The following is a 115,343-nucleotide window of genomic DNA, read 5'->3' on the forward strand; positions in this document are numbered from 1 at the left end:
GCTGTCGCAAACCCGTTCCAGCGACCTTGAGCTGTTCATGCGTTTGTCCAAGCGCACCGACATCGCCACCCCGGATCAGGCGCCGCTGACTATCCTGGTGCCGGCGTTCGTCACCTCCGAGTTGAAGACCGCGTTCCAGATCGGCTTCATGATTTTCATCCCGTTCCTGATCATCGACCTGGTGGTGGCGAGCGTGCTGATGGCCATGGGTATGATGATGCTGTCGCCGCTGATTATCTCGTTACCGTTCAAGATCATGCTGTTTGTGCTGGTGGATGGCTGGGCGCTGATTATCGGCACGCTGGCCAGCAGTTTCGGCGGAGTGTAGGCCAATGACCCCAGAAGTCGCCGTCGACCTGTTTCGTGAAGCGTTGTGGCTGACCACCATGATGGTCGCCGTGCTGGTGGTGCCGAGCCTGTTGGTCGGCCTGCTGGTGGCCATGTTCCAGGCCGCGACGCAGATCAACGAACAAACCTTGAGCTTCCTCCCGCGTTTGCTGGTGATGCTGATCACCCTGATTGTCGCCGGCCCCTGGCTGGTGCAAACCTTCATGGAATACATCCTGCAGTTGTACGGCAGTATTCCGCAGTTGATCGGCTGACCCCATGCAATCTGTGCTGGCATTGACCGACACCCAGATCAGCACGTGGGTGGCGTCTTTCATCTTGCCGATGTTCCGCGTCACAGCGGTGCTGATGACCATGCCGGTGTTCGGCACTACCTTGGTTCCGCGGCGTATCCGTTTGTATTTCGCCTTCGCCATCACCGTGGTGATCGTGCCCGGGCTGCCGCCGATGCCGCCGGTGAATGCCCTGGACCTCAGTGCATTGCTGCTGATTGCCGAGCAGATCCTGATCGGTGCGCTGCTGGGCTTCTCGCTCACGTTGTTCTTCCAGGCGTTTGTGATTGCCGGGCAAATCATCTCGATCCAGATGGGCATGGGCTTCGCTTCCATGGTCGACCCCACCAACGGCGTGTCGGTGGCAGTGATCGGGCAGTTCCTGACCATGCTGGTGACGTTGCTGTTCCTGGCCATGAACGGCCACTTGGTGGTGTTCGAGGTCATGACCGAAAGTTTCACCACCCTGCCGGTGGGCTCGGGGTTGGTGGTCAGTCACTTCTGGGAGCTGGTGGGGCGCCTCAGTTGGGTGTTGGGCGCGTCGTTGTTGCTGGTCTTGCCGGCAATCACCGCCTTGCTGGTGGTCAACATCGCCTTTGGCGTGATGACCCGCGCGGCGCCGCAACTGAACATCTTCTCGATTGGTTTCCCGTTGACCCTGGTGTTGGGCATGGGGATTTTCTGGATCGGCATGGCCGACATTCTCAATCAGTATCAACCGCTGGCGAGCGACGCCTTGCAGTTCTTACGTGACCTGGCACGAGCGCGCTGAGCCATGGCCGAGAGCGAGAGTGGTCAGGACAAAACAGAAGACCCCACGGAGAAACGCAAAAAGGACTCCAGGGAAAAGGGCGAGATTGCCCGCTCCAAAGAGCTCAATACCCTCGCCGTGATGCTCGCCGGCTCCGGCGGCCTGTTGATTTACGGCGGTGGTTTGGCGCTGGACATGATGGAGTTGATGAAACTCAACTTCTCACTGCCCCGCGAAGTGCTGCTCAGCCCCGGCGCCATGGGCCAATACCTGTTGCACTCGGGCAAAATCGCGATTCTGGCGGTGCAGCCGGTGCTGATCACGCTCTTGCTGGCCGCGTTGATCGGGCCGGTGTCCCTCGGCGGCTGGTTGTTTGCCGCCGGCAGCATGGCACCCAAATTCAGCCGGATGAACCCCGGGCCCGGGCTCAAGCGCATGTTTTCCGCCAAGGCGCTGGTGGAGTTGCTCAAGGCGCTGGCGAAATTCATCCTGATCCTGTTTGTGGCACTGACGGTGTTGTCGTCCGACATCGACGACTTGCTGCGCATTGCCCATGAGCCGCTGGAGTCAGCGATCATTCACAGCGTGCAGGTGGTGGGCTGGAGCGCGCTGTGGATGGCTTGCGGGCTGATCATCATCGCTGCCGTGGATGCGCCGATCCAGCTGTGGGAAAGCCACAAGAAACTGCTGATGACCAAGCAGGAAGTGCGCGACGAGCACAAGGACCAGGAAGGCCGCCCCGAGGTCAAGCAGCGTATTCGTCAGCTGCAGCGCGAAATGTCCCAGCGCAAGATGATGGCGGCGGTGCCCGATGCCGACGTGGTCATCACCAACCCGACGCACTACGCGGTGGCGCTCAAGTACGACCCGGAGAAGGGCGGCGCGCCGATGCTGCTGGCCAAGGGCAGCGACTTTACCGCGCTGAAAATCCGCGAAATTGCCGTGGCCAACGACATCCTCTTGCTGGAGTCGCCGGAGCTGGCGCGGTCGATCTTCTACTCCACCGACCTCGATCAGGAAATTCCTGCGGGGCTGTACCTGGCCGTGGCGCAGGTGTTGGCTTATGTCTATCAAATCCGCCAATACCGCGCGGGCAAGGGCAAGCGGCCTGATCCGCTCAAAGACCTGCCGATTCCGCCGGATTTGCGCCGCGATTCCTGATCCTGGGCTGGTGGTGAACTGCTCCCTTTGGCGAGCTCGCTTGCCACAATTAAGCCGCGATCCAATCATTACCACTCGTCGCTAATCACCGTCTACCTGTCAACTCTGACAGTAGTCAGCGCCGCCTTCCCGCGGTTCCATGGCACCACACTGCACACAGGTAGTTAAGAGATGCAGAGGGAGCAGTGATGGAAGCGGTAATGGGTACGATCAAATCTTATTGCCGAAAAACCGGGGAAGGCGTGATTGCCCTTGATGACGGTGACGAGCCCGTGCGTGTCGATCTCAGGAGTACGGCCGGAATTTGGCTGGAAAAGGGGCAGCGGGTGAAATTTGCGAGGATCCATCGTCCCACGGGTATTTTTGCGACCAACATCAAAATTATCTAGCGACCTCTGTGGCTCATCGACCCAGAGGTCAGGAGAACGGCAATGGCGACAGGTACTGTTAAGTGGTTTAACGACAGTAAGGGGTTTGGTTTTATTTCTCCGGATGATAGCGGCGCTGAAGTCTTCGTTCACTTTACGGCGATTCAGCGTGAGGGGTTCAAGACGCTCACGGAAAACCAAAAGGTGGAGTTCGAGGTTGAGAAAGGCCTGAAAGGGCTCCAGGCTGTGAATGTGCGCGTTGTGTAAAGATTCACTTGATCGTTCCCATCTGCGGGAACGATCTGTTATCTGATGTTCTGCCTAAAATTTGCCGGGTTCTGACTCGGGTGGCGGCCCCATGTCATCCAGCGCTCGCTCAGCCAACAACCGCGATACCTCAATCAACTGCGCAATGCCCAGCGCGCCTTCTCGCCACGACCCTTCCAGATCAAAGGCGAAGTCGCAGGCCAGCGCGTGGGCGGACGCCAGGGTTTCGGTGAGGTTGACCAGCAGGTCTTCGGTGCTGATGCCGTCGATGACGGTAAAGAGCGCGGTGGGGGAATTTTGTGTGGTTTTGGACATGGCGTCGCTCCTTGGAAGGAATAAGAGTTTTCCTTGATATTGCGAGCCGCGACGCCCGACCACTGTATTTGCAGCGGTGTACGGAGACTAGAGAGCGAGTTTCCTAGGGGCAACCTTAAAACCCTGTCGGAAATCTCCTCAGTGGCGGTGAGTTCACACAGATCCAAATGTGGGAGCGGGCTTGCTCGCGAAGGCGATGTGTCAGTCGGCAATGTACTCGCTGAACCACCGCCTTCGGGAGCAAGCCCCCTCCCACATTTGGATGGATTTACACCCGGTAGGCGCGGTCGCTTGTGCGGTCATCTGAGCCTCAGAGCAAAAGTTGGAAGGCTTCTTGCAATACCGCCTTCAGGACGCCCTCCAGCGTCAAAACTTTGCTTCAAGGAACACGAGGAATACCGGTGGTAGATCGCTCTCAAATGCTCAGCACGGCCCGTGGCACCCTGACTGACCTGTCGCGGGGAAATCTGGGTGTGCCGTTGCTGTTGCTGGTGATGCTGGCAATGATGATGTTGCCGATGCCGCCGTTCCTGCTCGACGTGTTTTTTACCTTCAACATTGCCCTGTCCGTCGTGGTGCTGCTGGTCTGTGTGTATGCCCTGCGGCCGCTGGATTTTGCGGTATTCCCGACCATCCTGCTGATTGCGACCCTGCTGCGCCTGGCGCTGAACGTGGCGTCTACGCGGGTGGTGATGCTTCATGGTCAGGACGGCCACGCCGCCGCCGGTAAGGTGATCCAGGCCTTCGGTGAAGTGGTGATTGGCGGTAACTATGTGGTCGGTATCGTGGTGTTCGCGATCCTGATGATCATCAACTTCGTGGTGGTGACCAAGGGCGCCGGGCGGATTTCCGAGGTGAGCGCGCGGTTTACCCTCGACGCCATGCCCGGCAAACAAATGGCGATCGACGCCGACCTCAACGCCGGCCTGATCGACCAGAACCAAGCCAAGTCCCGCCGCCTGGAAGTGGCCCAGGAAGCCGAGTTCTACGGCTCCATGGACGGTGCCAGCAAATTCGTACGCGGCGACGCCATCGCCGGCCTGCTGATTCTGTTCATCAACTTGATCGGCGGCATGGCAGTCGGCATCTTCCAGCACGGCATGACCTTCGGCGATGCGGGCAAGGTGTACGCCTTGCTGACCATCGGTGACGGTTTAGTGGCGCAATTGCCATCACTGTTGTTATCTACAGCTGCAGCCATCATGGTGACCCGTGCTTCGGGCTCCGAAGACATGGGCAAGCAGATCAGCCGGCAGATGTTCGCCTCGCCCAAGGCGCTGGCCGTGGCGGCGGGCATCATGGCGATCATGGGCATCGTGCCCGGCATGCCGCATATCTCGTTCTTGAGCATGGCGGCCATGGCGGCCGGCGGTGCTTATCTGTTCTGGCGCAAGCAAAACCTCGTGAAGGTCCAGGCCCAGCAGGAAATCGCCCGTCAGCAGGACTTGCTGCCGTCGCCGGCCCGCGCCCAGGAAACCAAGGAGCTTGGCTGGGATGACGTCACCCCGATCGACATGATCGGCCTGGAAGTCGGCTACCGCCTGATCCCGCTGGTAGACCGCAACCAAGGTGGCCAACTGCTCGCGCGGATCAAGGGTGTGCGCAAGAAGCTGTCCCAGGACCTGGGCTTCCTGATGCCCACCGTGCACATCCGCGACAACCTCGACCTGGCGCCCAGTGCCTACCGCCTGACCCTGATGGGCGTGATCCTCGCCGAAGCGGAGATCTACCCCGACCGCGAACTGGCGATCAACCCCGGCCAGGTATTCGGCACACTCAACGGCATAACCGCCAAAGATCCGGCTTTTGGCCTGGAAGCGGTGTGGATCGAAGTCAGCCAGCGCAGCCAGGCACAGTCTTTGGGTTACACCGTGGTAGACGCCAGCACGGTGGTCGCTACCCACCTTAACCAGATTCTCTACAAGCACTCCCACGAGCTGATCGGCCACGAGGAAGTCCAGCAATTGATGGGGTTGCTGGCCAAAGCCTCGCCAAAACTGGCCGAAGAACTGGTGCCCGGCGTGCTGTCGCTGTCGCAGTTGCTCAAGGTGCTGCAGGCCTTGCTCGCCGAACAGGTGCCGGTGCGCGACATTCGCAGCATTGCCGAGGCCATCGCGAACAATGCCGCCAAGAGTCAAGATACTGCCGCGCTGGTGGCTGCGGTGCGCGTCGGATTGTCCCGTGCAATCGTGCAAAGCATTGTAGGGGTTGAGTCTGAGCTGCCTGTTATCACCTTGGAGCCAAGGTTGGAACAAATATTGCTCAATAGTATTCAGAAGGCAGGGCAAGGCCAGGAAGAGGGCGTTCTGCTGGAGCCAAGCATGGCTGAGAAGCTGCAGCGTTCGTTGATCGAAGCCGCGCAGCGTCAGGAAATGGCGGGTCACCCGGTGATTCTGCTGGTGGCGGGCCCGGTCCGAGCGATGTTGTCGCGGTTTGGACGTCTGGCAGTGCCGAATTTGCACGTTTTGGCTTATCAGGAAATTCCTGACAACAAGCAAGTGACTATTGTCGCGACAGTAGGGCCCAACGGCTGAGGTAGTGGGATATGCAAGTTAAGCGTTTTTTCGCCGCCGATATGCGTCAGGCCATGAAACTGGTACGTGATGAGCTGGGCGCCGATGCCGCGATTATTGGAAACCGCCGTATTGCCGGCGGTGTCGAGCTGACGGCTGCCCTGGATTACACCCCCTCGGCGCTGGCGCCGCGCGTGCCGAACATGGAGCTTGAGGACGAGCTGCGCAAGACCGCTTCGCGCATTGTCTCGGCCCAGGCTGAGCTGAGTATGCGTGGCGACAGCGATTCCACCAGCAGTCGCCAGTTGTTCGCCGGCCTGCCGCTGACCGCCGCCGAACCGCTGGTTGAGCCGACATTCAAAGAACCGCCGCGTCCTGCAGCGCCAGCCCCGGCTGCCGCAGTCGACCAGCGCGTGTTTGACTCGATGCGTTTTGAACTCAATGGCCTGCGTGAGCTGCTTGAAGTGCAATTGGGCTCGTTGGCGTGGAACCAGCTGCAAGGCAGCAAACCGCACCAGGCCAACCTGTGGCGTCGCCTGCAACGTATCGGCCTGTCCGGCCCGTTGTCCCGCGACCTGTTGGCACTGACTGCTGAAGTCGAAGAGCCTCGCCAGGCCTGGCGCATGTTGCTGGCCCACCTGGCACGCATGATCGTCACGCCGGAAATCGAACCCCTGGAAGAGGGCGGTGTGATCGCCATGGTCGGCCCTGCCGGCATGGGCAAGACCACCACCCTGGCCAAGCTGGCTGCGCGTTATGTGCTCAAGTACGGCGCGCAGAATATCGCGCTGGTGAGCATGGACAGCTACCGTATTGGCGCCCAGGAACAGCTTAAGACCCTGGGTCGCATCCTCAATGTGTCGGTGACCCACGTCGACGCGGGCCAGTCCCTGGCCAACGCGCTCGACCCGTTGCTGCGCAAGCGTGTGGTGCTGATCGACACTGCCGGCCTGCAAGCCAGTGATCCGGCATTGCGCATGCAGCTGGAAAGCCTGGCTGGGCGTGGCATCAAGTCAAAAAATTACCTGGTGCTTGCAACCACCAGCCAGAAACAGGTTCTTACCGCTGCCTACCACAGCTACAAGCGTTGCGGCCTGGCGGGTTGCATTCTGACCAAGCTCGACGAAACGGCGAGCCTGGGTGAAGTGCTGAGCCTGGCCATCAGTCATGAATTACCGGTCGCCTACCTGACCGACGGGCCGCGGATTCCGGATGATTTACATCTGCCGCGCCGTCATCAGTTAGTCAGCCGTGCTGTCAGCGTGCAAATGCAAGAAGAGCCTAGCGAGGAAGCGATGGCCGACATGTTCGCCGACCTTTACCACAACCCGGCAAAGCGGGTGGGTTGAAGGGCAGGATGAGCACCGTGAAAAGTATCTACATCGATGGTCTGCAAGCGATTCACGCGGCCAAGCCATGTAGCCTGCGTCTAAGCAAGACAAGGTAAAGAAATAAAATGGGCAGCATGCATCCCGTACAGGTGATCGCGGTGACCGGCGGCAAAGGTGGCGTCGGAAAAACTAACGTGTCAGTGAATTTGTCCCTGGCCCTGGCAGAGCTTGGCCGTCGGGTCATGCTGCTGGATGCTGACCTGGGGCTGGCGAACGTCGACGTTCTGCTGGGGCTGACACCCAAACACACCCTTGCCGATGTGATCGAGGGCCGCTGCGAGCTGCGCGATGTGCTGCTGCAAGGTCCCGGTGGCATTCGTATCGTGCCGGCGGCCTCGGGTACCCAGAGCATGGTGCATCTGAGCCCGGCGCAGCACGCCGGCCTGATCCAGGCGTTCAGTGACATCGGAGACAACCTCGACGTGCTGGTGATCGACACCGCCGCCGGGATCGGCGAGTCCGTGGTCAGCTTCGTGCGCGCTGCCCAGGAAGTGCTGCTGGTGGTCTGCGATGAGCCCACCTCCATCACCGATGCCTACGCCCTGATCAAACTGCTTAACCGTGACTACGGCATGAATCGCTTCCGTGTGCTGGCCAACATGGCCCAAAGCCCGCAGGAAGGGCGAAACCTGTTCGCCAAGTTGACCAAGGTCACGGATCGCTTCCTCGATGTCGCCTTACAATACGTTGGCGCAGTTCCCTATGACGAGTGTGTGCGCAAGGCTGTGCAAAAGCAGCGTGCAGTCTATGAAGCGTTCCCTCGTTCGAAGTGCGCATTGGCGTTCAAGGCTATTGCCCAGAAGGTCGATACTTGGCCGTTGCCCGCCAACCCGCGCGGGCATCTGGAGTTTTTCGTCGAGCGATTGGTGCATCAGACGAGCGCAGGACCGGTGCTATGACAGCCAGCGGCTATAACCTTTACAAAAACTCGGCACGTGACAGCCAAGGCGAATTGATCGAGCGCTATGCGCCCCTGGTCAAGCGCATTGCCTACCACTTGCTGGCACGCCTGCCTGCCAGTGTGCAGGTTGAAGACCTGATCCAGGCCGGCATGATCGGCCTGCTCGAAGTGTCGACCAAATACGACGCGAGCAAAGGCGCGAGTTTCGAGACGTATGCGGGTATCCGTATCCGTGGTGCGATGCTCGATGAAGTGCGTAAAGGGGACTGGGCGCCGCGTTCGGTACACCGCAACACGCGAATGGTCAGTGACGCAATTCGTGCAATTGAAGCAAAAACAGGTCGTGACGCTAAAGATCATGAAGTTGCGGCCGAACTCCAATTGAGTCTCGACGATTACTACGGGATTTTGAACGATACCTTGGGCAGCCGCCTGTTCAGTTTCGACGACCTGTTGCAGGACGGCGAACACGAAGGGCTGCACGAGGACGGCGCGAGTGCACATCTCGAACCGTCGCGCGACCTGGAAGATGAACGCTTCCAGGGGGCGTTGGCGGAAGCGATTGCCAATTTGCCTGAGCGTGAGCGACTGGTGTTGGCGCTGTACTACGACGAAGAGCTGAACCTCAAGGAAATCGGTGAGGTCCTGGGGGTCAGCGAATCGCGTGTCAGCCAGCTGCATAGCCAGTGCGCAGCCCGCTTGCGGGGGCGATTGGGAGAGTGGCGCGCGCGCTGACAGGCAGTGTGGGGATACTGCAGCGCAATTAGGCGAGAGGTGAAAAGCCTTTCGCGGGTTCGTTCCGTGGTACCCCTGGCAGTCCTTTTTGTGTAACGCCTGTTGATTGAAATGGCGCGTCCAGGTGCTGGGCGCGTTTAAGACTGCTTGGAGGTCGAATTGGACAAGAACATGAAAATCCTCATCGTTGATGACTTCTCAACGATGCGGCGGATCATAAAAAACCTGTTGCGTGACCTTGGGTTCACCAACACGGTCGAGGCGGATGACGGCCTGACGGCGATTCCTATCCTCAACAGCGGGAGCATCGACTTTCTGGTAACCGACTGGAACATGCCGGGCATGACCGGCATCGACTTGCTGCGTCACGTGCGCGCCGATGAAAAACTGCGCAGCCTGCCTGTGCTGATGGTGACCGCCGAAGCCAAGCGTGAACAGATCATCGAAGCCGCCCAAGCCGGGGTTAACGGTTACGTGGTTAAGCCATTCACTGCATTGGCCTTGAAAGAGAAGATCGAAAAAATCTTCGAACGCATCCACGGCTGATGCCACCACGGGGGAGCTATGGAGCATAAAGAATCATCGCAGGCAGACTTTGAGTCGACCCTGAAAAAGCATGCTCACCAGTTGGTCGAAAGCCTTGAAAAAGGCCAGTTCGGCGACGCGGTGCAGTTAATCCATGAGCTTAACCAGACCCGTGACCGCGGCCTGTACCAGGAAGTGGGCAAGCTCACACGCGAGCTGCACAGTGCGATCGTCAATTTTCAGATTGACCCGCACATGCCCCAGGCCGAAGAAATCTCGCAAATCACCGATGCCACCGAACGCCTGTCCTATGTGGTCAGGCTGACTGAGGCGGCGGCCAACCGCACCATGGACCTGGTGGAAAACGCCACGCCCCTGGTCAATGGCATGGCGACCGAAGCGCAGGCCCTCAGCGTTGACTGGGGCCGTTTCATGCGTCGGGAAGTGGGGGCTGAAGAGTTTCGTGAGTTGGCGCGTCGGGTCGACGCTTTTCTGTCGCGCAGCGAAGAGGAAAACCGCAAGGTTGCCAGCAACCTCAATGACATTCTGCTGGCCCAGGATTACCAGGACCTCACCGGTCAGGTGATCAAACGCGTGACCCAGTTGGTCACCGAAGTGGAAAGCAACTTGCTCAAATTGGTGCTCATGGCTGGCCAAGTTGATCGTTTTGCCGGCATCGAACATGACCGCGAAGCGATCCTCTCGGAAAAAGATCCACAAAAACATCTCGCCAAGGGTGAAGGTCCGCAGATTCATGCCGATAAACGTGAAGACGTTATGTCAGGTCAGGATGACGTAGATGACCTGTTATCCAGTTTAGGCTTCTAAGGAGCACCCACATGAGCTTCGGCGCCGATGAAGAAATCCTTCAGGATTTCCTTGTAGAGGCCGGCGAAATTTTAGAGCAACTGTCCGAGCAACTGGTCGAGCTGGAAAGCCGCCCGGATGATGCGAACCTGCTCAATGCAATTTTTCGCGGTTTTCACACTGTAAAAGGGGGCGCCGGCTTCCTCCAGCTCCATGAGCTGGTGGAGTGCTGTCACATCGCCGAGAACGTATTCGACATCCTGCGCAAGGGTGAGCGACACGTCGACTCGGAACTGATGGACGTGATTCTCGAAGCATTGGATGCGGTCAACGGCATGTTCAGTGAAGTGCGCGAACGTGCACCGATCACGGCGGCCACGCCGGAACTGCTGGCCGCCCTGGCGCGCCTGGCAGAACCTGCCGACACCTCGGTTGCCCCGGTGGTGGAAGCGGCGCCTGTGGCCGAGCCGGAAGCGGACGTGACGGACAGCGAGTTCGAGCAGTTGCTCAACTCCCTCAGTGCGGTGAAGGCCGAAGCTGAAGCACCGCAAGCGGTCGCCCCGCCTGCAACGCCGACCAGCGAAGACATTACCGACGCTGAATTCGAGTCCCTGCTCGACCAGTTGCATGGCAAAGGCCAGTTCGCTGCCGACGCGGTGGCACCTGCCGCTACGCCGGAAGTTCCGGCTGCCAGCGCCAGCACCAGCACCGACATTACCGACGACGAATTTGAAGCGTTGCTCGACCAGTTGCATGGCAAAGGCACCTTTGCGGCCGAAGCCTTGCCGGAAGTCGCGGCCACGGCCACGGCCACCGTCGCGCCTGCCGTGCCTGCCGCCAGCGCAGAGCCTGCCGCTGACGGGCTGATCTCCGATCACGAATTCGAAGCCTTGTTGGACGAATTGCACGGCAAGGGCAAGTTCACCGAAGTGGCCCCGGCTGCTGCGGCGACCGCCACGCCTGTCGCGGCGAAACCTGCGCCGGCCAAAGCCGCCGCGCCGGTTGCCGCCAAGCCCGCTCCAGCCCCTGCAGCCGCCCCGGCGCCTGCACGTGCCGCAGCGGCACCCGTGGCCGAGAAGCCTGCCAGTGAAGCCGAAACCACCGTGCGCGTTGATACCGCACGCCTGGACGACATCATGAACATGGTCGGCGAACTGGTGCTGGTGCGTAACCGCCTGGTGCGCCTGGGCCTGAACAGCGGCGACGAAGCCATGCAGAAAGCCGTGTCGAACCTCGACGTGGTCACTGCTGACTTGCAGACCGCGGTGATGAAAACGCGGATGCAGCCGATCAAGAAAGTCTTCGGCCGCTTCCCGCGTCTGGTTCGCGACCTGGCACGCCAGCTCAAGAAAGAAATCAACCTGGAACTGGTGGGTGAAGAAACCGACCTCGACAAAAACCTTGTCGAGGCCCTGGCCGACCCGCTGGTCCACTTGGTGCGCAACGCCGTCGACCACGGCGTCGAAACCCCGGAAGAGCGCGAAGCCTCGGGCAAGTCCCGTAACGGCAAGGTGATTCTGGCGGCAGAGCAAGAAGGCGACCACATCCTGCTGTCGATCACCGATGACGGCAAGGGCATGGACCCGGCGATCTTGCGCAATATCGCAGTCAAGCGTGGCGTGATGGACAAGGACGCTGCCGACCGCCTGACCGACACCGAGTGCTACAACCTGATCTTCGCCCCGGGCTTCTCGACCAAGACCGAGATTTCCGACGTGTCCGGCCGTGGCGTTGGCATGGACGTGGTGAAGACCAAGATCAGCCAGCTCAACGGCTCGATCAATATCTACTCGACCAAGGGCCAGGGCTCGAAGATCGTCATCAAGGTGCCGTTGACCCTGGCGATCATGCCGACCCTGATGGTGATGCTGGGCAACCAGGCGTTCGCTTTCCCGCTGGTCAACGTCAACGAAATCTTCCACCTCGACCTGTCGCGCACCAACGTGGTGGACGGCCAGGAAGTGGTGATCGTACGCGACAAGGCGTTGCCACTGTTCTACCTCAAGCGCTGGCTGGTGGCATCGGCCAAGCATGAAGAGCAGCGCGAAGGCCATGTGGTGATTCTCTCCGTGGGCACCCAGCGGATCGGCTTTGTCGTCGATCAACTGGTCGGCCAGGAAGAAGTGGTCATCAAGCCTTTGGGCAAAATGCTGCAGGGAACCCCGGGCATGTCGGGTGCGACCATCACCGGTGACGGTCGGATCGCGCTGATTCTCGATGTTCCGAGCATGCTCAAGCGTTACGCCGCACGGCGTATTTGATTCTGGCGGGGCAGGGCGGTTTGCCCGCCCCGCCTAACGGAGTGTTTATGGCAGTCAAGGTCCTGGTGGTGGACGATTCGGGTTTCTTCCGCCGCCGCGTCTCGGAAATTCTTTCCGCCGATCCAACCATCCAGGTGGTCGGTACGGCCACTAACGGCAAAGAGGCGATTGATCAAGCCATTGCGTTGAAACCGGACGTGATCACCATGGACTACGAGATGCCGATGATGGATGGCATCACGGCTGTTCGGCATATCATGCAGCGCTGCCCCACCCCGGTGTTGATGTTCTCCTCGCTGACTCATGAAGGCGCCCGGGTGACCCTGGATGCGCTGGACGCCGGTGCGGTGGACTTCCTGCCGAAGAATTTCGAAGACATCTCGCGCAACCCCGAGAAGGTCAAGCAGATGCTGTGCGAGAAGGTGCACAGCATTTCGCGCAGTAACCGTCGCAGCCTGTTCAGTGCGCCGGCGCCTGCACCGGTTGCGGCGCCGGCGGCGTCCACTGCGCCCACTTCGTCGTTTGCTCGCCCAGCGCCTGCGCCAGTGGCGCGCCCTGTGGCGCCGCCGGTGCGCGCTTCTGCGCCGAGCGCGCATTCGCCAGCGCCCAAGCGCAAGGCCTACAAGCTGGTTGCCATCGGTACATCCACCGGCGGCCCGGTGGCCCTGCAGCGGGTGTTGACCCAGCTGCCGGCCAATTTCCCGGCGCCGATCGTGTTGATCCAGCATATGCCCGCGGCCTTCACCAAGGCCTTCGCCGAGCGCCTGGACAAGCTGTGCCGCATCACCGTCAAGGAAGCCGAGGATGGTGACATCCTGCGTCCTGGCCTGGCACTGCTGGCCCCGGGCGGCAAGCAGATGATGGTTGATGGCCGTGGTGCGATCAAAATCCTGCCGGGTGACGAGCGCCTGAACTACAAGCCGTGTGTGGATATCACCTTCGGTTCGGCGGCAAAGTCCTACGGCGACAAAGTTCTGGCGGTGGTGCTCACCGGCATGGGCGCCGACGGCCGTGAAGGCGCTCGCCTGCTCAAGCAGGGCGGCAGTGCAATCTGGGCCCAGGACGAAGCCAGCTGCGTGATCTATGGCATGCCCATGGCCATCGTCAAAGCGGACCTGGCCGACGCCGTGTATAGCCTGGACGATATCGGCAAGCATCTGGTGGAGGCCTGCCTCTGATGGATGTATTGAGCCTGATTGGCATCATCATGGCGTTTGTCGCAATTATCGGCGGCAACTACCTCGAGGGCGGCCACCTCGGCGCCTTGGCCAACGGCCCGGCTGCGCTGATCGTGATTGGCGGCACCGTGGGCGCTGCGTTGTTGCAGTCGCCCATGAGTTCGTTCAAGCGCGCAATGCAAATCCTGATCTGGATTATTTTCCCGCCGCGCGTTGATCTGCCCGGTGGTATCGACCGCGTGGTCAACTGGAGCCTCACCGCACGCAAGGAAGGCCTGCTGGGCCTGGAAGGCGTGGCCGATGCCGAGCCCGACAGCTACGCGCGCAAGGGCTTGCAGTTGCTGGTGGACGGCGCCGAGCCGGAAGCGATTCGCAGCATCCTGGAGGTGGATTTTCTCACCCAGGAAAGCCGCGACATCAACGCCGCCAAAGTCTTTGAAAGCATGGGCGGCTACGCGCCAACCATCGGTATCATCGGTGCGGTGATGGGCCTGATCCACGTGATGGGCAACCTGGGCGACCCGTCGCAGTTGGGCAGCGGCATTGCCGTGGCGTTTGTCGCCACCATCTATGGCGTGGCGAGTGCCAACCTGGTGTTGTTGCCGGTGGCGAGCAAGCTCAAGTCGGTTGCCATGCGCCAGTCGCGTTACCGCGAGATGTTGCTTGAAGGTCTGTTGTCGATTGCCGAGGGTGAGAACCCGCGCTCCATCGAATTGAAGCTCCAGGGCTTCATGGACTGATGGGAGGTATTGAGTGTGAGCCGTCGCCGTCGCGAGCCTGAAGAACACGTCAACCATGAACGCTGGCTGGTGTCCTACGCGGACTTCATCACCTTGCTGTTCGCGTTTTTCGTGGTGATGTATTCCATCTCGTCGATCAACGAAGGCAAGTACAAAGTCATTTCCCAGGCCCTGATCGGCGTGTTCAATGACACCGACCGTGCCCTGAAACCGATTCCGATTGGCGAAGAGCGGCCCAAGACCGTGACCCCGGCCAAGCCGCTGGTCAACGACAGTGATGAAATCGCCGCCGGCATCGGTGGCACCAGCGACCCGCTGAAAAGCATCGCCGATGACATCAGCGCCGCCTTTGGCGACCTGATCAAATCCAACCAGATGACCGTGCGCGGCAATGAGTTGTGGGTCGAAATCGAGCTGAACTCCAGCCTGCTGTTCGCCAGCGCCGACGCATTGCCGAGCGACCAGGCGTTCACCATCATCGACAAGGTCGCGGCGATACTCAAACCGTTTGAAAACCCGATTCACGTTGAAGGCTTTACCGACAATTTCCCGATCAGCACTGCGCAGTACCCGACCAACTGGGAGCTGTCGTCGGCCCGGGCGTCGAGCATCGTGCGCATGCTCGCGATGCAGGGCATAAACCCTGGGCGCCTGGCGTCGGTGGGCTATGGTGAATTCCAGCCGGTGGCCAATAACGCCACCGCCGAAGGCCGAGCGCGCAACCGCCGCGTGGTGCTGGTGGTGTCACGCAACCTGGATGTACGCCGCAGCCTGACCGGCACCGGTACCGCCAATGCAACACCGGATGCGGCCTTGAAGCGGGCTGGCACACAAACTGCACCGCCAACCGTTAAGCCGTCGGTTCGTCAGAGCGCCGTCAATTCTCCGTCACCGGCTCAATAACTTTATGCAATGTCTCGGTCGCGCCATCGCCTGCCGGGAGGAACCAACCGAATGAGAGTCTGGGCAGTTGCCAATCAAAAAGGTGGAGTCGGCAAGACGACCACCTCCATCGCCTTAGCCGGCTTGCTGGCCGAGGCGGGCAAGCGTGTGGTCGTGGTCGACCTGGACCCGCATGGCTCGATGACCAGCTATTTCGGCTACGACCCGGATGCGCTGGAGCACAGCTGCTACGACCTGTTCCTGCACAAGGGCAGCGTGCCGAGCGATTTGCCCGGGCAATTGTTGCTGCCCACCAGTAACGACAGCATCTCCCTGCTGCCGTCGAGCACCGCCCTGGCCACCCTTGAGCGCCAGTCGCCGGGGCAGAGCGGTTTGGGCCTGGTGATCGCCAAGACGCTGGCGCAACTGTGGCAAGACTTCGACTACGCGATCATCGACAGCCCGCCGTTGCTCGGTGTGCTGATGGTCAACGCCTTGGCCGCCAGCCAGCAGTTGGTGATCCCGGTACAGACCGAGCACTTGGCGGTCAAAGGCCTGGAACGCATGGTCAGCACCCTGGCGATGATCAACCGGTCGCGCAAACAGGCGCTGCCTTTCAGCATCGTGCCGACCTTGTTCGACCGTCGCACCCAGGCCTCCCTCGGCACCTTGCGTGTGTTGCGTGATGCTTACCCGGAGACCATCTGGCAAGGCTACATTCCCGTGGACACGCGCCTGCGTGACGCCAGCCGTGCAGGCCTGACGCCTTCGCAGTTCGACGGCAAAAGCCGTGGCGTGCTGGCCTACCGCGCCTTGCTCAAGCATCTGCTGTCGCAGCAGCTTGTGGCGCAGGTGGCGTGATGAACCGTCCTGTCAAACTCAAGACCCGGCCGCAACTGGCACTGGAATCCTACCTGGATGCCCTGCTGCAGGATGCGACCGAGGAGGAACTGCCGGAACCGATTCTGGTACTTGAACCGGTCGTAGAAGCAGAAAGCACGCTGGATGAATTCCAGCTGGCTGTGCTGGAAGAACAGGCGCGTGATGCCCACGTTGTGGTCGCACCGGTAGCTCCGGTAGCTCCAGTAGTTGTGGCGCCCGTGGTGGTCGAGCCGGTGGTGGAAGTCCACCTGCCGCCGAGCATCACGCCGCCGCCGGTGAGCGGTGATGACCGCCCGGCATGGGCCGCCGAGCCGTTCGAATGCCTGCTGTTCGACGTCGCCGGGTTGACCCTGGCGGTGCCGCTGGTGTGCCTGGGTTCGATCTATTCGCTTGAAGGCCAGGAGCTGACGCCGCTGTTCGGGCAACCGGAGTGGTTCCTCGGCATCCTGCCCAGCCAGGCCGGTAACCTCAAGGTGCTGGACACCGCGCGCTGGGTGATGCCCGACCGCTACCGCGATGACTTCCGCCAGGGTTTGCAGTACGTGATCTCGGTGCAGGGCTACGAGTGGGGGCTGGCGGTGCATCAAGTCAGTCGCTCATTGCGCCTGGACCCGAACGAAATCAAATGGCGCAGTCACCGAGGCCAGCGGCCTTGGTTGGCGGGCACCGTGATTGAGCACATGTGCGCCTTGCTCGACGTCGCCGAACTGGCCGAGTTGATCGCCAGTGGCGCCGTCAAGGCGATGCCGCAGAACAAACGCAGTTGATTGAACAATAAGGTCCGCATGCAAGTGCGGTCAGCGAAGCACACACGCCGTGTACAACGGCATTTGAAGGGGTCAGGGGTATGAATAAGTCAGCGTCCGCACAAAGTTTGGATGATCCGATCCTGCAATGGGTTACCTTCAAACTGGACAACGAGTCCTATGGCATCAACGTGATGCGCGTGCAAGAAGTGCTGCGCTACACCGAAATTGCGCCGGTACCGGGTGCGCCAAGCTACGTGCTGGGCATCATCAACCTGCGCGGCAACGTGGTGACGGTGATCGACACCCGCCAGCGTTTTGGCCTGGCGCCGACCGAAGTCAACGACAACACCCGAATCGTCATCATTGAAGCCGACAAGCAAGTGGTCGGGATCATGGTCGACAGCGTGGCCGAAGTGGTTTACCTGCGCCAATCGGAAGTGGAAACCGCGCCGAACGTGGGCAACGAGGAATCGGCCAAGTTCATCCAGGGCGTGTGCAACAAGAACGGCGAACTGCTGATTCTGGTTGAGCTGGACAAGATGATGAGCGAAGAAGAGTGGTCGGATCTGGAGAACATCTGATTGTTTCTTGAAGCGGCGGTGATTGTCCTGGCCCTGTTGTGGGCCGGGACGTTGGCTTTCCTGCTGCGCTATATGCGCCAGCAGCGCGAATTGGCCCTGCAACAGGCCGAGCGCGACGGCGTGCGCGACCGGCGCATTCTGGACCTGGTCAAGCGCGTGGATCACTTCCAGCAGAGTGCGGTGAAGGTCGGGGACGAGGTGCACGAACTGCGCGCGATCCTCGGGCCGTTGCCGGACAAGCTGGCGCAGATCGAACAGCGCGACCCGTCGAGCCTGTCGTTTGCCCAGGCGGCGAAGCTGGTGGGCATGGGCGCGACCGTGGATGAGCTCACGCAGTCGTGTGGGTTGACCCAGGCTGAGGCGCAGTTGATGAGTAAATTGCACAAGAGCTGACGTAGGTTGCTGCACCTGTCCGACGTTGCTGGCTGACTTTCCTGTGGCCAGCTCCCACGGTTGACCGAGACGTTGCGGGTCGTGTCACAAGTGCCTCGCACAGTCAGGGCACTTTCTCGTCTGTGTGATGACCAATCCTGCACCTGTAGGACGGTTCACTCACAAGGATGAAGAATGTCTTTCCACGCGCTCGTTGGAATAAAAACGCTTGGTTTGCGGCCGTCTTGCGCTGCTGCCTGCGTCCTCATCTGCGCTTTTGCGCTCAGCGCCTGTACCCCCTTTCAACCGCCGCCCCCAGACTTCTCGCAATGGTACAAATCCGGTGTATCCCTTGACGGCGTGAAAACCGCCATGCGTGCCTGCGGGTACACCAACCTGGACGGTGCGGGAGACCGATCGCCTGTCGATATCAGGCTGACGCGCTTCTACTGCATGAAGGACGCGGGCTTCAACCGCAAAGACAAACTCGACCTGTGCAAGACCGGGCGCATCAGTGAATCACCGGTGTGCGAAGGCCGCCGTTAACGCTTAATCAAAAGGAAACAGGGATGAGCACCACACGCAATGGAGTGTACGGCGCCGCTTTGGTGTTGGCAGTGGCAGGTTTGGGCGGTTGCGCTTCGTCGATGACCGAGACCGGCGAGCCCGGGGTGAAGATGGGGGACAGCTACGCACAGGTGCTCGCGGTAGTGAGCCGCAACAATACCGTGATCAAGCAGGTCGATGGCCAGGGCTTTCGCGCGGAAGGCTACTCGACGATGTTCAAGGATTGCCGCATCAAGTATTTCATCTTCCAGGGCGCCGATGGTTTGCAGCGCGTGAAGTACGATCCGGCGCCGCTGTTGTCGGTAAACCAGAATTGCCGCCAGCCGTAACGGCCCTTTGTTTCTCCGCGAGTGAATGCAAATGACCGGTTTGCGTGTTATGCCCGTTGCGTTGCTGGTGCTGCTGACCGGGTGCGGCCAGGTGGCGAACATCCGTTCCCTGTCCACCGGCTATATCCCGCCGCATTCCGGCGAGACCGCCCGCGTGCGGTTGATCACCGATGGCCTGGTGCGCGCAGTGCCGGGGCGTGACTGCCTGGACTGGAATGTGCCGGGCGCCGGGGTGATGGCGTCGACCAAATCCGGTTTCCCCGACCACAATGGCGAAAGCCTTAACATGCTCGGGCCGGTGTATACCTGGAACGGTGCGGTGACCACGGAGCTGGTGGTGCCTGCGAACCAACCGATCGCGCTGCATTACCTGGGGCAATTGCAGTATGCCCGGCAATGCTTCAGCAGCATGACCTTCGTGCCTCGACCTGGCGTGGACTACAGGGTGCAGGCGACCATTATGCGGACTGTTCAATCCAGTTGCATGAGCTGTCTGCGGACGGCAAGCAATGGGACGCCGTAGAACCTGTGCCCAAGGGCAAGGTATCGATGTGCAACGCGATGGATAACTTCTAGACAGGCAATAAATTTGCGTCCCCGATGGCTTTTTTCTCTCCGGCAAAGGTCAACATCCTTCAAGTACCTTTAAACCCAGGAGATCCCCACATGACCACCCACAAGGCACTGCTGATTCTGCACGGCAAGCAAGCCCTCAATGAGGATGTGCGCGCCGCCGTGCAGGCCCGGCGCGAACTGGGCTGGGAGCTGGCGGTGCGAGTCACGTGGGAGGGCGGCGACGCCCAGCGCCTGGTCAATGAGGCGCTGGCTGACGGCTATACCCACCTGATTGCCGGCGGCGGCGACGGCACCTTGCGCGATGTGGCCGAGGCCATGGCGTTGGCCAAGACCGAGGCCAGCCTGGTGCTGATGCCGTTGGGCACCGCCAATGATTTCGCCCGCGCCGCCGGTGTGCCATTGGATCCTGCCCGCGCACTGGCCCTGCTGGATGTGCCGCCAAGGGCGATCGACCTCGGGCAGGCCGGTGGGCAAATATTCCTCAACATGGCCACTGGCGGTTTTGGCAGCCAGGTCACCGCCAACACCTCCGAAGACCTGAAAAAAGTGCTGGGCGGCGCGGCCTACCTGTTCACCGGCCTGACGCGTTTCAGCGAATTGAAGGCCGCTTATGGCGAGTTGGAAGGGCCGGGCTTTCACTGGAAGGGTGACCTGCTCGCCCTCGGTATCGGCAACGGTCGCCAGGCGGGCGGTGGGCATGTGTTGTGCCCTGGCGCGTTGGCCGATGACGGCTTGCTGGACATCAGCATCCTGCCGGCGCCTCAGGAAGTGGTCGGCACGCTGCTCACCCTGATGAGCGATGGTTGGGGCCTGGACAATATGTTTGTGCGGGCGCGCTTGCCGTGGGTCGAGATCAAGGTGGCCGAAGGGCTGTACATCAACCTGGATGGTGAGCCCTTGAAAGGTGACGACTTGCGCTTCAGTGCATTGCCCAAAGCCCTGCGCGTTCACTTGCCACTGGCGTCGCCGTTAGTCGTCCAGGCTGATGATCTGCTCGCGAACGGCGAATAACACCAGGCCCGCCACATCGAATATCTGCAGGCGTTTCATGATCTGCGAGCGATGCGCCTCCACGGTCTTGATGCTCAAGCCCAGGCCCTGGGCGATTTCCCGGGTGGATTTGCCGCGCACGATCAAGCGCAGAATCTCCAGCTGGCGTGCCGTGAGGTTGTGGCTGTCGGCGACGGCGCCGATGGGGCCCTGGCTGCGGATCAGCGCCTGATTTATCACCGTGTGGGCAATGGCGGGGCTGAGGTAGCGCTCGTTGTTGCGCAAGGCCATCAGGGCGTGTTCCAGCTCGTTGGCCGTGGTGTCTTTGAGCAGGTAGCCATGGGCGCCGGACTCCAGCGCGCGCATGATCAGCTCTGGATCGGTGTGCATCGACAGGATCAGCACCTTGCTTTTGGGGTAGGTCGCCTTGAGTTGCTGTAACGCGTCCAGGCCACCGGTGTATTTCATCGACAGGTCCAGCAGCACGATATTCGGTTGCAGGGTGCTGAATTTCTCCAGCAACTGCGCGCCATCGCTGGCCTCGCCGACTACGGTATAGCCGGGCATATCCTGGATCAGCGCGCGTACGCCGGCCCGGATCAGTGCGTGGTCATCCACCAGGAGTAAAGTGCAGGTCACTCGAGAACCTTAGGGGAACTGGCCCGATCGAGGGCGCGGGGCGCCCAGGGGAAAAGCGCATCGATACGTGTTCCTTTGCCTGGCTGGCTGCTGACCGTCAATGCGCCCCCCAGTTGATCGATCCGCTCGGACATGCCGGCCATGCCTCGTTGGCCTTCCCGGCCCGGGTTGATGGCGGGCGAAAAGCCCCGGCCGTCATCGCAGATCATCAGCGACAGGCCTTCGGGCAGGCGTTGCAGGCGTACCAGCAAATTGTGCGCCTGGGCATGGCGAAGCATATTGGTCACCGCTTCCTGGGTGATGCGAAACGCTGCCACGGCCATTTCTTCCGGGATACCGGTCAGCCGTTGCTGGCATTCCAGGCTCCAGTGGATCGGGGTGTTTTCCAGGGTCTTGAGCAAATGCGCGCGCAGGCTCGCTTCTAAACCCAGGCTGGCCAGCTGCCGAGGGTTGAGGATGGCGGACACGTCGCGCACTTTGGCCAGGGTTTCATTCAAGGTGTTGCACAGCACTGTGCATTGGCTCTGCAGGTCGTCCGGCAGGCGGCGCTTGAGCCATTCGCTTTGCAGTTTGGCGGCGGTGAGCAGTTGGCCGATGTCGTCATGCAGTTCGCGGCTGAGGCGGTGACGTTCGTTTTCCTGGACTTGCAGCAGGCGGTCGGCCAATTCCTGTGGCTGGAATTTTATCGACTTGCGCGAGCCCCACTGCTGCAAGCCCACCACCACCAGCGTGGCCAGGTTGAGCAGCAGAATCAGTAGCGGCAACGGCGCGGAGCGGCTATAGGCCCACAGGCTGACCAGCAGTGAGCAAAGGCACAGGGCGAGGACCAAGCGACGTGTATTGCTGCGGGACACGGACCTTGCGATGAGTGACGTTAGGCTGGCGTACATAGCGGATGGAGCCAATGAAGGTTCGCTGCGGGAAGACCGGTCACGGCGGCTGACAGGGCTCTATTTGGAATACGGTGCAGAAACGTTTTTTTATACATGATGAAGTTGAGTCACTTCGAGCGGGGCATAGTACCACCACTATTACCGTTGGTCGCCTGGCGCCGCACGCTGGCGGGTTTAATAACCGGCCAAATGCCCCGCGCCTTGGTCCTATAGTTCAAAGGACCCCTAGGTTAAAAACGGATAGTTATATAAATCAAGTTGGCGGGTGTCGTTACTGCGTTGATGGCTAATTGATATGTTTTTGCCCGCGCACCTTTATCGACCGCTAAAGGAACGGTCGTTTTTAGATAACTTGGCGACAAATACGACTTGGTCAGCGCTCAAGACGCGTGATGCACGCGCTGCTGCGGTTTATTAGCGAAGTCTTTTTGTGGGATCTGCAAGGTTACCGTCGCAATCAGTGTGGTTTGTTCGCTTTTATCCAGGGCCAGTTCGCCGGTGCGGGTGTCGATCAGCTCCAGTTGCCACGCCAGCAGTGTCAGGCAGTCATGCAGCGCATTCAGCGCCTGGTCATGCAACTCCATGGGGCTCGCGGCATTCGCAATCAAGTATTGAATATGCCGGGAGAATTCGCTGATCGCCTGCAGGGCCAGGCCTTCGGCTTTTTCAGCCAGGTTGGCCAGGCTGCTTTTCATGCAGTCGATGGCGTCGCTGTCGTTGCGAATCAGATGCAGGTGGTTCAAGCACTCTTGCGATTTTTCCAAGAGCATTTCGGCTTCGAGCAGAAATTCGGGAAGTGCGGTTTGCCATTCGTTTGCATTGTTCATCATGCAAGTCTCCGCAACATAAGGTCGGGTGGTGAGATGTCGCACCGGGTGAATGGCGTAAAACTACCGCTGAAATATGACTGAGATCTGTAGCCTGGTTCTGAAATTTCAGTAGGACCGTTATTTGAATGATCGCGATAGCTGTAGAACGCCCTCGTCATTCGGGCCGCTTGCACAACTTTGGCTGCCGCCACGTATACGTCTGGAAGACCCGTGGGCCGAGGGCTTGGGATGGCAAACAAAAGCCTGACTCCATTCATGCAATGAGAATGGCGTCACATTAATGGCTATTAGATATCGCGAATATCAGGTTGGGCCTGATTGTGCGTAGGGGAATCCCTTACACAGCGGAACCTTGCGTCGATTTTTAGGTCGCGCAACGTGGGTGTACTGCCGTTTGGAGAGGCGGTTGCAGTAAACCATGATGTCAGTGTGACATCAATGAATTTACATGGCATTTTACAAGGGTCAAGGTCTGGCGCTTGCCGCCGATAACAAGCTTAGTGAACTGCACAATCCCACATCAGGAGCTTTCAATGGCCGGCATTCTCGACACGGTAGATCAACGCACGCAACTGGTGGGTGAGAATCGCCTGGAGATTCTCATGTTTCGCCTGGCGGGACGGCAGCTGTTCGCGATCAACGTGTTTAAGGTGCAGGAAGTCTTGCAGTTGCCCAAGTTGACCCTGATGCCCCAGCGGCATCCATTTGTGTGCGGTGTGGTCAACCTGCGTGGCCAGACCCTGCCGGTGATTGACCTGTCCCAGGCCATCGGCATGCGCCCGCTGGTGCCGGGGCCCAACAGCACGATTATCGTCACCGAGTACAACCGTTCGGTGCAGGCCTTCCTGGTGGGCGGCGTGGACCGCATCGTCAATATGAACTGGGAAGCCATCCTGCCGCCACCGGCCAGCGCCGGGCGCCAGCATTACCTCACGGCCATCAGCAAGGTCGATGACCAGTTGGTGGAAATCATCGACGTGGAAAAAGTCCTCGCTGAAATCGTGCCCTATAACGCCAAAGTCTCCCGTGAAAAACTCGAAGACCCGGTGTTGGAACGCGCCCGTGGCCGTGAAGTACTGTTGGTGGACGACTCCAATGTGGCCCTCTCGCAACTGCGCGACACCCTGGGGCAACTGGGCGTGAAGATGCATATCGCCAGTGACGGCCTCAAGGCACTGAACATGCTCAAGGCCTGGGCCGACACCGGCCAGGTGATGACCGACAAATTGCTGATGATCTTCACCGACGCTGAAATGCCCGAGATGGACGGCTACCGCCTGACCACTGAAATCCGCAACGACCCGCGCCTGCGTGGGCTTTACGTGGTGTTGCACACTTCGTTGTCGGGCAGCTTCAACGACTCGATGGTGAAGAAGGTCGGTTGCGATAACTTCCTGTCCAAATTCCAGCCGGACAAGCTGGTGGATGTGGTGCGCCAGCGACTGATGCTGGACGAAGTGCCCGCATGACCTTAGGGTGACGCTTTGCCCCTCAGGAATGCAGGCCCATGCTTCGTCTCAGCGCGCTTTACCGTTATCCCTTGAAGTCCGGCAAGGCCGAAACCTTGCCGCACATCGGCCTGGATGAACTCGGGCTGGCCGGTGATCGACGCTGGATGCTGGTGGACGAAGGCAGCGGGCGGTTCCTCACGCAGCGGGCGGTGGCGAAGATGAGCCAGTTGTCGGCGTTGTGGAACAGTGCCGGTGGCCTGACCCTGAGTTCACCTGGTTTTGCGTCGCTGGACGTGGCTCTGCCGAGCAGCGACGCCGAATTGCGCGGCGTGACTATCTGGCGCGACACCTTGCGCGTGCCGGATGCGGGCGCCGCGGCGGCGGCCTGGGTCAGCGACTTTATCGGCAAGCCGACGCGGTTGGTGCAAGTGCCGGTGGAGCGCGCGCGCACCACTCAAGATGGCTACGGCAAAGATGACGACAAAGTTGGATTCGCCGATGGCTTCCCGCTGCTGTTGATCGGTCAGGCCTCCCTGGATGACTTGTCCCAGCGCATTGGCCGCCCCATGGAGATGCTGCGGTTTCGCCCCAACCTGGTGATAGAAGGCAGCGAGGCCTTCGCCGAAGATGGTTGGAAGCGTGTGCGCATTGGCGATGTAGAGTTTCGCGTGGTCAAGTCGTGCTCACGCTGCATCCTCACCACCATTGACCCATCCAGCGGCGAGCGCAGTGCCGACCGCGAACCGTTGACCACGCTCAAGACCTACCGCGAGCAGGACGGCGATGTGATGTTCGGCCAGAACCTGGTCAACGACGGCCTGGGGCACCTGGAAGTGGGTATGCCGGTGACCATTCTCGAGTAATTCATTCACCCATAAAAAATGCCCGTCTCCTGCGAGATGGGCATTTTTTTGTCCGGGCGAACGCTTAGCCGCGGTATTCGCACAGGTACGCTGTGTCTACAGCGACCTTCAGATGGAACTTGCTGTTGGCCGGTACATTGAACTGGCTGCCGGCAGCGAAGGTTTCCCAGTCGTTGGCGTCAGGCAGTTTGACGCTCAAGGCGCCGGACACCACGTGCATGATTTCACGCTGGGCGGTGCCGAATTCGTATTCACCCGGAGCCATCACGCCGATGGTCGCCGGACCTTCTGCGGTGCCGAAAGCGATCGACTTGACGGTGCCGTCGAAGTATTCGTTGACTTTGAACATGGGGGAATCCTCGGAAGAAAGGGGCTGGAAAGGTTGGCCAGTATGCCCAAGGCAAGGGGAGCTGCCTAGACCGGCAAAATCAACGGCAGCAGGCGTGCGGTGTTGCGCGCATCTTCCAGCGCCCGATGTTGCTGGCCATGGAACTGCATCCCCGCCAATTGCAGCGCGCCGTTGAGCCCCAGCGGCTTGTCCAGGCGCCGGGCCTTGGCGAAGCGCTGCTTGAGGTTCACATGCGGCGTCTGGGCAAGCGCGCTGGCCAGGCCATGGCGTTGCCATTCAAGCTCAAGCTGTGCCCGATCGTAGTCACCCCAACTGGCCCAGCCTTCCAGGCGTGAGTGATGTTGGCCCAGCCAGCGCTCGAAGAGCGGCCATACCTCGGTAATCGGCGCAGCAGCGTCGATGTTGGCCTGGGTGATGTGAGTGAGCTGGCGGCAGAAAGGCGTCAGCAATGGGCGACGCAGCGGCCGCACAAAGCGCTGGAAGTGATCCAGCTCGCGGCCCTGGCGGTTCACCAGGCTTGCGCCGATCTCGATGACTTCCATCTCCGTCACGGGCCAGCCGCCTTCATCCGTTGTGGCTTCAAGGTCAATAATCAGCCAATGAGGCATCGTGCAGGTTCCCGTACTCGTCCTTTCCTGTTGGGGATAGAGCGTAGCGCGACTGTGTAGTTCCGCGCTGTTTTTTCATGCAACCCGCGCCTTACTCAATCTCCAGCAGAACCTGGCGATTACGCACCTGGTCACCCGCAACCACCTGCATACCTTTGATGACACCGGCGATGCCGGCGGTCAGTGGGTGCTCCATTTTCATGGCTTCCAGCACCAACAGCAGCTGGCCTTTGGTGACGGTCTCACCGACGCTCACGCGTATGTCGACAATCGCGCCGTCCATTGGCGCCTTGACGATGCCGGTACTGGCGTCCGCCTGACGGCTGGCGACTTGTTGAGTGCGGTTAATGACCTTCAAGCCGGGTAGCCAGAGCTGGGTGTCGTCGAGGTGATAGGCGATGCGACGGCGAACGCCGTTGATCACCAGGGTGGCCCAGCGGCCGTCGGTGCTCAGGTGGCTGATGTCGATGCCGTTGGCGTGCAGACGATGGTTCTCCAGCACGCTGACGGCGACATCGCGGACGTAATCGTTGATGTCCAGGCGATAGGTCCAAGGCACACTGGCATTGTTGCGCCATCCCGATAAACCCTGACGGTGGGCATTGGCGTTGGATTGATAAAACAGCGCGGCCGCCAGGGCGACCTGTTCGTTCGTCGCCGGCTGGCGGTTAATTTCATTGAAGTGCTCGGCGATAAAACCGGTGCTGAAATCGCCTGCGATGAAGTCGGGTTGCCTGAGCAGGTCCACCAGCAGTTGCTGATTGGTCGTCAGCCCCAGCAGCACAGTGTCCTCCACCGCTCGCAGCAGTTTGCGTCGGGCTTCTTCGCGAGTGGCCCCATGGGCGATGATTTTGCCCAGCATCGCGTCATAAAACGGGCTGATGCGTTGGCCTTCCAGTACGCCATGGTCAATTCGCACACCGGCGGCGGGTTCCCAACGCAGCACATTGCCGGTTTGCGGCAGAAAGCCCTGGGCGGGGTCCTCGGCGTACAGGCGTACTTCCATCGCATGGCCGGTCAGGGTCACCTCAGCCTGTTTCAAGGGCAGCGGTTCACCGGCGGCGACTTTCAGTTGCCAGTCCACCAGGTCCAGGCCAGTGATCCATTCGGTGACCGGGTGCTCCACTTGCAGGCGGGTGTTCATTTCCAGGAAATAGAAGCGGCCGTTGCGGTCGAGCAGGAACTCCACGGTGCCGGCACCCACGTAATTGACGGCGCGCCCGGCCTTCAGCGCCGCTTCACCCATGGCCTGGCGCAGCTGGGGTGTCATCACGGGGCAGGGCGCTTCTTCGATGACTTTCTGATGGCGGCGCTGAATCGAGCAGTCGCGTTCGCCCAAGTAGATGAGGTTGCCATGGCTGTCGCCGAACAGTTGGATTTCAACGTGGCGCGGTTCGATCAGGGCGTGTTCGAGGATCAGTTCGTCGCTGCCGAAGGCGTTCAGGGATTCAGAGCGTGCGGTGCGCAGTTGGTCGAGCAGTTGGGTGCTGTCGTGCACCAGGCGCATGCCGCGCCCGCCACCGCCGGCGCTGGCTTTGATCATCAGCGGGTAGCCGATGCGGTTGGCTTCCTGCTGCAAGGTGGCGTCGTCTTGTCGGTGGCCCTGGTAGCCGGCGATGCAGGGGACGCCGGCGTCGAGCATGGCGAGTTTGGACAGACGTTTGCTGCCCATCAGTTCGATGGCCTCAACGCTTGGGCCAATAAAGGTCAGCCCCGCGTCAATGCAGGCGTTGGCGAATTGGGCGTTTTCGGAGAGGAAGCCGTAGCCGGGATGCACGGCGTCGGCGCCGGTTTTGCGGGCAGCCTCAAGGATGGCCGGGATGTTCAGGTAAGACTGATTGACCGGAGCGGGGCCGATATTAACGGCTTCATCAGCCATTTGAACGTGCAGGGCCTGGGTGTCGGCATCACTGTAGACGGCGACTGTGCGGTAACCCAGGGCATGGGCGGTGCGCTGGATACGGCAGGCGATTTCACCGCGGTTGGCGATCAGGATTTTGCTGAATGCGGGCATTGGATTATCCCTTGGCGTATGGGGTATGTGCTCGGGCCTCATCGCGGGCAAGCCCGCTCCCACAGGGGGAATGCGTTGCAAAATGTGGGGGCTGGCTTGCCTGCGAAGGCGTCATTTGCACCACCCCGGTTTACGCTTCTGCACAAAAGCCTGGGTCCCCTCTATTCCTTCTACACCCGTCACCGCCTCGGCAAACCACTGTGCGGCCTGATCCAGTAGCGGTCCGATTGGTTGCTCTGCGCTGGCGAGCAGCAGGGCTTTGGTTCGGCCATTCGCCCCCGGCGCGCACCGCAGCACTTGCCCCAATACATCGTCCAAGCGTTCTGCCAACGCCTGAGGGTCGTTCTCCACAAAATGCACCACCCCCAACCGATGGGCTTCAACCCCGTCAAACCGCGCCGCCGTCAGCGCCAGCCGTCGCGCCTGGGTCAGGCCGATACGTTTGACCACAAAGGGCGCGATCTGCGCCGGCAACAAGCCCAGGCTGGTTTCCGGCAAGCCGAACTGCGCCTGATGGTCGGCAAGCGCAATATCACTCACACAGGCCAGCCCAAACCCACCGCCGAGCACCGCACCTTGCAGTACCACGATCACCACTTGCGGCACCGCTTCCACCTCCTGCAGCAAGGTGCCGAACGCGCGGTTCAGCGCCTGCAACTGCGTCTTGCCGCCTGCGGTGACCATGTCCTTCACATCCGCCCCTGCACAGAAGTGCCCACCCGCACCGCTGATCACCAGCGCACGCACCTGGCTGTCCAATTGCGCCAGTACCGCACGCAGCTCATTAACCATTTCCAGGCTCATGGCATTGCGATTGGCGGGGCGGTTGAGGGTGATGTGCAGCACGCCGTTATGCGGTTCTAGCAGCAGGGTGTTCATGATTTTTTCCCGGGCAGGGTGCCCATCAGTTTGCAGATGATGCCCAGCATGATTTCGTCGGCGCCGCCGCCAATCGACACCAGGCGCACGTCGCGATAGGCGCGGGCTACCGGGTTGTCCCACATAAAGCCCATGCCGCCCCAGTATTGCAGGCAGCTGTCGCTGACTTCGCGGCCCAGGCGCCCGGCCTTGAGCTTGGCCATCGACGCCAGGCGGGTCACGTCCTGGCCTTTGATGTATTGCTCGGTGGCCTGGTAGACGAGCGCGCGCAGGCATTCGATTTCGGTGGCCAATTCGGCCAGGCGAAAATGAATGACCTGGTTATCGATCAGTGCCTTGCCGAAGGTCTGGCGTTCCTTGCAGTAGTCGATGGTGCTGTCGATGCAGTATTCCAGGCCCTTGATCATGTTGGCCGCGCCAAACAGGCGTTCTTCCTGGAACTGCAGCATTTGCATCATGAACCCCGCGCCTTCGTGGCCGATGCGGTTGCGCTGGGGTACGCGCACGCCATCGAAGAACACCTGGGCGGTTTCGGAGCTGTGCATGCCGAGCTTTTCCAGGGGCGGGCTGACGCTGATACCCGGCGTGTTCATGGGCACCATGATCAGCGACTTGTTGATGTGCGGCTTGTCGTCGGAGGTGTTAGCCAGCAGGCAGATAAAGTCGGCGCTGGGCGAGTTGGTGATCCACATTTTGCTGCCGTTGATCACGTAGTCGTCGCCGTCTTTGCGCGCATGGGTTTTCAGCCCGGCCACGTCGGAGCCGGCGCCGGTTTCCGAGACGCCGATGCAGCCCACTTGCTCGCCGCTGATGGCCGGACGCAGGAATTCGTCGCGTAATTCATCGGAGCCGAAGCGGGCGAGGGCGGGGGTGCACATGTCGGTCTGCACGCCGATGGACATGGGGATGCCGCCGCAACGAATGGTGCCGAATTCTTCGGCAGCAACGATGGAGTAGCTGTAGTCCAGGCCCATGCCACCGAATTTTTCCGGCTTGGAAATACCCAGCAAGCCGAGGTCGCCAGCCTTGCGGAAGATCTCGTGGATGGGGAAACGTCCAGCTTTTTCCCATTCATCCACGTGCGGATTGATCTCGCGGTCGACGAAGGCGCGGACGGTGCGGCGCAGTTCCTGATGTTCCTGGGTAAAGATCATTGTTCTTGTTCTCCTGTTAGAAACGCGCCACACCGAAGCTGTTGGGCTGCAACTGCCGCACCTCGGCCTCATGGCAGATGTCCAGCACAAACCCCAGCAGGGTGCGGGTATCCCGTGGGTCAATCAGCCCGTCGTCCCACAGGTTGGCGCTGCCATAGAGTGCAGTGGACTGGCTGTCGAGCTTCTGCGCGGTGACCTGTTCCAGCATATCCAGCACCTTGGGGTCGGGCACCAAACCGTCTTTGAGTTGCTTGGCCTCGGTGACGATGCGCAGCACTTTGCCTGCCTGCGCGCCGCCCATCACCGCCGTGCGGCTGTTGGGCCAGGCGAAGATAAACCGTGGGTCCAGGCCTCGGCCGCACATCGCGTAGTTGCCGGCGCCGTAGGAGCCGCCAACCACCACGGTCAGTTTAGGCACACGGGCATTCGCCACGGCCTGGATCATTTTCGCGCCGTGCTTGATCACGCCTTGTTGCTCCGACTCCGTGCCCACCATGAAACCCGTGGTGTTGTGCAGGAATAGCAGCGGCGTGCGGCTCTGGTCGCACAGCTGGATAAATTGTGCGGCCTTGCTTGCACCCTTGGGCGTGATGGGGCCGTTATTGCCGATCACGCCGACAGCGCGGCCCTGGATGTGTAAATGGCCGCAGACCGTGTGGGCATCGAACTCGCCCTTGAATTCGAGGAAGTTGGAACCGTCCGCCAGGCGCGCGAGGATTTCGCGCACGTCATAGGGTTTTTTCGGGTCGTCAGGGACCAGCCCCAAGAGCTCTTCGATGGGGTGCAGCGGTTCGGTATAAGGCCGTTTTGGCGCAAGCGCCAGGCGATCATCCCACGGCAACAGGCTGACGATTTCGCGCACGATGCGCACGCCATCGGCATCGTTTTCCGCCAGGTATTCGGCGGTGCCGGCGGTTTGCGCGTGCATCTCGGCGCCACCCAGTTCCTCGTCCGTCGCCACTTCGCCGGTCGCCGCTTTGAGCAGCGGCGGCCCGGCAAGGAACAGTTTGGCCTTGCCGCGCACCACCACCACGTAATCCGACAGCCCCGGCTGATACGCGCCGCCCGCCGTGGCCGAGCCGTGCACCACGGTGATCTGCGGCAACCCCATGGCCGACATGCGCGCCTGGTTGGCGAAGCTGCGTGCGCCTTCGACGAAAATCTCGGCCGCATAGTTGAGGTTGGCACCGCCGCTTTCGGCGAGGGTCACCACTGGCAGTTTGTTTTCCATGGCGATCTGTTGCAGGCGCAGGGACTTTTTCAGGCCGGAGGGGGAAATGGTGCCGCCCTTGATCGCGCTGTTATTGGCCACCACCAGCATGCGCACGCCGCTGACGTAGCCGATGCCGGCGATCAAGCCGCCGCCGGCCGCGCTGCCGTCTTTGTCGTCGTGGAGTTTGTAACCGGCCAGGCTGGCCAATTCCAGGAACGGCGCGCCGGGGTCCAGCAGCAGGTTGAGCCGTTCGCGGGGCAGCAGTTGGCCGCGTTTGTCGAACTTGGGCTTGGCTTCCTGCGCCTTGCTCAGCAGGTTGTGTTCCAGTTGGCGCAATTGCGCGATGGCCGCCAACATGGCTTCGCGGTTTTGCGCGAACTGTGGGCTGTGGCTGTCGATCTGCGTTTCAATGAGCGGCATAGGTTATTGCTCCGCCTTGAGCACATCCGGCAGGTAGGCGCGGTGGAAACCATTGAAGGGTTCGCTCGGTGATTGCGCCTTGGGCAGCGGCCAGGCCCGGCTGCCCAGGCTGGCGGCGCCATCGATGCGCAGGGTGCTGCCGCTGATGAACGCCGCGGCGGGGCTGAGCAGAAACACAATGGCCGCGCTGACTTCCGATTCGGTGCCGATACGCTTGAGCGGCACGTGTTCGCGCAGGGTCGGGATCACCGCCTTGAACGCGCCGTCGTAGGTGTCCATGCCGCTGGAGGCAATCCACCCCGGCGCCACGGCGTTGACCCGCACGCCGGCATAGCCCCATTCAAAGGCGGCGGTCTTGGTGAAGTTGTCCATGCCCGACCGCGCCGCGCCGGAGTGACCCATACCGGGCATGCCGCCCCACATGTCGGCGAGCATGTTGACGATCGATCCACCGTGCTTGCTCATGGACTGGTTGAACACTTCCCGCGCCATCAGGAAACCGCCGACGAGGTTGGTGCGCAGTACGGTTTCAAAGCCCTTTTGGTTGATCGAGGCCAGTGGCGACGGGTATTGACCGCCGGCGTTATTCACCAGTCCATGGATCGGGCCATGGTCATCAATGAGCTGCGTCACCAGCGCTTTCACCGCGTCTTCCTCGCGAATATCGCAAGCCTGCCAATGGGCGGTGCCGCCGTCTTCGGCAATTTCGGCGGCCACCTTCGAAAGCTTTTCCGGCTTGCGTCCCACCAGGATGACCCGGGCGCCAAGGGCGGCGAGTTCATGGGCGGTGCAGCGGCCGATGCCGCTGCCGCCACCGGTAACAATCACGGTTTGCCCCTGGAACAGGTCGGCTTTGAAGATCGAATCGAAGGCCACGGCGACAGTCCTTTAGGTGAGTTGATCGGCGATGTGTTGCGGCACGGCAATGGGGATTTCCAGCAGTTGCTGGGCGAAGGCTTTGCCTTGGGGGTCGATGCGCAGGCTGGCGATGCCGCCGCCGCCGCCGCCCAAGGCGTTTTCCAGCAGGAAATTCAGGCTGTGGCTGCCGGGCAAGTACCAGCGTTCGACGCGGCCGTGCAGCGGGTCGAGCACGTGGTTCATCCAGTCGACGATCACTTCCGGGGTCAACGCTTCGGCGATCCACGGCAGGTAGTCGGGGTGGCGGGCGATGACGCCGATATTGCTGTGGTTGCCCTTGTCGCCGGAGCGTGCCACGGCGAGTTTCACCAGCGGCACGCTGGCATCCGCACGGCCTTGGGGTTTGGGTGGCTCGACGGCAGCGGTCGGTGTAAGCAGGTGGGCAGTCACGGGCAGCTCAATGGCATGGCGCTGGCCCTGGAACCCAATCACCGGCTCACAGGATGATTTATCGATAAGGAATGAAAACAGCCGAATCAGCGGGTACACCGTTGGTCGCCCACCGACGATCCCGGTCAACCCCGGCGCCATGCCGGTGGCTGCCTGGGCAATCTCGCGGGCGAACAGCACCAGCGCCTGTTTGCTCGGGTGCCGCACCGCCAGTTTCACCACCACTTCGCGGCAGTCGTGACGCTGGGCATGGGTGCCGTAGGTGGCTTCGCTGCCGAGCAATTCGATGTTGACTTCGGTGTAGGGCGCCCAGCCACGTTGGCTGAACAGTGCCGACGTTTTATTGATGATCGCCTGGCTGACCCGCTCGGCCTTGGCCACTGCGTCGATCCCGGCGATCAGGCAACTGGCGGTGCAGCGGAACCCGTCGGGGTAGGTGGCGCTGACCTTGTATTGGTCGGTAGGTGGCAAGCCCTTGGCGCCGTGCAGGCGTACTTGGTGTTTGCCTTGCTGTTGCAGTTTCACCTGGCTGAAATCGCAGATCACATCAGGCAGCAGGTAGGCGCGCGGGTCGCCTATTTCATACAACAGCTGTTCGGCCACGCTGAGTTCGCTGATCAGCCCGCCGCTGCCGTCGACCTTATTGACGGTGAATTGGCCATCGGCACTGACCTCAATGATCGGAAAACCGATCTGCTCGTAGTCCGGCACGTCGCGCCAATCGGTGAAGTTGCCGCCGGTGCACTGCGCGCCGCATTCGATGATATGCCCCGCCAGTGCAGCCTGTGCCAGGCGGTCATAGTCCTGCCATGACCAGTTGAATTCATGCACCAGCGCAGCGCTGACCACGGCGCTGTCGACCACGCGGCCGGTGATGACGATATCGGCGCCCAGCTCCAGGGCTTTGGCAATGCCTGGCGCACCGAGGTAGGCGTTGGCGGAAACGCACATCGGCGGCAGCGGCGCGCCGTTGAACATATCGGTAATGCCCGGCAGTTGTTTCAGTCGGGGTTGCAAATCGTCGCCCAGCAGGACGGCAATTTTCAGCGCAATGTTGGCCTTGTCACAGGCTGCTTGCAGTGCGGCGGCGCAAGCCTGGGGGTTTATGCCGCCGGCATTGCTGATCACGCGGATGCCCTGGCGCTGGAGATCGCCCAGCAGCGGCGTGAGCACCTCGACGAAATCGGTGGCGTAGCCGGCCTGGGGATCTTTCATTCGTGCGCCGGCAAGGATCGACATCGTGACTTCCGCCAAGTAGTCGAAGACCAGGTAATCCAGCGTGCCGCCGTGCACCAACTGGGCGGCTGCGGTGCAGGTATCGCCCCAGAAGGCGCTGGCACAGCCGATACGAACCGTCTTGCTCATGAGAAATCCTTCCTCGAATGGCTGGCGTCGAGACTACCAAGCAAGCGCTTGGTTTGTAAACTCCGCTCACAAGTTTTGCCCAAGCGCTTGCTTGGGTGGCGGCCACGGCCTAAATTGCCGCCCAAGACGTCAGTAGAAATGAAGGAGAGCAGCATGGATGAGCAAAAAGCCCTGCGGGTGATGCGCACCATGGTCGACGGCGGTCATTTGACCGACCCTGACAGTGCACGGGGCAAGTTGCTGCAAACCGCGGCTCACCTGTTTCGCAACAAGGGCTTTGAGCGCACCACGGTGCGTGACCTGGCCAGTGCGGTGGGCATCCAGTCCGGCAGCATCTTTCATCATTTCAAGAGCAAGGACGAGATCCTGCGGGCGGTAATGGAGGAAACCATCCATTACAACACCGCGATGATGCGCGCCTCGCTTGAGGAAGCGAGCACGGTGCGTGAACGTGTTTTGGCGCTGATTCGCTGCGAATTGCAGTCAATCATGGGCGGCAGCGGCGAAGCCATGGCGGTGCTGGTCTACGAATGGCGTTCGCTGTCGGCCGACGGCCAGGCCCAGGTGCTGGCGCTACGTGATGTGTACGAAGATATATGGCTGCAGGTGCTGGGCGAGGCCAAGGCCGCCGGTTACATCAAGGGCGATGTGTTTATCGCCCGGCGCTTTCTGACCGGCGCCTTGTCCTGGACCACCACGTGGTTCCGCGCCGAAGGCAGCCTCACACTCGAGCAACTGGCCGAAGAAGCGCTGTTGATGGTTCTGAAGGCCGATTGAGGCGCAAGCTATTAATTTTTCGGTGGAAAGTTGTCTCACCTGACAAAAACGCCTAGCTTATTGCCATCAACGTGTTGAACGGTGCGTGCCTCAATGTTTTCGCCATGGCGGCTGGCTGCAGGACTAACTCTATGGGCATTGGGCACCGCGTGGTGGGTGCCGGCTTCGGCTGGGCAATTGGTGAGGATTGGCGCCGCGCATTTTCCGCCCTACACGGTGCGGCCTGAGCAGGGTGCCGACACCGGTCTGCTGCCGCAACTGGTGGAAGCCCTGAACGCCTCGCAAACCGACTACCAGTTTGTGCTGGTGCCTACGTCCATCCCACGGCGCTTTCGAGATTTCGAACAAGGCCGGGTCGACATGGCGATCTTTGAAAACCCCAGTTGGGGCTGGCAGGACATTCCCCATACCAGCGTCGACATGGGCCTGGAAGATGCGGAAATCTTTGTCGCCGAGCGTCAGCCAGGTCGCGACCAAAGCTATTTCGCCGACCTCGCCGGCAAGCGGCTGGCGGTGTTCAGCGGTTATCACTACGCCTTCGCCAACTTCAACCCCGACCCCAAGTACATGGCCGAACACTTCAACGCCACGTTGACCTATTCCCATGACAGCAACCTGTTGATGGTTGCGCGCGGGCGGGCCGATATTGCGCTGGTCACACGCTCGTATTTGAGTGATTTCATGGTGCGCAATGCCGACATGGCCGGGCAGTTCCTGGTCTCGGAGCGCATCGACCAGGTGTATCACCACTATGCGTTAGTGCGGCCGAAGGCGCCGATTACCGGCGCGGCGTTTGCCGGGTTGCTCAAGCGGCTGCGTGACAGTGGGGAGATGTTGAAGATCTTTGAGCCGTATCGTATCGATGTAACCGCGGTGCGCTGAAGTCAGCACAGAGATCAAACGGTGGAATGGCACCGTTTTCAAATCCGCCGTGCAAACGTATCGCTGTGGCTGCCCGACACCTTGCGGCAATGCACCAGCGCATCACGAATCATGAAGTTCACCAAGGTTGGCGATACGCCCAGTTCCTTGGCGATATCCTTTTGCGGCACGCCATGCAGCCGGTACATCTCGAACGCGTAGCGGGTGCGCTGTGGCAGCTCCGTCAGGGCGCAGGCGATGTTTTCCAGTGTATTGAAGTTGATGTGGGAGGTTTCCGGTGAAGCGCCGTGAATCACCACATTCAAGCCTTCCTCTTCCGTCCCCGAGTATTTGAGCTCCAGGGCCTGCTTACGGTAGTGGTCAATTGCCAGGTTACGCACGATCTGGAACAGATAGCTCAATTGCGCCTTGAACGATGAGGTGATCGTCGGCGCCGATTGCAGGCGGAAGTAGGCGTCTTGCACAACGTCTTCGGCACGCGAGCGGCAGCCGGTAATACGTGCAGCGATCTTCACCAGAATCAGTCGATTGTCGACAAACGCCTGCAGAAGGGGTGAGTCGCACCTGCCTGTGGATACTTGTTCCGTCATGGAAATCACCTTGTCGCAAAAGAGGTAGGGGAGGGCGTCCGTGCTGGGGCCTCCTGCACATCGTGCAACAAATTATTCTTAATGATAATGATTGTCAAATGAGAAGACGAACTAATCTTGCGTGGTTCTTGAAGGTGTGAACCCTGTCTCGCTCCTCCCCACCGACTAATTATTTGCCCGCTCCGTCCGTTCTCATGGGTGACAGGTCCGTTAACAAACGGCCAGGGATCAGCGCCCGCAGGAGGACGACATGGGTTTCTATCGTGCATACAGCGTGTTCAAGTCTGGAGCCCTCATTCGATGAGTGTCTCGACTCGACTGCGCCTGTTTTGCCTGCCTTATTCGGGGGCCAGTGCCATGGTGTATGCGCGTTGGCGCCGGGCGTTGCCTGATTGGTTGCAGGTGTGCCCGCTGGAGTTGCCAGGGCGCGGCATGCGCATGGATGAGCCGTTGCAGCGCGACATCAAAGCCCTGGCTGCGCAGCTGGCCGATGAAATCAGTCGTGACCTGAATGCCCCGTATGCCTTGTTCGGCCACAGCCTTGGCGGCCTGTTGGCGTTCGAGCTGGCCCACGCCCTGCGTGAACGTGGCGTGCCCGCACCGCTCGCGTTGTTTGCCTCCGGCACCGCCGGCCCGGCACGCCGTGATGTCAGCGAGTACGCCATCGAAAAGTCGGATGAGCAACTGATTGCCCGCCTGCGCGAATTGCAGGGCACCGCCGAAGAAGCCCTGGCCAACCCCGAGCTGATGCAATTGATGCTGCCGATCCTGCGCGCCGACTTCCTCCTGTGCGGCAGCTTCACCTACGGCCAGCGCGCGCCGCTGGGCATGCCGATCCATGTGTTCGGCGGCAAGCAAGACAGCGTGCGCGTCGACCAGTTGCTCGACTGGCAGGCAGACGCCGCCAGCGGCTTTTCCCTCGACATGTTCGACGGCCACCACTTCTTTCTCGTGCAGCACGAAAGCGCCGTGCTGCGCTGCCTGCGGCTCTACGCCGAGGAGCACCTGGCCCGCTGGCGCAATGGCGCGGCGCGGCCGCGGGCTGCCAGCTGAAAGCAACCTATTTCCCGATTTCCCGTAAGCCGATTTCAGGCAGGAACCCCATGATGGACGCCTTCGAACTTCCCCGCACATTGGTCCAGTCCCTTCAACGCCGCGCCGCGCAGACCCCGGAACAGGTGGCCCTGCGCTTTCTTGCCGAGTCGGCCGAGCACAACGTGGTGCTCAGCTACAGTGACCTGGACCAACGCGCCCGCACCATCGCCGCCGCCTTGCAGGCCAACGCGGCGTTGGGTGATCGTGCAGTGCTGTTGTTCCCCAGCGGCCCTGACTACGTGGCGGCGTTTTTTGGTTGCCTGTATGCCGGGGTGATTGCGGTGCCGGCCTATCCGCCGGAGTCCACGCGTCGCCATCACCAGGAGCGCTTGCTGTCGATCATTGCCGATGCTGAGCCACGCCTGCTGCTGACCATCGCCAGCCTGGGCGATGGCCTGGCGCAGATCGAGAACGCGCCGCCGGTGCTGAGCGTCGATACCCTGGACACCCTGATTGCCGATCGCTGGATCGAACCCGAGCTGCACGCCGACCACATCGCCTTCCTGCAATACACGTCGGGCTCCACCGCGCTGCCCAAGGGCGTACAAGTCAGCCACGGCAACCTGGTGGCCAACGAAGTGCTGATCCGTCGCGGTTTCGGCATCGACCTCAACCCGGATGACGTGATCGTCAGCTGGCTGCCGCTGTACCACGACATGGGCCTGATCGGCGGCTTGTTGCAACCCATTTTCAGCGGCGTGCCGTGTGTGTTGATGTCGCCGGCGTACTTCCTCGGTCGGCCGTTGCGCTGGCTGGAGGCAATCAGCGAATACGGCGGCACCATCAGCGGCGGTCCGGATTTCGCCTATCGCCTGTGCAGTGAGCGGGTCAGCGAATCTGCCCTGCAACGCTTGGACTTGAGCGCATGGCGCGTAGCGTATTCGGGTTCCGAGCCGATCCGCCTCGACACCCTGGAACGCTTCGCCGAGAAGTTCGCGGCCTGCGGTTTCACCCCGAACAACTTCTTCGCCTCCTACGGGCTGGCCGAGGCGACCCTGTTTGTCGCTGGCGGCTCCCGTGGCCGTGGCATCCCGGCCTTGCGCCTGGACGAACAGGCCCTCGCCGCCAACCGCGCCGAGCCTGGGCAGGGCAGTGCAATCATGAGCTGCGGCACCAGCCAGCCGGAACACGCAGTGCTGATCGCCGATCCCCATACGCTGAGTGAACTGGCCGATAACACGGTCGGCGAGCTGTGGGCCACCGGCCCGAGCATCGCCCATGGCTACTGGCGCAACCCCGAAGCCACCGCCAAGACATTCGTGCAACACGCTGGCCGCACCTGGCTGCGCACCGGTGACCTGGGTTTTATTCGCGACGGTGAGGTGTACATCACCGGCCGCCTGAAAGACCTGCTGATCGTGCGCGGGCACAACCTGTACCCCCAGGACATCGAACAGACCATCGAGCGCGAAGTGGAAGTGGTGCGCAAGGGCCGCGTCGCCGCGTTTGCGGTAAATGACCAGGGCCTGGAAGGCATCGGCATTGCTGCAGAAATCAGCCGCAGCGTGCAGAAAATCCTGCCGCCCGAAGCACTGATCAAGGCGATCCGCCAAGCGGTGGCCGAGGCTTATCAACAAGCCCCGAGCGTGGTGGTGTTGCTCAACCCTGGCGCCTTGCCGAAGACGTCCAGCGGCAAGGTGCAGCGTTCGGCGTGTGCCATTCGTCACGCCGATGGCAGCCTCGACAGCTACGCGCAGTTTCCGGGCCTGCACATGCAGGCGAGTGACGCGGCGCTGGAATCCGCACTGCAAAACCGGATCGCGGCGATCTGGTGCGAGCAGTTGCACGTCGCAACTGTGACGGGCGATGATCATTTCTTCCTGCTCGGCGGCAACTCCATCACCGCCACCCAAGTAGTTGCGCGCCTGCGCGAAACCCTGGGGCTGGAGCTGAACCTGCGCATGCTGTTCGAAGCGCCGACCCTGGCGACCTTTGCCGCGAATGTCGCGCAATTGCAGCAAGACGGCGGCGTCGCCCAAGGTGCGATCAATACCCTGTCACGCCGCGAAGCCCTGCCGCAATCGCTGGCGCAAAACCGCCTGTGGATCACCTGGCAACTCGACCCGCAGAGCAGCGCCTACACCATTCCCGGCGCCCTGCGTTTACGCGGAGCGTTGGACGAAGACGCCGTGCGCGCCAGCTTCGAGCAATTGATTCAGCGCCACGAAGCGTTGCGTACACGTTTCTATGAACACGATGGCCAAGCCTTCCAGCGTGTGGATGCAAATGTAGCGTTCGACCTGCACGTCATTGACCTCGGCGACGTGCCCGCCGCCGAACGTGAAGCCCGTGCGCAACAGCTCCGCGAAGACGCCGCGTGCACCTCGTTCGACCTGGAAAAGGGCCCGCTGCTGCGGGTGACCCTCGTGCGCCTGGACGATGAGGACCACCAACTGCTGGTGACGCTGCACCACATCATCGCCGACGGTTGGTCGCTGAATATCCTGATCGACGAATTCTCGCGGCGGTACGCCGCCGCGATTCAAGGCCAAACCCTGGCGTTGCCGCCACTGGCCCTGCACTACGCTGACTACGGCAGTTGGCAGCGCCAATGGCTGGCCGAGGGTGAAGGCCAGCGCCAACTGGCGTATTGGCAAGCGCAACTGGGCGAGGAGCATCCGACCCTGAACCTGGCCACCGATCATCCACGGTCGGCGCAGCAGCGTCATAGCGCCTCGCGCCACAGCGTGCGCCTGGAGGCAAGCCTCAGCGCAGCGATTCGCCAGACCGCCCACGCCAATGAATCCACCCCGTTCATGCTGTTGCTGGCGTCGTTCCAAAGCCTGCTTTATCGCTACAGCGGTCAGCGCGACATCCGCATCGGTGTGCCGAGTGCCAACCGCCCGCGCCAGGAAACTCAGGGCCTGATCGGCTTTTTCATCAACACCTTGGTACTGCGCGCCGAGCTGGACGGGCGCCTGCCGTTCAACCAACTGTTGGCGGCAACACGCCAGGCCGCGTTGGGGGCTCAGGCCCATCAGGACCTGCCGTTCGAACAGCTCCTGGAAGCCTTCCCGCAAGCCCGTGAGCAAGGCCTGTTCCAGGTCATGTTCAACCACCAGCAGCGCGACCTGAGTGCCTTGCGCCGCCTGCCGGGCATGCTCGCCGATGAATTGCCGTGGCACAGCCGCGAAGCCAAGTTCGACCTGCAACTGCACAGTGAAGAAGACCGTAATGGGCGGTTGAGCCTGTCATTCGACTACGCCGACGAGCTGTTCGAGCCCCACACGATCCAACGCCTCGCCGAGCACTTCATCAACCTGCTGCAAGCCGTGTGCGAACAACCCGAGCAGGCCATCGGCGACCTGATGCTGATGCAAAAAGACCAAGCGCTTCAGTGGAGTGAAGCCCCGTGCACCCCGGCACAACGCTGGTTACCCGAGTTGCTCGACCGCCAGGCCTCGGATAACACCGCGTTGGTTTGGCAGGGCGCCAGCCTGTCCTTCGCCCAACTGCACACCCAGGCTAACCGCCTGGCCCACTACCTGCGTGACAAAGGCGTCGGCCCGGATGTGTGCGTGGCCATCGCCGCCGAGCGTTCACCGCAACTGCTGATCGGCCTGCTTGCAATCATCAAGGCCGGTGGCGCCTATGTACCACTGGACCCGGATTACCCCGCCGACCGCCTGGCCTACATGCTCCAGGACAGTGGCGTGCACCTGCTGCTGACCCAAACCTCACTGCTGGCGCTACTGCCGGCGACCGAGGGCGTGGGGGTGATCGCCATGGACAGCCTGCACCTCGACAGCTGGCCCACCCAGGCACCGGGCCTGCACCTCAATGGCGACAACCTCGCCTACGTGATTTATACCTCCGGTTCCACCGGCCAGCCCAAAGGTGTGGGCAATACCCATGCAGCCCTGGCTGAACGCTTGCAGTGGATGCAGGCCACCTATCAACTGAACGACACCGATGTGCTGCTGCAAAAGGCGCCGATCAGTTTCGACGTGTCGGTGTGGGAATGCTTCTGGCCGCTGATTGCCGGTTGCCGTCTGGTGCTGGCGGGGCCAGGCGAGCATCGCGATCCGCACCGCATCGCGCAGTTGGTGCAAGAGCATGGCGTGACCACGCTGCACTTCGTGCCGCCGCTGTTGCAGCTGTTTATCGATGAACCATTGGTGGCCGAGTGCACCAGCCTGCGTCGGGTGTTCTCCGGCGGCGAAGCCTTGCCCGCCGAGTTGCGTAATCGCGTCTTGGCGACGTTGCCGGCGGTGCAACTGCACAACCGCTATGGCCCGACTGAAACCGCGATCAACGTCACCCACTGGCATTGCCGCACGGAAGATGGCGAGCGTTCGCCGATTGGCCGGCCGCTGGGCAATGTGATCTGCCGCGTGCTGGACGAGCAGCTCAACCCGTTACCGGCCGGTGTGCCCGGCGAACTGTGCATCGGCGGCATCGGCCTGGCGCGCGGTTACCTTGGCCGTGCCGGGCTCACCGCAGAGCGTTTTGTTGCCGACCCATTGGGCGAGGCGGGCGCACGCCTGTATCGCACCGGTGACCGTGTGCGCTGGAGCGCCGATGGCGTGCTCGAATACCTCGGTCGCCTGGATCAGCAGGTCAAGTTGCGTGGTTTCCGTGTTGAACCGCAAGAAATCGAAGCCCGTATGTTGGCGCTGGACGGCATCGCCCAAGCGGTGGTGCTGGTGCGTGATGCACAGTTGATCGCCTATTACACCGCCCATGCCGAGTTGGGCGAGCCGGCCGTAAAAGCGGCCCTCGCGGCTGAGCTGCCGGAGTACATGGTGCCCGCGCTGTTGATGCGCCTGGATGCCATGCCTTTGAGCCCCAGCGGCAAACTCGACCGCCGCGCGTTGCCCGAGCCGGTGTGGCAGACCCGCGAACACGTTGAGCCGCAAACCCCGTTGCAGCAGCAGATTGCAGCCATATGGCGCGAAGTGCTTGGCTTGCCACGTATCGGGCTGCACGACGACTTCTTCGCCCTCGGCGGCCACTCGCTGCTGGCCACGCAAATCATCTCCCGCACCCGCCAGGCCTGCGACGTCGAGTTGCCGTTGCGCACCTTGTTCGAAGCCAGTGAGCTGGGCGCATTTGCCGAGCAAGTCGGCCTTATCCAGGCCTCGGGTCAGCGCAACCAGCAAACCGCCATCGCCAAGGTCGACCGCCGCCAGCCCGTGCCGCTGTCCTATTCCCAGCAGCGTATGTGGTTCCTCTGGCAGATGGAGCCGGATAGCCCTGCCTACAACGTCGGCGGCATGGCCCGCCTATGTGGCGTGCTCGATGTGGGGCGTTTTGAGGCGGCGTTGCAAGCGCTGATCATGCGCCACGAAACCCTGCGCACCACTTTCCCGAGCATCGACGGGGTGGCTTATCAGAAGGTCGCGCCGCAAACCGGCTTGCGCATGGACTGGCAGGATTTCTCGGCGCTGCATGACACCGAGCGCCAGCAGCGTCTGCAACATCTGGCCGATCAGGAAGCCCACACGCCATTCAACCTGGAAACCGGGCCGCTGCTGCGCGCATGCCTGGTCAAAGCCGGGGAGCAAGAGCACTACCTGGTGCTGACCCTGCACCACATCGTCACCGAAGGCTGGGCCATGGACATCTTTGCCCGTGAACTCAGCGCGTTGTACGAAGCCTTTATCGACGAGCGCGACTCACCACTGGCGCCGTTGCCGGTGCAATACCTCGACTACAGCGTGTGGCAGCGCCAGTGGCTGGAGTCGGGTGAGCGCCAGCGTCAACTGGACTACTGGACCGCACAACTGGGTCACGAACATCCATTGCTCGAACTGCCCGGCGACCGCCCACGGCCACCGGTGCAAAGCCATCAGGGCGAGTTGTACCGCTTCGACCTGAGCGACGATCTGGCCGCTCGCGTGCGTGCCTTTAATGCCGAGCGTGGCCTGACCCTGTTCATGACCATGACCGCCACCTTGGCAGTGTTGCTCTACCGCTACAGCGGCCAGACCGACCTGCGCATCGGTGCGCCCGTGGCCAACCGCATTCGCCCGGAAAGCGAAGGGTTGATCGGTGCGTTCCTCAACACCCAAGTGCTGCGTTGCCAGCTCAATGGGCAGATGCAGGTTGGCGAGTTGTTCGAGCACGTGCGCCACACCGTGATCGAAGGCCAGTCCCATCAGGACCTGCCGTTCGACCACTTGGTGGAAGCCCTGCAACCTCCGCGCAGCGCGGCGTATAACCCACTGTTCCAGGTGATGTGCAACGTGCAGCGCTGGGAGTTCCAGCAAAGCCGCCAACTGGCCGGCATGACCGTCGAGTACCTGGCCAACGATGCGCGTGCGACCAAGTTCGACCTCAACCTGGAAGTCACCGACCTCGACCATCGCCTGGGTTGCTGCCTGACCTACAGCACCGACCTGTTCGACGAACCGCGCATTGCGCGCATGGCTGAACATTGGCGCAACCTCCTGGAGGCGTTGATCGCAAGCCCCGAACAGCGCCTCAGCGAACTGCCGTTGCTGACTGCCGTCGAGCAGCGCGTATTGCACGACAGCCTGGGCGTCGAGCCCGGCGTGCATCGCCTCGACCAGTGCCTGCATTCACTGTTCAGCCAACAGGCAGCAGCCCGTCCCGATGCCGCTGCCTTGACCTTCGCCGGGGAAACCCTCAGTTACCGCGAACTGGACACCCGCGCCAATCGCCTCGCGTGGATGCTGCGCGAGCGTGGCGTCGGCCCGCAGGTACGCGTGGGCCTGGCGCTGCCGCGCTCCCTGGAAATGGTCATCGGCCTGTTGGCGATCCTCAAGGCGGGTGGTGCCTATGTGCCGCTGGACCCGGAATACCCGCTGGACCGCCTGCACTACATGATCGAAGACAGCGGCATTGGCCTGCTGCTCAGTGATGCAGCCATGTTCGAGGCCCTCGGCGAATTGCCGGCGACCGTGGCTTGCTGGTGCCTGGAAGATGACCTGCCGGTGCTGGCCAATTACCCGGCCGACGCGCTGCCGTTTATCAGCCTGGCGCAACACCAGGCGTACCTGATCTACACCTCCGGCTCCACCGGCAAGCCCAAAGGCGTGGTGGTCTCCCACGGTGAAATCGCCATGCATTGCCAAGCCGTGATCGAGCGCTTCGGCATGCGCCCGGACGACTGCGAGCTGCACTTCTATTCGATCAATTTCGACGCCGCCACCGAACGTTTGCTGGTGCCGTTGCTCAGCGGTGCGCAGGTGGTGTTGCGCGCCCAGGGCCAGTGGGATGCCGAAGAAATCTGCGCGCTGATCCGCACCCATCGCATTAATGTGCTTGGTTTTACCCCGAGCTACGGCAGCCAGTTGGCGCAATGGCTGGCCACCCAGCACCAGACGTTGCCGGTGCGCATGTGCATCACCGGTGGCGAAGCGCTGACCGGCGAGCACTTGCAGCGTATCCGCGCAGCCTTCCAGCCGGAGGTGTTTTTCAACGCCTATGGCCCGACCGAAACCGTGGTGATGCCGCTGGCCAGTCTGGCGCCGGAGTGCCTGGAGGAGGGCGCTGCCAGTGTGCCCATCGGCAGCATCATCGGCGCCCGCGTGGCCTGCATTCTCGACGCCGACCTGGCCCTGGTACCGCAAGGTGCGACCGGCGAGTTGTATGTCGGCGGCGCCGGTTTGGCCCAGGGCTATCACGAACGTGCGGGCATGACGGCCGAGCGTTTTGTCGCCGACCCGTTTACTGGGAATGGCGGCCGTCTGTACCGCACCGGCGACCTGGTGCGCCAACGCGCCGACGGCCTGGTGGAATACCTGGGCCGGATCGACCATCAAGTGAAAATTCGCGGTTTCCGCATCGAGCTGGGCGAAATCGAAACCCGTCTGCTGGAACACGCAGCCGTGCGCGAAGCGGTGGTGCTGGCGCTGGATTCGCCCAGTGGCAAGCAGTTGGTGGCCTATTTGGTCAGCGACGCAGACCACGGCACATTGCGTGACGGGCTGAAGGCGCACCTCAAGGCGCAACTGCCGGACTACATGGTGCCCGCGCACCTGATCGTGTTGGACAGCATGCCGCTGACCGCCAACGGCAAGCTCGACCGCCGCGCCTTGCCGCAACCGGACCCCGAAGCCAACCGCCAACAGTACGTCGCGCCGCGCAACGAGCGCGAGCAAACCCTGGCGGCAATCTGGTGCGCCGTGCTGAACGTGCAGCAAGTCGGCTTGCACGATAACTTCTTTGAGCTGGGCGGCGACTCGATCCTGTCGATCCAGGTTGTCAGCCGTGCGCGACAGGCCGGGATTCATTTCAGCCCTCGCGACCTGTTCCAGCACCAGACCGTGCAAACCCTGGCGGCCGTTGCGACCCGCTCCGAGCTGGTCACGGCTGAACAAGGTGTGCTCACTGGCAGCTCCGGCCTTACGCCGATCCAGCATTGGTTCTTCGATACCGATATCCCGAATCGTCAGCACTGGAACCAGGCGTTGGTGCTTAAACCGCTGCAATTGCTGGAGCCTCATCGCCTGGAGCAAGCGTTGCTGGCGGTGCTGGAACATCACGATGCCCTGCGCCTGAGCTTTACCCCACGCGACGCTCAATGGCATGCCGAGCATCTGGCCGTCCCGCAAGGCGGCGTTCTGATGCAGGCGCAAGTGCGTGATATGCAGCAATGCACCGCGCTGTTCACCGACACCCAACGCAGCCTTGACCTCGAGCACGGCCCGCTGCTGCGCGCTTTGCTGGTGGACGGCCCGCAAGGTCAGCAACGCCTGCTGATCGCGGTCCATCACCTGGTGGTGGACGGCGTGTCGTGGCGCGTGTTGCTTGAGGACCTGCAAACGGTTTACCGCCAACTGAGCACCGGCCAATCCGTCAGCCTGCCCGCCAAGACCAGCGCGTTGCGCGATTGGGCCGCGCGCTTGCAGGCCTATGCGAGCAGCGAATCTTTGCGCGAAGAGCTGAGCGCATGGCAAGGCCAGTTGGCCGGGCCGAACGTGGCCTTGCCGATGGATCGGCCACAGGGTTCGCTGCGTCATCGCGATGCCGACGCCGTCAGCGTGCGCCTGGATGCCGAACACACCCGTCAGTTGTTGCAACAGGCGCCGAGCGCCTACCGCACCCAGGTCAATGACCTGTTGCTGACGGCCCTGGCTCGCGTGCTGTGCCGCTGGAGCGGCCACGATTCGGCCTTGATCCAGCTGGAAGGCCATGGCCGCGAACCCCTGTTCGATGACATCGACCTGACCCGCAGCGTCGGCTGGTTCACCAGCGCTTATCCACTGCGCCTGACGCCGCAAGGCGGGCCGGGAGACTCGATCAAGGCCATCAAGGAGCAACTGCGCGGCGTGCCGCACAAAGGTTTGGGCTATGGCGTGCTGCGCTACCTGGCGGATGACCTGTGCAAGCAGACCCTGGCCGCACTGCCAAGCGCCGACATCACCTTCAACTACCTCGGCCAGTTTGATCAGGGCTTCGGCGCCGATGCGCTGTTCCACCCGCTGGATGAATCGGCGGGCCTGGCCCATGACCCGGAGGCCACGTTACCCAATGCGTTGAGCGTCGACAGCCAAGTCTATGGCGGTGAACTGGTACTGCGCTGGACCTTCAGCCGTGAACGCCACGATCAGCAGACCATCCGCGCATTGGCCGATGCCTACCTCTGCGAATTGCACAGCCTGATCGCACACTGCCTCAACGACGAGGCCGGTGGCCTCACGCCATCCGACTTCCCGCTGGCGCAGTTGAACCAATCCCAACTCGACGCCTTACCGGTTCCGGCCAGCGCCATCGAAGACGTGTACCCGCTGACCCCGATGCAGGAAGGCTTGCTGCTGCACACCCTGCTGGAGCCGGGCACCGGCCTCTATTACATGCAGGACCGCTACCGCATCAACAGCGCGCTGGACCCCGAGCGTTTTGCGCAGGCCTGGCAGGCAGTGATCGCGCGGCATGAAGCCTTGCGTGCGTCGTTCTGCTGGAACGTCGGCGAAGACATGCTGCAAGTGATCCATAAACCGGGCAGTACACCGATTGAATATCTGGACTGGCGCGCTGACCCGGAAAGCGAACAGGAACCGCGTCTGCAAGCCCTGCTCAAGCAGGAGCGCGAAGCCGGTTTTGATCTGCTCAACCAGGCGCCGTTCCACCTGCGCCTGATCCGCGTCGGCGAAGCGCGCTACTGGTTCATGATGAGCAACCACCACATCCTGATCGATGCCTGGTGTCGTTCGCTGCTGATGAATGACTTCTTCGAGATCTACATGGCCCTCGGCGAAGGCCGCGATGCGCAACTGGCCACGCCGCCGCGCTACCGCGACTACATCGCCTGGCTGCAACGCCAGAACCTTGCCGAAGCGCGCCAGTGGTGGCAGCAGAACCTGCAAGGCTTCGAGCGCACTACGCCGATCCCCAGCGACCGGCCGTTCCTGCGTGAGCATGCGGGTCATAGCGGTGGCATGGTGGTGGGCGACTGTTACACGCGCCTCGATGCCCGTGACGGCGCGCAACTGCGTGAACTGGCGCAGGCCCATCAGCTGACCGTCAACACCTTCGCCCAAGCGGCATGGGCGTTAGTGCTGCGCCGCGTGAGCGGGGATCGTGACGTCTTGTTCGGCGTCACCGTGGCCGGGCGCCCGGTGGAAATGCCGGAGATGCAACGTACCGTCGGCCTGTTTATCAACAGCATTGCGCTGCGGGTGAAACTGCCCGAGGACGACCAGCGTTGCAGTGTGCGCCAGTGGCTGAGCGGCTTGCTCGACAGCAACATGCAACTGCGCGAGTACGAATACCTGCCGTTGGTGACTATCCAGGAGCACAGCGAACTGCCCAAGGGCCAGCCGCTGTTCGACAGCCTGTTTGTGTTTGAGAACGCGCCGGTGGAAGTCTCGGTGCTGGACCATGCGCAAAGCCTGAATGCCACCTCGGATTCCGGTCGCACCCACACCAACTTCCCGCTGACGGCGGTGTGCTACCCGGGCGACGACCTCGGTCTGCACCTGTCCTACGACCAGCGCTATTTCGACGAAACCACCGTGCAAGGCATGCTCGCTGAGTTCAAACGCCTGCTGCTGGCGCTGGTGCAGGGCTTTCATGGCGACATGGCCGAACTGCCGCTGATCGGCGAACAGGAGCGTGAATTCCTGGTGCAAGGCTGCAACCAGAGCGAGCATGACTACCCGCTGGAGCGCAGTTACATCGAGTTGTTCGAAGCGCAGGTGGCGCAGCATCCGCAACGCATCGCCGCCAGTTGCCTCGACCAACAGTGGACCTATGACGAGTTGAATCGCCGCAGTAACGGCCTGGGCCACGCGCTGATCGCTGCGGGCGTCGGGCTGGATCAACCGGTGGCGTTGCTGGCCGAACGTAATCTCGACTTGCTGGGCATGCTCATCGGCAGCTTCAAGGCCGGTGCCGGTTACTTGCCGTTGGACCCGGGCCTGCCACGCTCGCGCTTGAGTCGCATCATCGACCTGAGCCGTACGCCATTGCTGGTGTGCACCGAGGCATGCCGCGAACAGGCGATTGAGTTGCTGGAGGGCACCGCCTGCCAGATGCTGGTGTGGGAAGACGTGCCTGGCCGTGGCGAAAACCCGGGCGTCTACAGCGGCCCCGACAACCTTGCCTACGTGATCTACACCTCGGGTTCCACCGGCTTGCCCAAAGGCGTGATGGTCGAGCAGCGCGGCATGCTGAACAACCAGTTGAGCAAGGTGCCGTACCTGCAACTGAGCGAGACCGATGTGATCGCCCAGACGGCCTCGCAAAGCTTCGACATTTCGGTGTGGCAGTTCCTGGCGGCGCCGCTGTTCGGCGCGCGGGTGGCTATCGTGCCGAACACCATTGCCCATGATCCGCAAGGGTTGCTGGCGCATGTGCAGGCCCAGGGCATTACCGTGCTGGAAAGCGTGCCGTCACTGATCCAGGGCATGCTGGCCCAGGAGCGCATGAGCCTGGACGGTCTGCGCTGGATGTTGCCGACGGGGGAGGCGATGCCGCCTGAGCTGGCGCACCAATGGTTGTTGCGCTATCCAGAGATTGGTTTGGTCAATGCCTACGGGCCGGCGGAGTGTTCGGATGACGTGGCGTTCTTCCGCGTCGACCTGGCGTCGACCCGGGGTACCTACCTGCCGATCGGCACGCCCACGGATAACAACCGTTTGTACGTGCTCGAGGGTGCGCTGGAGCTGGTGCCACAGGGCGCCATTGGCGAGTTGTGCGTGGCCGGCACCGGTGTCGGCCGAGGTTATGTCAGCGACCCGCTGCGCACGGCGCAAGCCTTTGTGCCGAACCCGTTCGGTGCGCCCGGCGATCGGCTGTACCGCACCGGCGACCTCGCACGTCGGCGCAGCGATGGCGTACTGGAGTACGTGGGGCGTATCGACCATCAGGTGAAGATTCGCGGCTATCGCATAGAGTTGGGTGAAATCGAAGCGCGCCTGCATGAGCAACCGGAAGTACGTGACGCGGCCGTCGGCGTGCAGGAAGGCGTTAACGGCAAGCACTTGGTCGGCTATCTGGTGGCGGCTGATGAAGCGTTGAACCCGAGTGATCGCCTGGACCGCATCAAGCAACGCCTGCGCACCGAGCTGCCGGAATACATGGTGCCGCTGCATTGGCTATGGCTCGACCGCCTGCCGCTGAACGCCAACCGCAAGCTGGACCGCAAGGCCCTGCCGGAACTGGAGATCGGCCAGTTGCACAGCCAGGACTATCTGGCACCGCGCAACGCGCTGGAAACCACCTTGGCTGCGATTTGGGCCGAGGTGCTGAAAGTCGAAAGGGTGGGGGTACAGGACACCTTCTTCGAACTGGGCGGGCACTCGTTGCTGGCCACGCAGATTGCCTCCCGCGTGCAGAAAACCCTGCAACGCGATGTGCCGCTACGGGCGATGTTCGAGTGCAGCACGGTGGCGGAGTTGGCTGAGTACATTGATGGGTTGGCGGCGAATGAGATCAGTGCCGAGAAGGTGGATCGGTTGAGTGATTTGATGGCGGAGTTGGAAGGGCTTTAAGGAACCCTGGAACAACTGGCGGTGAGCGCGCTGTTAGTCGAAACGAAAACGACTTTCAGCGTTGCTTAACGCACAACCCACATCGGCGCCGATAGTGGCCTTTATTCCACAGTGGCACGGGTTACCTTTTTGGGGCTGGTGCCTCTCAGGATCACGCTGACCTTCCTCGTTCTTGGTTGAGCTGGGAGCATGAATAATCGTGGCATCGACGATGGTGCCCTGGCGCGGGGGCAGATCTTGTTCCTGTAAGTAACCGTTCGAAGTCGGAGAAGCTTATCTGGCTCATGCGTGCAGGTATCTGCACAACTTTGAAAGGCCGCCACATCCCCGCGAAAGCGGTGGGTCAGTCAACTTCAATGTTTGCTGAGCCGACGCCTTCGCGGGCAAGCCCGCTCCCACATTTGATTGAGTTCAGCTTCAGAGATCAGGCCGGCTGTCAGGCCGCCTCAGCTTTGCTTTTGATCTTGATCTGAGGCGCCGAGTGGTGGGGCAAGAGCGTTTTGCTTACTTTTGCGCTGTTCAAAAGTGAGTCGCCGTAAGGGCGGAACCCATAGCAGCCGTGATCCAAATAACGGATATGTACCCAGCGGCCCCGCGTCAACCACAGTACTCAACCCGTAAAAAAAGTTGTGTAGATACCTATGCTCATGCGTGGCTCGGGTCAGGTGGTGAAGGTGGCTTTCGGCACATCTGATTGATTGAGAACGCTCCCTGGAAATTCTTTCTCGCCGCCAGGCCAATACTTCATCACATGCAGAGGGCCATCACTTACGAACGGGATAAGGCGATTTACGAGAGTAGCTGTGCTTATTTGCGCCTTGAATTGTAGGAAATTGACCTCCGGTGGTGTACGCGATTTCCATTTAACTGTTTTTATATACAGTGTTTTCGGGTTTATCGTCTCCTGAAAAGAAAATGAGTGAAAAACCGGCCTGTGGAAAAAAAAAGCAACTCCGTTAGGTTGAGATTCTCTCCTTCAAGAAAGGAGAGTTCTTAATCAATAGCAATGGAGTAACAAATGAATAAACCACAAACCCAGACACCTCTTCGCCATGGTCGTGTCACATCCCCTTCCAGCCGTGGCGCAGTCGCCGTGGATCTCGGCCTGCTGGCTACCTGGCAGGTCAATGAAATGGAAGGCGGCAAGAACTTTCCGGCACTGATTGCCGGTCCGTTCCCGGCGCCTTATCAAACCGACAGTGACAGCGTCACCCCACCAGCCGACGGCTTCATCCTCAGCGGCGGCAAGACCGATGCCCGTGACTGCATCAACTTCACCAACGAGGAAATGGCCAAGAAACTCAACCGCGCCTTCACCTGGCCGCTGCTCAATGTCGACCCGGGTCAGGCCTTCAAGGTCACCTGGGAATACACCGCGCCGCACACCACCCGTGGCTATCGTTGGCTGATCACCAAGGATGGCTGGGATCCGAAACAGCGCATCACCCGCGCACAACTGGAAACCCAGCCGTTCGCCGAAGACTTCTATACCCAGGTGCCGTACTTCAGTCATCCAGGTGAACTGAAGGCCAAGGTCAATCACGAAGTGAAACTGCCGGCCAACAAAAAGGGCAAGCATGTGATCGTGTTGATGTGGATCGTCGCCAACACCGGCAACGCCTTCTATCAAGCCTTCGACGTGGACTTCAAATAAGCCCGCGCCGTTAAACCCATACGTTCTGAAGGATTAGAACATGTCAAAGATTGACTTCACCTTACTGAAATCGCCGCTGAACGATGTCGCTTCGCTGATGCCGAGCATTGCCGGCAAAAAGATCCTCATGGGCTTCTGGCACAACTGGCCTGCCGGCGCGAGCGACGGCTACCAGCGTGGCCAATTTGCCAACATGAACCTGGCGGACGTGCCGACGGATTACAACGTGGTGGCCGTGGCCTTCATGAAAGGCAACGGTATCCCAACGTTCAAGCCGTACAACCTTTCCGACGCCGAGTTCCGCCGCCAGGTGGGCGTGCTGAACAGCCAGGGCAGGGCGGTGCTGATTTCCCTTGGCGGCGCCGATGCGCACATCGAGTTGCATAAAGGCAACGAACAGCCATTGGCCAACGAGATTATCCGCCTGGTGGAAACCTATGGCTTTGATGGCCTGGACATCGATCTTGAGCAGAGCGCGATTGATTTCGCCGACAACAAGACTGTCCTGCCCGCCGCGTTGAAACTGGTCAAGGACCATTACGCCGGTGAAGGCAAACACTTCATTATCAGCATGGCGCCGGAGTTTCCTTACCTGACCACCGCCGGTAAATACGTCGGTTACATCCAGGCGCTGGAAGGCTATTACGACTTCATTGCCCCGCAGTATTACAACCAGGGGGGCGACGGGATCTGGGTGCAGGAGGTCAACAACGGCAACGGTGCCTGGATTGCCCAGAACAACGACGCAATGAAAGAGGATTTCCTGTTTTACCTGACCGAAAGTCTGGTGAGCGGAACGCGAGGGTTTACTAAAATCCCGGCGGACAAGTTCGTCATTGGCCTACCGGCTAACGTCGATGCAGCCGCCACCGGTTATGTGATCAACCCCGCAGCCGTGACCAATGCATTCAAGCGTTTGTACGACAAAGGGTTGTCGATCAAGGGCCTGATGACATGGTCGGTGAATTGGGACCGCGGGATCAGCAAAGACCACGTGCCCTATAACGGGGAATTCAGCCGCCGTTATGGGCCGTTGATCAAAGGCACTCACCTCTCTGGCCTCGGTGAGGATGAGGCGGATCTCGAAGTCGCCAATCGGCGGTAGCGCAAAGAGACATCTGGCAGACGTGCCTGATCTCAAACAGCTATGTTTATGATCTGATCGTTGGCTTCATGAAATAAAATCCGATGCCTGTTTGGGCATCGGATTTTCTGCGTCAAGCTCAAACCTTCATCCAGGTTTCTATGAATTGTTGTGCTCGCTTTCTGTTAGGCAAGCCTGAAACATTCTTAGGGAAACGCCGATTACTTCGGCCCCAGAATCTTCGCCAGCTTGTCCGGCGATGGCGCGCCTTGCTGTTGCTGCAAGCCGCCCTTGTCATCCAGGTAGAAAATCGCTGGCGTTGCCGACAATTCCAGCTCTTCCATCAACTTCATGTTGGCATCGAGCTTGGCTTCGATATCCGCCGGAATCTTGTCCAGCGCCTGCAATTTGCTGCCTTTGCCGGCGGCTTCATGTTCTTCCAGGGCTTTCTGCGGGTCTTTGGCGGCGAACAGGGCGGCCGACTTGCCTGGGCTGTCTTCGCGGATAATACCGACCATGATGTGGCGCAACTGTACCTTGCCGGCTTTTACCCACGGCCGTGCCTGTTCCCAGAACATGTTGCAGTACGGGCAGTTGGGGTCGCTGAACAGGTAGACGATACGTGGCGCGTTTTTATCGCCGTCCTGAATCCAGCTGCTGTTTTCCATTTTGCCCCAGACTTCCTTGGCCATCGGCGCGTACACCAGTTTTTCCAGGGGCGCGCTGCTCAGGTCTTTGCCTTCGGCGTCGTACAGGTTGCCGGCGATCACGCTTTTGCCGTCGGCAGTCAGGTACAGGGCCATGCCGCGGTTCTGGTACTGCGCGGCGTAGCCGGTGAGCCCGCTGGGTGCGTCGAACTTGCCGAGGATCTTGGCGCCCTTGGCTTCAATCTGCTTGATCGGTGCAGGCCAGTCTTCGGCCTGGGCCAGGGTGGCCGCGAGCGTCAGCGGCAGCAGGGTCAGCAGGTGGCGGAGTCGAGGCATGTCGGTTTCCTTGTGGCGGCAGGGGCAGTGTCGAAGGGTTCCATGGCGCGGGCCAGGCTGGCCTGGGACAATTCGCCCAAGTGGCTGTTGATCAGGCGCCCATCGGCTTGGTAGAACAGGGTGGTCGGCAACGCCATGCTGCCCACGGCCTGGCCGAGCCGGCCGCTGGCGTCAAACAGCACGTTGTCGAGGGTCAGGCCTTGGGTGGCGAGGAAGGTGCTGACGCTTTGCATGCTTTCGGCCTGGTTGACGAACAGGAAGGTCACGTCCGGCCGTTGATGCTGCGCGCGCTCCAGCACCGGCATTTCCCGGCGGCACGGTGGGCACCAGGTGGCCCAGAGGTTGATCACCAGTGGGCCGCCTTTGTAATCGGCCAGTTGCACCACGTCGCCATTGGCATTGCGCAGGGTGATATCCGGCAGTTGCGCGCCTTTGTCGTAAAGGCTCAGGGACACGCTGGTCAGGCCCCAGAACACCAGCCCGGTGATCACACCGGCGCTTAACGGTTTGCGCAAGGCCGGGCGGCGCCAGCCGTACAACAGGGCACCCAGCATCAGTGCGATCACGCCGGGCCAGGCGAGAAAACCGCCGTCGCGCAGGTCAACCATCTGCAATGGGTCGCGGCTGTAATCGCTCCAATACATCAGTACAAAACTGACGCGGGCGACCAGCATGCCCAGCAGAAACAGGCTGAACAGCACCGATTCCGGGTTTTCACCGCCACGCTTGGCCACGCGCCAGCCCACCAGCGTGGCAAGAATCAGCGCGCTGATCAGCAGGATGTGATTCAGGGCGATGGCGAAGGTGCCGATGGTCAGGGTCAGCATCAGCGTGCTTCTCGGGTTTGCGTCCAGCGTTGCAGGAAGGCGGCGGCATCCACTTCGCCAGTGATGCGTTGTGCGCGGCGTTCTTCACCGTCCGGGCCGATCCACACGAAGCTCGGTGGCCCTGGCACCTTGTAGCGGCCGAGCAGTTCGCGGCTGGCGGCGTTGTCGGCGGTGACGTCCAGGCGCAGCAGGCGCACGTCTTTCAGCGCGGCCATCACTTCGGGTTTGCCGAACACTTGTTTTTCCATGATCTTGCACGACACGCACCAGTCGGCGTAGTAGTCCACCAGCACCCATTGGCCCTGGGCTTTGGCGCTGTCGAGTTGGCTTTGCAGTGCAGTTGGGTCATTGATGGTCATGAAGGCGTCGTGGGCGCTCGGCGCAGCCGCCACTGTTGATCCGCTGTAGACCTTCAACGGTTGCCACAGGTCGTCACTGCCACCGGCCGCGCCCACCATCAGCACTGCGCCCCACAGGCCCAGCACCAGGGAACCGGCGCCGAACACTTTGGCCGCCAGGCCGTACTCGCGGGCCAGTGTCCAGCCGCAGTAAGCCATCACCAGCGCCAATGCGCCCCACAGGCCAATCCACAGGCTTTCGCCGACCACCGGGCGAATCATCAGCACCGCAGTGCCGAGGAACAGGAAACCGAAAACGCCTTTGAGCACGTCCATCCAGCTGCCCGGTTTAGGCAGGAAGCGGTTGCCCACGGTGACCAGCAACAACAGTGGAATACCGATGCCGATGCCCATGGCGAACAGGATCAAACCACCGTGCAGCGCATTGCCGCTCTGGGCGATATACAGCAGGGCGCCGGCCAGTGGCGCGGTCATGCACGGCCCCACCAACAGGCCGGACAGTGCGCCAAGAATGCCGGCACCTACCAGGCTGCCGCCGCTTTGCTGGCGGCTGACATTGTCCAGGCGATCACGCACAAAGGCTGGCAGTTGCAGTTCAAAGAAACCAAACATGGGCAGGGCGAGGAGCACAAACAGCGCGGCGAAACTGCCGAGAATCCAGGGAGTTTGCAGCAGTGCGGCGAGGTTGCCGCCCAGCAACGCGGCCATTACGCCAAGCGCCGCATACACCAGGGCCATGCACACCACGTAGCTGCTGGCCAGGGCAAAACCGCGACGCGGGCTGGCGCCACTGCCCACCACCAGCCCTGCGAGGATCGGCAACATCGGCAACGAACAAGGGGCAAACGCCAGCAGCAAGCCCAAGCCAAAGAACACCAGCAGGCTCCAACCCAGGCTGCGCTGTTGCAGGCCGCTGGCCAGGCTTTGATCCTGGGCTTGGCCTTGGGCCTGCACTTGCGCAGTGCCCGCTATGGCCGGGGTGCCGCCCAGATCCACGGTAATCGACTGTGGCGGGTAGCACAGGCCCGCATCGGCGCAACCCTGCCAGCCCAGCTTGACCTGGCCGGTGGCACCGGCGGGGATCTTCACTTCCAGGCCTTGGCGATACACTTGCTGCTCGCCGAAGAACTCATCGCTATGGGCTTCACCCTGGGGCAATACCGGTTTTTCAGCCAGGCCGTCGAACTTCATGCGCTGCTGGTACAGGTAATAACCGTCGGCAATCTGCCAATACAGCTGGGTCTCGCCGGTTTCCAGGCGCTCGGAGGTAAAGGTGAAGGCCTTGCCCACCGGGAGGAAATCGGGTTTGGTCTCGAAGGGATTGCCCGGCGCGGCCTGGGCGAACCCTGCAAACAACACCAGCAGAAAGGTAAACAGATACCGCATGGTCAAGCCTTAGTTCGATGCAAGTTAGGCACACAATGTGTGGTGTTGATTAACCGATGATTAACCGGGCGCTATTCTAAAGTGAAGGGAAGCGCTGAGCGCGCCTCTTTTCACGGCATAATCGGCACTTAATCCGCTGGACCTTTAATCCCCCCATCATTCATGAAGGGTTAACCATGCACGTACTGGTCTGTGAAGACGACGAACTGATCGCCAGCGGCATCGTGGCCGGGCTCGGTGCCCAGGGCTTTACCGTCGAGCGCGTGGCCACGGCCGCTGCCGCACGCGCGATGCTCAAGGCGGCCAACTTCGACATCATGGTGCTCGACCTTGGCTTGCCCGACGAAGACGGCCTCAAGTTGCTGCAACAACAGCGCAGCCAGGGCCTGGAAATTCCGGTGCTGATCCTCACGGCGCGCGATTCGGTGACCAACCGTGTCGATGGCCTGCAGGCCGGTGCCGACGACTACCTGCTCAAACCCTTTGACCTGCGCGAACTGGCCGCACGCCTGCAAACCCTGCTGCGGCGAGTAGCAGGGCGCCGGGTTAACCTGATCGAACACGGTCATCTGGCCTACGACCCCAGCAGTCGCGAAACCTTCCTGGCCGGCCAGCCGGTAGACCTCTCCCGTCGCGAGCAAGCGCTGTTGCAGGCCCTGCTGCATAACAAAGGCCGGGTGCTCTCCAGCGAGCAGCTCAAGGACAGTGTCTACGGCTTCAACGACGAACTGGAAAGTAACGCCCTCAACGTGCACATCCACCACCTGCGACGCAAATTGGGCAACGGCATCGTCGAGACCGTGCGCGGCCTCGGTTATCGCCTGGGTACGGCGGATGGTGGTGTGGCTGACGAAGGAGACAACGCTTCGTGATGAGCCTGCGCCTGCGCCTGACGTTCAAGCTGGGCGCTGCTTTTGTGCTGATCTGGGTACTGGCGGCGGCCTGGATGCTCAACGATCTGCGTAACCAGATGATGTTTTCGCTCGACCAGCGCCTGGTGGCGTCGGCGCGTATGGTGGCGGGGCTGACCGAGCAGATGCCGGGCCTGGCCAGTGTGAGCGCGGGTACGCATTTGCGCACCGAGCAACTGAACGTGCCGGGCGGCATGGCCTGCCAGGTCAGCTCCCTGCGTGGGGAAATCCTCGCACGCAGTCACATGACCCCGGATGAAGGCCTTGAGTCGCGCAAGAGTGGCTTTCGCGATCAGGTGATCGACGGCGTAAGCTGGCGCAGTTTCACCCTGTCCCGTGGCGACTTGCTGATCACCACCGCCGACCGCCAGGTGGAGCGCGAGGCGTTGAACCTGTCGATATTGCTGGCCGCTTCGGTGCCGGTGGGTGTGGCGCTGCTGGGCTGCCTGTGCCTGCTGTGGCTGGGCATCGGCCAAAGCCTGTTGCCGCTCAACCGCATGCGCGATGCGCTGATGCGCCGCAGTGCTGATTCCCTCGAACCGCTGCAGATTCACCCGTTACCCAGCGAGTTGAAACCACTGCTCGATACCCAGAACCAACTGTTGCAACGCATCGCCAAGACCATCGAGCGTGAGCGCCGCCTCACCGGCGACGCCGCCCACGAACTGCGCAGCCCGCTGACGGCGATCAAGACCCACCTGCAAGTGGCGCGCATGACCGAAGGCGCGGCGCGCGACCAGTCCCTGGCCCATGCCGAAGAAGGCGCCGACCGCTTGCATCGTACGTTGGAGCAATTGCTGCTGTTGGCGAGGGTGGAGGGCAGCCTGTCGTTCGACGACGGCCTGCAATCGAGTGCCGAACAAGTCGCGCGGTTGGCGATCCAGGATGCGAATGCCGGCGACAATCGGCGCATCGATCTGGTCCTGGCGGAGAACCTCACGCAAACCCCGGTGGAAATGCCGGTAGCCTTGGCCGTTGCAGCCCTGCGCAATTTGTTGGACAACGCTTTGCGCCATACCCCGGGCGACACCCGTGTGGAGTTGAATGTGTTCACCACGGCCGACACAGTAGTGTTCCGCGTGCGTGACCACGGCAAGCAAATCTCCAGCGAAGACCTGCAATACCTGACCCAACGCTTCTGGCGCAATGGCAGCAGCGAAGGCTGCGGCCTGGGGCTGGCGATCGTTCAGGCGATCGTGCAACGCTGCTCTTGCTCCTTGAAGTTCGACAGCCAGCCGGATGGTCTGCGGGTCGACCTGGGCATGCCATTGCGGCGCTGATCACTTTTTTTCAAGTGGCAAAAATAGTTACCGCCCTCCTGGATTTCATACGTTCAGGATGGCGGTAATTTTTTGCGCTTGAACGGGCTGAATGACTCGGCCTGTACTGAAAAGGACGGTTCTTATGTTGGTGATCGACAGCAGTTTCCCCTCCATGGATTTCAATCAACGCGACGGTGAAACCGTGCGGCAAGTGGTCCTGCATTACACGGCGGCGCCCTTTGCCTCGTCCCTGCGTATCCTCACCCAGGATGGCGTCAGTGCTCATTATCTGGTGCCGGACCCCGATGACAGTGGCTACCAGGCACTCGGATACGAAGAGTTACGCGCGTTTCGCTTGGTACACGAGGACCAGCGCGCCTGGCATGCCGGGGTGAGCCATTGGGGTGGGCGCGATAACCTCAATAGCCGCTCCATTGGCATCGAGATAGTCAATTTGGCGCGCGATGATGGGGGCGTATTGACCTTTCCTGCTTACGGTGATGAGCAGGTTGAGGTGTTGATTGCGTTGGTGCGCGACCTACTCGCGCGATACCCGCAGGTTGGGCCGACTGACATTCTTGGGCATTCGGATGTGGCGTATTGGCGCAAGAGTGATCCGGGGCCTCGACTACCTTGGCGGTGTTTGTTCGAGGCCGGTATCGGGGCCTGGTTTGATGAGTCGACGCGGGTGATGTATCAGCGGCGATTTTCTTTGGGGCTGCCGCCAGAGGTTGAGATAGAGCGGGCGTTTCAGCGATATGGCTATAAGCCGGCTCAGAATCGCAGGGCCTTTGAGTTAAGGACGCGGGCGTTTCAGATGCACTTTCGGAGCCGGGATTATGCTGGGGTTCTGGATGGGGAGACGTGTGCGATTTTGTATGCGTTGAATGAGCGGTATCGGGCGGTGTGAGCTCGAGTGGTCGGAGCAGCCCATCGACCTGATGCACTGAGATCCAAGGGTGGCAGCGGGCTTGCTCGCGAATCCAATCAAAAACCATAACAAGCCTAAATCCCCCCACCGCTGGTGCGTCTCCAGAACATGAAATCCGTGCGCACCACGGATCGGCAGTTTGGTCACCCCCACCCGCGTATTGAGGGATCGAGAGATGTCAGTCGCTACCAGCCGTATCGAAGACGCCCCGGTGTATGCCAACCCGGCACCTGCGGAAACGCTCTACCAATTTGAAGAAACCCCACTGTTGGCCCGCCAACGCCAGCAGGAATCCAACGCCCGCAGCTACCCACGGCGTATTCCTTTGGCACTCAAGCGTGCCAAGGGGATCTACGTGGAAGACGTGGAAGGCCGCAGTTTCATCGACTGCCTGGCGGGTGCAGGCACCTTGGCGCTGGGCCACAACCACCCGGTGGTGATCGAAGCCATCCAGCAGGTACTCAGCGACGAGCTCCCGCTGCACACCCTCGACCTGACGACGCCAGTCAAGGACCAGTTCGTACAAGACCTGTTCGGCCTGTTGCCTGCAGCGCTTGCGCAGGAAGCGAAAATCCAGTTCTGCGGCCCCACCGGCACCGACGCAGTGGAAGCCGCGTTGAAGCTGGTGCGCACGGCCACCGGTCGCAGCACGGTGTTGTCGTTCCAGGGCGGTTACCACGGCATGAGCCAGGGCGCACTCAGCCTGATGGGCAGCCTGGGGCCGAAAAAACCGTTGGGCGCCTTGCTCGGCAATGGCGTGCAATTTCTGCCTTTCCCCTACGACTACCGCTGCCCCTTCGGCCTGGGCGGCGCGGAAGGAGTGCGGGTCAATCTGCATTACCTGGAAAATCTGTTGAACGACCCGGAAGGCGGGGTGTTGCTGCCGGCGGCGGTGATTGTCGAAGTGGTGCAGGGCGAGGGCGGGGTGATTCCGGCCGACCTTGATTGGCTACGTGGCTTGCGACGCATCACCGAGCAGGCGGGCGTGGCGTTGATCGTTGATGAAATCCAGAGCGGTTTCGGCCGCACCGGCAAGATGTTTGCCTTCGAACATGCCGGCATCATCCCGGATGTGGTGGTGATGTCCAAAGCCATCGGCGGCAGCTTGCCGCTGGCGGTAGTGGTGTATCGCGACTGGCTCGACACCTGGCTGCCGGGCGCGCATGCCGGGACTTTCCGTGGTAACCAGATGGCCATGGCGGCGGGTTCGGCGGTGATGCGCTACCTCAAGGAGCACGACCTGGCCGGTCATGCAGCCGCCATGGGCGAGCGCCTTGGCGAACACCTGCGCATCCTGCAGCGAGACTTCGCGTATCTGGGGGATATTCGTGGTCGTGGCTTGATGCTGGGCGTGGAGCTGGTGGACCCGAACGGCACCCTGGATATTCAGGGACACCCGCCGGTGCATCGCCAACTGGCACCGCTGGTTCAGCGTGAATGCCTCAAGCGTGGCCTGATCCTGGAGTTGGGCGGTCGGCATGGCTGCGTGGTGCGGTTCCTGCCACCGTTGGTGATTACGGCCGTCGAAGTCGACCGGGTTGCGGAGATCTTCGGTCGCGCCTTGGCGGCAGCGGTCGCCAGCCTCTAATTTTTCGCAAGCCTGGTACGTTTCTACAGATATCAGCGCTGCGCGTGGTGCGCAGCCAGCCTTTTTAGCGATGGAGAACAGCAATGACCTCAGTATTTGACCGCGACGACATCCTGTTTCAGGTAGTGGTCAACCACGAAGAACAGTATTCCATCTGGCCCGACTACAAGGTCGTACCGGAAGGCTGGCGCACCGTGGGCAAGAGCGGCATGAAGAAAGAGTGCCTGGCTTACATCGAAGAAGTCTGGACCGATATGCGCCCCCTGAGCCTGCGTCAGAAGATGGACGCTGCTGCGCTGGCCAGCTGACACACCGCTGCCCCAAACTGTGGGAGCGGGCTTGCCCGCGATAGCTGAGTGTCAGTTTGCAACTACGTCGACTGACACACCACTCTCGCGGGCAAGCCCGCTCCCACAGAACAGCCCTATTGCGGTGTGTTGGTATACAGATAATCCGTCGCCAACGACGCCAGTGTCCGCACTCCTACCACCAACGCCGACTCATCCACAAAGAAGCCCGGATTATGGTTCGGCGCGGCTTTGCTCATGTCCTGATCCCTCGGGGTCACCCCCAGGAACACAAACAGTCCTGGCGCTTGCTTGGCATAAAACGAGAAGTCCTCGGCACCGCCAACCAGCGGCCCTTGCACCACATCATCCTTGGCCGCCCAGCGCAGGCTTGGCAGCATTTTCTCGGTCAGCGCCGGGTTGTTGATGGTCGGGTCGTACTTCTCGATGATGGTGACTTCGGCCTTGGCACCGCCACTCTCGGCGATTTTTTCCACGGTCTGGCGCACATCCGCGTGCAGCTTCTGGCGAATGCCGTAATCGTAGGAGCGAATGGTGCCGCTCATGTCGACCGACTCCGGGATGATGTTGTAGCGCGTGCCGCCGTTGATGGTGCCAATGCTCACCACCGACGGAAACGACGAGATGTCGGTACGCCGGCTCACCACGGTTTGCAGGCCGACAATGGTTTGCGCGCCAACGGTGATCGGGTCGATGCCGTCCCACGGGCGGCCGGCGTGGGTCTGTTTGCCGAGGATCTTGATGCGCAGGTCATCGGAACTGGCCAGGGTCGGGCCCGGGCGGTAAGTGATCTGCCCGGCCGGTACGCCGGCCCAGACATGCAGGCCGAACACGGCATCCGGCTTGGGTGCCGTCATCACGCCTTCCTGCACCATCATTTTCGCGCCCCAGGTGTTCTTGCCGTCGGGGATAAAGTCGCTCGGGCCTTCTTCGGCCGGCTGGAAATAAAACACCACGGTGCCGGGCAGGCGGTCACGCATGCCGGTAAGAATTTTCGCTGTGCTCAGCAGGATCGCGGTGTGGGCGTCGTGGCCACAGGCGTGCATGACGTCGACCTCTTTGCCCAGGTAGGTGCCTTTGGCCTTCGAGGCGAAGGGCAGGTCGGCGACTTCCTTGACCGGCAGCGCATCCATGTCGGCGCGCAAGGCGACGGTGGGGCCGGGCAGGCCACCCTTCAAGATGGCGACGACGCCGGTGCGGGCCACGCCGGTTTTCACCTCAAGGCCGAGGTCGCGAAGTTGTTTGGCGACCAGCTCGGCGGTGCGTGTCTCGGTATTGCCCAATTCGGGGTGAGCGTGGATATCGCGGCGGGTTTCCAGCAGGCTCGGCTCCAGCGCCTTGGCCTGGGTGGCGATTTCCTCGCGGGCGCTGTCCTGGCCACTGCTGGCGGCAATCACCGCGCTGCTGGCGACCCCGCACAGCACGCCTAAAACCCATCGGTGTGTCAGACCATTCAAACGCATAAAGACCTCTCCTGAGTTTATTGTTGTTGATCTTTCTCCTGCACGCTGCCAGCGGTCACCACCTGCACACTCAAGCGCGGCGTGGCCAAATCCAGCCCGGCCTCATCCAGATGGCGCTTGAGCGACAGGTTGAACGCCCGCGACACTTCCCACTGCTTGATCGGCGCGGTTTTGAAGCGCGCGCGCAGGATCGCGCTGCCGGACTCGAAGCTTTCCACGCCCTGAATTTCCAGCGGCGACCAGATGTTGCGGCGTTGCAGTGGGTCGTTGCGCATTTTCTGGCCGACGTCGCGCATCAACTTGATGGCGTCGTCGATTTCCATGTTGTAGGGGATCGCCACCCGGAAGATCGCGTAGCCGAACTCCCGCGAGTAGTTCTTGATGCTCTTGATTTCGCTGAACGGAATGGTGTGCACGATGCCGTCGATGTCCCGCAGGCGCACGGTACGGATGGTCAGGCCCTCGACGGTACCGAGGTGGCCGCCAACGTCCACGTAGTCATCGATGGCCAGGGAGTCTTCGATGATGATGAACAGGCCGGTAATCAGGTCCGCTACCAGCGATTGCGCACCAAAACCGATGGCCAGGCCGATCACACCGGCACCGGCCAGCAGTGGCGTGACGTTCATGCCCATGTTCGCCAGGGCGACGATGGCGGCGATGATAAAGATGGTCACGAACAGCACGTTGCGAATCAGCGGCATCATGGTCTGCGCACGCGCGTTGGCCAGGCCTTTGCGCGAGCGCGTGAGGGCGTGGTGGATCGCGGTGTCGCTGAGGATCCAGATCAACCAGGCAAACAGCAGCGTGCCGCCAAGGCCGAACAGCTTGACGCTGATTTCATGGCCATCGCCTTCGGTAAAACGAATCAGCGAAAGGCCCCAGACGCGCAAGCCCAATTCGATAAACGCCAGCCACACCACCAAATGAGCCAGGGTGTACACGAAGCTTTTCAGGCGCTCGGAGTAGAGCGCGTGGCGCTTGTGCCCGCGTAGCGGTTTGAGCGCATGACGGCGCACCAGCCCGTTGATCACCATGCACAACACCAGCAACACCGTGCATAACAGAGATTGGCGCAGGGCGGTGCTGGTGTCGCCGGCAGACAGGAAGGTGGCAAACAACGAGATGCCCACCAGCAGCAGCGCCGGTAAATACCAGAAGCTGCCGATAATCGAGAGCGTGTCGGTGATGGCGCGGCGGGTAAGGCGCCGGGACAGCGGTTGGTTGCGGATCAGGTGGGCGATCGGCCGGCGGAAACGCAGGATAAATACGCCGGTGGACAATGCCGCCATCACATTGGCGACGGTCGCCGCCGTATGGGCCAGGTGCTGACCCAGGGCCTGCATCATTCGCGGGTCGCTCAGCGCTTCACCAAAGGCGGCGAAGCTGCCGATCAGCCACAGCGGGCGGAAGGCCTGGCGACGCAGGATGTAGAGCGCGCGGTGGCGGTGCGGGCCGTCCAGTACGGAGAAGGCAATCACGCAGATCGCCGAGAAACAGGTGCCGACCACCAATGCATAAGCCAGCACCATCGCCAGGGATTTGCCCAGGGACGAGGGCAGCACATAGCTCAGGTAAACCGTGATGACCAGGGCAATCAGCCATGGCCCCAATTTGCGCAGGGCGAAGCGCAGCATGTCCCAGGTACGTGGGTGTTGCGGCAGTTCCTCGGGCAAGCCGAAACGCTCGCGTACGCGGTGGCTGAGCCAGATCAGGGCGGCGGCCAGCAGGCTCCATACCGCCAGGATCACGGCAAAGCCGAAAATGATCGGCAGCCATTCACTGGCCGGCATCATCAGCGCGCCGAGTTCATCCTTGGCCAGGTCAACTTCGTTGGACCAGCGCCCCAGCGGGCTGTCTGCACCGGAAAACTGTGCCTCAAGGCCGGCCAGGGTGCCGCCGATCAACCCGAGAACGCCTTGTTCGGCGGCGGGTTGGGCCTTTTGCGTGGCTTCGCGCAGCTTCTTTAAATCGCTCAGCAACTGAGTGCGCTGCCGGTCGTTTTCCAGGGTTTTGATGACCTCGTCCAGCGACTGCCCCAGCGGTACATCGGCCTGGGGTTGGGGCTTGTTGGTGCTGCCCAGCAAGCCGGGCAAGCCCACGGCTTGGGCAGGCGTGAGCGGCAGCAGCATCAGCAGGGCGATCAGGAAACAGCAGGGCAGGGCACGAAGACGGGAAAGCACGAGGCGGTCAACCTTGGAAACGACGAATTGACCGAGTGTACGAGGCCGTTATGCCCAATGCGAGTGCATTTGTCATTCCGCCAGTTTGGCGAGTATTTTGTAAACCACGGTTCCCAGGATCAGCAGCATACCGACCCACATGCCAAACACGCCGACGGGCTTGTCGCGAAAGTTGAAGCCGGTCGCGAGCAGGATCATGCCGATCAGGATGGGGATAAGCATGGCGTGGAAAGAGGACATGGAGATCATGGGGCGACGGCCTTGTCAGAGTGGGAATACTGACAAGTCTAGGTCGGATTATCAGAAGTGCAGATGATGCAGGTCAGTTTGCAGGCCAGGTGTACACAAAACCCAATGTGGGAGGGGGCTTGCTCCCGACGACAGTCTATCAGTCACTAAAATGTTGACTGACCCACTGCTATCGGGGGCAAGCCCCCTCCCACATTTTTGACCGAGTTGCCCTGCAAATTCAGGGCAGGTCGCGGCTCGCGTAGAACGCACCCAGTACCTTCACCAAATGCGCCAGGTCATGGCTGCCGCACAGTTCACGGATGGAGTGCATGGCAAACGTCGGCAGGCCGATGTCCACGGTGCGTACGCCCAAATGGCTGGCGGTGATCGGGCCGATGGTCGAGCCGCAGCCCATGTCGCTGCGTACCACAAAACTCTGCACCGGGACTTCCTGGGCCATGCACAGGTGGCGGAAGAAGCCGGCGGTTTCGCTGTTGGTGGCGTAGCGCTGGTTGCTGTTGACCTTTATCACCGGGCCCGCATTGAGTTTCGGGCCATGGTTGGCGTCGTGTTTCTCGGCGTAGTTTGGATGGACACCGTGGGCATTGTCCGCCGACACCAACAGTGATTTCTGAATGGTGCGTACGAATTCATCACCTTCCGGCAACAGGCGGCGCAGGGTCTGTTCCAGCATCGGACCATCGGCACCGCAGGCCGAGCAGGAGCCGACTTCTTCGTGGTCGTTGCACACCAGCACACAGGTTTCATCGGTTTCGCTGGTGAGCAAGGCTTGCAGGCCGGCGTAGCACGACAACAGGTTGTCGAGGCGGGCGCCGGCGATGAAGTCGCCATTGAGGCCAATCACTGCAGCACTTTGGGTGTCGTAGAAGCTCAACTCGTAGTCGAGTACCACGTCGGCGTTCAGGCCGTGTTCGCGCGCCAGTTGCTCGGTGAGCACAGCGCGGAAGTCCACGCGTTCGTCACCGGCGAATTGCGCCAGGATCGGCGGCAGCTCGGTCTGTGCGTTGATCGCCCAACCCTGGTTGGCTTCACGGTTCAGGTGAATGGCCAGGTTGGGGATGATGGCGATGGGCAGCTTGAAGTCGATCAACTGGCTCTCGACCTTGCCGTCGCGGCGGAAGGTCACGCGGCCAGCCAGCGACAGGTCGCGGTCGAACCATGGGGCCAGCAGCGCACCGCCGTAGACTTCCACACCCAACTGCCAGAAACCCTGGCGCTGCAGCTCCGGCTGGGGCTTGACCCGCAGGCACGGGCTGTCGGTGTGGGCGCCGACCAGGCGAATCCCGCCCTGCAGCGGCGAGTGGCGGCCGAGCTTGAACGCGATGATCGAGGAATCGTTACGGGTCACGTAATAGCGACCGTTGGCCTCGGTGGCCCAAGTTTCGCGCTCGTCGAGACGCTGGTAACCGGCGGCTTCCAGGCGCTGGGCGAGGGCGGCAGTGGCATGAAAAGGAGTAGGGGAGGCCTTGAGGAAGTCGATCAGGCCTTGATTCAACGCTTCGCGCATAAATAGCTCCAGACAGCAATGCGCGGAGTTTACCGTTCGATGGCCAGAAGTGCACATTACAAATGTGGGAGGGGGCAAGCCCCCTCCCACATTTTTAATGCATTGCCAACTTAGAAAGGGGCAGGGCACTCAAAGCGCAGCCGCTCACCGCTTTGCGGGTGAGTAAAGCTCAACATGCTCGCATGCAGGCACAGGCGCGGCCAGGCGGCCAGGGCTTGTTCGTGGGCGTACAAGCCATCACCCAACAGCGGGTGGCCGATCGACAGCATATGCACACGCAACTGGTGCGAACGCCCGGTAATCGGCGTCAGCTCGACGCGGCACCAGTCACCGCAACGTTCCAGCACTTTCCAGAAGGTCAGCGCATGCTTGCCGAACTCATGGTCGACCACATGGCGTGGCTTGGTCGGCGGGTCGTAGCGCAGGGGCAGGTCGATGCTGCCGCTGTCCAGTGCCGGCTGGCCCCAGGCCAAGGCGGTGTAGGCCTTTTCGGTTTCGCGATCGTGAAACTGACGGGACAGTTCGCGGTGGGTGTCGGCGTCCCGCGCGAGCAGGATGATCCCTGAGGTTTCCCAGTCCAGGCGATGGACAATGCGGGCCTCGGGGTAGCCGTTTTCCTGCAGGCGGGTGATCAGGCAGTCCTTGTTGTCATCGGCGCGGCCGGGCACCGAGAGCAGCAAGGTCGGCTTGTTCACCACCAGGACAGCATCGTCCTGATGCAGGATATGAATATTGGACAGCGGCATTAAACAGCCTCGTAACAAACGCCAACGGCGGCTCGCTCACCCGGTTCCCGCAAAGGGATCAAGGTGACCGAGCCGCCGTGGCAGCCGCCTTTTCGATTAACGATCAGGCAGGGTGATATTGAGTTCCAGAATCGAGCAGCTGCCGTCGTTTTCCAGGGCGACGTGCACGTCATCGTTGCCGATATTGACGTACTTGCGAATCACCTCGACCAGTTCCTTTTGCAAGGCTGGCAGGTAGTCCGGTGTGCTGCGTTGGCCGCGTTCGTGCGCCACGATGATCTGTAGACGCTCTTTCGCTACCGACGCGGTACTTGGCTTTTTGTTGGCGCGAAAGAAGTCGAGAAATTTCATTGTTTAGTTGCCTCCAAAGATACGCTCGAAGAATCCCTTCTTCTTTACATCGAGGAAGCGATGTTCCACGGTCTTGCCCAGCAAGCGATCTACGGCATCGCTGTACGCCTGGCCGGCGTCGCTCTGGTCGTCAAGAATCACCGGCACGCCCTGGTTGGAAGCTTTCAGCACGGCTTGGGATTCCGGGATCACGCCCAGCAGGGTCACGGCGAGGATTTCCTTCACGTCTTCAACGCCGAGCATTTCGCCGTTGCTGACGCGCTCCGGGTTGTAACGGGTGAGGAGCAGGTGTTCCTTGATCGGGTCCTGGCCATCTTCGGCGCGCTTGGATTTGCTGGCCAACAGGCCGAGCATGCGGTCCGAGTCACGTACCGAGGACACTTCCGGGTTGGTCACCACGATGGCTTCATCGGCGAAGTACATCGCCAGGTGAGCACCGGTTTCGATACCGGCCGGGGAGTCGCACACCACGTATTCGAAAGTTTCTTTCAGTTCGGCGAGAACTTTGCCTACGCCTTCTTTGGTCAGCGCGTCTTTGTCACGGGTCTGGCTGGCGGCCAGCACGTACAGGTTCTCAAGGCGCTTGTCCTTGATCAGGGCCTGTTGCAGGTTGGCTTCGCCGTTCACTACGTTGACGAAGTCGTACACCACGCGGCGTTCGCAGCCCATGATCAGGTCGAGGTTACGCAAACCGACGTCGAAGTCGACGATGACTGTCTTGTGGCCGCGCAGAGCGAGGCCGGTACCGATAGCGGCGCTGGTGGTGGTCTTACCCACACCACCCTTGCCGGATGTAACCACGAGAATCTTGGCCAAGGTGTTTCACCCCTAAGGAAAAAGGACTTTTCGGTCCCTGAAAAACATCTCTTGGAACTCGCTGCAGGCGGACAGCCTTTGTAGGAAAAAGATGTGGTTCCCGAAAAGGAAAGCCAACTTCTAATTATTCCTACGTAAGTCTTGCCGGTTTCGCTGTGCTATCAGAGTCTAGAGATGCTTGGAAAATGCGGCAGTATCCGTTAAAGACGGATGATGTTCAACACATCGCCCGACAGGCTGACTTGTACCCCGGCCCCCCACAGCGGATCACGGCGCAAATCTTCTGAAACCTTGTACTGGCCTGCGATCGACACTAGCTCAGCGGTCAACTGCTGGCAAAAAATACGCGCCTTGGTATCGCCCTTGATGCCGGCGAGGGCACGTCCGCGCATCGGGCCGTATACATGGATGTTGCCATCGGCCAGAAGTTCCGCACCCGGGCTGACCGGAGCGATCACCACGAGGTCGCCGCCCTGGGCGTAAATTTGCTGCCCGCCGCGTACGGGGGAGGTGATGATCTTTGTAGGCTTGACCGTGGGTTCCGGCGGTTTTTCCGGTTTTTTCTTCACTTCACCTTCCGTCGGGTCGAGCGGGCGCTCGCGGGCACCGGACGGTGGCAGTACTGGCAGTTCAATGGCGATGGCCGCGGCAATGTCTTCGATACGGCTGGCGCGAATTGCCAGGGTACGCAAGCCATGGGAGCGGCACACGCGCATCAGGCCGGGCAAATCAATCGCGCCTTGGCCGGCCGGGAGTTTGTCCAGGGCCAGCACCAGTGGGGCATTGTTGAAAAAATTCGGCGCCAGTGCGACCTTGGCGGCCAGTTGGCGGTCCAGGGCGTCGAGGTCATTGCGGGCCAGCTCCAGCACGGTGATGGCGAGCATGCTGCCTTTCAGCTGGAACACGGGATCTTGGTCTAGCGGTTCGGTTTGGCTCATGGTCGGCAAAAGCGGCTTGTCACGAAAAGTGTCGAGACTTATAACGAGAACATCCACGGGCCGCAAGCCGAGTCGAACCGTTGTAGAATGCGCGGCCCTTGTCTTTACCGGAATCTGTAATGGATCGCCCGCGTTTTCGAGCTGTATTTCTTCACCCGCGTTTTTGGCTGCTATGGCTGGGGCTCGGCTTGCTGTGGCTGATCACTCAGTTGCCCTACCGGGCGCTGTTGACCATTGGTCGATTGCTTGGCGCGGGCATGTACCGCGTGGCCGGTGATCGCCGCCGCATCGCCGCGCGCAACCTCGAGCTGTGCTTCCCGGAAAAGTCCGCCCAAGAGCGCAAGCAGTTGCTCAAGGCAAACTTCGCGTCCACCGGCATCGCCTTTTTTGAGATGGCCATGAGCTGGTGGTGGCCTACGTCGCGTCTGGCGCGCCTGGCCCATGTCGAAGGGCTTGAACATTTGAAGCAGGCGCATCTGGACGGCAAGGGCGTGATCCTGATGGCCTTGCACTTCACGACCCTGGAAATCGGCGCGGCCCTGCTCGGGCAGAAGCACACCATTGATGGCATGTACCGCGAGCATGGCAACCCGCTGTTCGACTTTATACAGCGCCGTGGCCGTGAGCGGCATAACCTCGATTCCCTGGCGGTGGAACGCGACGACGTGCGCGGTATGCTCAAATTGCTGCGCTCGGGCCGAGCCATCTGGTACGCGCCGGACCAGGACTACGGCGCCAAGCAAAGTATCTTCGTGCCGTTGTTCGGCATTCAGGCGGCTACCGTGACCGCCACCAGCAAGTTTGCGCGCCTGGGCAGGGCACTGGTGATGCCGTTTACCCAGGAGCGCCTGGCCGATGGCAGTGGTTATCGCCTGGTGATCCACCCGCCGTTGACCGACTTCCCTGGCGAAACCGATGAGATCGACTGCCTGCGTATCAACCAGTGGGTCGAAGCCTCGGTACGCGAATGCCCCGAGCAATACCTGTGGACCCACCGGCGCTTCAAGAGCCGGCCACCGGGTGAGGCTAAGCTGTACGAAAAGCGCCGTCGGTAACACTACCTTTCCCCCCATGGAGTGACGCTATGCGCCCAGCCGAACCGGTCACAGGTTTGATTCTTTCCGGCGGTGGGGCGCGAGCGGCGTATCAAGTAGGGGTACTGGCGGCTATTGCCGAACTGCTGCCACCGGGGGCGCCGAATCCTTTTCCGGTGATTGTCGGCACCTCGGCCGGCGCGATCAATGCGGTGAGCCTGGCCAGCGGTGCCATGGACTTCACCGCCGCCATCCAGCGCCTCACCGCCTTCTGGCAGGGCTTTCGCAGCCATTTGGTATTGCGCAGCGACTGGCCCGGTGTCATCCACCAAGCCAGTCGTTTCCTTATCCACAGTCTGCTGGGCCTGGGCGCCCAAGTGCCGGTCGCATTGCTCAACAGTGCGCCGTTGCGGGATTTGCTCAACGACAGGTTGAACCTGCAGGGTATCGATGAAGCCATCCGCAAAAAACACCTGCATGCGGTGGCGGTCACGGCGTTCGGTTACGAATCCGGGCAAGCGGTGACCTTTTACCAAGGTGGCGGCACCATCAATGCCTGGCTGCGTCATCGGCGTATCGGCTTGCCAACCCAACTGACGGTCGAGCACTTGCTGGCCAGCTCCGCGATTCCCTTGCTGTTCGCGCCGGTCAAACTCGGCCAGGAGTTTTTTGGCGATGGGGCCGTGCGGCAGTCGGCGCCCATCAGCCCAGCGTTGCATTTGGGCGCAAACCGGGTGCTGGTGGTGGGGGTGAGTGGCAACCCACGGGGTAATGAACCGTCGACCCAACGCACTTACACCGGCCAGCAACCCACCCTGGCGCAGATCGGTGGGCACATGCTCAACAGCACGTTCATTGACAGCCTGGAAGGTGATATCGAACTGCTTGAGCGCCTGAACCCGTTCAGCCATTACGCGCCCGGGTTGGCGGCGGTGGACGTGCTGGTAATTGCGCCCAGCCAGCCGATCGATGAAATCGCGGCGCGGCATCGGCAAGAGCTGCCGGCGGCGTTGCGCCTGTTCTTGCGCGGGCCGGGGGCGACCAAGACCAGTGGGGCAGGGGTGTTGAGTTACTTGCTGTTCGAGGCAGGGTATTGCAGCGAGTTGATTGAGTTGGGGCGCAAAGATGCGTTGGCCAAGCGTGAGGAGCTGTCACGATTCCTGGGCCTGGCACCGAGCTGAATGTGGGAGCTGGCTTGCCTGCGATAGCGGTGTGTCAGTCAATGCATTCGGCACAGACGTATCGCTATCGCAGGCAAGCCAGCTCCCACAGGGAGTGGCGGTCAACTTTTAGAAGTGGTACTTGACCAAAAAGCTCGCGGTGTCCTGGTTGGTCCTGAACGCGCCGCTGTCTTCAACCCCGTACTTGTTCTTCCAGTAGTCGTATTCGAAACCGACGTACAACTGCTTCGCGCCCCAATGCAGCGCCTTGCCCAGGTCATATTTAACCTGTGGGTTGAAGTGCAGGTTGGCGTGGTAGGTGCCGCGTGGGTTCTTGTCGTTGTCGACGACCCAATCCATGTAACCGTCGATCAGCACATCGGAGCTGCCCACGGGAATGGTGTACGCCCATACCGGGGTGATCTGCCAGATGTTGTTGCCAGGGCGATCGCCTGCCGGGTGGCGCTGGTAAAAGTTCAACTGGAAGAAGTCGAAGCCGGGCACATTCAGGTCAAAGCCTGGGCCGATCAGGTAGGAATTGTTATTGCCCTCACCAAACTCGTAAGTCATTGCCAGCAAGACGTCTTTGATCGGGCCGAACGACATGTCTTTGTCGAAAATCTTGCCGAACGACAAGCGCGGCGTGAACTCACCGTAATACGTATTCGGGCCGAAGTTGCCATCTTCCTTGCCGTTGTAAAAGATGCGGTCGACAAACAGGAAGTTGTCGCCGTACTTCCATGAGTCGGCATGTTCGAACGTGAGGGTTTGCTGGATCGACGGGTTGATGGTGAAGCTCTTGCCATATAGATACGTCAGGCTGTTGTTCTGCCACTGCAACAAATCACCGGCCACTGCCTGGCTACCGGCCAGCAGGGATCCCGCCAGCATCAGGCCTTTGAACATAGGTTTCATTCGGTTGCTCCCGAGTTAAAGTTTTATGGTTTTTTCTTCTACGCAGACGCTCTGGTGTGGCGCCTTTTGGTTCGCTGCAAAAATCGTCTGTTCGGTCAGCTTTAATGCTTTTAGCAAGAGCTGCGCCAAGGTGTTTAAAAAGCCAAAAAATCCCCGTCGGCTGCATCGGATGCAGTCGAATTCAGAGGGTTTTTGCGCACGTTGGCAGCTGCTGCGGGGCCGGGATAAGTTGGCCTTGCAGTCAGCTTTTACATTGGCTGTTTTTTTTTGAGTCGATTCGAGCGGGCGCGGAGAATACTGGCTCACAAGCCTTGGCTCAAGTGCGCTGTAAAAGAGCGCGTGGGGCAAGAATGGGGCGCGGCGTGTGGCCGGCCCCAGGTGAAGGGTGTGCATGCGGGTGTTCCCTGTTCGTTATTGTTTTTGTTGTTCTTATCAAGAGCAGGAAGGAATCAATGCGTAGGGGCGGCCACAGGGCGTTCAGAGCCACCGAGGATGTTGAACAGCACATTCAGCGACAACGCGCTGAGGGTGGCCATGGCAATCCCGCTGTGGGTTATCGGGTTCATCCACAGCGGCAGTTGCGCGAAGAAATCCGGGCGCACCACGGGGATCAGGCCCATGCCGATACTGACCGCCACCAGCAATTGGTTGCGGCGGTCGGCGATGTCGGCTTCCTGCAGGATCTTGATGCCGGTCGCCGCGACCATGCCGAACATGGCAATCGCCGCACCGCCTAATACTGCCGGTGGAATCGATGCCACCAGAAACGCGGCTTTGGGCAGCAGGCTGAGCACAATCAGAAAGACCCCGGCCATGATCGTCACCGAGCGGCAGCGCACGCCGGTCATCTGCACCAAACCGATATTCTGGGCGAACGAGGAGTGGGTAAAGGTGTTGAAGAAACCGGCGAAGAACGACGCGCCGGCATCACACAACAAGCCACTGCGGAGCATCTTCGGCGTGACTTCCTGGCCGGTAATCTTGCCCAGGGCGAGGAACATGCCGGTGGACTCGACGAAGATGATCACCACCACCAGGCACATCGACAGGATCGGCGCCAACTCGAATTTAGGCAGGCCGAAATGCAGCGGCGTCACCACTTGTACCCACGGTGCCTGGGCCAGGCCGCTGAGGTCGACCATGCCGATCATGCCGCAAAGGCCGTAGCCGAGTGCCATGCCGATCAGCACCGAAATATTCACCCAGAAGCCGCGCATGAAGCGGTTGATCAGCAGGATGGTCGCCAGTACCAGCGCGGCAATCGCCAGATAAATCGGCGAGCCGTAGGTGGCGGCAGCGCTGCCGCCACCGGCCCAGTTCACGGCCACTGGAAACAGCGACAGCCCGATCGCAGTGATGACGGTGCCGGTTACCAACGGTGGAAAGAAGCGCACAACCTTCGACATGAACGGTGCGATGACGAGGCCGAAGAGCCCGGCGGCGATGGTCGCGCCGAAGATGCCCTGCAAGCCGATCCCTGGCATGCCGGCCATGGCGACCATGCTGCCGACGGCGGCGAAACTGGCGCCCATCATCACCGGCATGCGAATGCCCACAGGGCCGATACCGAACGACTGCACCAGCGTGGCGATACCGGCGACGAGCAGGTCGGCGTTGATCAGAAAGGCGATTTCTTCACGGCTCAAGCCAGCGGCCTGGCCAATGATCAGGGGGACGGCGACGGCACCGCCGTACATCAGCAAGACGTGTTGCAGGCCTACCAGAATCAGTTGCAAGAGGGGCAGCCGCACCATGGCGGGCGCAGCAGGAGTCTGCGTTTCTAACTGGGACATGCAACACCTCGGATCTTTTTATTGTTGTGTTGTTCGGCAGTCAATTGCCGGGTGGAACGCAATCTTCAAAGCACCACAAATCCCCCGTGGGAGGGGGCTTGCTCCCGATAACGGTGTGTCATTCAACATATCGGTGAATGAACCACCGCTATCGGGAGCAAGCTCCTCCCACATCGGAGCTCTGTGAATCAGTTAATTGGTGCGGGCCCCCTGATTGATCCAGGTGCCAATCAAATCCCGTTCCTGCTGGGTCATCTGGGTGATGTTGCCCAGCGGCATGATCTGGCTGGCCACGGCTTGCGCTTGAATGCGCGGCGCCATTTGCTGGATCTGCTGCGGCGTATCGAACATCACGCCAGCCGGTGCCGTGCTGAACAGCGGGCTGGTGGGCTTGGCCGAATGGCACACGGCGCAGCGTTCCTGGATCACCCCATGCACCTTGTCGAAATCAATCGATGCCTGGGCGGGCGCAGGTGCGGCGGCAGGTGTGGCAGGCGCTGCCGGTGCGGCAGGTTTCAAGCCGCCACCCAAGGCGGTTTCGGGCAATGGCTGGTATTCGATCGCGGCAGGCGCCTTGGCGACATCCGGTGCAGTCGCCACGGGTTTCGGGCCGGTCACGTATGCCAGGCAAATCATCGCCAACGCGCCAACCGGCAAGGTCCACGCATATTTCTGGCTGTTGTGACGGGTGTTGAAGTAGTGACGCACCAACACGGCCGCCACGGCGATACCGGCCAGGATCAGCCAGTTGTATTGGCTGCCGTAGGTGCTCGGGAAGTGGTTGCTGATCATGATGAACAGCACTGGCAAGGTGAAGTAGTTGTTGTGACGTGAACGCAACAAACCCTTGGCCGGCAACGCCGGATCGGGTGTGCGGTTCTCCGCGATCGCCGCCACCAGCGCGCGCTGCGCGGGCATGATGATGCGGAACACGTTACCGACCATGATAGTGCCGATCACGGCGCCCACATGCAGGTACGCACCGCGGCCGCTGAACACTTTGCTGAAGCCGTACGCAGCGGCAATCAACAGCACGAACAGGATCAAGCCGAGCAGGGCGGGGCGCTTGCCCAGTGCCGAATCGCAGAGAAAGGAGTAGATGAACCAACCGGCCAACAGCGAGCCGAGGCCCAGCAATACACCTTCCGGACCGCTGAGGCTGCTGCCCGGGGCCAGCAGGTACAAGGTCGGGTTGGCGTAAAACACCACGCACAGCAGCGCGATGCCGGACATCCAGGTGAAATAGGCTTCCCATTTGAACCAGTGCAGGTTGTCCGGCATGGTCGGTGGGGCCAGTTTGTATTTCTCCAGGTGGTAGATACCGCCACCGTGGATCGCCCACAAGTCGCCGGCCAGGCCGTCCTTGGGGTTGACGCGATTGAGGTTGTTTTCCAGCCAGACGAAGTAGAAAGAAGCGCCGATCCACGCGACGCCGGTGATCATGTGAACCCAGCGCACGCTAAGGTTCAGCCATTCCATCAAATGTGCTTCCACAGTCTTTACCTCTCGCCTGTCACTCTGTTGTCGAGTGATCAGACCTTCTCTTATTGGTGGGGGGCGAGGATCAAACGCTCATCCTCTTTGAAAAAATGCTCATCGCAGTTATTGCCTGTGCCACTGCGATCAACCACCAGGAAGTCATCCCGCTTTTCGATCGTCAGCACCGGGTGGTGCCAGACGCCGCGATGGTAATTAATGCCCTGCCTGCCGTTGGTAACGAAGGCGCGGACCAAGCCCGATACAGGTTCATCGCCAAGTGGCGCGACCACGATCAGAAAGGGGTTGCCGAGCAGCGGAATGAAAGCCTGGCTGCCCAGCGGGTGTCTCTCCAGCATACACACGGTCAGCGGCATGTCCTGCGCGTCGGCGCGGAAGATGCTGATGATGGCGTTGTCTTCAGGCGTCGCGGTTTCGACCGTCGCCAGTTTATGAAAGCGCATGGTCGACCCGTTGTTGATCATGAAGTGATCGCTGCCGTCGGTTTCGATAACGTCACCGAAAGGGGCGAAGGCTTCTTTGGTCAGGGGTTCGATCATCAGTGTGCGCATGGCTGTCTTCTTATCCGAATGCTGTGTTGTTTGGTCTATTGCTATCGCGGGCAAGCCCGGCTCCCACATTTGACCGCGTAACCCTGTGGGAGCTGGCTTGCCTGCGATCGGGTTAACCGCTTACTTGGCGACTTTGCCCAGGACTCGCAGGCGACTCACACCACCATCCGGGAACACGTTCAGGCGGATGTGGGTGATTGGGCCCAGTGCCTTGATCTGCTCGGCGAAGGTGTGTTCGGCGTGCATCTCCAGTTTCTGCGCCGGCAGCAGTTCGCGCCAGAACAGCGATTGGGTTTCGATCTGGCTGTCGGTGCCGCCCTTCACGAACGCGCCCTGAATCGAGCAGGTGTCCGGGTAGTTGCCCTTGAAGTGCAGGGTGTCGACCACGATTTTCTCGATCTCACCCGGGTGGCCCAGCGCGACGATCACCCAGTCATTGCCCGGTGTACGACGACGGGCAGTTTCCCAGCCGTCGCCCATGTTGATGCCACGGCCCGGGTTGAGGATGTTGCTCATGCGCCCGAAGTGTTCGTCGGAGCAAGCGAGGGCACGACCGCCGTTCAAGGCTGCAGCCAGGTCGACTTGTTCGTTGTCACCCACCGACGACCAGTCGCGGAACGGCACACCGTACACACGCAGACGGGCCACGCCGCCATCCGGGTAGATGTTGAAGCGCAAGTGGCTGAAGGCTTTGTCGTTGTTGATCTCGTGGTAGTGGTGGCTGTTGCCTTGCAGCTCGACGGCCGAGAGCACTTCCACCCACTGGGTGTTTTCGTCAGGATCGCCCGAGGCCAGGAAGCAGGCTTCCAGGGAGGCCGACGGCGGGAAGTTGCCGGTGAAGAATGAAGTGTCGATGTCCACGCCTTTGATCGAGCCCGGTACGCCCAGGCGGATCACCGCGCTGTCGTAGCCTTCGAAGCGCTTGCGGCGCGACTCCCAGCCGTCCATCCACTTGCCGTTGTCATCGAAAACGCCCTCCTTCCACACGGCCGGAGTCGGCTGGAACAGGCGGTTGGCGTCTGCGAACCAGTCATCGGTCACCGAAAGAATCTTGGTGCCAAGACGGGCGTCGGCCAGGTTGACGAACTTCTCGAAAGGTACGGCGTAAGCTTTCATTCTTCTTGTCTGCCTTGAGTTAAGTGGCTTGGGATGCTCGCCAGGCCCTGGGCGTCATGAGCGCTCGGGCCCGGTCTGCTAAAGGGTCAGTAATCGGAACAACGCGATTTTATTGATCTCGGCCAGCGCGCATTGGAACTCGGCGTCTGCCGGGTTGTGAATGCGCGTTTCGAACGCGGCCAGGATCTGATGCCGGTTGCTGCCTTTTACCGCCATGATGAAGGGAAACTTGAACTTGGCTTTGTAAGCGTCGTTCAGCTCGGTGAAGCGCGAAAACTCGTCGCTCGAGCATTGGTGAATACCGGCGCCAGCTTGTTCATTCGTGCTGGCTTCGGTCAACTCGCCCTGGACGGCGGCTTTGCCGGCCAGGTCCGGGTGAGCGTTGATCAGCGCCAGCTGGCTGGCATGATCGGCACTCAACAGGATGTCGCTCATGCGCTGGTGCAGGGTTTCGATCTCATCGATCGAGGCGTCCTGGCCCAGGTCGAAGGCCTTTTCGGCCACCCATGGCGAATGTTCGTAGATGTCGGCGAAGGCGTTGATGAATTCATCGCGGCTCAGGGTCGACGGTTTCAAGGTTTGGAACGCAGTCATTTCGCCGCTCCCGTGTACGGATGGGTGTCGTGCCAGTGACGGGCAATGTCGACTCGGCGAGTGAACCACACCTGTTCGTGACTTTTGGCGTACTCGATAAAACGCTTCAGGGCGGCCAGGCGGGCAGGGCGGCCGATCAGGCGGCAATGCAGGCCGATGGAAAGCATTTTCGGGGCTTCAGCGCCTTCGGCATAGAGCACGTCGAAGGCGTCTTTGAGGTACTCGAAAAAGTCGTCGCCCTTGTTGAAACCCTGGACTTGGGTGAAGCGCATGTCATTGGTGTCCAGGGTGTAGGGAATCACCAGGTGCGGCTTGCCGGTGGGGTTGTTCGGTTCCCAGTAGGGCAGGTCGTCGTCATAGGTGTCGCAGTCGTAGAGGAAGCCGCCTTCCTCCATCACCAGCCGCCGTGTGTTGGGACCGGTGCGCCCGGTGTACCAGCCCAGTGGGCGCTCGCCGGTCAGTTCGGTGAGGATGCGGATCGCTTCGAGCATGTGCTCGCGTTCCTGGGCCTCGTCCATGTATTGGTAGTCGATCCAGCGATAGCCGTGGCTGCAGATCTCGTGACCGGCGGCGACCATCGAGCGGATCACATCCGGGTGGCGCTGGGCGGCCATGGCCACGGCGAAGATGGTCAGCGGGATATCGAATGCTTTAAACAACTTGAGGATGCGCCACACACCGGCACGGCTGCCGTATTCGTACAGCGACTCCATGCTCATGTTGCGTTCGCCTTGCAGCGGTTGGGCCGAGACCATTTCCGAGAGGAAGGCTTCGGACTCTTTGTCACCGTGCAAAATATTGCGCTCGCCGCCTTCTTCGTAGTTCAGTACGAAAGACAACGCGATGCGCGCCTTGCCCGGCCAGTGTGGGTGAGGAGGGTTACTGCCGTAACCGATCAGGTCGCGTGGGTAGTCAGCGCTCACTGCAGTCTTCCTTCTTGTGCGTGGTAGCGGTGTGTGTGGCGTCCGGGCAGTGAAAAGACTGGGTGGCGTCACAGCGATGAGTGATTGTATACAACTTATCGCTAACTTTGTAAGCCCGCATTTCTGCATTTTTTCTGCAGCGTTCGTTGAATATGGCGTAGCAAGAAACTTGCCTAACTGGTCAGCTAATGGACAAAAGGTCGTTTGAAAGCAAGGATTACCCATCAATTGCCCTACCGATTAACCCCACCGGGAGGATCGCAAGGTTTGTGATTTTTATTGTGTACAATTTTTTTAAAAAGTGTCTTAATCAGCCATCGCCGGCTTTTTCGATGCCCTGAAAAAGTGCAGGTTTCTCTTCTACTGACTTCAGGAGGCGCGTAGACGCCATGGGACGTTTGACCACACATGTTTTGGACGCCGCACACGGCTGCCCCGGCAGTCACATCAAGGTCGAGCTGTACCGCGTCGAAGGCGCGCAGCTGGAGCTGGTTGCCACCGCCACTACCAACAGCGACGGCCGTTGTGATGCGCCACTGCTGCAAGGCGACGATTACGTCAGCGGTGTCTACCAGCTGCAATTCAACGCCGGCGACTACTACCGCGCCCGTGGGGTGCAATTGCCTGCACCTGCGTTCCTCGACGTGGTGGTGCTGCGCTTCGGCATCAGTGCCGAACAGGATCACTACCATGTGCCACTGCTGATTTCGCCTTACAGCTACTCCACCTATCGCGGTAGCTGAGCGTCACCTCGCTTCACACCCCCAAAGCTCTTCGTTGGTTTTTCGCCCGCCCACACTGCGGGCTTTTTTTTGCCTGTTCCCGTGCAACTATCTAGTGCCAATGGACCCTCGGTGGTGCCTAGGCTGGGTGTTTTCCTCATCGAGAGAAAACACCATGACCTCTTCCCAAGATTATCCCGACGATTCATCTGACAACGCCGACGCTGACGTCGCTGCCGAAGCCGCGTTGCAGGGCATTCGTGATGAGTTAAGGCAGCGGGTTAATGTGTCTACCCACCCCAGTCGCCTGATCAATCAGATCGGCCTTGCCGACTGGCGTTGCCACGCGTCGACGCAGGCGCTTATACGCCTGATAGGGCGCTCGCCAAAAGTCTTGAAGGTGATCCGTACCGAACTGCGCAACGCATTTGAGATTGACCCCGACAGCCTGCTGTTTACCGAACACAGCCCCTCCAACCCGCCAGGCGTATCCGAGAAAGTCGACAGCTTGACCGATCGAGCGTTGTTGCTGCTGGTTCAGCCCTGGGTGCCTATTAATACCAATCTATTCACTGTCTTGAGTGTCAAGGGCGAGCCGAGTCGTCGGTTGCCTTATACACCGTTGCAAGCACTGGAGCGCGTTGTCGCGTTGACGCTTTTTGACCGGCTGGCCCGCGCGCATACCGAGTATTGGGACACGCTGGCGCAGGGTTCCTGGCGTACACGCCGGGAGCGTTGGAGTGAGTTGCACGCGGAACTCTTCGCTGACCGCGCCTTTCTGGCGCGGCAACTGAACGAGCTATCGAGTGCGGGAGTGGCCTTGGTCCAGGCAGTGATCGATGCCCCGACCGCTGAGGCGCGCCAGCGTGCAGGTGGGGAGTGGGCCTGCGTGCGGGCAGGCCAGGTGATGTGGCCCGGTACGCCTGCGGTGGCGACCCCCGGTGCATTGCATTTTTACCGTGAGGGCGACCCTGACGGTGTGCCTCATGTCGTTTACCTGCCGGGTGTGGCCCGTCACTTCTATGAGTACCCATCCTTCGTCTTGCTTCAATGTGGCGTGCTGACGCTGAACCGGTTGCTGTTCCACGATCTCTGGCAGTGCTTGCCGTTAAGTCGTCGCAATGCGTTATGCCGGCCTGCGGACTTGTCCCCGGCGCTCAGTGTTGTCCGCGGTCTGGAGATCAAGGGTGATGCGCTGGCGTTAGGCGCGCAGGCGTTGCTGAGTGAGCAATGGGGGAACGAATTGGCCTGTGCCGTGATGATCAATCACGCCCACGTATTTTCTAAACAACGGCCTCGGCCTCAGCCGTTGGAGGCCGTGTCGTTTCTCGCGCATGTGGAGAAGGCCAGGAAGCAACTGGTCGGTGGCGCTCGGCTCGGCGTCCTTCGGGAGCAATTGCTCAAATGGGACCAGCAACGGCGAAGCGAAGAAATCATTTTTGCCAGCACGGCGCCCGGCCTGGCCCTGCGCACCACAGAGCAGCAGGTCAAGCGTTACGAAAAAGGTCTGCTTGCGCTGCTGAATCCGGATGACCCCAGCGCAGAGACGCCTGCGTATCAGGAATTCGTGTCGCTGGTGAATCAACTCAAGGTCCATGCCCAGGCATTGGATACCTTGATGCAGGGTACGCAGACACGGCTGCTCGATTTGGCTTTTTGGACTGAGCGCCCCGGTGGCGCGGGCACGCTCAGGCGTGGCTCCCTGTTCATGAACGCGCAAACCGAAGCGCTGCGCTGTGAGGTTCAGTTGCAACACCGGCTCAAGCTGTTAAGCGCAGCCCATCGGGACTTGGTTATGGAGGTGGTCGAGCAGCCTTTGCCGTCTCAACGCCCAGGCAGTGAAACCCAGGTGCTATGGATCGCGGTGGGCAGTGAGCCAGACGCTTTCTACTCACTCCATAACGTGTGGGTGGTGACGACAGCGGCGGCAGTGAGGGTTCCGACCCGCCAGCGTCCGGTGGTCCTGTACGCTTTCGGGGTAAAGGGTGGGGTGCAGGCTTTTTCCGGGCTGGATGCATTGACTCGAAGCATCAAGGCAAGCCTGAGCAGTCGGGATGACTCCGTGCTGTGGGGCTGTGTCGAGCGCGATAAACGTAACGACTTACGCGCACATGCGTTGCGTGACACCTTGGCCGTGCGCTACTTGCCCATTGAGCGCAAGCCCGCGCTGGCCGCTGTGCAGAAAATGCTTGGGACCTACACTCGCTTGCACGAAAGCACTGAGGACATCACGCGAATTTTCAGTGAGGTCAAGGACGCCGAGCTGAGCCGCGCGCTGCTGACAGTTGAGCTGGAGGAACAGCTGAAGGCTCCCGTCAATAGTGCCCTGAGCCAGGCCCAGGCCAATATTGAGTTGCTGCGCAAGGCTGCGTCTGAAGCGAAAAAATGGCCGGCATGGTTGCCGGATGCAACGCGTGCCCAGCGTAAAAACTTCAGGCGCTCGCAGCGTCTTTATCTGAGTAGCGTATTCGCCTATAAAAACCGGCTTGAACAACATCTGCCCGACCTGGAGACGTTCGCCCGCTGCGCCTTGACCGCCCGTTTGAGTCAGGACGGTATCTCGCCACAATGGGATATTGACCAGCCCTTTATTGATATGCCTGATGATGTTCAAGGCAGCTTTTGTGGGGGAGCAAGCGCCTGTCCCGTGGGCGATAACAGAATAATATTGACCCCGAGCGCTACGCGCACAACCTTCAGTCTGCTGCAATTGGTGCTGCATAACCTGGACCCGTTGGCGCCCTGGACGCAGTGGCGATTGAACCGCGCGCGCTTTCTGCAACCTGACGCGCAACAACAACTCAACGCCGCTTATCTGATCCGTATGGTGTCCTCGCTGGATATCGGCGGCCAGTACGACGCGTTGATCAACCAGGCGTTTTATCCGCGTATTGGCGCCAACTACACGCTCAGCGAAGGGCGTATTCCCGAGTTGTTGAATCGCGCGTTGCAAGCCGGCGTTGCGCATCATCTTTTTTCGGCGATTCAACGCGGGCTGACGGCGGCTGCACAAAGCGTATTCAGCACCGCGATGGCGGCCCGAACGCCGCAAGACCTGCTGAAAAACCAGCATGAACTGCAACTGTACGTGGTTCATCTGGTGGGTCACACAATGCAGCATGATCGCTATATCACAGGGATAGTGCTGGTGCACGACAAGCGCTCCGGGCTGTGCCTTGTCTATTGGCCCCAGGCCACGCACGCGTTGATCCTCACCGAGTACACCAGCCTGCAACAGGCCCATGCTGAATTGAACCGTATCGGCGCATTGCCGGATAATGCCAGGGCGCTGGCGCGGCAGGTTGCACCCGGCTGGGCATTTGAGGTGCTCAATTACCCTCTGGCTAACGTCGACGAGGGCGTCCCGGCCTGGAATATACTCACGCCTACCAATGTTCTGGTGAAAGGGATTTGGCAGGGGGTTGAGTTCATTCGCTCGTTCCGCATCAAGCATCTGGAGCCGACGGCGCTTGCTGATGAGATCGAAAAGCAAACCCTTGAGCAGATTGCCAGTGATCCGCAGGACTGGTTGGCGATTGTCGCCACGCCCCACAGCAATGCTCAGGCGTTGCTGTACCACGCCAGCGTGCTTGAACTGCAACGCCGAACCCAGGCTGCCAGCCATTCCGGCAAGGCGCTTGAGGAATACCGGGTCCGCCGCCTTGGCGAACAGCACGACGCCACCAAACGCAGGTTGGTCGGTTTTTTCAGTCCGTTTTTCGGGCTGTTAAATGACGTCTATGAGCTGTTGCTGGTGGCGCGGCGTTATCACCGCTATGGAGACCCCCACGATGCGGTCGATGTGGGCTTTATGAGCGCCTTTTTGGCGACTGATTTGATATCGAACTTTGTACCTGGCCTCAAGAAGGTGGGCGGTGGTGCGACTCGCATTGCGCGGCCTGCACTGAGGCCAGCCTTGGGGCGAATACACCGTTTTCGTATGACGACGAGCGAGGTTCCTGGCCAAACGCAGTCAGCGTTGCCTCAACTCAAAGCCCTGGCGCCATTTAAAATCAAGGGTGTGCCTGAGGGGGCTGTAGCCTTGAAAGGGCCGGGTAAGAACGGTGTTTACGTGAAAAATGGCGAGCCATTTGTGGCGGATGACACACACCATTACCCACTTTATCGGCGCCGGAACGAACAGTCGTTTCGCCTGCAAAACAAGCAGGCACCGGGGCAAGACGAACTGATCCTGAACATCCACCAGCCCAGGGAGTGGTTGCTCGCAGCGGACGCACCGCAACCGGGGCCGAGCTCAGGGGGACTTAACCCATGGCGCGCTCCCTTGCCGGATTGGCAACCACCTGACCCGCGTACGGCGACTGAGCCGCGGATTCTTCAGTCGCGCACTACGGATACCCGTTGGCTGGATTGGCGTACTCAAGTTCATCCCAATCAAATAGTGAGCTCCCCGACTCCCGGGGTATTTGAGGTGGGTATGGCACCAACAGGGTCTGGGCTCAATGCCAGGTTCTTGCGCGTGGCTCGTCCTAATACCTCCATCCTGGATCCGGACAGTGGTTTTTACAGGATGCTCCCCCAGAGTCATCAAGCACTGTCGACCGATATCTCGTTTATCACCCGAAATGAGCCCCTGGTGTCATTGGCTGAGGTCGATATCGTGCGTTGGACAAGCACTGATATTCTCGACCAGCCCATTCCAGTATCACGCACCCCGACAGGTGGATGGCAAAACCATCCGGCATTGTTCGACAGGCCTTTGGAGCAATATGTGGGCGAGGCTTTTCCCACCATGACGAACAGAACACGGGAGTTTACGGTCAGGAGGATGATTGAGCTGTCAGGTCCGCGACGCCCGGTAACGGCAAGTCACATGCTTGGCATTCGTGCGACGCTGGACGGGTGGTTACCCTCGGCCCCTGCCAGGCGGGGTCAAACGGATGATTTGCTGAGGATGTTACGGCCAATTCAAAGAGGGGGGCATTCAACACTTGTCAGCTACCAAGGTGCGGCACCGGGTTTTGAACGCATGGACTTTCTGCCACCGGTCATGCTGCAGCCCAGGCTTCATCGAGGTGGGACACCTGTTAGGGCGGATAGAAATACCGCGCAGCGTGCGGCAGTCCGAATTGTTTTGGAGCAGCAGGGTTTCACTGTTCAGGACCTCCAGGTTAAACGTTACCGAATGAGGTCCACTCATGAATCGGTTGCTATTCATCCCAATTCGCCAGATCGCATCTATTACATTTCATATGAATGGGTCGAGATGGGCCATGTCCGCTTGAACACCAGATTGAAGAATGGCTGGTTTTATATAGGGTTCAAGTCCTACACAGATGCTGCGCTGGCGGTTACGGTCAGCAAAGCGCTGCAGGAAAATCGCCTGGTTCGGATCCTGGCGGGCATCCAGTGGCCTATCAAAGGCGACATCTCGCCAACCGTTTATTTCATTAAATTGGCGCCTTCGCCTTGAGCAGCGACACCACACCGGCGCAACTGAACAACGCAGCGCTGACCCGATTGAACCAGCTCTGGCCGGCGCCGCTGCGCAAATAGCGCGCCGCGCCATGGGCACCCAGGCCGTAGGTCAGCTTGCACAGCAGGTCGAGCACGGTCCAGGTGGCGATCATGATCAGCAACTGCGGCAGGAACGGCTGCTGACCGTTGAGAAATTGCGGCAAGAAGGCGGCGAAAAACAGGATGTCCTTGGGGTTGCTGGCGCCCAGCACAAAGGCACGCCCAAACAAGGCGCTGAAGCGCGGCACCGCCGGTGCTTGCGGGACTTCGGCAGCGTGGGCCGGTTGCCGCGATTGCTGCCAGCTTTGCCAGGCAAGATAAAACAGGTAAAGCGCACCGACGATCTTCAAGGCACTGAACAACTGCTCCGACGCCAGCAATAGAGCGCCCAGGCCCAGGGCCGAAGCACTCAACAAGCAAATTGAGGCAAACACGCCGCCGAGAAACGCCGGGTACGCGCGGCGCAGGCCGTAGTTGAGGCTGTTGCTGATCATCAGCAGCGACAGCGGGCCGGGAATCAGGATCACGATCAAAGCAGCGCCGCTGAACAGCAGCCAGGTTTCCAGGGTCATTTACAGTCCTCCATTCGTGCAAAAGCCCCACCCGAAGGTGAGGCGGTTTTCAGCCATTCCCGAACTACAGGAAGATGAATTTCGCGATGAAAATCGCGCACAACACCCACAGGCTGATGGAAATCTCGCGGTACTTGCCGGTGCCGGCCTTGAGCGCCACGTACGTGATAAAGCCCAGGGCGATACCGTCGGCGACCGAGAAGGTCAGCGGCATCATGATTGCCGTGACAATCGCCGGAATGCTGTCGGTGGCTTCATCCCAATTGATATGGGCCATGCTCGCCATCATCAGCATCGCCACGTAAATCAGTGCGCCGGCAGTGGCATAAGCCGGGATCATGCCGGCCAGCGGCGCAAAGAACATAGCGGCCACAAACAGCACGCCCACGGTCACGGCGGTCAGCCCGGTGCGACCGCCGGCGGCTACACCGGCAGCACTTTCCACATAGCTGGTCACGGGTGGCACGCCGACCATGGCACCGAACACGCTGGAAGCGCTGTCGGCCTTTAACGCGCGGGACAGGTTATGAATCTTGCCATCCGCACCGACCAGGCCGGCGCGTTGTGCAACGCCCATCAAGGTGCCGGCGGTATCAAACATGTGCACAAACAAAAAGGCAAACACCACGCTGATCATGCTGACATTGAACACACCCTTCACGTCCATGGCCATCCAGGTCGGTGCCAGGCTCGGTGGGGTGGAGAGAATGCCGTTGTAGTGCACCAGGCCCAGGCCCCATCCGGCCAGAGTCACGGCGATGATGCTGATCAGGATCGCGCCGAATACCCGGTGGTAGCTGAGGATCGCAATCAGCAAAAAGCACACCGCCGCCAGCAGCGGGGCGGGCTCGTGCAGTGAGCCGAGTTTGATCAACGTGGCCGGGCTGTCGACGATGATACCGGCGGTTTTCAGGCCAATCACGCCGAGAAACAACCCGACACCGGCACCCATGGCGTGGCGCAGGCTCACTGGAATGCTGTTGAGCAGCCATTCACGCACGCGGGACAGGGTCAGGCCCATGAACAGCACGCCCGAGATAAACACCGCACCCAGCGCCGTTTCCCAGTGATAGCCCATGGTGCCGACCACGGTATAGGTGAAAAACGCGTTCAGGCCCATGCCCGGCGCCAGGCCGACTGGCCAGTTGGCGTACAGGCCCATCAACAGGCAACCCAGTGCGGCGGCGATACAGGTGGCGACAAACGCTGCACCATGATCGATTCCGGCGTCGGCCATGATGTTGGGGTTGACGAAGATGATGTAGGCCATGGTGATGAAGGTGGTGAGGCCGGCAATCAGCTCGGTCTTCACTGTGGTGCCATGCAAGCTCAGTTTGAACAGGCGTTCCAGCCAGCCGCCTTGCGGTGCGGCCAGGTCCAGCGTTGGGGCTTCGGATTTGCGGCTTTCCACAGCGAGTACTCCTCAAGAGTTTTATTGTTATTTCCAGCGCCGGTCACATGAGTGGGCAACGGCGCTTTGAGGTACTGGCGGGTTTTGTTGACCGTAAGGTCAGGAACTCGCACGAAGCGAATTATGCTTTTGTATACAAATAAAGCAAATAATGTTTTCTATTATGTGCGCAAAAGGGGATGAAAGGCTAATTCGCGGCACTCAGCGCCTGGTTGACCGCCAGCCATCCCGCCACCGCGTCTTCGCCGGCTTCGCTGAAGGCGCGTTGCAACAACTTCACTTGTTCGCGGCGCAGTGACTGCTCGAAACGCACGCCTTCCTCACTCAATTCCAGCAGGCGTTTGCGCTTGTCGGTCTCGGACGCGACGCTGTTGACCAAGTGCATCTCCTGCAATTGGCGCAATGGCATGTTCAGCGCCTGTTTACTCACGCCGAGCAACTCCAGCAGTTGTGTCACGCTCAAGGCGGGGTAGCGCGCGATGAAAAACACGATGCGCTGGTGCACGCGGCTCAGGCCACGGCGCTCCAGCATTTCATCGGCCTTGGCGGTGAACGCCTGATAGCCGAAGAAGAAGGCTTCCATGGCTTGCTGCTGGCTGCTCTGGTTTTTAAGGTCAAGCATATTGACGTATCTGCCCAGGTCGTCGTAATTTCGGTCAAGTAGTTTGACGTATTTCCTGCGCGCTTTGCCACCGGTGACCTTATGGCCTTCTCTGAACGTGTTACGCGCCTCAAAAGCTCCTTGATCCGTGAAATCCTCGCCGCGGCCCAGCGCCCGGAAGTGATGTCGTTCGCCGGCGGCCTGCCGGCCGAAGCCATGTTGCCCGCGTTGAACTGGGACGGCATGCCGCTCAACATCGGCCAATACGGCATGAGCGAAGGCGAGCCGCACTTGCGTGAATTGCTCGCCGCCGAGGCGCGCGCACTGGGCGTGCCCTGCCAGGCCAGCCAGGTGCTGGTGGTCAGCGGTTCCCAGCAAACCCTGGACCTGGCGGCCAAGTTGTACATCGACCAGGGCACGCAGATCCTGCTGGAAGGCCCGACCTACCTGGCCGCGCTACAGATTTTCCAACTGTTCGGCGCCGATTGCCTCACCGTGCAACTGGAGGCCGACGGTCCGGATCTGGCGGCGCTGCGGACCACGCTTGAACAGCAGCGTCCGGCGTTCATCTACCTGATTCCGACGTTCCAGAACCCGTCGGCCGTGCGCTACAGCGAGGCCAAGCGCGAGGCTGTCGCCGCTTTGCTCGATGAGTTCGGCGTGACCCTGATCGAAGACGAACCCTACCGCGAGCTGACTTTCGATGGCGGCAGTGCGCAGCCGATTGCCGGCCGCCTGAAGAAAGCCAGCTGGATCTACACCGGTACGGTCTCCAAGACCTTGTTGCCAGGCTTGCGCGTCGGTTACCTGATCGCCAGCCCGGACCTGTTCCCGCACCTGCTCAAGCTCAAGCAATCGGCGGACCTGCACACCAATCGCGTTGGCCAGTGGCAGGCAATGCAGTGGATCGGCACCGAGCGCTACCAGCAACATCTGCTGGAACTGCGCCGCTTTTACCGCGAACGCCGCGATGCATTCCAGGCCGCTCTCGAGCGCCACTTCGGTGATTTGGCCGACTGGCAAACGCCCCAGGGCGGATTATTCTTCTGGCTGACCTTGAAACAACCGCTCGACACCCGCACCTTGTTGGCGCAAGCATTAGATCAGAACGTCGCGTTCATGCCCGGTGAACCGTTCTTTTCCGAGCCGGACCAGCACCTTGGTTCGTTTCGGCTCAATTTCAGCCATATCGACCCGGCCCGTTTGGACGAAGGTCTCAAGCGCCTGGCCGCGGTGGTCCGTCAAGCACAGCACGCGCAAGCGGCATAAGGGGAGCCTCATGTACAAGGTTTATGGCGATTACAGGTCGGGCAACTGCTACAAGGTCAAATTGATGCTCAATCTATTGGGCATCGCGTACCAGTGGATCGATGTCGACATCCTCAACGGTGACACCCAGACCGCTGAATTCCTGGCCAAGAACCCTAACGGCAAGATCCCGGTGCTGGAACTGGAAGATGGCACGTGCCTGTGGGAATCCAACGCGATCCTCAACTTCCTGGCCGATGGCAGCGAGTTTTTGCCGACCGAGCCGCGCCTGCGCACTCAGGTGTTGCAGTGGCAGTTTTTCGAGCAATACAGCCACGAGCCGTATATCGCCGTGGCGCGGTTTATCCAGTTCTACCTGAACATGCCGGAAGATCGTCTTGAAGAATACAAAACCACGCATAAGGGCGGTTACAAGGCGCTGAAGGTGATGGAGCGTCAGTTGCAAGCCACGCCGTACCTGGTGGGCGAGCAATATTCGATTGCCGATATCGCACTGTATGCCTACACCCATGTGGCCCATGAGGGTGGCTTTGACCTGACGCCTTATCCGGCCGTGCAGGCGTGGTTGAAGCGCGTGGCCAGCCATCCCAAGCATGTGGCGATGCTGGACTGATTCACACCGATCAATGGTGGGAGCTGGCTGGCCTGCGATAGCGTCACCGTGCAGCATCTGGCCAAACGAGTTGCCTGCATCGCCGGCAAGCCAGCTCCCGGATGGGCCGTGCCCCGCTTCAGCTTGGCGGTCTGCCTGACAGTTGCGCATTCAGCAGTTCGAAACAGCGCTGCGCCGCCGGGCTCAAGCGCATCCCGCTGCGACTGATCAACCCGATCTCCCGGTTCACCCCGGGATGATCGATGTTGATGCGCTTCAAGCCTTCCAGGCTGTCCGCCGCCGACTCCGGCAATACACTGATCCCCAAGCCCTGGCGCACCAACGCCAGGACGGTCGACATATAGTTGGCTTCCATTCCCGCATTCATCGTCAGCCGCGTCTGATCAAACAATGCGTCCACGTGCTCTCGCACACTGCTGTCGCGCCCGGTGAGGATGATCGGCTGCGCCGCCAATTGCTCCAGGGTCAGTTGACGATGGCGGGCGAGGGGATGCTCCAGCGGCACAAACGCGCACAGCCGATCATTCAATACCGGCACGAACTCCAGGCCATGGCTCAGCCGCGCCCGCACACCGAGGCCGAAGTCCACCTCGCCGGACCGCACCTGCGCGTGAATGCGGTGGGCCACCACGTCATGCAGGCGTACTTCGATCCCGGCAAAACGCTCACGAAACAGACGCAAGGCCGGGGGCAGGGCGCCGGCGCACACCGAGGGCAGCGCGGCGATGGTGACCACGCCTCGGCGCAAGGCGGCCAGGTCGCGTGAACCGGTGACGATGTTGTCCAGGTCCAGCAGCAGTTTTTCCATGGGTGCGCGGGCGTCTTCTCCGGCAGCGGTGATGCTGACATGGCGCGGGCTGCGGTCCAGCAGGGCGACGCCCAGCCAATCTTCGAGTTGCTGGACTTGTACGGTAAGTGCCGACGGCGACAGATGCAGTTCGTTGGCCGCCTTGGTAAAGCTGCCGGTGCGGGCAACCGCCAGGAACGCTTGAATATGCTGGATCGAGTTTTTCATGTGGTTATCCGATCGTTTTGTTTTTACGAACTTGGACGGCTGAATATTCCAATTTACAAAGACTAACGCGCTTCCAATACTCCAGGGAAAACAATAACCGGCCACAAAGGCCGCTCTGGAGTAACCCATGCTCGCTACCCTGGGTGTCATTACCATCCTGTGCCTGCTCGCTGCCGTCATGAGCAAGCGGCTCTCGCCGCTGGTGGCCCTGATCGCCTTGCCGATCATCGCTGCGTTGCTCGGCGGATTTGGCCTGCAAACCAGCGCCTTCATCATTACCGGCATCAAAAACGTCGCCCCTGTGGTGGGCATGTTTGTGTTCGCAATTCTGTTTTTCGGGATCATGACGGACTCCGGCATGCTTGACCCCATCATTGACCGCATCCTGCGCACGGTAGGGACGCGCCCTACACGGATTGTCGTCGGTACCGCGACCCTGGCGTTGCTGGTGCATCTGGACGGCTCCGGCGCGGTGACCTTTCTGGTGACGGTGCCGGCGATGCTGCCGCTGTACACGCGGCTGGGCATCGACAAACGCATCCTTGCCTGCGTTTGCGCGATGGCTGCCGGGGTCAACTTCCTGCCGTGGACCGGCCCGGTGCTGCGCTCGTCGGCGGCGCTGCATGTGCCGGTGGCCGACCTGTTCCAACCGCTGATTCCGGTGCAGATCGTCGGTCTGATCTTCGTATTCGCCTGTGCCTGGTGGCTGGGCCATCGCGAAGAAAAGCGCCTGGGCCTGGGGGTCGGTTCCACGGTCGATGCGGTGCCGCAACGGGTGCTCAGCGCCGATGACATCAAGTTGCGTCGCCCACGCCTGTTCTGGGTCAACCTGATGCTGACCGTGCTGGTGATGGTGGTGATGATTGCCGGCTGGGTCGATCCGGTGGTGATGTTCATGCTCGGCACCGTGGTCGCGCTGTGCATCAACTACCCCAATGTGGACGCGCAGCGCGCACGCATTGACGCACATGCCAAGACGGCGTTGACCATGGCCAGCATCCTGCTCGCCGCCGGGGTATTCACCGGCATCATGCAAGGCACTGGCATGCTCAAGGCCATGGCCGAAGTGGCGGTGGCGCAGATTCCGGCCGGCCATGGCAAGCTGATCCCGGCGGTTGTCGGGTTCATCTCCATGCCGCTGAGCCTGCTGTTTGACCCTGACTCTTATTATTTCGGCGTGATGCCGGTGATTGCCGAAGTCGGCAAGGCCCTGGGCGTCGACCCGCTGCAAGTGGCCCAGGCCTCGTTGCTGGGTGTGCACACCACCGGGTTTCCGGTCAGCCCGCTGACTCCCGCGACCTTCCTGCTGGTGGGGCTGTGCAAGGTCGAACTGGCCGATCACCAGCGCTTCACCATTCCTTTTCTATTTGCCGCGTCGGTGTTGATGACCCTGACCGCGTTGCTCCTGGGAGTGATTTGAGATGAAAACCCTACGCATCGGTTCTGGCGCCGGCTATTCCGGCGACCGTATTGAACCTGCCGTGGAACTCGCCGAGCAGGGTGACCTGGATTACCTCGTGTTTGAATGCCTGGCCGAACGCACCATCGCCTTGGCGCAACAGGCGCGCATCAGTGATCCACAAGGCGGGTACGACCCGCTGCTGAGTGAGCGCATGCGCCGGGTGTTGCCCTTTGTCGGCCGGCCTGACGGTCGACGCCGCTTGCGCGTCATCACCAACATGGGCGCGGCCAACCCGGTGTCGGCGGCCATGGAAACGCGGCGGATTGCCAGTGAGTTGGGCCTGAACCTCAAGGTGGTGGCCGTGGTGGGCGATGACGTGTTGGCGACCTTGCAGCCCGAGCAATTGCTGGATAACGGTCAGACCCTGGGTTCCCTGGGCGAGCGGCTGATTTCTGCGAATGCCTATCTGGGGGTCGACGGCATTCTTGAGGCCCTGCACGCCGAAGCCGATGTGGTTATCACTGGGCGTGTGGCCGACCCGTCGCTGTTCCTGGCGCCGCAGATGTTTGAGTTCGGCTGGGCGGCAGATGATTGGCAGCGCCTGGGCCAGGGTACTTTGGTCGGGCATTTGCTTGAGTGCGCGGGTCAGGTCAGCGGTGGCTATTTCGCAGACCCTGGTTTCAAGGACGTGGAGGATTTGGCGCGGCTGGGCTTTCCCCTGGCTGAGGTGAATGCCGACGGTGCAGCCTTGATCACCAAGGTGACAGGTTCGGGCGGGCGGGTCAGCCGTGCTACCTGTACAGAACAATTGATCTATGAAGTTCACGATCCTGCGGCTTACCTCACGCCGGACGTAACGGCCGATTTTTCCCAGGTGGGGTTTGTCGAGGAGGGCGTTGATCGCGTGCGCGCCCAAGGTGCGAGCGGCCGTGCGCGGCCCGAACAGTTGAAGGTCAGTGTCGGTTATCTGGACGGTTGGATCGGCGAAGGGCAGATGTCCTACGGCGGACCGGGTGCTGTTGCACGGGCGCAACTGGCACGGGATGTCGTACTCAAGCGCCTGGCGTTGATGGGCGTCAACATGCAGGACGTGCGCGCCGAGTTGATTGGCATGGACTCTCTCCACGGCCCACGCAGTAACGTCGAGCCTTGGGAGGTACGCCTGCGCGTGGCCGCTCGCTGTGAAGCACGCAGCGAGGCGGTGCGTGTCGGCAATGAAGTGGAAACCCTCTACACCAACGGCCCGTCCGGCGGCGGTGGTGCGAGCAAGAGCGTGCGGCAAGTGGTGGCGGTGGCGTCGTTATTGCTGGCGCGTAGCGCTGTAAAACCGAGGATCGAAGCATGAAATTGCACACGCTGGCCCATTCGCGTACTGGCGATAAGGGCGACACCTCGAACATCTCGATCATTGCCTATCGCGTTGAAGACTACCCACTGCTGTGCGAACAGCTGACGGCCGAGCGCGTCGCCGAGTTTTTTGCCGGCTTGCGTGAACCCGGCGCGGCGCCAGTGCGGCGCTATGAGTTGCCCAACGTGCAGGCGCTGAACTTTGTGTTGCCCGGAATCCTGCGCGGCGGCGTTACCCGTTCGCTGGCGTTGGATGCCCATGGCAAGTGCCTGGGCTCGGCTTTATTGGATCTAGATGTGACAAGCCACACTTAAAAACACCACAGAGCAAATGTGGGAGCTGGCTTGCCTGCGATGGCATCACCTCGGTACTCCTGAGAGACCGAGTCGCTTGCATCGCAGGCAAGCCAGCTCCCACAAGGGATACCTGTGTTTGTCAGATCGCAGCAAACCGCTTGTCCAGGTAGTCGATGATTACCTTGGAGTCATACATCCAGGTGGTCTGGCCATTTTCTTCGATGCGCAGGCACGGCACTTTGATCTTGCCGCCTTGTTCCAGCAGGGTCTGGCGGTCTTGCGCGTTGTTCTTCGCGTCCTTCAACGCCACCGGCACATTCAGGCGGTGCAGCGTACGGCGGGTCTTCACGCAGAACGGGCAGGCGTGGAACTGATAGAGGGTCAGGTCCTTGGCCGCTGCGTTGACTTGCGCCTGTTGTTCGGCAGGGCGCTGCTTTTTGCGTGGGCGGGTAAGGAAGTCGCCCGCGATGATGACGTGGCCGAGGCCCACTCGAAGTGCTTTGACGAACATGGCTGAAACCTCTTGCCCATGACAGAAGGGGCCGCAGCTTACCTTAATTCTGCAGGCGAAAAAAAACCGGCGATGAACGCCGGCTTTTTCCTACGCAGCCTGTTACTTGATCAGGCTGAGGAATTCGCTGCGGGTGGCCGCGTTTTCGCGGAACTCACCCAGCATCACCGAGGTGATCATCGACGAATTCTGTTTTTCCACACCGCGCATCATCATGCACATGTGCTTGGCCTCAATCACCACTGCAACGCCCAAGGCGCCGGTGACCTGCTGGACCGCATCGGCAATCTGACGGCTGAGGTTTTCCTGGATCTGCAGGCGGCGGGCGTACATGTCGACGATACGTGCAACCTTCGACAGGCCCAGCACTTTGCCGCTCGGGATATACGCGACGTGAGCCTTGCCAATAAACGGCAGCAGGTGATGTTCGCACAGCGAGTACAGCTCGATGTCCTTTACCAACACCATTTCGCTGTTGTCGGAGCTGAACAAGGCACCGTTGGTGACTTCTTCCAGTGTCTGTTCATAGCCGCGGCAAAGGTACTGCATCGCCTTGGCGGCACGCTTTGGCGTGTCGAGCAGGCCCTCGCGGGAAACGTCCTCGCCGAGCTGGCCGAGGATCGCGGTGTAATTCTGTTCCAATGTCACAGAGCGTTATTCCGTATGGGTTCTAGAGGGGTACGGTTTCAGTCTGTACCAATTTTGTACCATTCAGGCTTTGCTCAAGCTTCCCGACTTCGCTCCAATCTTCACTGGAGTTGATCCACCGGGCGTAAGTCGTCAGCAGCATTTGCATGCTGTGACCGAGCTGATTAGCAATGAACCCAAGGTTCATGCCTGCCATTAAGCACATGGTAGCGTAAGTGTGGCGGCAGTTGTATTGCCGTCTGGCCCTGATCTTCAACGCGACCCGCGCCGCCTTGAAGTGCTTGTCAGTCACGCTGGCCTGTTGGATGAACTCGAAGTTCTTGGTAGGCGGGAAGACCTACGGCGATTGCTTGTGCTGACGCCTGCTCTGTTTCGCCCTCAAACCGGCCACGCTCTTGGCCATTTCAACGGCATTTAATGCCCTGCTATTCAGCATGACTCGCCGTGCTTCACGGTTTTTTGTGCGCTCTTCGATCTTGTAGTCAGCCACTATTCTGCAAACATTGGCGACACGCCCATCTATGTCCACCTCATCCCAGCGCAACGCTGCTATCTTCCCTGGCCGCATGCCGGTGTAAAACGCGAACTCAAAATAGGCCGCGTAAACGCGCATTGAACCGGTCAGCACCTCGTGAAGGTGCCCGATGATCAAATCCGCCTCCGCTACTGTGAAAGGGTCCACCGGTTTCTTTGCCTTCACCGGCAGCTCAATCGGGCGGACCGGGTTCCTGGTGATCTGCTCATCGCTCACTGCGCACTCGAACATCGTGTGCAGGAGCTGGATCGCCGAGCGCTTTACCGTCGACGACTTCCACGGCGTCTCTCCGGCTATTTTTCGGAGCATTGCCGAAGTGATCTGGTCGATCGGAAGCAGCGCAAGGTGCGGCATCCAGTAAAGGTTGAGGGATATCCGGTAGTTTTTTCGGGTGCCCCCGACCACTTCCCGGCTGTCGAGCCAGGTCTGGGCTGTAGTGGTCAACTAATCCCGGACACGACGTTAAGTTTCTCCTCGGCCCGCGCTGGAGCCAACCCATCGGTGCGTTATCCCAGCAGTTTCCTCGTCGACTCATGCTCTGGCGCATGCGGTATCGCCACAACCGCTGGCGAAAGAGTCGGCTTGCATATTGCGATCCTTGGTCCGAGTGGAATAGCAGATCCGAAGGCCTGCCACGCTGCTCGTAGGCCATATCCAACGCTTTGATCACAAGCTCAGCGTCTGGCTTTTCCGACAGCGCCCAACCCACGATCCGACGCGTGCAAAGATCCAGGACGACAGCCAGGTAATGCCACTTTCCTTGCGCCCAAATGTAGGTGATATCGCCGCACCAGACTTGATTGGGCGCTGGCACATCGAACTCGCGGTTCAATGTGTTCGGGATATCGAGTCTTTCTACTGTTGCTCGTTTGTAGGCATGGGAGCCGGGTTGTTTGCTGACTAAATCAAGCTCGCGCATCAAGCTACGCACTTTGAATCGACCGAGTTGCTCACCGTCTTCACGCATCAGCGACAGGATGCTGCGACTGCCCGCAGAGCTACGACTTTGCGAGAACAGCTCACTGACGTGACTACGCAATCGAAGCCGTTCAACGTCGGGCGTGCGGCGCCGCAGGCGCTGGGCGTAGTAACACGAGCGAGTGACGTCAAACACCTTGCACAGCCAATCAACCGGCTCATGGGCGCTCAACTGGTCAATCAGCGCGAACGCTCGTGATCTTCCGACATCAAGAGCGCGGTAGCCTTTTTTAGTATGGATTTCTCTCGCTCAAGCCGAGCGATTCGGGCCTCCAGTTCCTGAATTTTTTGCTGTTCCGGCGTCAGCGCCTTGCTCTGCAGGGTGATGCCTTTATGTTCTTTCTGAATCTGGTCAACCCAGCGGCGCAATGCCGACTCGCCAATGCCGAGTGAACGGCTGGCTTCGATGTAGCTGTAGTTTTATTTGAGCACGAGATCAGCAGCCTCGCGCTTGAATTCAGGAGTAAAGGAACGGCGTTGTTTGGTCATCTGACACCTCGATCTGGCGAGCATTCTCGCCTAAATGGGTGTCCGGTTTCATTAAACCACTACAATTGATCTGCGGTCTATAAATCAGAGGTGGATTCCTGCAGCGCAGCAAGCCACTTGCGGCAATCAGGTAAGGTGCGCGTTTGGGGTACGTGGCGACCAGTTTTACATGGCGAATGACTATAGTATCCCTTCGCCGGCTAACACACCGCTCGGCACCGTGCTTTTCAAACTGCCGACCTGCTATGCGCCTCAGCAGCAGCTGTTCCTATGGTGCGCAGGAGCACCTGCTGGAACTCCTGGAAGCCTGAGCTACAGCCTGCAGGTTCTTCTGAGAGTTGACCCTGTCGGCTCGGTATACACGCAGGCACCCGTAGCCAATCTGGTCTACATCAACATGAGCGCGCTTCAGTGGGCACTCAAAAGTTAGTCAAAAAAAGGCCCGCCAAGCGGCGGGTCTATTCGAATTTTTTGTCAATAAACGCCGTGATAAGCCAGGGTCTGGAATAGTGCGCGGTGACCGTCCCAGTCAGACTGCCCATCAGTAACAGCGATAAGCTGGCCTGGGATAGCGTACGCGGCAATACCCATGGTTACGGACTTATCGAGTTCCTCGCGAGAAATAGGAATGGAGCACTCCAATGTTGTATCGCCCTTGCAGTATTTTGTCAGGGGGAAGTCACCGACGTTTGAAAAAATCTTTTTGCTAGAGTCATTCAGGTGAACAGCAAAGCTCAGGCCTTTCTCTGTGCCAGGCGTGATAGTCAGAACCGCTACCTTGTGCTTGTCCTCTGCATCAGACGACTCAAACTTAATTTGAGTGATAGTTGTGCCGTCTGCAAAAGCTGCACGACCATCGACAACCTTCGGCTTTTCAATGCTTGCCATCGAGTAAATCATGATGGCTGCAATTGCTGTCACTGCTATAGCTGGGATTGCCCAATACTTTTTCATTTTTAAATCCTGTTTATATGAATTACTGCAACAGCAATTGCTATTAGAGAAGCGCTTACTATAGCTACAGGTTTGTAGCTCGCTTTGAAGTTTTCGATATGGGATGTATGGCGACGATCCCATGCGTTCATGATCAGGTGCCTACATGGATCTTCCACGCCCTTGTAAAGCAAGACAGATGATAACAATGCGACACCCCAGAAAATTGCATAACCTGTCAGTCCGTAAGGCTTGATAGCTTCGGCATGAGGCTCAATAAACGTAATAATAATGGCGTGTACTAGGTACAGAGAAAAGCTGATTTCACCCAAGAACACTAAGGGCTTAGTAGACAGAATCGCTCCGATTGGCCCCTTGCTCAAAGCAAACACGAGGATCAATAGGCCCCACAACAACCATATACCTTCACGCTGAAAGTAGTACCCAGCAGCAGTTCCGAATGTGTCCGCGATGCGGCTTGGGTTACCAGCTAGCAACATACCAACGACAGCCAATGAAAGCGCCATAAGCTCAAGGTACAGCCAGCCCAGCGTGGTGGTTTTGAAGTCATGAACCAGTGGTGTCATGAACACCTTAGCCAGGAAAATACCGAACATGAACTCAAACACACGAACCAGCGGGTTGAAGTAGATCGTACCCAACAAGCTCACGCCGTTAAATGAGTCTGCCGATTTAAGCTCTAGTAAATTGCCTGCCCAGATAAAAGCTACAACTACCAAAGTTGCAGCGAAAAACATTTTCGCCCAATGCTTGCTCCATAGCCCAATAAAAACCGGGAACAGAAGGTAGAAGAACATCTCGTTAGAAATACTCCAAGCTACTCCATTGAATGATAGGGCCCATAGCTTAAGTGGTATCCAAGACTGAACGAGGGTTAGGTTGGCTAAAAGCCTTTCCATGCCAACTGCGCCGCCGAAATACGTATACCTGTCGAAGTGGAATATTAGCCCTATCCATATGATGCAAGTTACGAAGTGCAGAGGCCATACACGGGCGAAACGGGCAACCAAAAACCTCGCGATTGAACCGTCTTTTGAAAATCCACGGTAGTTATAAGCAAGAATAAACCCGCTTAAAACAAAAAAGAATGATACCCCCTGACCAAGTGGAGCGGCTTCTGCTAATCCGAAAGAACCAAATATAGGGTGGGCGTGCGTCAGGACTATCATCGCCGCCGCAAAAAAGCGGAGAGATGTCAGCGCATCCAGTTGTCGTTTCTCAATCACGATTCATTCCTGAATTCAAGGGGCGCGTATCGTAACCCGCTTGAGTAACGCCCGCCACCGTGCGGGCTTTTTTGTGCCTGGAGAAAAGCATGCCGATCACTGAGCAGCAGCTGCAGCAGATACTCCCGAACGCCGGCCGCCAAGCCGGCGTTTTTGTTCCTGTATTGCATACGGCCATGGCCAAGTACGGAATCGTCACGCGACTGCGCATGGCCGCTTTCATCGCTCAGGTAGGGCATGAGTCGGGGCAGTTCCGCTGGCTGAAAGAGTTGTGGGGGCCGACGGCGAAGCAGGCCGGGTATGAAGGGCGCGCCGATCTGGGCAATACGGTCAATGGCGATGGCTTCAAATACCGTGGCCGTGGCCTGATCCAAGTCACCGGCCGGGCCAACTATGCGGCGTGCGGCGATGCGCTGGGCCTGGATCTGATGAACAAGCCCGAGCTGCTCGAGCAGCCGCAGCACGCTGCAATGTCGGCAGCGTGGTTCTGGTCCAGGCTCGGCCTGAACACCCTGGCGGACCAGAAGGACTTCGCGAAGATCACTCGGCGTATCAACGGCGGGCTCACCGGCCAGGCCGATCGCCAGGGGCTGTACGACATGGCGCTGAAGGTGCTCGCATTACGGCGGTGCAGAAGCTTGACGTGTTGGTCCTGGCCGCTCTTCTGGTGTTGGCGGTTGGCGGTTGGCGGTTGGCGGTTGTCGGTTGGCGCGGGCGCGGGCGCCGGGGTATGGCTCGCTGCGCGCCACTACCGTCCGCTGCTCGACACGGCCAGCCTCGACCGGGCCAGCACCAAGGCAGCACAGGAAAACCTTGAGGCGCTGGCCGGTGGGCAGGGCAGAAAGCTTGGCGAACTGGTGCAGGCCGGTGAGCTGCGGGAGCGGAACGCCGCATTGGCGCAGGGGAAGCCCCGGCAGGAGTCCCAGCCGGAATACGAGGCAGCCAATAACCTTTTGCGCGAGCGAACCGGCGGTGATCCCGCCCATGCTGCAAGCGCGATCATCGATAATGAGTTGAGTCTATGAAGGCTTTGCTGGTGGTGTTAGCCGGTTGTGCAGGACGCCCACCCGAGGTACGGACCGTTCGCGTAGAGGTACCGGTATTGGTCCCCTGCAAGACTAAAGATGTCGGAATCCCCCCGTGGGCGGCGCAAGGCCTGACAAAGTCCGACACACTGGAACTCAAGGTGCGGGCGCTTCTGACTGAGCGTCGGCAGCGGATTGGCTACGAGCGTCAGTTGATTGCGGCAGTTGAGGCCTGTCAGTAGTGCGCCCATTCAGCTCCATCAAGAGCCGCTGATTCTCCCTGAGCAGGTAGTCGCGCTGTTCGGTGACGAGCTTCATTCCCAGGGTGGCGGGTTCGGAGCATCGCTCTTTGAGCTCTACGATCTCGGTCAGCGCTTTCTTGAGGAACTCCTCAGCCTCTGCTTTGCCGGTGGAAAGCGCGTCGTTCATCTGGACCAGCCCGGCGATGTTCTTTCAGGCCTTGCGCAGCAGCGCCTCTGTCTCGCTGAGTTCCTCCTCGAGCAGAGAGCACTGGTTTTTTTTACATTTCCAAGGGCGTAGGGCAGCCAGGCCACGCTGAGGTGTCTTCGTCGAGGTTCATGTTGGGCCAATCTGAATTCTGTATGTCTATACAGTACCCGAGGTGTTTCAGATTTGGGAGTGGTGTTCATCGGCAGGATGCCGGAGAGGGGATGGATCTCGTATCAGTTTTTGTACCAATGACCGTGTAAATCAGGTCAAAACCGGGTAACACTGGAGTAAGCAAGTCCCCGGATTAATTGACTATTGATACTTTGCCTTACCCCTTTAGAATCGCGGTGTAATTCTGTTCCAGGGACATGAAACTACCTGTGGGATTTTCGCAAAGCGCAAGGTTACGGTGGCGGACACATCGCTGCAAGCCTGACGATGGCACTTGTTACTCGTCACGCCCTTCCATCATGGTGCGCTTGAGCATCACGTACACCGCACCGGCGCCGCCGTGGCGGGCCTGGCAAGAGGTAAAACCCAGCACTTGGGCATGTTGACGCAGCCAGGTGTTGACGTGGCTTTTGATCATCGGCCGCTTGCCATCCAGCCGCACGGCCTTGCCGTGGGTGACGCGCACGCAGCGGATTTCGAATTTGGTTGCTTCGGCCAGAAAGGCCCAGAGGGTTTCGCGGGCTTTTTCCACGTTCATACCGTGCAGGTCGAGGCTGCCTTCGAACGGGATCTGACCGATCTTGAGCTTGCGCATCTGGCTTTCCTGCACGCCGTCGCGGGCCCACATCAGCTCATCTTCGGGGCCTACGTCGATCACGAACTGGTCCGAAAGGCCGTCCACGGTAGTGGCATCGGTGCGCACGGTCGCAGCCTGGCGCAGTTTGGCGATCTGTGCCCGGTCGGTCTTGGGTTTGCCGGTGTCGGCGCGGTCGTGCTTGATCGGCTTGACGCCGCGCAGCTCGTTTTTGAACAGGGAAAAATCGTCGTCTTGCATGTCAGCCTCCGCGAAGGGCGGGCAGTTTACCTAAATCGCGGCGGCCAGGGCGCAGGAAACGCTATCCATGCGCCATCAGTCGTGCTTTTTCATCAGGTGCGAAGCGATGTTCAGCGACAACGGCTGGCGCATGCGCCGACGGCTGCGACGCCACAACCATACGCCCAACCACAGCACCAGCAGCCCGATTCCCAACAGAATAGCCGAGCCGCCCGGGCTGGCATTCAGCTCGCCGAGGGCCGGCGAATGACCAAACAAACCGGCGCCACCGGCACCCGCCAGCAGCAGACCTACAATTGCCAGCAGCGCGGCAAAGCCGGCCACCAGGCGCAGACGCCAGTTGCTCGGCCCCTTTGGGCGCAAGCGACGAGCATCAAAACCATCGGATATCTTCATTCCGACCTTTCCTCCAGGGTATCGGCCCTTCGACCGGAAGATACACAGGTTGTTCCTGTGCCTGAGGCAATTGCAGCAAATGACAGGCATTTGCGGATGAGCGGGGCAATAAACACGCCGCGCCGCTCATCCGAGGGGCGATCAGATCAGATCTTTGGTTGACGCAAGGGTAGCGAAGTTGTCGGCCATGATGGCCATTTCAGTCTGCTGTACGTGCTCGGCACTCAGGATGCCACCTTTGTAGGGCAGGTCGCGGGTGGCGCAGGCGTCTTCCACCAGGGTGCAGCGAAAGCCCAGGTTCTTGGCGGCGCGCACGGTGGTGCTGACGCTGGAGTGGCTCATGAAACCGCAGACGATCAAGTCCAGGGAGCCCAGGTCTTGCAAGTGCTTTTCCAGGCCGGTGCCGTGGAAAGCGCTCGGCAGCAGCTTGCCGATAATGGTTTCGTCACCGAGCGGCTCCAGGCCGGGAATGAATTCGCCACGCTCGCCCTGCGGGTCGAACAGGCCACCGACGGTGCCCAGGTGACGTACGTGCACGATCGGGCGCCCGGCGTTGCGCGCTGCGGCGACCAGTTGCTGGATGTTGGCGACCGCCGCGTCCATGCCTGAGAGGGCGAGTGGGCCGCTGAGGTATTCCTTCTGGGCGTCGATGATCACGAGGGTCGCATGGTTCAGGTTGGCTGCTGCATAACCGCGACCGCTGAGTTGAAACATCGTCTTTGGAACGGACATTCTGGGGCTCCTGTGAGGGGGGCTTTTGTGACATTGTCCACTGGCTGAGCGGTTCTGTGAATCGCTACCATCGTAAGGTACGCCGTTGTTGGCTCACAGCCATGTCAAGTGGGCGGCTTGTTTAGTGCAACGATGGCAAATTGGATGAATTCCGACGGGTGGCGAAGGGTTTTCATCCATCGTCGGTACAGGCGAAGGCTGTTAGAATCGCCAGTCGTTTTTTCCAGGAGCTTGCCCCCGTGATCACATCCCGCCTGCGCACATTGCGCGACCACATCCGTTGGGCTGTCAGCCGTTTCCATGGGGAAGACCTGTTTTTCGGCCATGGCACCGACAACGCCTGGGACGAAGCCCGGCAATTGGTGCTCGGCGCCTTGCACCTGCCTTGGGAAATCGCCGACAGCTACCTGGACTGCAACCTTGAAGAAGAAGAAATCTCCCACGTGCAGCGTTTGCTGCACCGCCGTATCCATGAGCGCGTGCCTACCGCTTACCTGTTGAAAGAAGCCTGGTTCTGCGGCATGTCGTTTATTGTCGATGAGCGTGTGTTGATCCCGCGCTCGCCGATCGGCGAACTGATCGAAAACCGCTTCGAACCGTGGCTGGCCCAGCCGCCGGGGCGCATCCTCGACCTGTGCACCGGCTCCGGTTGCATCGGCATCGCGTGTGCCTATGAGTTCCAGGACGCTGAAGTGGTGCTGGGCGACTTGTCCTTCGAAGCGCTGGAAGTGGCCAACCAGAACATCGAGCGCCATGGCGTTGATGAGCGCGTATACACCGTGCAGGGCGACGGCTTCGACGGTCTGCCGGGCCAGCGTTTTGACCTGATCGTGTCCAACCCGCCATATGTGGATGCCGAGGACTTCGCCGACATGCCGGATGAATATCAGCATGAGCCGGAACTGGGCCTGGCCTGCGGTGATGATGGCTTGAACCTGGTTCGACGCATGTTGGCCGAGGCCGCAGACCACCTGACCGAGAAAGGCTTGTTGATTGTCGAAGTCGGCAACAGCCAGGTGCACGTTGAGACGTTGTACCCGGAAGTGGACTTTGCCTGGCTGGAATTCCAGCGCGGTGGGCATGGCGTGTTCATGTTGACGGCTGAACAGTGCCGGGAACATCAGGCAGTGTTTGCGGCTCGGGTTTAACCCGATTCAGCTGAAGAAACACGATCAATGTGGGAGCTGGCTTGCCTGCGATGGCGGTATATCAGTGGCACAAGTGCTAACTGGCCCACCGCCATCGCAGGCAAGCCAGCTCCCACCTGTTTGTTTGCATTCCAGCCTGTTATCGGTGTGTCGCAATCCAGATCAGCAACCCGGCCTGAAACACGGTAAACGCCACCAGGCAGGTGATGGTAAAGCGCAAACCGCTGTCCTCACGCTTGAACTTGGTGACCTTTTCCTCTTCCTTGCGCAGCTTTACTTCCTGCTCGGCGAGGTTCTGTTCAGCTTGCTGGAGCATTTGCGCAGCTTCGAGGATTTCCACGAACTGCACCTTCTCGGTGTTCCAGCTGTCCAGCACTTCGCTGACCTTGCCCGGCTGCACATTGCCTTTGAGGTGCTGTACATCGGCATAAGCCACATCAAAGCCCTGGATACGCAGGAAGTGATCGCGGCGCAGGCGCGTGGCTTCGTTGAGTGCATCCTTGTTAGCCAGGTCCACACCGTCGACGCGGTAATGTGACCATTTCTTTTTTGCCCACGCCGCGCCTTGTGCGACGAGGAAACGACCGATACCCCGGTTGGCCGGTTCGATTTCCAGGCTGTTGCCCGGGCCGAAATGCACGCGGTGCGTATCGTGATCGACCCAGATATCCAGGTGGTTCTGCTCGCGACGTACTCGCTGGCCTGGCAGTTGGATGACCATGCGCAACAGGCTGTGGTGTTTATCATTGCGCTCGGCATAGCCGAATTGCACGAAACGTAACGGCCGCACGCCGGTGGCGCGATCCGTGGCCAGGGGCGCCAGGCGCAGCATCTTGAAATGTTCGGCCTGTACGTCCGCCCACGGCAGTGCCGCTGCCTCGACGGCCTCGGTTTGTTCAGCCGGGGTGTCGGCGGTCGATTCGGGTGTTGCTTCGGTGGTTGTCATGCGGCGCGATCCTGTCCAAGCCCTGCGAGTCGACAGTCTTTTTACTGTTGACCCTGGGCTTATCGGCCGTTTTTTGCAGGACTGGAGGCAAATAGTCGCTTAATGGGGTTGAAGTCCGTCGATAAAGCGCACGATGCGCTGGCCCAGCTCAGCGGCGAGGGGCAGTTTCGGATCGTTGTAGGACTCCAGTTGCTCCTTCACGTCCTTGGGCACGATGCGCATCACATGGTTCATGCCTTCGATTACCGTCAGTTGCGCGTCCGGCTTGGCATTTTTCAATTGTCGGGCATCGGCCACGCCTACCTGAATGTCGTTGGTACCCTGGATAATCAGCGCCGGCATGCTCAGTTTGGCGAAGGCAGCCGACGGATCGGCGCGAAACAGGCTAATAAGATAAGGCTGCACGCTGGGTCGGAAAATACCTTCCAGCGGGCGCGGTACATCGGCATCCACCTGGCCGGCCTTGAGGTGGTCGAGAATTTCATTGCTGCGCAGCAACAGGGCAGGGGGCAGGTGATCGGCCAGTTGCTGGCGAATCACCTGGTCCACCGGTCGTGCGCTGCCGGACAGGGAAATAACGCCAGCCGGGTCGAGTTGCGGTGCGGCGAGGGCCGCGACCAACGCGCCTTCGCTATGGCCCAGCACAATCAGCGGGCCCATCCGGTTATCCGCCTTGAGCAGTTTGCCCCAGGCGACGGCGTCGGCCACGTAGGCATCCAGGGTCAGGTTGCGCTCATCGGGGGTGGCGGCAAGGCTGGCGGCCACGCCGCGCTTGTCATAGCGCACGCTGGCGATGTTATTGCGGGCCAGTACCCAGGCCAGGCGCTTGAGGCTGTCGTTACGCGCGCCATCTGCACTGTTGCCGTTACGGTCGGTCGGGCCGGAGCCGGCGATGATCAACACGACGGGCACGGGTTTGTCGGATTTGGGCAGCAAGAGCGAGCCAAACAGCTCGCCGCTGCCGGTGTCCAGGCTGATAGGCCGTTGCAGCACGACAGGGGAGGCGGCGAAGCCAATACTGGAAAACAGGGTAAGGGTCAAAAGCAAAACTCGCAGCATCATCGCGCCATCATTGGGAAGGTGCCGGTTGGACCAACGTCTACCGGTAAGGTTTCGAGGATGAACTAGTCGGTTAGCCTGCGTATACTGGCGGCCTTAAGTTATTACGGTTGACTTGATTCAACTGATTTCACGGAGCGCCCTGCATGTCCGGCAATACCTTCGGCAAGCTGTTCACTGTCACCACCGCGGGCGAAAGCCATGGCCCGGCGTTGGTCGCCATTGTCGACGGCTGCCCGCCCGGCCTCGAGCTGTCTCTGGAAGACCTGCAGCGCGACCTCGATCGCCGCAAGCCCGGCACCAGCCGCCACACGACCCAGCGCCAGGAGCCCGACGAAGTCGAGATTCTCTCCGGCGTGTTCGAGGGCCGTACCACCGGTTGCGCCATTGGCTTGCTGATCCGCAATACCGACCAGAAGTCCAAGGACTACTCGGCAATCAAGGATCTGTTCCGCCCGGCCCACGCCGACTACACCTACCATCACAAATACGGCGAACGCGACTACCGTGGCGGCGGCCGCAGCTCGGCCCGCGAGACCGCCATGCGCGTGGCCGCCGGTGCCATTGCCAAGAAATACCTGGCCACCCAGGGCATTGTTGTCCGTGGCTACATGAGTCAATTGGGCCCGATCGAGATCCCGTTCAAGACCTGGGACAGTGTGGATGACAACGCGTTCTTCAGCCCCGACCCGGACAAGGTGCCGGAGCTGGAAGCCTACATGGACCAGTTGCGTCGCGATCAGGACTCGGTCGGTGCCAGGATCACGGTAGTCGCCGAAGGCGTGAAGCCTGGCCTGGGCGAGCCCATCTTCGACCGTCTGGATGCCGAACTGGCCCACGCGTTGATGAGCATCAATGCGGTCAAGGGTGTGGAAATCGGCGCCGGTTTTGCCTGTGTCTCCCAGCGAGGCACCGAGCATCGCGATGAGCTGACACCGCAAGGTTTCCTCAGCAACAACGCGGGTGGCATCCTCGGCGGTATCTCTTCCGGCCAGCCGATTGTGGCGCACCTGGCCCTCAAGGCAACGTCGAGCATCACCACGCCGGGCCGTTCGATTGATGTCAACGGCAACCCGGTCGACGTCATCACCAAGGGCCGCCACGACCCGTGCGTCGGCATCCGTGCCACGCCGATTGCCGAGGCGATGATGGCGATCGTGTTGATGGATCACCTGCTGCGCAACCGTGGGCAAAATGCCGATGTGCGCGTGAGCACTCCGATACTGGGCCAGCTGTGACGGCTTGACCGTGACAGCGCTCCCGTACTGGCGACTCTCCAGCTTCTACCTGTTTTACTTCGCCCTGCTGGGGGCGACGGCCCCTTTCCTGGCGCTGTACTTCGATCACCTGGGGTTCTCCAGCGCGCGTATCGGCGAGCTGGTGGCCATCCCCATGCTGATGCGCTGCGTGGCGCCGAACCTGTGGGGGTGGTTGGGCGACCATACCGGCCGACGCCTGGCCATCGTGCGATTTGGCGCGGTGTGCACCCTGGCAAGTTTTTCGCTGATTTTTGTCAGCAAGACCTATGCCTGGCTGGCGTTGGTCATGGCGTTGCACGCGTTTTTTTGGCACGCGGTGTTGCCGCAGTTTGAAGTGATTACCCTGGCGCACCTGCAAAAGCAGACCTCGCGCTACAGTCAGATCCGCCTGTGGGGCTCGATCGGTTTCATTCTCACCGTGGTGATCATGGGCCGCCTTTTCGACTGGCTGAGCCTGGACATTTACCCGGTGGTGGTCGTGGTGATCATGGCCGGCATCATCGGCGCCAGCCTGTGGGTGCCGAATGCGCAGCCTGTCAGCCATGGCAATCGTTTGGCCGGCGACGGTTTTCTCAAGCAGCTGCGCAGCCCCGGTGTCCTGGCGTTTTATGCCTGCGTGGCGTTGATGCAAATGAGCCACGGCCCGTATTACACCTTCCTGACCCTGCATCTGGAGCATTTGGGCTACAGCCGTGGCGTGATTGGTCTGCTCTGGGCAGTGGGCGTTGTGGCGGAAGTGCTGATGTTCCTGGCCATGAGCCGCATCCTCACGCGCTTTTCGGTGCGACGGGTGCTGCTGGCCAGTTTCCTGTTGGCGTCGGTACGCTGGTTGCTGCTGGGCTCATTCGCTGAATTCTTCTGGGTGCTGCTGCTGGCGCAGGTGATGCACGCCGCCACCTTCGGCAGCTTTCATGCGGCGGCCATTGCTTTTGTGCAACGTAGTTTCGGCGATAAACAACAAGGCCAGGGCCAGGCGCTCTATGCTGCCTTGGCCGGTACCGGGGGCGCCTTGGGGGCCCTGTATTCCGGTTACAGTTGGAATCTGCTGGGGCCGACCCTGACGTTCAGCATCGCCAGCATCGCGGCCCTGGCCGCCGCCGTTATCATTGGCCTTCGATTGCAAGAGCCGAACCAAGGAACCGTGCAATGAGTTATGTAGCTGTTTACCACGTCGCCACACCGGACACCCCGAACAAGGTCCTGACCCATTTCGACGATATCGCTGCGGCCCTGGCCGAGCATGGCGTGCGGTTCGAACGTTGGCAGCCCAGCCCCATCGAGAAGGGCGCCGGCGACGCTGAAATGATCGCTGCCTACCAGGAGCAGATCAATGCTCTGGGTTACGCCTCTGTGCAAGTGCTCAGCGTGACGAGCGACCACCCACAGAAAGCCGAGCTGCGTGCCCAGTACCTTGAGGAGCGCCGCTACAGCGACGACGAAGTGCGCTTTTTCATCGCCGGCGTAGGCCTGTTTGCTGTGCACGTGGGCGAGTACATATACGCCGTACGCTGTGAGAAAAATGACCTGCTGGTGATCCCGGCCGGAACGCCCCATTGGTTCGACATGGGCGAAAATCCGCACTGTGTGACATTGCGCCTGTTCAACAGCGCTGACGGCGCAGTGCCTGAATTCACCGGCAGCGATATGGCTGCTCGTATTCCCGGATTGGACGACTAAGTACACGTATCTAAATATGCAATCCCGACAATTTGGAAGTTGCTGTGGGAATAAGCCTAATTATCTGTAAGGCATCGCTGTTTATGCGGCGACTTATGCCTTGATTCCATTCGTTATGTAACTCTCTCCTGACTTGATGTTTATATCACCTGTCAATAGCAGGAATCCGAAAGGTGATAAGGCATCCACTACTACAGGAGAGAGATCAATGAGTGGCCGAGAGGAGTCGTGTCGTACGCCGGTGACCGAGCCTGTGGGCGTTAGAAGACGTCTGAGCCTGGGCGGCAAACCCCTCACACCGACCGAGCTGGAAATCCTGCGGTGGGCTGCTGAAGGCAAGACGGTTTGGGAAATCAGCCAGATTCGCGCCACCTCTGAAGCCACGGTGAAATTCCATCTGCGTAATATCTACGGCAAGCTGGACGTCACCAACCGCGTGCAGGCGATAAATGAAGCGACGCGCCAGGGGCTGTGCTGAACGTATAAAAGGCTGTGCTGAACGTATAAAAAAGGGCCGCGACGCTTAATGGCGTCGCGGCCCTTTTTTTATCGGTGTTGCTTCGGTGTTGCTTATGCCGAATGGTAAGTCGGCAGGGCAAAGCGGTTCTGGCTTTGCAGCATCGAAATCTGGGGCAAATCGCTGGCTTGTTCGGCCAAGTCGCGGCGAATGGCGCTGATCACCCACGTCAGTTGGTCAGCAGTGTGCAACTGTTGGTATGAGATCGAGCGCTTGACTTGTTTGCCTTCGCTGTTGCGCAGGGTCAGCAGGATACCGCCGTCAGGACGTGGCTGAGTGGTGACGTCGTATTGGGAGAATACAGAAGCGAATTTATCTTGGATCAGGCTCATGTCTATCAGCTCCGTTGGCTCAAGTTGGCAAGCATGGAGAGATAGGTGCAGTGATTGTGCCAGTATTCAGATTTATAAAAAATCGTTGTAAATCAACAGTTTAAAAATTTTCAAGATTTTCAGTTTCGTGCAAAATGCATGAATGGCCATCGTGCATCCTGCATTTTGCGTTGTTCGGGCCACCCGTTTCAGCCCTTCATTACTGATAATGACTTTGATGGCTGCGCAAAATTCCTTTTTTGTGGCCGCCGGCACGGGATACAAAACTTTTCAAATCCTGCATGTACAGCCAAAGAATGGCAGGCGTATTTTCCTGCAAGGTATTCGGCGTGCCGCCTACTGCGTCACCGCTGTTCCTGGATCATACGAAGAACAAGAAAAAAGGACGTTCCGCCATGAGCCATCCGCAAGACGACATGATCACTTGGGGCAAAATGCTGCGAAAGGTGCCCGCGATTGTTCGCGCCCTGCCGCGCGTGGTACGCGGGATGCGTGCCGCGAATGTCACTGACCCGGGGCAACCTTGCGGCCTCGGGTGGCAGTTCGAGCAGGCTGTGCTGCGTAATCCCGACGGTGCTGCGTTGTTGTACGGCGACAGTGTGCTCAGCTACAGCGAAGCCAACCAGCGCGCCAATCGTATCGCTCATCATCTGCACGCGCAGGGCATCGGCAAGGGTGATGTGGTTGCGCTGTTTATCGAGAATCGGCCTGAATTACTGCTCAATGTATTGGCCGTGGCGAAGCTGGGTGGTATCTGCGCAATGCTCAATACCTCGCAAACCCAGGCGGCGCTGGTGCACAGCCTGAATCTGGTGACCCCGGTGGCCATTGTCGTGGGGGCGGAGTTGGTGCCTGCCTTTTCTGCGGTGCGTGAGCACGTCGCGATTAAGGCCGACCGCACCTGGTTTGTCGCCGATCAACCATCAAGTGCGGTGCCTGAAGGTTACATCGACCTGATGGTGGCCAGCGCCGAATGCGCGGTGAGCAACCCCACCAGCACTGCGCAAATCTTTTTCAACGACCCGTGCTTCTATATCTACACCTCCGGCACTACGGGCTTGCCCAAGGCCGGGATCATGAAACACGGCCGCTGGACCAAAACCGCTGTGAGTTTCGGCAGCATCGCCCTGGACATGGGGCCGCAAGATGTCCTGTATTGCACGTTGCCGCTGTACCACGCCACCGGCCTGTGTGTGTGCTGGGGTTCGGCGATTGTCGGCGCGTCGGGGTTCGCCATTCGGCGTAAATTCAGTGCAAGCCAGTTTTGGGACGATGCGCGCAAATTCAACGCGACAACCCTGGGTTATGTCGGGGAGTTGTGCCGCTACCTGCTCGATCAGCCGCCCAGCGCGCAGGACCGTGATAACCGCGTGACCAAGATGGTCGGCAATGGCCTGCGCCCCGGCGTCTGGGCGCAGTTCAAGCAACGCTATGGCGTTGAGCATATCTGCGAGCTGTACGCTGCCAGTGACGGCAATATCGGCTTCACCAATGTGCTGAATTTCGATAACACCATCGGCTTTTGCCTGCAGCACTGGGCACTGGTGGAATACGCCCACGACACGGGTGAACCGATCCGTGGCAGCGATGGTTTGATGCGCAAGGTGCAAACGGGCGGGCAGGGGCTGCTATTGGCCCGGATTGATGAAAAATCACCCTTCGACGGGTACACCGACCCGGAAAAGAACCGCAAGGTGGTGCTCACGGATGTGTTCGAGAAGGGTGACCGCTACTTCAATACCGGCGGCTTGTTGCGCAGTATCGGCTTTGGCCATGCTCAGTTCGTTGACCGCCTGGGCGATACCTATCGCTGGAAGGGGGAGAACGTCTCGACCACCGAAGTCGAAAACGTCCTGCTGCAACACCCGCAGATCGCCGAAGTGGTGGCCTATGGCGTCGAGATCGAAAACACCAACGGCCGGGCGGGGATGGTCGCCATCACCCCGAGCGAATCCCTGGCGTCCCTGGACATGCGTGAATTGCTCCAGTTTGCCCACGGCCAACTGCCGCACTACGCGGTGCCGTTGTTTCTGCGCATCAAAGTGAAGATGGAAACCACCGGCACCTTCAAATACCAGAAGGTGAAGCTCAAGGAGGAGGCGTTTGACCCGGCAAAAGCCGGTAATGACCCGGTCTACGTTTGGCTTCCAGGGTCTGACAGCTATGTGCCGGTCACCGGCCAGCTGTTGGCGCAGATCCAGGGCGGGCAATTTCGTTATTGATTCTGGCTATGGCCGCTTTTGGCAAAAAAGGCATGACAGTGGGGAACTCCGTCGCGACACTGGGCGCCTATAAAGCACACCAGACAAGGAGCCCTCACATGTCAGACCAGCCCAAACAAATGACCGAAGACGAAGCTGCCGAATTTGCCGAACAGGTCTTTGACGTGGCTCGCCGGGGCGACGCCGCCATGCTCGCTGCGCTGCTGGCCAAAGGCTTGCCGCCCAATCTGCGCAACCATAATGGCGACACCTTGCTCATGCTCGCGGCCTACCACGGCCACGCCGATGCGGTAAAAGTGCTGCTGGAATTCAAGGCTGACCCACAGATCGCCAATGACAAAAACCAACTGCCGATTGCCGGTGCCGCATTCAAGGGTAACCTGCCCGTGGTCACGGCGCTGATCGAAGGTGGCGCACCGGTTGATGCATCATCGTCGGATGGGCGTACCGCGCTGATGATGGCGGCGATGTTCAACCGCGTAGAAATGGTCGACTACCTGCTTGGGCAAGGTGCCAATCCCAAGGCGACTGACGCCCAGGGCGCGACGGCGTTAGCTGCAGCGCAAACCATGGGCGCGGCGGATACGGCGGCGCAGTTGCAAAAACTGGTGTAGGCTACGCGCCCTCAAAAACCAGCCCGCCACAGGACCTTCCCATGAAAACCGCCCTCGTCGAACTCATCAGCAAAATCAGCGCCGGCGTCATGGGCGAGGACGAGGTGGCGCGCATCGCCGAAGAAGCGGCCCAGGCCTACGCGGACCCTGCGGCCTTTCTGGCAGCCAATCCGGATATCAACTACGACGACTCGTTCCCTATTCCATTGGGTGAGTGGGTGGTGGTGGGCAGCCTGCCGGACACCGTCCTGTTCCAGGCCGACACCTATGGCGATCTGTTTGCGCAGATCGTCGCGTCCTTCGGCCCGGGCGTGGCGTTCAACCTCAAGCCCAAGCAGTTGGCCAAGACCGAAGACCTCACTGCACTCAATCGCATCCAGATCCAGATGAGCGCCCTCAGCCCGGAAGAGGGCGGCTATGTGCTGCTCAACTTCAGCCAATTGCTCGATGACGAGATCCAGAGCGTGCTGGTGTACGGCAACGACCTGCCGCACGTGCTGGAACTGTGCGCCCACGTTGGCATCAAGGCTGAGCCGTCGCTGGAAGCGCTGCGTGTTGCGGTGCACGTCTGAAATAAAACGGAACCGCCGCCACGGCTGACTATCCTAAGGAGGCATGCCCTCACTTTAGGAGCGACACCATGGGTTCGACTTTCAATGGTCTGATTGGCCTGATTATCCTTGCGCTGGATATCTGGGCGATTATCAACGTCTTTAAAAGCGGCGCGAGCACGGGCGCCAAGGTGTTGTGGATCTTGCTGATCCTGTTGCTGCCGGTACTCGGCCTGATTATCTGGGCAATTGCCGGGCCGCGCGGGAATGTGCGGATCTGATCACCGGGCCCGCTCCAATCCGGAGTGGGCACTGCACTAAATGCGGGAGCGGGCTTGCTCGCGAAAGCGGTGGTTCAGTCACTGATGTATTGACTGACGCAGCGCTTTCGCGAGCAAGCCCGCTCCCTATTTGTCTCCAGCGTATTCTGAGATTTGTGTGTCGAGATTATTCGGTGCACGAAATTTTCACACCTCGTCCAAGACAATTCGCCGGTTTTTAAGGCTCTGCCAAGGCTCTCTATCCAGTGCCATTAACCGCATGGCCGTGGCATATGTTCAGTAATTAATAGCGTTGATGCCGTTGATCGGGCACCATTTGCGCCACCGCGCTAACCGCCTACCCCAGCCAGCCTGGGCGAGGGACGGGCGCCACTGCATTACTTCTAAACTTAAACTTCCAATGGGTCCTGAAACGACATGGCAAACCCGGACGCCCTGAGTCAGCAGCGAGCTTCTAATCGCCTGCTGCAACCGACCGTCAAATCCCATCTGGCATACACGCTGCTTTGCGCGCTGGTCATGATGGTGATGTTCTCCCTGCTGCGCCTGGCGCTGCTGGTCTACAACCGCGAGATGATCCTCGACACGCCGGCCTCGACGTTCCTCGAAGCGTTCGTCAACGGCACGCGCTTCGACATACGCTTTGTGATGTACGCGCTGGTTCCGATGCTGCTGGCCTTGTTCAGCGTTCGGGCCATGGCGGCGCGCGGGTTTTTCCGTTTGTGGCTGACCGTCGCGTCGAGTATTGCCCTGTTCCTGGGCTTGATGGAGATGGACTTCTACCGCGAATTCCACCAGCGCCTCAACGGCCTGGTCTTCCAGTATGTGAAGGAAGACCCGAAAACCGTGATGAGCATGCTCTGGTACGGTTTCCCGGTGGTGCGGTACCTGCTGGCCTGGGCCGTGGGTACGCTGATCCTGAGCATGGCCTTTAAAGGCGCCGACCGTGCGACGCGCCCACGTGGCCCGTTCAGCGGCGGCACCGTCGGCACCCGCCAGGTGGCGCCGTGGTACACCCGCATCGCCGTATTCGTGGTCTGCCTGTTGATCGCCGTGGTCGCCATCCGTGGCACCCTGCGCCAGGGCCCGCCGCTGCGCTGGGGTGATGTCTACACCACCGATTCGAACTTCGCCAACCAGTTGGGCTTGAACGGCACTCTGTCGCTGATCGCCGCCGCCAAGGCGCGCTTCTCCGAAGAACGTTCGAACATCTGGAAAGCCACCCTGGACCA

At 60.4% G+C, this 115,343-nt stretch carries 103 protein-coding genes and 5 pseudogenes (2 of these 108 running past the window's edge); 58 read left to right on the plus strand and 50 right to left on the minus strand.

Going from position 1 to position 115,343, the window contains the following annotated elements; all coding sequences use genetic code 11:
* From fliP to ACI77D_RS02985, 6 genes are all read left to right on the plus strand, one after another.
* Window positions 1–328, plus strand: the end of a protein-coding gene (gene fliP / locus ACI77D_RS02960; protein ID WP_017134948.1) for a flagellar type III secretion system pore protein FliP. It extends 416 nt beyond the left edge of the window; only the last 328 of its 744 coding nucleotides appear in the window; the start codon falls outside the window, past its left edge; its stop codon occupies window positions 326–328.
* A 4-nt stretch (window positions 329–332) separates the two neighbouring features.
* A complete protein-coding gene (gene fliQ, locus ACI77D_RS02965; protein ID WP_003214552.1) occupies window positions 333–602 on the plus strand; it encodes a flagellar biosynthesis protein FliQ in 270 nt (89 codons plus the stop codon).
* Between the two features lie 4 nt (window positions 603–606).
* A complete protein-coding gene (gene fliR / locus ACI77D_RS02970) occupies window positions 607–1,392 on the plus strand; it encodes a flagellar biosynthetic protein FliR (protein WP_407016023.1) in 786 nt (261 codons plus the stop codon).
* A gap of 3 nt (window positions 1,393–1,395) precedes the next feature.
* On the plus strand, window positions 1,396–2,532 hold the full coding sequence (flhB, locus tag ACI77D_RS02975) for a flagellar biosynthesis protein FlhB (RefSeq protein ID WP_064453450.1): 1,137 nt from the start codon (window positions 1,396–1,398) through the stop codon (window positions 2,530–2,532).
* A 188-nt stretch (window positions 2,533–2,720) separates the two neighbouring features.
* Window positions 2,721–2,921 (plus strand): cold-shock protein, encoded by a 201-nt coding sequence (locus ACI77D_RS02980; RefSeq protein WP_407016024.1) that lies wholly within the window; start codon window positions 2,721–2,723, stop codon window positions 2,919–2,921.
* Window positions 2,922–2,963: 42 nt separating this feature from the next.
* On the plus strand, window positions 2,964–3,167 hold the full coding sequence (locus tag ACI77D_RS02985) for a cold-shock protein (protein WP_407016025.1): 204 nt from the start codon (window positions 2,964–2,966) through the stop codon (window positions 3,165–3,167).
* A 54-nt stretch (window positions 3,168–3,221) separates the two neighbouring features.
* Here the strand turns inward: ACI77D_RS02985 and ACI77D_RS02990 are convergent, their stop codons facing one another.
* Window positions 3,222–3,482, minus strand: a complete 261-nt coding sequence (locus ACI77D_RS02990; protein WP_407016026.1) for a DUF6124 family protein — start codon at window positions 3,480–3,482, stop codon at window positions 3,222–3,224.
* Between the two features lie 419 nt (window positions 3,483–3,901).
* Here ACI77D_RS02990 and flhA point away from each other — a divergent pair, with 419 nt between their 5' ends.
* The 18 genes and pseudogenes from flhA to yegS all read left to right on the plus strand — a co-directional run bounded on the left by flhA (window position 3,902) and on the right by yegS (window position 20,482).
* On the plus strand, window positions 3,902–6,016 hold the full coding sequence (gene flhA, locus ACI77D_RS02995) for a flagellar biosynthesis protein FlhA (RefSeq protein WP_064453446.1): 2,115 nt from the start codon (window positions 3,902–3,904) through the stop codon (window positions 6,014–6,016).
* 11 nt (window positions 6,017–6,027) lie between these two features.
* Complete coding sequence (gene flhF / locus ACI77D_RS03000; RefSeq protein WP_064453445.1) at window positions 6,028–7,344, plus strand: flagellar biosynthesis protein FlhF; 1,317 nt, start codon at window positions 6,028–6,030, stop codon at window positions 7,342–7,344.
* 107 nt (window positions 7,345–7,451) lie between these two features.
* Window positions 7,452–8,285: a flagellar synthesis regulator FleN gene (gene fleN, locus ACI77D_RS03005; RefSeq protein WP_003192912.1), complete on the plus strand. Its 834-nt coding sequence runs from the start codon at window positions 7,452–7,454 to the stop codon at window positions 8,283–8,285.
* Entirely contained in the window at window positions 8,282–9,022 is a 741-nt protein-coding gene (gene fliA / locus ACI77D_RS03010; RefSeq protein ID WP_053257288.1) for an RNA polymerase sigma factor FliA, read from the plus strand. Before fleN ends, fliA begins: the two co-directional genes overlap by 4 nt.
* 171 nt (window positions 9,023–9,193) lie before the next feature.
* On the plus strand, window positions 9,194–9,568 hold the full coding sequence (locus tag ACI77D_RS03015) for a chemotaxis response regulator CheY (protein ID WP_003192908.1): 375 nt from the start codon (window positions 9,194–9,196) through the stop codon (window positions 9,566–9,568).
* An 18-nt stretch (window positions 9,569–9,586) separates the two neighbouring features.
* Window positions 9,587–10,375, plus strand: coding sequence for a protein phosphatase CheZ (locus ACI77D_RS03020; RefSeq protein WP_064453444.1), 789 nt, complete (start codon window positions 9,587–9,589; stop codon window positions 10,373–10,375).
* 11 nt (window positions 10,376–10,386) lie between these two features.
* Complete coding sequence (locus ACI77D_RS03025) at window positions 10,387–12,615, plus strand: chemotaxis protein CheA (protein ID WP_407016027.1); 2,229 nt, start codon at window positions 10,387–10,389, stop codon at window positions 12,613–12,615.
* Window positions 12,616–12,662: 47 nt separating this feature from the next.
* Window positions 12,663–13,793 carry a chemotaxis response regulator protein-glutamate methylesterase gene (locus ACI77D_RS03030; RefSeq protein ID WP_064453442.1) on the plus strand — a complete coding sequence of 377 codons (1,131 nt, stop codon included), beginning with the start codon at window positions 12,663–12,665 and terminating at the stop codon, window positions 13,791–13,793.
* On the plus strand, window positions 13,793–14,533 hold the full coding sequence (locus tag ACI77D_RS03035) for a flagellar motor protein (protein WP_064453441.1): 741 nt from the start codon (window positions 13,793–13,795) through the stop codon (window positions 14,531–14,533). Before ACI77D_RS03030 ends, ACI77D_RS03035 begins: the two co-directional genes overlap by 1 nt.
* A 15-nt stretch (window positions 14,534–14,548) precedes the next feature.
* On the plus strand, window positions 14,549–15,436 hold the full coding sequence (gene motD / locus ACI77D_RS03040; protein ID WP_064453440.1) for a flagellar motor protein MotD: 888 nt from the start codon (window positions 14,549–14,551) through the stop codon (window positions 15,434–15,436).
* Between the two features lie 51 nt (window positions 15,437–15,487).
* Window positions 15,488–16,276 (plus strand): ParA family protein, encoded by a 789-nt coding sequence (locus ACI77D_RS03045; RefSeq protein WP_064453439.1) that lies wholly within the window; start codon window positions 15,488–15,490, stop codon window positions 16,274–16,276.
* Window positions 16,276–17,064, plus strand: coding sequence for a CheW domain-containing protein (locus tag ACI77D_RS03050; RefSeq protein ID WP_262665762.1), 789 nt, complete (start codon window positions 16,276–16,278; stop codon window positions 17,062–17,064). Before ACI77D_RS03045 ends, ACI77D_RS03050 begins: the two co-directional genes overlap by 1 nt.
* A gap of 80 nt (window positions 17,065–17,144) precedes the next feature.
* Window positions 17,145–17,627, plus strand: coding sequence for a chemotaxis protein CheW (locus tag ACI77D_RS03055; protein ID WP_064453437.1), 483 nt, complete (start codon window positions 17,145–17,147; stop codon window positions 17,625–17,627).
* Window positions 17,628–18,020, plus strand: coding sequence for a DUF2802 domain-containing protein (locus ACI77D_RS03060; RefSeq protein WP_064453436.1), 393 nt, complete (start codon window positions 17,628–17,630; stop codon window positions 18,018–18,020).
* A 246-nt stretch (window positions 18,021–18,266) separates the two neighbouring features.
* Window positions 18,267–18,545, plus strand: coding sequence for a hypothetical protein (locus ACI77D_RS03065; protein WP_064454988.1), 279 nt, complete (start codon window positions 18,267–18,269; stop codon window positions 18,543–18,545).
* Window positions 18,546–18,568: 23 nt separating this feature from the next.
* Window positions 18,569–18,895, plus strand: coding sequence for a hypothetical protein (locus ACI77D_RS03070; protein ID WP_064453435.1), 327 nt, complete (start codon window positions 18,569–18,571; stop codon window positions 18,893–18,895).
* Window positions 18,896–18,926: 31 nt separating this feature from the next.
* Window positions 18,927–19,471, plus strand: a pseudogene (locus tag ACI77D_RS03075) (hypothetical protein).
* 90 nt (window positions 19,472–19,561) lie between these two features.
* Window positions 19,562–20,482, plus strand: a complete 921-nt coding sequence (gene yegS, locus ACI77D_RS03080; protein WP_064453433.1) for a lipid kinase YegS — start codon at window positions 19,562–19,564, stop codon at window positions 20,480–20,482.
* Here the strand turns inward: yegS and ACI77D_RS03085 are convergent.
* The 3 genes from ACI77D_RS03085 to ACI77D_RS03095 all read right to left on the minus strand — a co-directional run bounded on the left by ACI77D_RS03085 (window position 20,441) and on the right by ACI77D_RS03095 (window position 22,823).
* Window positions 20,441–21,100, minus strand: coding sequence for a response regulator transcription factor (locus ACI77D_RS03085; protein ID WP_064453432.1), 660 nt, complete (start codon window positions 21,098–21,100; stop codon window positions 20,441–20,443). The two genes, yegS and ACI77D_RS03085, sit on opposite strands and share 42 nt — an antisense overlap.
* Window positions 21,097–21,990 (minus strand): sensor histidine kinase, encoded by an 894-nt coding sequence (locus tag ACI77D_RS03090; RefSeq protein ID WP_407016028.1) that lies wholly within the window; start codon window positions 21,988–21,990, stop codon window positions 21,097–21,099. Before ACI77D_RS03090 ends, ACI77D_RS03085 begins: the two co-directional genes overlap by 4 nt.
* A gap of 383 nt (window positions 21,991–22,373) precedes the next feature.
* A complete protein-coding gene (locus ACI77D_RS03095) occupies window positions 22,374–22,823 on the minus strand; it encodes a hypothetical protein (RefSeq protein WP_208604442.1) in 450 nt (149 codons plus the stop codon).
* Between the two features lie 533 nt (window positions 22,824–23,356).
* On the opposite strand from ACI77D_RS03095, the gene ACI77D_RS03100 reads away from it, so the two are divergent.
* Window positions 23,357–24,292 (plus strand): chemotaxis protein CheV, encoded by a 936-nt coding sequence (locus ACI77D_RS03100; RefSeq protein ID WP_064453430.1) that lies wholly within the window; start codon window positions 23,357–23,359, stop codon window positions 24,290–24,292.
* Window positions 24,293–24,330: 38 nt separating this feature from the next.
* Window positions 24,331–25,137, plus strand: coding sequence for an MOSC domain-containing protein (locus ACI77D_RS03105; RefSeq protein WP_407016029.1), 807 nt, complete (start codon window positions 24,331–24,333; stop codon window positions 25,135–25,137).
* Between the two features lie 64 nt (window positions 25,138–25,201).
* Here ACI77D_RS03105 and ACI77D_RS03110 read toward each other — a convergent pair whose 3' ends face one another.
* From ACI77D_RS03110 to ACI77D_RS03145, 8 genes are all read right to left on the minus strand, one after another.
* Window positions 25,202–25,486, minus strand: a complete 285-nt coding sequence (locus ACI77D_RS03110; protein ID WP_064453428.1) for a pyrimidine/purine nucleoside phosphorylase — start codon at window positions 25,484–25,486, stop codon at window positions 25,202–25,204.
* Window positions 25,487–25,551: 65 nt separating this feature from the next.
* Entirely contained in the window at window positions 25,552–26,094 is a 543-nt protein-coding gene (locus tag ACI77D_RS03115; RefSeq protein ID WP_064453427.1) for an exonuclease domain-containing protein, read from the minus strand.
* Window positions 26,095–26,185: 91 nt separating this feature from the next.
* The gene (locus tag ACI77D_RS03120) at window positions 26,186–28,108 is read right to left on the minus strand and encodes an acetyl/propionyl/methylcrotonyl-CoA carboxylase subunit alpha (RefSeq protein ID WP_407016030.1); all 1,923 of its coding nucleotides are present in this window, start codon (window positions 28,106–28,108) and stop codon (window positions 26,186–26,188) included.
* 111 nt (window positions 28,109–28,219) lie between these two features.
* Complete coding sequence (locus ACI77D_RS03125; RefSeq protein ID WP_407016031.1) at window positions 28,220–28,987, minus strand: enoyl-CoA hydratase/isomerase family protein; 768 nt, start codon at window positions 28,985–28,987, stop codon at window positions 28,220–28,222.
* Complete coding sequence (atuD, locus tag ACI77D_RS03130) at window positions 28,984–30,141, minus strand: citronellyl-CoA dehydrogenase (protein WP_064453424.1); 1,158 nt, start codon at window positions 30,139–30,141, stop codon at window positions 28,984–28,986. The genes ACI77D_RS03125 and atuD overlap by 4 nt, the downstream gene beginning before the upstream one ends.
* 16 nt (window positions 30,142–30,157) lie before the next feature.
* Window positions 30,158–31,774, minus strand: a complete 1,617-nt coding sequence (gene atuC, locus ACI77D_RS03135) for a geranyl-CoA carboxylase subunit beta (RefSeq protein ID WP_064453423.1) — start codon at window positions 31,772–31,774, stop codon at window positions 30,158–30,160.
* A gap of 3 nt (window positions 31,775–31,777) precedes the next feature.
* The gene (locus ACI77D_RS03140) at window positions 31,778–32,650 is read right to left on the minus strand and encodes an SDR family oxidoreductase (RefSeq protein WP_407016032.1); all 873 of its coding nucleotides are present in this window, start codon (window positions 32,648–32,650) and stop codon (window positions 31,778–31,780) included.
* Window positions 32,651–32,662: 12 nt separating this feature from the next.
* Window positions 32,663–34,447 (minus strand): acyclic terpene utilization AtuA family protein, encoded by a 1,785-nt coding sequence (locus ACI77D_RS03145; RefSeq protein ID WP_407016033.1) that lies wholly within the window; start codon window positions 34,445–34,447, stop codon window positions 32,663–32,665.
* Window positions 34,448–34,600: 153 nt separating this feature from the next.
* On the opposite strand from ACI77D_RS03145, the gene ACI77D_RS03150 reads away from it, so the two are divergent.
* Window positions 34,601–35,224 carry a TetR/AcrR family transcriptional regulator gene (locus tag ACI77D_RS03150; protein ID WP_064453420.1) on the plus strand — a complete coding sequence of 208 codons (624 nt, stop codon included), beginning with the start codon at window positions 34,601–34,603 and terminating at the stop codon, window positions 35,222–35,224.
* Window positions 35,225–35,317: 93 nt separating this feature from the next.
* Window positions 35,318–36,106 (plus strand): ABC transporter substrate-binding protein, encoded by a 789-nt coding sequence (locus ACI77D_RS03155; protein ID WP_064453419.1) that lies wholly within the window; start codon window positions 35,318–35,320, stop codon window positions 36,104–36,106.
* 38 nt (window positions 36,107–36,144) lie between these two features.
* Here the strand turns inward: ACI77D_RS03155 and ACI77D_RS03160 are convergent, their stop codons facing one another.
* Window positions 36,145–36,696, minus strand: a complete 552-nt coding sequence (locus ACI77D_RS03160; protein WP_064453418.1) for an RNA polymerase factor sigma-70 — start codon at window positions 36,694–36,696, stop codon at window positions 36,145–36,147.
* A gap of 300 nt (window positions 36,697–36,996) precedes the next feature.
* Between ACI77D_RS03160 and ACI77D_RS03165 the strand changes: the two genes are divergently transcribed.
* Together ACI77D_RS03165 and ACI77D_RS03170 are read left to right on the plus strand one after the other, a co-directional pair.
* A complete protein-coding gene (locus tag ACI77D_RS03165) occupies window positions 36,997–37,749 on the plus strand; it encodes a thioesterase II family protein (RefSeq protein WP_407016034.1) in 753 nt (250 codons plus the stop codon).
* A gap of 50 nt (window positions 37,750–37,799) precedes the next feature.
* Window positions 37,800–50,696 carry a non-ribosomal peptide synthetase gene (locus tag ACI77D_RS03170; RefSeq protein WP_407016035.1) on the plus strand — a complete coding sequence of 4,299 codons (12,897 nt, stop codon included), beginning with the start codon at window positions 37,800–37,802 and terminating at the stop codon, window positions 50,694–50,696.
* An 81-nt stretch (window positions 50,697–50,777) separates the two neighbouring features.
* On the opposite strand, the pseudogene ACI77D_RS03175 reads toward ACI77D_RS03170, so the two are convergent.
* Window positions 50,778–50,954 (minus strand): annotated as a pseudogene (locus tag ACI77D_RS03175) (IS5/IS1182 family transposase); the annotation flags it as partial.
* A gap of 760 nt (window positions 50,955–51,714) precedes the next feature.
* Here ACI77D_RS03175 and ACI77D_RS03180 point away from each other — a divergent pair.
* Window positions 51,715–52,350, plus strand: a complete 636-nt coding sequence (locus ACI77D_RS03180) for a lytic polysaccharide monooxygenase auxiliary activity family 9 protein (RefSeq protein WP_407016036.1) — start codon at window positions 51,715–51,717, stop codon at window positions 52,348–52,350.
* Window positions 52,351–52,390: 40 nt separating this feature from the next.
* A pseudogene (locus tag ACI77D_RS03185) lies at window positions 52,391–53,389 on the plus strand (chitinase); the annotation flags it as partial.
* Between the two features lie 266 nt (window positions 53,390–53,655).
* Here the strand turns inward: ACI77D_RS03185 and dsbG are convergent.
* From dsbG to dsbD, 3 genes are read right to left on the minus strand one after another with little or no spacing between them, the layout of a single operon-like run.
* Window positions 53,656–54,417 carry a thiol:disulfide interchange protein DsbG gene (dsbG, locus tag ACI77D_RS03190; RefSeq protein WP_064453414.1) on the minus strand — a complete coding sequence of 254 codons (762 nt, stop codon included), beginning with the start codon at window positions 54,415–54,417 and terminating at the stop codon, window positions 53,656–53,658.
* On the minus strand, window positions 54,393–55,244 hold the full coding sequence (locus ACI77D_RS03195) for a prolipoprotein diacylglyceryl transferase family protein (RefSeq protein WP_407016037.1): 852 nt from the start codon (window positions 55,242–55,244) through the stop codon (window positions 54,393–54,395). Before ACI77D_RS03195 ends, dsbG begins: the two co-directional genes overlap by 25 nt.
* Window positions 55,244–56,989: a protein-disulfide reductase DsbD gene (gene dsbD / locus ACI77D_RS03200; protein ID WP_407016038.1), complete on the minus strand. Its 1,746-nt coding sequence runs from the start codon at window positions 56,987–56,989 to the stop codon at window positions 55,244–55,246. The genes ACI77D_RS03195 and dsbD overlap by 1 nt, the downstream gene beginning before the upstream one ends.
* A gap of 176 nt (window positions 56,990–57,165) precedes the next feature.
* Here dsbD and ACI77D_RS03205 point away from each other — a divergent pair, with 176 nt between their 5' ends.
* The 5 genes from ACI77D_RS03205 to ACI77D_RS03225 all read left to right on the plus strand — a co-directional run bounded on the left by ACI77D_RS03205 (window position 57,166) and on the right by ACI77D_RS03225 (window position 61,989).
* Entirely contained in the window at window positions 57,166–57,861 is a 696-nt protein-coding gene (locus ACI77D_RS03205) for a response regulator transcription factor (RefSeq protein WP_064453411.1), read from the plus strand.
* A complete protein-coding gene (locus tag ACI77D_RS03210) occupies window positions 57,861–59,180 on the plus strand; it encodes an ATP-binding protein (RefSeq protein ID WP_064453410.1) in 1,320 nt (439 codons plus the stop codon). Before ACI77D_RS03205 ends, ACI77D_RS03210 begins: the two co-directional genes overlap by 1 nt.
* A gap of 124 nt (window positions 59,181–59,304) precedes the next feature.
* On the plus strand, window positions 59,305–60,072 hold the full coding sequence (locus tag ACI77D_RS03215) for an N-acetylmuramoyl-L-alanine amidase (protein WP_407016039.1): 768 nt from the start codon (window positions 59,305–59,307) through the stop codon (window positions 60,070–60,072).
* A 196-nt stretch (window positions 60,073–60,268) separates the two neighbouring features.
* Window positions 60,269–61,681 (plus strand): aspartate aminotransferase family protein, encoded by a 1,413-nt coding sequence (locus ACI77D_RS03220; protein ID WP_064453408.1) that lies wholly within the window; start codon window positions 60,269–60,271, stop codon window positions 61,679–61,681.
* Window positions 61,682–61,764: 83 nt separating this feature from the next.
* Window positions 61,765–61,989 carry an MbtH family protein gene (locus ACI77D_RS03225; protein WP_064453407.1) on the plus strand — a complete coding sequence of 75 codons (225 nt, stop codon included), beginning with the start codon at window positions 61,765–61,767 and terminating at the stop codon, window positions 61,987–61,989.
* A 116-nt stretch (window positions 61,990–62,105) separates the two neighbouring features.
* On the opposite strand, the gene ACI77D_RS03230 is transcribed toward ACI77D_RS03225, so the two are convergent.
* From ACI77D_RS03230 to minC, 8 genes are all read right to left on the minus strand, one after another.
* Complete coding sequence (locus tag ACI77D_RS03230) at window positions 62,106–63,452, minus strand: amidohydrolase (protein WP_064453406.1); 1,347 nt, start codon at window positions 63,450–63,452, stop codon at window positions 62,106–62,108.
* Window positions 63,453–63,469: 17 nt separating this feature from the next.
* A complete protein-coding gene (locus ACI77D_RS03235) occupies window positions 63,470–65,635 on the minus strand; it encodes a mechanosensitive ion channel family protein (protein ID WP_064453405.1) in 2,166 nt (721 codons plus the stop codon).
* Window positions 65,636–65,707: 72 nt separating this feature from the next.
* A complete protein-coding gene (locus tag ACI77D_RS03240; RefSeq protein ID WP_167353709.1) occupies window positions 65,708–65,884 on the minus strand; it encodes a hypothetical protein in 177 nt (58 codons plus the stop codon).
* 220 nt (window positions 65,885–66,104) lie between these two features.
* Window positions 66,105–67,394 (minus strand): M18 family aminopeptidase, encoded by a 1,290-nt coding sequence (locus ACI77D_RS03245; protein WP_053257251.1) that lies wholly within the window; start codon window positions 67,392–67,394, stop codon window positions 66,105–66,107.
* Window positions 67,395–67,504: 110 nt separating this feature from the next.
* Entirely contained in the window at window positions 67,505–68,140 is a 636-nt protein-coding gene (locus ACI77D_RS03250) for an RluA family pseudouridine synthase (protein WP_003192838.1), read from the minus strand.
* Window positions 68,141–68,236: 96 nt separating this feature from the next.
* On the minus strand, window positions 68,237–68,491 hold the full coding sequence (gene minE / locus ACI77D_RS03255; RefSeq protein ID WP_003175252.1) for a cell division topological specificity factor MinE: 255 nt from the start codon (window positions 68,489–68,491) through the stop codon (window positions 68,237–68,239).
* A 3-nt stretch (window positions 68,492–68,494) separates the two neighbouring features.
* Window positions 68,495–69,307, minus strand: coding sequence for a septum site-determining protein MinD (minD, locus tag ACI77D_RS03260; protein WP_057011745.1), 813 nt, complete (start codon window positions 69,305–69,307; stop codon window positions 68,495–68,497).
* Window positions 69,308–69,507: 200 nt separating this feature from the next.
* A complete protein-coding gene (gene minC / locus ACI77D_RS03265; protein ID WP_053257249.1) occupies window positions 69,508–70,245 on the minus strand; it encodes a septum site-determining protein MinC in 738 nt (245 codons plus the stop codon).
* Between the two features lie 119 nt (window positions 70,246–70,364).
* Between minC and ACI77D_RS03270 the strand changes: the two genes are divergently transcribed.
* A complete protein-coding gene (locus ACI77D_RS03270; protein WP_064453404.1) occupies window positions 70,365–71,300 on the plus strand; it encodes a lipid A biosynthesis lauroyl acyltransferase in 936 nt (311 codons plus the stop codon).
* 29 nt (window positions 71,301–71,329) lie between these two features.
* Window positions 71,330–72,460, plus strand: coding sequence for a patatin-like phospholipase family protein (locus ACI77D_RS03275; RefSeq protein ID WP_407016040.1), 1,131 nt, complete (start codon window positions 71,330–71,332; stop codon window positions 72,458–72,460).
* A 108-nt stretch (window positions 72,461–72,568) separates the two neighbouring features.
* Here the strand turns inward: ACI77D_RS03275 and ACI77D_RS03280 are convergent, their stop codons facing one another.
* From ACI77D_RS03280 to puuE, 8 genes are all read right to left on the minus strand, one after another.
* A complete protein-coding gene (locus ACI77D_RS03280; RefSeq protein ID WP_064453402.1) occupies window positions 72,569–73,354 on the minus strand; it encodes an outer membrane protein OmpK in 786 nt (261 codons plus the stop codon).
* A gap of 15 nt (window positions 73,355–73,369) precedes the next feature.
* Entirely contained in the window at window positions 73,370–73,747 is a 378-nt protein-coding gene (locus ACI77D_RS03285) for a hypothetical protein (protein ID WP_262665730.1), read from the minus strand.
* Between the two features lie 56 nt (window positions 73,748–73,803).
* Window positions 73,804–75,147 carry a nucleobase:cation symporter-2 family protein gene (locus ACI77D_RS03290; protein WP_407016041.1) on the minus strand — a complete coding sequence of 448 codons (1,344 nt, stop codon included), beginning with the start codon at window positions 75,145–75,147 and terminating at the stop codon, window positions 73,804–73,806.
* A gap of 192 nt (window positions 75,148–75,339) precedes the next feature.
* The gene (locus ACI77D_RS03295; RefSeq protein WP_259763573.1) at window positions 75,340–76,641 is read right to left on the minus strand and encodes a urate hydroxylase PuuD; all 1,302 of its coding nucleotides are present in this window, start codon (window positions 76,639–76,641) and stop codon (window positions 75,340–75,342) included.
* A gap of 50 nt (window positions 76,642–76,691) precedes the next feature.
* Window positions 76,692–77,195, minus strand: coding sequence for an ureidoglycolate lyase (locus ACI77D_RS03300; protein ID WP_003209110.1), 504 nt, complete (start codon window positions 77,193–77,195; stop codon window positions 76,692–76,694).
* A 120-nt stretch (window positions 77,196–77,315) separates the two neighbouring features.
* Window positions 77,316–78,311 carry an allantoicase gene (gene alc / locus ACI77D_RS03305; protein ID WP_064453399.1) on the minus strand — a complete coding sequence of 332 codons (996 nt, stop codon included), beginning with the start codon at window positions 78,309–78,311 and terminating at the stop codon, window positions 77,316–77,318.
* A gap of 78 nt (window positions 78,312–78,389) precedes the next feature.
* Window positions 78,390–78,905 (minus strand): 2-oxo-4-hydroxy-4-carboxy-5-ureidoimidazoline decarboxylase, encoded by a 516-nt coding sequence (gene uraD, locus ACI77D_RS03310; RefSeq protein WP_064453398.1) that lies wholly within the window; start codon window positions 78,903–78,905, stop codon window positions 78,390–78,392.
* Entirely contained in the window at window positions 78,902–79,828 is a 927-nt protein-coding gene (puuE, locus tag ACI77D_RS03315; protein WP_407016042.1) for an allantoinase PuuE, read from the minus strand. Before puuE ends, uraD begins: the two co-directional genes overlap by 4 nt.
* 389 nt (window positions 79,829–80,217) lie before the next feature.
* On the opposite strand from puuE, the gene uraH reads away from it, so the two are divergent.
* A complete protein-coding gene (uraH, locus tag ACI77D_RS03320; protein WP_064453396.1) occupies window positions 80,218–80,571 on the plus strand; it encodes a hydroxyisourate hydrolase in 354 nt (117 codons plus the stop codon).
* Window positions 80,572–80,725: 154 nt separating this feature from the next.
* Window positions 80,726–85,984, plus strand: coding sequence for a dermonecrotic toxin domain-containing protein (locus ACI77D_RS03325; RefSeq protein ID WP_407016043.1), 5,259 nt, complete (start codon window positions 80,726–80,728; stop codon window positions 85,982–85,984).
* On the opposite strand, the gene ACI77D_RS03330 is transcribed toward ACI77D_RS03325, so the two are convergent.
* The 3 genes from ACI77D_RS03330 to ACI77D_RS03340 form a co-directional block, all read right to left on the minus strand.
* The gene (locus ACI77D_RS03330; protein ID WP_407016044.1) at window positions 85,962–86,600 is read right to left on the minus strand and encodes a LysE family translocator; all 639 of its coding nucleotides are present in this window, start codon (window positions 86,598–86,600) and stop codon (window positions 85,962–85,964) included. The two genes, ACI77D_RS03325 and ACI77D_RS03330, sit on opposite strands and share 23 nt — an antisense overlap.
* A gap of 64 nt (window positions 86,601–86,664) precedes the next feature.
* The gene (locus tag ACI77D_RS03335) at window positions 86,665–88,011 is read right to left on the minus strand and encodes an NCS2 family permease (protein WP_064453393.1); all 1,347 of its coding nucleotides are present in this window, start codon (window positions 88,009–88,011) and stop codon (window positions 86,665–86,667) included.
* A 187-nt stretch (window positions 88,012–88,198) separates the two neighbouring features.
* Window positions 88,199–88,633 (minus strand): MarR family winged helix-turn-helix transcriptional regulator, encoded by a 435-nt coding sequence (locus ACI77D_RS03340; RefSeq protein WP_064453392.1) that lies wholly within the window; start codon window positions 88,631–88,633, stop codon window positions 88,199–88,201.
* 81 nt (window positions 88,634–88,714) lie between these two features.
* Between ACI77D_RS03340 and ACI77D_RS03345 the strand changes: the two genes are divergently transcribed.
* Both ACI77D_RS03345 and ACI77D_RS03350 read left to right on the plus strand, forming a co-directional pair.
* Window positions 88,715–89,881, plus strand: coding sequence for a PLP-dependent aminotransferase family protein (locus tag ACI77D_RS03345; RefSeq protein WP_262665728.1), 1,167 nt, complete (start codon window positions 88,715–88,717; stop codon window positions 89,879–89,881).
* 10 nt (window positions 89,882–89,891) lie between these two features.
* Window positions 89,892–90,494, plus strand: coding sequence for a glutathione S-transferase family protein (locus ACI77D_RS03350; protein ID WP_064453390.1), 603 nt, complete (start codon window positions 89,892–89,894; stop codon window positions 90,492–90,494).
* Between the two features lie 118 nt (window positions 90,495–90,612).
* On the opposite strand, the gene ACI77D_RS03355 is transcribed toward ACI77D_RS03350, so the two are convergent.
* A complete protein-coding gene (locus tag ACI77D_RS03355; RefSeq protein WP_064453389.1) occupies window positions 90,613–91,509 on the minus strand; it encodes a LysR family transcriptional regulator in 897 nt (298 codons plus the stop codon).
* 127 nt (window positions 91,510–91,636) lie between these two features.
* Between ACI77D_RS03355 and ACI77D_RS03360 the strand changes: the two genes are divergently transcribed.
* The 3 genes from ACI77D_RS03360 to ACI77D_RS03370 are packed head-to-tail and all read left to right on the plus strand — an operon-like array spanning window position 91,637 to window position 94,573.
* The gene (locus ACI77D_RS03360; protein WP_407016045.1) at window positions 91,637–92,929 is read left to right on the plus strand and encodes a CitMHS family transporter; all 1,293 of its coding nucleotides are present in this window, start codon (window positions 91,637–91,639) and stop codon (window positions 92,927–92,929) included.
* 1 nt (window position 92,930) lies between these two features.
* Window positions 92,931–94,256, plus strand: coding sequence for an acyclic terpene utilization AtuA family protein (locus ACI77D_RS03365; RefSeq protein WP_407016046.1), 1,326 nt, complete (start codon window positions 92,931–92,933; stop codon window positions 94,254–94,256).
* On the plus strand, window positions 94,253–94,573 hold the full coding sequence (locus ACI77D_RS03370) for a hypothetical protein (RefSeq protein ID WP_407016047.1): 321 nt from the start codon (window positions 94,253–94,255) through the stop codon (window positions 94,571–94,573). The genes ACI77D_RS03365 and ACI77D_RS03370 overlap by 4 nt, the downstream gene beginning before the upstream one ends.
* Before the next feature lie 121 nt (window positions 94,574–94,694).
* On the opposite strand, the gene ACI77D_RS03375 is transcribed toward ACI77D_RS03370, so the two are convergent.
* From ACI77D_RS03375 to ACI77D_RS03400, 6 genes and pseudogenes are all read right to left on the minus strand, one after another.
* Window positions 94,695–95,066 (minus strand): glutathione S-transferase N-terminal domain-containing protein, encoded by a 372-nt coding sequence (locus tag ACI77D_RS03375; RefSeq protein ID WP_064453385.1) that lies wholly within the window; start codon window positions 95,064–95,066, stop codon window positions 94,695–94,697.
* A 102-nt stretch (window positions 95,067–95,168) separates the two neighbouring features.
* Window positions 95,169–95,714, minus strand: a complete 546-nt coding sequence (gene folE, locus ACI77D_RS03380) for a GTP cyclohydrolase I FolE (protein WP_010456659.1) — start codon at window positions 95,712–95,714, stop codon at window positions 95,169–95,171.
* Between the two features lie 337 nt (window positions 95,715–96,051).
* Window positions 96,052–96,693 (minus strand): tyrosine-type recombinase/integrase, encoded by a 642-nt coding sequence (locus ACI77D_RS03385; protein WP_407016048.1) that lies wholly within the window; start codon window positions 96,691–96,693, stop codon window positions 96,052–96,054.
* 37 nt (window positions 96,694–96,730) lie between these two features.
* Window positions 96,731–97,716: pseudogene (locus tag ACI77D_RS03390) on the minus strand (IS3 family transposase); the annotation flags it as partial.
* A 474-nt stretch (window positions 97,717–98,190) separates the two neighbouring features.
* Window positions 98,191–98,670: a hypothetical protein gene (locus ACI77D_RS03395; protein ID WP_407016049.1), complete on the minus strand. Its 480-nt coding sequence runs from the start codon at window positions 98,668–98,670 to the stop codon at window positions 98,191–98,193.
* A gap of 2 nt (window positions 98,671–98,672) precedes the next feature.
* Window positions 98,673–99,896: an acyltransferase family protein gene (locus tag ACI77D_RS03400; protein ID WP_407016050.1), complete on the minus strand. Its 1,224-nt coding sequence runs from the start codon at window positions 99,894–99,896 to the stop codon at window positions 98,673–98,675.
* An 89-nt stretch (window positions 99,897–99,985) separates the two neighbouring features.
* On the opposite strand from ACI77D_RS03400, the pseudogene ACI77D_RS03405 reads away from it, so the two are divergent.
* A pseudogene (locus ACI77D_RS03405) lies at window positions 99,986–100,516 on the plus strand (glycoside hydrolase family 19 protein); the annotation flags it as partial.
* Window positions 100,517–100,917: 401 nt separating this feature from the next.
* Window positions 100,918–101,163: a hypothetical protein gene (locus tag ACI77D_RS03410; protein WP_407016051.1), complete on the plus strand. Its 246-nt coding sequence runs from the start codon at window positions 100,918–100,920 to the stop codon at window positions 101,161–101,163.
* On the opposite strand, the gene ACI77D_RS03415 is transcribed toward ACI77D_RS03410, so the two are convergent.
* The 4 genes from ACI77D_RS03415 to ACI77D_RS03430 all read right to left on the minus strand — a co-directional run bounded on the left by ACI77D_RS03415 (window position 101,078) and on the right by ACI77D_RS03430 (window position 103,505).
* On the minus strand, window positions 101,078–101,350 hold the full coding sequence (locus tag ACI77D_RS03415) for a hypothetical protein (RefSeq protein WP_407016152.1): 273 nt from the start codon (window positions 101,348–101,350) through the stop codon (window positions 101,078–101,080). The two genes, ACI77D_RS03410 and ACI77D_RS03415, sit on opposite strands and share 86 nt — an antisense overlap.
* Before the next feature lie 469 nt (window positions 101,351–101,819).
* Window positions 101,820–102,377 (minus strand): Smr/MutS family protein, encoded by a 558-nt coding sequence (locus ACI77D_RS03420; protein WP_064453382.1) that lies wholly within the window; start codon window positions 102,375–102,377, stop codon window positions 101,820–101,822.
* Window positions 102,378–102,452: 75 nt separating this feature from the next.
* Window positions 102,453–102,773, minus strand: coding sequence for a hypothetical protein (locus ACI77D_RS03425; protein WP_064453381.1), 321 nt, complete (start codon window positions 102,771–102,773; stop codon window positions 102,453–102,455).
* A gap of 141 nt (window positions 102,774–102,914) precedes the next feature.
* Complete coding sequence (locus tag ACI77D_RS03430; RefSeq protein WP_064453380.1) at window positions 102,915–103,505, minus strand: cysteine hydrolase family protein; 591 nt, start codon at window positions 103,503–103,505, stop codon at window positions 102,915–102,917.
* Between the two features lie 239 nt (window positions 103,506–103,744).
* Between ACI77D_RS03430 and prmB the strand changes: the two genes are divergently transcribed.
* Window positions 103,745–104,653: a 50S ribosomal protein L3 N(5)-glutamine methyltransferase gene (gene prmB / locus ACI77D_RS03435; protein ID WP_407016052.1), complete on the plus strand. Its 909-nt coding sequence runs from the start codon at window positions 103,745–103,747 to the stop codon at window positions 104,651–104,653.
* Window positions 104,654–104,792: 139 nt separating this feature from the next.
* On the opposite strand, the gene ACI77D_RS03440 is transcribed toward prmB, so the two are convergent.
* Together ACI77D_RS03440 and ACI77D_RS03445 are read right to left on the minus strand one after the other, a co-directional pair.
* Entirely contained in the window at window positions 104,793–105,599 is an 807-nt protein-coding gene (locus ACI77D_RS03440) for a hypothetical protein (RefSeq protein WP_064453378.1), read from the minus strand.
* A gap of 99 nt (window positions 105,600–105,698) precedes the next feature.
* Entirely contained in the window at window positions 105,699–106,661 is a 963-nt protein-coding gene (locus ACI77D_RS03445) for an alpha/beta hydrolase (RefSeq protein ID WP_221295308.1), read from the minus strand.
* A gap of 143 nt (window positions 106,662–106,804) precedes the next feature.
* Between ACI77D_RS03445 and aroC the strand changes: the two genes are divergently transcribed.
* From aroC to ACI77D_RS03465, 4 genes are all read left to right on the plus strand, one after another.
* Complete coding sequence (gene aroC, locus ACI77D_RS03450; protein ID WP_064453376.1) at window positions 106,805–107,896, plus strand: chorismate synthase; 1,092 nt, start codon at window positions 106,805–106,807, stop codon at window positions 107,894–107,896.
* A gap of 10 nt (window positions 107,897–107,906) precedes the next feature.
* Complete coding sequence (locus tag ACI77D_RS03455; RefSeq protein WP_064454986.1) at window positions 107,907–109,067, plus strand: MFS transporter; 1,161 nt, start codon at window positions 107,907–107,909, stop codon at window positions 109,065–109,067.
* A complete protein-coding gene (locus ACI77D_RS03460; protein WP_064453375.1) occupies window positions 109,064–109,594 on the plus strand; it encodes an acireductone dioxygenase in 531 nt (176 codons plus the stop codon). The genes ACI77D_RS03455 and ACI77D_RS03460 overlap by 4 nt, the downstream gene beginning before the upstream one ends.
* A gap of 208 nt (window positions 109,595–109,802) precedes the next feature.
* Window positions 109,803–110,072 carry a response regulator transcription factor gene (locus tag ACI77D_RS03465; protein ID WP_064453374.1) on the plus strand — a complete coding sequence of 90 codons (270 nt, stop codon included), beginning with the start codon at window positions 109,803–109,805 and terminating at the stop codon, window positions 110,070–110,072.
* Window positions 110,073–110,164: 92 nt separating this feature from the next.
* Here the strand turns inward: ACI77D_RS03465 and ACI77D_RS03470 are convergent, their stop codons facing one another.
* Window positions 110,165–110,443, minus strand: a complete 279-nt coding sequence (locus ACI77D_RS03470) for a DUF3509 domain-containing protein (RefSeq protein ID WP_048721059.1) — start codon at window positions 110,441–110,443, stop codon at window positions 110,165–110,167.
* A gap of 395 nt (window positions 110,444–110,838) precedes the next feature.
* On the opposite strand from ACI77D_RS03470, the gene ACI77D_RS03475 reads away from it, so the two are divergent.
* The 5 genes from ACI77D_RS03475 to ACI77D_RS03495 all read left to right on the plus strand — a co-directional run.
* Window positions 110,839–112,665 carry a long-chain-acyl-CoA synthetase gene (locus ACI77D_RS03475; RefSeq protein ID WP_407016053.1) on the plus strand — a complete coding sequence of 609 codons (1,827 nt, stop codon included), beginning with the start codon at window positions 110,839–110,841 and terminating at the stop codon, window positions 112,663–112,665.
* Between the two features lie 98 nt (window positions 112,666–112,763).
* Complete coding sequence (locus ACI77D_RS03480) at window positions 112,764–113,279, plus strand: ankyrin repeat domain-containing protein (RefSeq protein WP_064453372.1); 516 nt, start codon at window positions 112,764–112,766, stop codon at window positions 113,277–113,279.
* 41 nt (window positions 113,280–113,320) lie between these two features.
* Window positions 113,321–113,851, plus strand: a complete 531-nt coding sequence (locus tag ACI77D_RS03485; protein WP_407016054.1) for a hypothetical protein — start codon at window positions 113,321–113,323, stop codon at window positions 113,849–113,851.
* Between the two features lie 68 nt (window positions 113,852–113,919).
* Window positions 113,920–114,111: a PLDc N-terminal domain-containing protein gene (locus ACI77D_RS03490; RefSeq protein WP_003172956.1), complete on the plus strand. Its 192-nt coding sequence runs from the start codon at window positions 113,920–113,922 to the stop codon at window positions 114,109–114,111.
* A gap of 417 nt (window positions 114,112–114,528) precedes the next feature.
* Window positions 114,529–115,343 carry the start of an LTA synthase family protein gene (locus tag ACI77D_RS03495; protein ID WP_064453370.1) on the plus strand. 1,273 nt of this gene lie beyond the right edge of the window, so 815 of the gene's 2,088 nt are visible here — the first part of the coding sequence; its start codon is at window positions 114,529–114,531; its stop codon lies beyond the right edge, outside the window.

This window comes from Pseudomonas sp. O39 (assembly GCF_045447295.1).
In the GTDB taxonomy this organism is placed as follows: Bacteria; Pseudomonadota; Gammaproteobacteria; order Pseudomonadales; family Pseudomonadaceae; genus Aquipseudomonas; species Aquipseudomonas antarctica_A.

Coding starts and splice junctions, on each gene's coding strand:
- fliQ (WP_003214552.1), top strand. CDS start 333: ATGACCCCAGAAGTCGCCGTCGACCTGTTTCGTGAAGCGTTGTGGCTG.
- fliR (WP_407016023.1), top strand. CDS start 607: ATGCAATCTGTGCTGGCATTGACCGACACCCAGATCAGCACGTGGGTG.
- flhB (WP_064453450.1), top strand. CDS start 1,396: ATGGCCGAGAGCGAGAGTGGTCAGGACAAAACAGAAGACCCCACGGAG.
- ACI77D_RS02980 (WP_407016024.1), top strand. CDS start 2,721: ATGGAAGCGGTAATGGGTACGATCAAATCTTATTGCCGAAAAACCGGG.
- ACI77D_RS02985 (WP_407016025.1), top strand. CDS start 2,964: ATGGCGACAGGTACTGTTAAGTGGTTTAACGACAGTAAGGGGTTTGGT.
- ACI77D_RS02990 (WP_407016026.1), bottom strand. CDS start 3,482: ATGTCCAAAACCACACAAAATTCCCCCACCGCGCTCTTTACCGTCATC.
- flhA (WP_064453446.1), top strand. CDS start 3,902: ATGCTCAGCACGGCCCGTGGCACCCTGACTGACCTGTCGCGGGGAAAT.
- flhF (WP_064453445.1), top strand. CDS start 6,028: ATGCAAGTTAAGCGTTTTTTCGCCGCCGATATGCGTCAGGCCATGAAA.
- fleN (WP_003192912.1), top strand. CDS start 7,452: ATGGGCAGCATGCATCCCGTACAGGTGATCGCGGTGACCGGCGGCAAA.
- fliA (WP_053257288.1), top strand. CDS start 8,282: ATGACAGCCAGCGGCTATAACCTTTACAAAAACTCGGCACGTGACAGC.
- ACI77D_RS03015 (WP_003192908.1), top strand. CDS start 9,194: ATGAAAATCCTCATCGTTGATGACTTCTCAACGATGCGGCGGATCATA.
- ACI77D_RS03020 (WP_064453444.1), top strand. CDS start 9,587: ATGGAGCATAAAGAATCATCGCAGGCAGACTTTGAGTCGACCCTGAAA.
- ACI77D_RS03025 (WP_407016027.1), top strand. CDS start 10,387: ATGAGCTTCGGCGCCGATGAAGAAATCCTTCAGGATTTCCTTGTAGAG.
- ACI77D_RS03030 (WP_064453442.1), top strand. CDS start 12,663: ATGGCAGTCAAGGTCCTGGTGGTGGACGATTCGGGTTTCTTCCGCCGC.
- ACI77D_RS03035 (WP_064453441.1), top strand. CDS start 13,793: ATGGATGTATTGAGCCTGATTGGCATCATCATGGCGTTTGTCGCAATT.
- ACI77D_RS03045 (WP_064453439.1), top strand. CDS start 15,488: ATGAGAGTCTGGGCAGTTGCCAATCAAAAAGGTGGAGTCGGCAAGACG.
- ACI77D_RS03050 (WP_262665762.1), top strand. CDS start 16,276: ATGAACCGTCCTGTCAAACTCAAGACCCGGCCGCAACTGGCACTGGAA.
- ACI77D_RS03055 (WP_064453437.1), top strand. CDS start 17,145: ATGAATAAGTCAGCGTCCGCACAAAGTTTGGATGATCCGATCCTGCAA.
- ACI77D_RS03070 (WP_064453435.1), top strand. CDS start 18,569: ATGAGCACCACACGCAATGGAGTGTACGGCGCCGCTTTGGTGTTGGCA.
- yegS (WP_064453433.1), top strand. CDS start 19,562: ATGACCACCCACAAGGCACTGCTGATTCTGCACGGCAAGCAAGCCCTC.
- ACI77D_RS03090 (WP_407016028.1), bottom strand. CDS start 21,990: ATGTACGCCAGCCTAACGTCACTCATCGCAAGGTCCGTGTCCCGCAGC.
- ACI77D_RS03095 (WP_208604442.1), bottom strand. CDS start 22,823: ATGATGAACAATGCAAACGAATGGCAAACCGCACTTCCCGAATTTCTG.
- ACI77D_RS03100 (WP_064453430.1), top strand. CDS start 23,357: ATGGCCGGCATTCTCGACACGGTAGATCAACGCACGCAACTGGTGGGT.
- ACI77D_RS03105 (WP_407016029.1), top strand. CDS start 24,331: ATGCTTCGTCTCAGCGCGCTTTACCGTTATCCCTTGAAGTCCGGCAAG.
- ACI77D_RS03110 (WP_064453428.1), bottom strand. CDS start 25,486: ATGTTCAAAGTCAACGAATACTTCGACGGCACCGTCAAGTCGATCGCT.
- ACI77D_RS03115 (WP_064453427.1), bottom strand. CDS start 26,094: ATGCCTCATTGGCTGATTATTGACCTTGAAGCCACAACGGATGAAGGC.
- ACI77D_RS03120 (WP_407016030.1), bottom strand. CDS start 28,108: ATGCCCGCATTCAGCAAAATCCTGATCGCCAACCGCGGTGAAATCGCC.
- ACI77D_RS03125 (WP_407016031.1), bottom strand. CDS start 28,987: ATGAACACCCTGCTGCTAGAACCGCATAACGGCGTGCTGCACATCACC.
- atuD (WP_064453424.1), bottom strand. CDS start 30,141: ATGATCTTTACCCAGGAACATCAGGAACTGCGCCGCACCGTCCGCGCC.
- atuC (WP_064453423.1), bottom strand. CDS start 31,774: ATGCCGCTCATTGAAACGCAGATCGACAGCCACAGCCCACAGTTCGCG.
- ACI77D_RS03145 (WP_407016033.1), bottom strand. CDS start 34,447: ATGAGCAAGACGGTTCGTATCGGCTGTGCCAGCGCCTTCTGGGGCGAT.
- ACI77D_RS03150 (WP_064453420.1), top strand. CDS start 34,601: ATGGATGAGCAAAAAGCCCTGCGGGTGATGCGCACCATGGTCGACGGC.
- ACI77D_RS03155 (WP_064453419.1), top strand. CDS start 35,318: ATGTTTTCGCCATGGCGGCTGGCTGCAGGACTAACTCTATGGGCATTG.
- ACI77D_RS03160 (WP_064453418.1), bottom strand. CDS start 36,696: ATGACGGAACAAGTATCCACAGGCAGGTGCGACTCACCCCTTCTGCAG.
- ACI77D_RS03165 (WP_407016034.1), top strand. CDS start 36,997: ATGAGTGTCTCGACTCGACTGCGCCTGTTTTGCCTGCCTTATTCGGGG.
- ACI77D_RS03170 (WP_407016035.1), top strand. CDS start 37,800: ATGATGGACGCCTTCGAACTTCCCCGCACATTGGTCCAGTCCCTTCAA.
- ACI77D_RS03180 (WP_407016036.1), top strand. CDS start 51,715: ATGAATAAACCACAAACCCAGACACCTCTTCGCCATGGTCGTGTCACA.
- dsbG (WP_064453414.1), bottom strand. CDS start 54,417: ATGCCTCGACTCCGCCACCTGCTGACCCTGCTGCCGCTGACGCTCGCG.
- ACI77D_RS03195 (WP_407016037.1), bottom strand. CDS start 55,244: ATGCTGACCCTGACCATCGGCACCTTCGCCATCGCCCTGAATCACATC.
- dsbD (WP_407016038.1), bottom strand. CDS start 56,989: ATGCGGTATCTGTTTACCTTTCTGCTGGTGTTGTTTGCAGGGTTCGCC.
- ACI77D_RS03205 (WP_064453411.1), top strand. CDS start 57,166: ATGCACGTACTGGTCTGTGAAGACGACGAACTGATCGCCAGCGGCATC.
- ACI77D_RS03210 (WP_064453410.1), top strand. CDS start 57,861: ATGAGCCTGCGCCTGCGCCTGACGTTCAAGCTGGGCGCTGCTTTTGTG.
- ACI77D_RS03215 (WP_407016039.1), top strand. CDS start 59,305: ATGTTGGTGATCGACAGCAGTTTCCCCTCCATGGATTTCAATCAACGC.
- ACI77D_RS03220 (WP_064453408.1), top strand. CDS start 60,269: ATGTCAGTCGCTACCAGCCGTATCGAAGACGCCCCGGTGTATGCCAAC.
- ACI77D_RS03225 (WP_064453407.1), top strand. CDS start 61,765: ATGACCTCAGTATTTGACCGCGACGACATCCTGTTTCAGGTAGTGGTC.
- ACI77D_RS03230 (WP_064453406.1), bottom strand. CDS start 63,452: ATGCGTTTGAATGGTCTGACACACCGATGGGTTTTAGGCGTGCTGTGC.
- ACI77D_RS03240 (WP_167353709.1), bottom strand. CDS start 65,884: ATGATCTCCATGTCCTCTTTCCACGCCATGCTTATCCCCATCCTGATC.
- ACI77D_RS03245 (WP_053257251.1), bottom strand. CDS start 67,394: ATGCGCGAAGCGTTGAATCAAGGCCTGATCGACTTCCTCAAGGCCTCC.
- ACI77D_RS03250 (WP_003192838.1), bottom strand. CDS start 68,140: ATGCCGCTGTCCAATATTCATATCCTGCATCAGGACGATGCTGTCCTG.
- minE (WP_003175252.1), bottom strand. CDS start 68,491: ATGAAATTTCTCGACTTCTTTCGCGCCAACAAAAAGCCAAGTACCGCG.
- minC (WP_053257249.1), bottom strand. CDS start 70,245: ATGAGCCAAACCGAACCGCTAGACCAAGATCCCGTGTTCCAGCTGAAA.
- ACI77D_RS03270 (WP_064453404.1), top strand. CDS start 70,365: ATGGATCGCCCGCGTTTTCGAGCTGTATTTCTTCACCCGCGTTTTTGG.
- ACI77D_RS03275 (WP_407016040.1), top strand. CDS start 71,330: ATGCGCCCAGCCGAACCGGTCACAGGTTTGATTCTTTCCGGCGGTGGG.
- ACI77D_RS03280 (WP_064453402.1), bottom strand. CDS start 73,354: ATGAAACCTATGTTCAAAGGCCTGATGCTGGCGGGATCCCTGCTGGCC.
- ACI77D_RS03285 (WP_262665730.1), bottom strand. CDS start 73,747: ATGCACACCCTTCACCTGGGGCCGGCCACACGCCGCGCCCCATTCTTG.
- ACI77D_RS03290 (WP_407016041.1), bottom strand. CDS start 75,147: ATGTCCCAGTTAGAAACGCAGACTCCTGCTGCGCCCGCCATGGTGCGG.
- ACI77D_RS03300 (WP_003209110.1), bottom strand. CDS start 77,195: ATGCGCACACTGATGATCGAACCCCTGACCAAAGAAGCCTTCGCCCCT.
- alc (WP_064453399.1), bottom strand. CDS start 78,311: ATGAAAGCTTACGCCGTACCTTTCGAGAAGTTCGTCAACCTGGCCGAC.
- uraD (WP_064453398.1), bottom strand. CDS start 78,905: ATGACTGCGTTCCAAACCTTGAAACCGTCGACCCTGAGCCGCGATGAA.
- uraH (WP_064453396.1), top strand. CDS start 80,218: ATGGGACGTTTGACCACACATGTTTTGGACGCCGCACACGGCTGCCCC.
- ACI77D_RS03325 (WP_407016043.1), top strand. CDS start 80,726: ATGACCTCTTCCCAAGATTATCCCGACGATTCATCTGACAACGCCGAC.
- ACI77D_RS03330 (WP_407016044.1), bottom strand. CDS start 86,600: ATGACCCTGGAAACCTGGCTGCTGTTCAGCGGCGCTGCTTTGATCGTG.
- ACI77D_RS03340 (WP_064453392.1), bottom strand. CDS start 88,633: ATGCTTGACCTTAAAAACCAGAGCAGCCAGCAGCAAGCCATGGAAGCC.
- ACI77D_RS03345 (WP_262665728.1), top strand. CDS start 88,715: ATGGCCTTCTCTGAACGTGTTACGCGCCTCAAAAGCTCCTTGATCCGT.
- ACI77D_RS03350 (WP_064453390.1), top strand. CDS start 89,892: ATGTACAAGGTTTATGGCGATTACAGGTCGGGCAACTGCTACAAGGTC.
- ACI77D_RS03355 (WP_064453389.1), bottom strand. CDS start 91,509: ATGAAAAACTCGATCCAGCATATTCAAGCGTTCCTGGCGGTTGCCCGC.
- ACI77D_RS03360 (WP_407016045.1), top strand. CDS start 91,637: ATGCTCGCTACCCTGGGTGTCATTACCATCCTGTGCCTGCTCGCTGCC.
- ACI77D_RS03365 (WP_407016046.1), top strand. CDS start 92,931: ATGAAAACCCTACGCATCGGTTCTGGCGCCGGCTATTCCGGCGACCGT.
- ACI77D_RS03370 (WP_407016047.1), top strand. CDS start 94,253: ATGAAATTGCACACGCTGGCCCATTCGCGTACTGGCGATAAGGGCGAC.
- ACI77D_RS03375 (WP_064453385.1), bottom strand. CDS start 95,066: ATGTTCGTCAAAGCACTTCGAGTGGGCCTCGGCCACGTCATCATCGCG.
- ACI77D_RS03395 (WP_407016049.1), bottom strand. CDS start 98,670: ATGAAAAAGTATTGGGCAATCCCAGCTATAGCAGTGACAGCAATTGCA.
- ACI77D_RS03410 (WP_407016051.1), top strand. CDS start 100,918: ATGAAGGCTTTGCTGGTGGTGTTAGCCGGTTGTGCAGGACGCCCACCC.
- ACI77D_RS03415 (WP_407016152.1), bottom strand. CDS start 101,350: ATGAACGACGCGCTTTCCACCGGCAAAGCAGAGGCTGAGGAGTTCCTC.
- ACI77D_RS03420 (WP_064453382.1), bottom strand. CDS start 102,377: ATGCAAGACGACGATTTTTCCCTGTTCAAAAACGAGCTGCGCGGCGTC.
- ACI77D_RS03425 (WP_064453381.1), bottom strand. CDS start 102,773: ATGAAGATATCCGATGGTTTTGATGCTCGTCGCTTGCGCCCAAAGGGG.
- ACI77D_RS03430 (WP_064453380.1), bottom strand. CDS start 103,505: ATGTCCGTTCCAAAGACGATGTTTCAACTCAGCGGTCGCGGTTATGCA.
- ACI77D_RS03440 (WP_064453378.1), bottom strand. CDS start 105,599: ATGACAACCACCGAAGCAACACCCGAATCGACCGCCGACACCCCGGCT.
- ACI77D_RS03445 (WP_221295308.1), bottom strand. CDS start 106,661: ATGATGCTGCGAGTTTTGCTTTTGACCCTTACCCTGTTTTCCAGTATT.
- aroC (WP_064453376.1), top strand. CDS start 106,805: ATGTCCGGCAATACCTTCGGCAAGCTGTTCACTGTCACCACCGCGGGC.
- ACI77D_RS03460 (WP_064453375.1), top strand. CDS start 109,064: ATGAGTTATGTAGCTGTTTACCACGTCGCCACACCGGACACCCCGAAC.
- ACI77D_RS03465 (WP_064453374.1), top strand. CDS start 109,803: ATGAGTGGCCGAGAGGAGTCGTGTCGTACGCCGGTGACCGAGCCTGTG.
- ACI77D_RS03470 (WP_048721059.1), bottom strand. CDS start 110,443: ATGAGCCTGATCCAAGATAAATTCGCTTCTGTATTCTCCCAATACGAC.
- ACI77D_RS03475 (WP_407016053.1), top strand. CDS start 110,839: ATGAGCCATCCGCAAGACGACATGATCACTTGGGGCAAAATGCTGCGA.
- ACI77D_RS03480 (WP_064453372.1), top strand. CDS start 112,764: ATGTCAGACCAGCCCAAACAAATGACCGAAGACGAAGCTGCCGAATTT.
- ACI77D_RS03485 (WP_407016054.1), top strand. CDS start 113,321: ATGAAAACCGCCCTCGTCGAACTCATCAGCAAAATCAGCGCCGGCGTC.
- ACI77D_RS03490 (WP_003172956.1), top strand. CDS start 113,920: ATGGGTTCGACTTTCAATGGTCTGATTGGCCTGATTATCCTTGCGCTG.